This window comes from Serratia marcescens subsp. marcescens ATCC 13880, assembly GCF_017299535.1.
Taxonomy (GTDB): Bacteria; Pseudomonadota; Gammaproteobacteria; order Enterobacterales; family Enterobacteriaceae; genus Serratia; species Serratia marcescens.
The window spans coordinates 4199093-4314435 of record NZ_CP071238.1; the positions used below are offsets into that span (position 1 = coordinate 4199093).

At 60.9% G+C, this 115343-nt stretch carries 99 protein-coding genes and 1 pseudogene (2 of these 100 running past the window's edge); 43 read left to right on the top strand and 57 right to left on the bottom strand.

Features of this window, described 5'->3' with window-relative positions; translation table 11 throughout:
- Window positions 1–189: the 5' end (the start) of a phosphoglycerate dehydrogenase gene (serA, locus tag J0F90_RS20075; RefSeq protein WP_028127697.1), read on the bottom strand. Its footprint begins 1050 nt before the window's first position; 189 of the gene's 1239 nt are visible here — the first part of the coding sequence; its start codon is at window positions 187–189; its stop codon lies off the left edge, out of view.
- A gap of 292 nt (window positions 190–481) precedes the next feature.
- The gene (rpiA, locus tag J0F90_RS20080; RefSeq protein WP_004931614.1) at window positions 482–1138 is read right to left on the bottom strand and encodes a ribose-5-phosphate isomerase RpiA; all 657 of its coding nucleotides are present in this window, start codon (window positions 1136–1138) and stop codon (window positions 482–484) included.
- Between the two features lie 204 nt (window positions 1139–1342).
- On the opposite strand from rpiA, the gene J0F90_RS20085 reads away from it, so the two are divergent.
- The gene (locus tag J0F90_RS20085) at window positions 1343–2236 is read left to right on the top strand and encodes a LysR family transcriptional regulator ArgP (RefSeq protein WP_004931613.1); all 894 of its coding nucleotides are present in this window, start codon (window positions 1343–1345) and stop codon (window positions 2234–2236) included.
- Window positions 2237–2284: 48 nt separating this feature from the next.
- On the opposite strand, the gene J0F90_RS20090 is transcribed toward J0F90_RS20085, so the two are convergent.
- From J0F90_RS20090 to J0F90_RS20100, 3 genes are all read right to left on the bottom strand, one after another.
- Complete coding sequence (locus tag J0F90_RS20090) at window positions 2285–3016, bottom strand: oxidative stress defense protein (protein WP_004931607.1); 732 nt, start codon at window positions 3014–3016, stop codon at window positions 2285–2287.
- 121 nt (window positions 3017–3137) lie between these two features.
- A complete protein-coding gene (gene argO / locus J0F90_RS20095; RefSeq protein ID WP_004931603.1) occupies window positions 3138–3755 on the bottom strand; it encodes an arginine exporter ArgO in 618 nt (205 codons plus the stop codon).
- Window positions 3756–3880: 125 nt separating this feature from the next.
- Window positions 3881–4699, bottom strand: coding sequence for an IclR family transcriptional regulator (locus J0F90_RS20100; protein WP_033632146.1), 819 nt, complete (start codon window positions 4697–4699; stop codon window positions 3881–3883).
- A 374-nt stretch (window positions 4700–5073) separates the two neighbouring features.
- Between J0F90_RS20100 and J0F90_RS20105 the strand changes: the two genes are divergently transcribed.
- The 12 genes from J0F90_RS20105 (at window position 5074) to J0F90_RS20160 (ending at window position 17383) form a co-directional block, all read left to right on the top strand.
- On the top strand, window positions 5074–6627 hold the full coding sequence (locus tag J0F90_RS20105) for a sugar ABC transporter ATP-binding protein (protein ID WP_016930013.1): 1554 nt from the start codon (window positions 5074–5076) through the stop codon (window positions 6625–6627).
- Complete coding sequence (locus tag J0F90_RS20110) at window positions 6620–7702, top strand: ABC transporter permease (protein ID WP_033639444.1); 1083 nt, start codon at window positions 6620–6622, stop codon at window positions 7700–7702. Before J0F90_RS20105 ends, J0F90_RS20110 begins: the two co-directional genes overlap by 8 nt.
- 14 nt (window positions 7703–7716) lie before the next feature.
- Entirely contained in the window at window positions 7717–8817 is a 1101-nt protein-coding gene (locus J0F90_RS20115; RefSeq protein ID WP_033639443.1) for an ABC transporter substrate-binding protein, read from the top strand.
- Window positions 8814–9689, top strand: coding sequence for an SMP-30/gluconolactonase/LRE family protein (locus tag J0F90_RS20120; protein WP_181817244.1), 876 nt, complete (start codon window positions 8814–8816; stop codon window positions 9687–9689). Before J0F90_RS20115 ends, J0F90_RS20120 begins: the two co-directional genes overlap by 4 nt.
- Window positions 9690–9945: 256 nt before the next feature.
- Window positions 9946–10944, top strand: a complete 999-nt coding sequence (yiaK, locus tag J0F90_RS20125) for a 3-dehydro-L-gulonate 2-dehydrogenase (protein ID WP_016930017.1) — start codon at window positions 9946–9948, stop codon at window positions 10942–10944.
- A gap of 13 nt (window positions 10945–10957) precedes the next feature.
- Window positions 10958–11428, top strand: coding sequence for a NanQ anomerase/TabA/YiaL family protein (locus tag J0F90_RS20130; protein WP_016930018.1), 471 nt, complete (start codon window positions 10958–10960; stop codon window positions 11426–11428).
- A gap of 124 nt (window positions 11429–11552) precedes the next feature.
- Complete coding sequence (locus J0F90_RS20135) at window positions 11553–12848, top strand: MFS transporter (protein ID WP_033639442.1); 1296 nt, start codon at window positions 11553–11555, stop codon at window positions 12846–12848.
- Window positions 12848–14338: an FGGY-family carbohydrate kinase gene (locus J0F90_RS20140; protein WP_033639441.1), complete on the top strand. Its 1491-nt coding sequence runs from the start codon at window positions 12848–12850 to the stop codon at window positions 14336–14338. The genes J0F90_RS20135 and J0F90_RS20140 overlap by 1 nt, the downstream gene beginning before the upstream one ends.
- Complete coding sequence (ulaD, locus tag J0F90_RS20145) at window positions 14335–14991, top strand: 3-keto-L-gulonate-6-phosphate decarboxylase UlaD (RefSeq protein ID WP_033639440.1); 657 nt, start codon at window positions 14335–14337, stop codon at window positions 14989–14991. Before J0F90_RS20140 ends, ulaD begins: the two co-directional genes overlap by 4 nt.
- A gap of 1 nt (window position 14992) precedes the next feature.
- Window positions 14993–15853, top strand: coding sequence for an L-ribulose-5-phosphate 3-epimerase (locus J0F90_RS20150; RefSeq protein WP_033639439.1), 861 nt, complete (start codon window positions 14993–14995; stop codon window positions 15851–15853).
- Window positions 15847–16542: an L-ribulose-5-phosphate 4-epimerase gene (gene araD, locus J0F90_RS20155; protein WP_033639438.1), complete on the top strand. Its 696-nt coding sequence runs from the start codon at window positions 15847–15849 to the stop codon at window positions 16540–16542. The genes J0F90_RS20150 and araD overlap by 7 nt, the downstream gene beginning before the upstream one ends.
- A 142-nt stretch (window positions 16543–16684) precedes the next feature.
- Window positions 16685–17383 carry an RluA family pseudouridine synthase gene (locus tag J0F90_RS20160; protein ID WP_033639436.1) on the top strand — a complete coding sequence of 233 codons (699 nt, stop codon included), beginning with the start codon at window positions 16685–16687 and terminating at the stop codon, window positions 17381–17383.
- 7 nt (window positions 17384–17390) lie between these two features.
- On the opposite strand, the gene J0F90_RS20165 is transcribed toward J0F90_RS20160, so the two are convergent.
- The gene (locus J0F90_RS20165; protein ID WP_025160208.1) at window positions 17391–17930 is read right to left on the bottom strand and encodes a DUF2058 domain-containing protein; all 540 of its coding nucleotides are present in this window, start codon (window positions 17928–17930) and stop codon (window positions 17391–17393) included.
- Between the two features lie 316 nt (window positions 17931–18246).
- Here J0F90_RS20165 and J0F90_RS20170 point away from each other — a divergent pair, with 316 nt between their 5' ends.
- The 3 genes from J0F90_RS20170 to J0F90_RS20180 all read left to right on the top strand — a co-directional run bounded on the left by J0F90_RS20170 (window position 18247) and on the right by J0F90_RS20180 (window position 21802).
- Window positions 18247–19224, top strand: coding sequence for a DUF1852 domain-containing protein (locus tag J0F90_RS20170; protein WP_016930027.1), 978 nt, complete (start codon window positions 18247–18249; stop codon window positions 19222–19224).
- Window positions 19225–19249: 25 nt separating this feature from the next.
- A complete protein-coding gene (locus J0F90_RS20175) occupies window positions 19250–20281 on the top strand; it encodes a methionine synthase (protein WP_028127699.1) in 1032 nt (343 codons plus the stop codon).
- A 171-nt stretch (window positions 20282–20452) separates the two neighbouring features.
- Window positions 20453–21802: an MFS transporter gene (locus J0F90_RS20180; protein ID WP_033639435.1), complete on the top strand. Its 1350-nt coding sequence runs from the start codon at window positions 20453–20455 to the stop codon at window positions 21800–21802.
- 81 nt (window positions 21803–21883) lie between these two features.
- On the opposite strand, the gene mscS is transcribed toward J0F90_RS20180, so the two are convergent.
- On the bottom strand, window positions 21884–22750 hold the full coding sequence (gene mscS, locus J0F90_RS20185) for a small-conductance mechanosensitive channel MscS (RefSeq protein WP_015378992.1): 867 nt from the start codon (window positions 22748–22750) through the stop codon (window positions 21884–21886).
- Between the two features lie 205 nt (window positions 22751–22955).
- On the opposite strand from mscS, the gene J0F90_RS20190 reads away from it, so the two are divergent.
- Window positions 22956–23624, top strand: a complete 669-nt coding sequence (locus J0F90_RS20190) for a DUF1345 domain-containing protein (protein WP_033639434.1) — start codon at window positions 22956–22958, stop codon at window positions 23622–23624.
- A 56-nt stretch (window positions 23625–23680) separates the two neighbouring features.
- Here the strand turns inward: J0F90_RS20190 and fbaA are convergent, their stop codons facing one another.
- The 4 genes from fbaA to J0F90_RS20210 form a co-directional block, all read right to left on the bottom strand.
- Entirely contained in the window at window positions 23681–24760 is a 1080-nt protein-coding gene (fbaA, locus tag J0F90_RS20195) for a class II fructose-bisphosphate aldolase (RefSeq protein ID WP_004931586.1), read from the bottom strand.
- Between the two features lie 116 nt (window positions 24761–24876).
- Entirely contained in the window at window positions 24877–26040 is a 1164-nt protein-coding gene (gene pgk, locus J0F90_RS20200; RefSeq protein WP_025160206.1) for a phosphoglycerate kinase, read from the bottom strand.
- A gap of 70 nt (window positions 26041–26110) precedes the next feature.
- Window positions 26111–27127, bottom strand: a complete 1017-nt coding sequence (epd, locus tag J0F90_RS20205) for an erythrose-4-phosphate dehydrogenase (protein ID WP_004931582.1) — start codon at window positions 27125–27127, stop codon at window positions 26111–26113.
- A 311-nt stretch (window positions 27128–27438) separates the two neighbouring features.
- Window positions 27439–28398, bottom strand: a complete 960-nt coding sequence (locus J0F90_RS20210; RefSeq protein WP_272491432.1) for a LysR substrate-binding domain-containing protein — start codon at window positions 28396–28398, stop codon at window positions 27439–27441.
- An 82-nt stretch (window positions 28399–28480) separates the two neighbouring features.
- Between J0F90_RS20210 and J0F90_RS20215 the strand changes: the two genes are divergently transcribed.
- The 5 genes from J0F90_RS20215 to J0F90_RS20235 all read left to right on the top strand — a co-directional run bounded on the left by J0F90_RS20215 (window position 28481) and on the right by J0F90_RS20235 (window position 35192).
- Window positions 28481–29566, top strand: a complete 1086-nt coding sequence (locus tag J0F90_RS20215) for a tartrate dehydrogenase (RefSeq protein ID WP_033639432.1) — start codon at window positions 28481–28483, stop codon at window positions 29564–29566.
- A 364-nt stretch (window positions 29567–29930) separates the two neighbouring features.
- Window positions 29931–31541, top strand: a complete 1611-nt coding sequence (locus J0F90_RS20220) for a BCCT family transporter (protein ID WP_033639431.1) — start codon at window positions 29931–29933, stop codon at window positions 31539–31541.
- A gap of 26 nt (window positions 31542–31567) precedes the next feature.
- The gene (locus tag J0F90_RS20225) at window positions 31568–32692 is read left to right on the top strand and encodes an aromatic ring-hydroxylating oxygenase subunit alpha (protein WP_033639430.1); all 1125 of its coding nucleotides are present in this window, start codon (window positions 31568–31570) and stop codon (window positions 32690–32692) included.
- 44 nt (window positions 32693–32736) lie between these two features.
- A complete protein-coding gene (locus tag J0F90_RS20230; RefSeq protein WP_033639429.1) occupies window positions 32737–34185 on the top strand; it encodes an NAD-dependent succinate-semialdehyde dehydrogenase in 1449 nt (482 codons plus the stop codon).
- 41 nt (window positions 34186–34226) lie between these two features.
- Window positions 34227–35192, top strand: a complete 966-nt coding sequence (locus J0F90_RS20235) for a PDR/VanB family oxidoreductase (protein ID WP_033639428.1) — start codon at window positions 34227–34229, stop codon at window positions 35190–35192.
- Between the two features lie 30 nt (window positions 35193–35222).
- On the opposite strand, the gene J0F90_RS20240 is transcribed toward J0F90_RS20235, so the two are convergent.
- From J0F90_RS20240 to J0F90_RS20255, 4 genes are all read right to left on the bottom strand, one after another.
- On the bottom strand, window positions 35223–36293 hold the full coding sequence (locus J0F90_RS20240; RefSeq protein WP_033639427.1) for an ABC transporter ATP-binding protein: 1071 nt from the start codon (window positions 36291–36293) through the stop codon (window positions 35223–35225).
- Window positions 36286–38055 (bottom strand): ABC transporter permease, encoded by a 1770-nt coding sequence (locus tag J0F90_RS20245; protein WP_033639426.1) that lies wholly within the window; start codon window positions 38053–38055, stop codon window positions 36286–36288. Before J0F90_RS20245 ends, J0F90_RS20240 begins: the two co-directional genes overlap by 8 nt.
- 78 nt (window positions 38056–38133) lie before the next feature.
- The gene (locus J0F90_RS20250) at window positions 38134–39222 is read right to left on the bottom strand and encodes an ABC transporter substrate-binding protein (protein WP_033641358.1); all 1089 of its coding nucleotides are present in this window, start codon (window positions 39220–39222) and stop codon (window positions 38134–38136) included.
- A gap of 169 nt (window positions 39223–39391) precedes the next feature.
- On the bottom strand, window positions 39392–40309 hold the full coding sequence (locus tag J0F90_RS20255; RefSeq protein ID WP_016930036.1) for a DMT family transporter: 918 nt from the start codon (window positions 40307–40309) through the stop codon (window positions 39392–39394).
- A gap of 287 nt (window positions 40310–40596) precedes the next feature.
- Between J0F90_RS20255 and J0F90_RS20260 the strand changes: the two genes are divergently transcribed.
- The 3 genes from J0F90_RS20260 to brnQ all read left to right on the top strand — a co-directional run bounded on the left by J0F90_RS20260 (window position 40597) and on the right by brnQ (window position 43363).
- Window positions 40597–40929 carry a tRNA-binding protein gene (locus J0F90_RS20260; protein ID WP_004931561.1) on the top strand — a complete coding sequence of 111 codons (333 nt, stop codon included), beginning with the start codon at window positions 40597–40599 and terminating at the stop codon, window positions 40927–40929.
- Window positions 40930–40959: 30 nt separating this feature from the next.
- Complete coding sequence (locus J0F90_RS20265) at window positions 40960–41841, top strand: 2OG-Fe dioxygenase family protein (protein ID WP_028127702.1); 882 nt, start codon at window positions 40960–40962, stop codon at window positions 41839–41841.
- A gap of 199 nt (window positions 41842–42040) precedes the next feature.
- Entirely contained in the window at window positions 42041–43363 is a 1323-nt protein-coding gene (gene brnQ, locus J0F90_RS20270; protein ID WP_016930038.1) for a branched-chain amino acid transport system II carrier protein, read from the top strand.
- Window positions 43364–43432: 69 nt separating this feature from the next.
- Here the strand turns inward: brnQ and tkt are convergent, their stop codons facing one another.
- Window positions 43433–45427 (bottom strand): transketolase, encoded by a 1995-nt coding sequence (gene tkt / locus J0F90_RS20275; protein ID WP_033639425.1) that lies wholly within the window; start codon window positions 45425–45427, stop codon window positions 43433–43435.
- Between the two features lie 238 nt (window positions 45428–45665).
- Here tkt and loiP point away from each other — a divergent pair, with 238 nt between their 5' ends.
- Window positions 45666–46418: a metalloprotease LoiP gene (loiP, locus tag J0F90_RS20280; protein WP_016930039.1), complete on the top strand. Its 753-nt coding sequence runs from the start codon at window positions 45666–45668 to the stop codon at window positions 46416–46418.
- Window positions 46419–46459: 41 nt separating this feature from the next.
- On the opposite strand, the gene J0F90_RS20285 is transcribed toward loiP, so the two are convergent.
- The 14 genes from J0F90_RS20285 to J0F90_RS20350 form a co-directional block, all read right to left on the bottom strand.
- Window positions 46460–48100, bottom strand: a complete 1641-nt coding sequence (locus J0F90_RS20285; protein ID WP_033639424.1) for a thiamine pyrophosphate-binding protein — start codon at window positions 48098–48100, stop codon at window positions 46460–46462.
- A 52-nt stretch (window positions 48101–48152) separates the two neighbouring features.
- Entirely contained in the window at window positions 48153–49622 is a 1470-nt protein-coding gene (locus J0F90_RS20290) for an aldehyde dehydrogenase (RefSeq protein ID WP_016930041.1), read from the bottom strand.
- Between the two features lie 16 nt (window positions 49623–49638).
- Complete coding sequence (locus J0F90_RS20295; protein ID WP_033639423.1) at window positions 49639–50433, bottom strand: aspartate dehydrogenase; 795 nt, start codon at window positions 50431–50433, stop codon at window positions 49639–49641.
- A gap of 15 nt (window positions 50434–50448) precedes the next feature.
- Entirely contained in the window at window positions 50449–51243 is a 795-nt protein-coding gene (locus J0F90_RS20300; protein WP_033639422.1) for an SDR family oxidoreductase, read from the bottom strand.
- Window positions 51240–52058, bottom strand: a complete 819-nt coding sequence (locus tag J0F90_RS20305) for an alpha/beta fold hydrolase (RefSeq protein ID WP_033639421.1) — start codon at window positions 52056–52058, stop codon at window positions 51240–51242. Before J0F90_RS20305 ends, J0F90_RS20300 begins: the two co-directional genes overlap by 4 nt.
- Window positions 52058–52582, bottom strand: a complete 525-nt coding sequence (locus J0F90_RS20310; RefSeq protein WP_004937634.1) for a cupin domain-containing protein — start codon at window positions 52580–52582, stop codon at window positions 52058–52060. The genes J0F90_RS20305 and J0F90_RS20310 overlap by 1 nt, the downstream gene beginning before the upstream one ends.
- 168 nt (window positions 52583–52750) lie before the next feature.
- Complete coding sequence (locus J0F90_RS20315; RefSeq protein ID WP_016930045.1) at window positions 52751–54007, bottom strand: MFS transporter; 1257 nt, start codon at window positions 54005–54007, stop codon at window positions 52751–52753.
- Between the two features lie 23 nt (window positions 54008–54030).
- Complete coding sequence (locus tag J0F90_RS20320; protein ID WP_033639420.1) at window positions 54031–55242, bottom strand: NAD(P)/FAD-dependent oxidoreductase; 1212 nt, start codon at window positions 55240–55242, stop codon at window positions 54031–54033.
- Complete coding sequence (locus J0F90_RS20325) at window positions 55239–56180, bottom strand: VOC family protein (RefSeq protein WP_033639419.1); 942 nt, start codon at window positions 56178–56180, stop codon at window positions 55239–55241. The genes J0F90_RS20320 and J0F90_RS20325 overlap by 4 nt, the downstream gene beginning before the upstream one ends.
- Window positions 56181–56289: 109 nt before the next feature.
- Entirely contained in the window at window positions 56290–57084 is a 795-nt protein-coding gene (locus tag J0F90_RS20330) for an IclR family transcriptional regulator (protein ID WP_033639418.1), read from the bottom strand.
- Window positions 57085–57121: 37 nt separating this feature from the next.
- A complete protein-coding gene (locus tag J0F90_RS20335; protein WP_033639417.1) occupies window positions 57122–57877 on the bottom strand; it encodes an SDR family oxidoreductase in 756 nt (251 codons plus the stop codon).
- Complete coding sequence (locus J0F90_RS20340) at window positions 57874–58917, bottom strand: aromatic ring-hydroxylating oxygenase subunit alpha (RefSeq protein ID WP_033639416.1); 1044 nt, start codon at window positions 58915–58917, stop codon at window positions 57874–57876. Before J0F90_RS20340 ends, J0F90_RS20335 begins: the two co-directional genes overlap by 4 nt.
- A gap of 20 nt (window positions 58918–58937) precedes the next feature.
- Window positions 58938–59246, bottom strand: coding sequence for a recombinase-like helix-turn-helix domain-containing protein (locus tag J0F90_RS20345; protein ID WP_004937617.1), 309 nt, complete (start codon window positions 59244–59246; stop codon window positions 58938–58940).
- Window positions 59247–59248: 2 nt separating this feature from the next.
- Complete coding sequence (locus J0F90_RS20350) at window positions 59249–59566, bottom strand: non-heme iron oxygenase ferredoxin subunit (RefSeq protein WP_004937614.1); 318 nt, start codon at window positions 59564–59566, stop codon at window positions 59249–59251.
- A 397-nt stretch (window positions 59567–59963) separates the two neighbouring features.
- Here J0F90_RS20350 and J0F90_RS20355 point away from each other — a divergent pair, with 397 nt between their 5' ends.
- On the top strand, window positions 59964–61205 hold the full coding sequence (locus J0F90_RS20355) for an MFS transporter (protein WP_033639415.1): 1242 nt from the start codon (window positions 59964–59966) through the stop codon (window positions 61203–61205).
- Between the two features lie 110 nt (window positions 61206–61315).
- On the opposite strand, the pseudogene J0F90_RS20360 reads toward J0F90_RS20355, so the two are convergent.
- From J0F90_RS20360 to J0F90_RS24930, 4 genes and pseudogenes are all read right to left on the bottom strand, one after another.
- A pseudogene (locus tag J0F90_RS20360) lies at window positions 61316–61468 on the bottom strand (Hok/Gef family protein).
- A 335-nt stretch (window positions 61469–61803) separates the two neighbouring features.
- Window positions 61804–62724 (bottom strand): agmatinase, encoded by a 921-nt coding sequence (speB, locus tag J0F90_RS20365; protein WP_004937606.1) that lies wholly within the window; start codon window positions 62722–62724, stop codon window positions 61804–61806.
- Window positions 62725–62919: 195 nt separating this feature from the next.
- A complete protein-coding gene (gene speA, locus J0F90_RS20370; protein ID WP_028127388.1) occupies window positions 62920–64896 on the bottom strand; it encodes a biosynthetic arginine decarboxylase in 1977 nt (658 codons plus the stop codon).
- 234 nt (window positions 64897–65130) lie between these two features.
- Window positions 65131–65274, bottom strand: a complete 144-nt coding sequence (locus tag J0F90_RS24930) for a hypothetical protein (RefSeq protein ID WP_464017219.1) — start codon at window positions 65272–65274, stop codon at window positions 65131–65133.
- A 532-nt stretch (window positions 65275–65806) separates the two neighbouring features.
- On the opposite strand from J0F90_RS24930, the gene metK reads away from it, so the two are divergent.
- On the top strand, window positions 65807–66961 hold the full coding sequence (gene metK / locus J0F90_RS20380; protein ID WP_016926681.1) for a methionine adenosyltransferase: 1155 nt from the start codon (window positions 65807–65809) through the stop codon (window positions 66959–66961).
- Between the two features lie 124 nt (window positions 66962–67085).
- Here metK and J0F90_RS20385 read toward each other — a convergent pair whose 3' ends face one another.
- The 7 genes from J0F90_RS20385 to hrpB all read right to left on the bottom strand — a co-directional run bounded on the left by J0F90_RS20385 (window position 67086) and on the right by hrpB (window position 78796).
- Window positions 67086–67238 carry a Hok/Gef family protein gene (locus J0F90_RS20385; protein WP_004937610.1) on the bottom strand — a complete coding sequence of 51 codons (153 nt, stop codon included), beginning with the start codon at window positions 67236–67238 and terminating at the stop codon, window positions 67086–67088.
- Window positions 67239–67543: 305 nt separating this feature from the next.
- Window positions 67544–69532 (bottom strand): Fe(3+)-hydroxamate ABC transporter permease FhuB, encoded by a 1989-nt coding sequence (gene fhuB / locus J0F90_RS20390; protein ID WP_033639414.1) that lies wholly within the window; start codon window positions 69530–69532, stop codon window positions 67544–67546.
- Window positions 69529–70437: a Fe(3+)-hydroxamate ABC transporter substrate-binding protein FhuD gene (gene fhuD, locus J0F90_RS20395; RefSeq protein WP_033639413.1), complete on the bottom strand. Its 909-nt coding sequence runs from the start codon at window positions 70435–70437 to the stop codon at window positions 69529–69531. The genes fhuB and fhuD overlap by 4 nt, the downstream gene beginning before the upstream one ends.
- Window positions 70437–71234, bottom strand: a complete 798-nt coding sequence (fhuC, locus tag J0F90_RS20400) for a Fe3+-hydroxamate ABC transporter ATP-binding protein FhuC (RefSeq protein ID WP_033639412.1) — start codon at window positions 71232–71234, stop codon at window positions 70437–70439. The genes fhuD and fhuC overlap by 1 nt, the downstream gene beginning before the upstream one ends.
- Before the next feature lie 47 nt (window positions 71235–71281).
- On the bottom strand, window positions 71282–73486 hold the full coding sequence (gene fhuA / locus J0F90_RS20405) for a ferrichrome porin FhuA (protein WP_033639411.1): 2205 nt from the start codon (window positions 73484–73486) through the stop codon (window positions 71282–71284).
- A gap of 251 nt (window positions 73487–73737) precedes the next feature.
- Entirely contained in the window at window positions 73738–76239 is a 2502-nt protein-coding gene (mrcB, locus tag J0F90_RS20410; RefSeq protein ID WP_016930056.1) for a bifunctional glycosyl transferase/transpeptidase, read from the bottom strand.
- Between the two features lie 118 nt (window positions 76240–76357).
- Window positions 76358–78796, bottom strand: a complete 2439-nt coding sequence (gene hrpB, locus J0F90_RS20415; RefSeq protein ID WP_170913144.1) for an ATP-dependent helicase HrpB — start codon at window positions 78794–78796, stop codon at window positions 76358–76360.
- Window positions 78797–78986: 190 nt separating this feature from the next.
- Between hrpB and thpR the strand changes: the two genes are divergently transcribed.
- From thpR to folK, 6 genes are all read left to right on the top strand, one after another.
- On the top strand, window positions 78987–79529 hold the full coding sequence (gene thpR, locus J0F90_RS20420; RefSeq protein WP_016930058.1) for an RNA 2',3'-cyclic phosphodiesterase: 543 nt from the start codon (window positions 78987–78989) through the stop codon (window positions 79527–79529).
- On the top strand, window positions 79526–80233 hold the full coding sequence (gene sfsA / locus J0F90_RS20425) for a DNA/RNA nuclease SfsA (protein WP_004937572.1): 708 nt from the start codon (window positions 79526–79528) through the stop codon (window positions 80231–80233). The genes thpR and sfsA overlap by 4 nt, the downstream gene beginning before the upstream one ends.
- Window positions 80234–80416: 183 nt before the next feature.
- Window positions 80417–80872 (top strand): RNA polymerase-binding protein DksA, encoded by a 456-nt coding sequence (gene dksA, locus J0F90_RS20430; RefSeq protein ID WP_004937569.1) that lies wholly within the window; start codon window positions 80417–80419, stop codon window positions 80870–80872.
- Window positions 80873–81067: 195 nt separating this feature from the next.
- Complete coding sequence (gene gluQRS, locus J0F90_RS20435; RefSeq protein WP_016930059.1) at window positions 81068–81979, top strand: tRNA glutamyl-Q(34) synthetase GluQRS; 912 nt, start codon at window positions 81068–81070, stop codon at window positions 81977–81979.
- 61 nt (window positions 81980–82040) lie between these two features.
- A complete protein-coding gene (gene pcnB, locus J0F90_RS20440; protein ID WP_071591451.1) occupies window positions 82041–83588 on the top strand; it encodes a polynucleotide adenylyltransferase PcnB in 1548 nt (515 codons plus the stop codon).
- Window positions 83588–84088 (top strand): 2-amino-4-hydroxy-6-hydroxymethyldihydropteridine diphosphokinase, encoded by a 501-nt coding sequence (gene folK / locus J0F90_RS20445; RefSeq protein ID WP_016930060.1) that lies wholly within the window; start codon window positions 83588–83590, stop codon window positions 84086–84088. Before pcnB ends, folK begins: the two co-directional genes overlap by 1 nt.
- Before the next feature lie 5 nt (window positions 84089–84093).
- On the opposite strand, the gene qseC is transcribed toward folK, so the two are convergent.
- Together qseC and qseB are read right to left on the bottom strand one after the other, a co-directional pair.
- A complete protein-coding gene (gene qseC / locus J0F90_RS20450; RefSeq protein WP_033639409.1) occupies window positions 84094–85452 on the bottom strand; it encodes a quorum sensing histidine kinase QseC in 1359 nt (452 codons plus the stop codon).
- Window positions 85449–86111: a quorum sensing response regulator transcription factor QseB gene (qseB, locus tag J0F90_RS20455; RefSeq protein WP_033639407.1), complete on the bottom strand. Its 663-nt coding sequence runs from the start codon at window positions 86109–86111 to the stop codon at window positions 85449–85451. Before qseB ends, qseC begins: the two co-directional genes overlap by 4 nt.
- A 166-nt stretch (window positions 86112–86277) precedes the next feature.
- On the opposite strand from qseB, the gene panB reads away from it, so the two are divergent.
- From panB to panD, 3 genes are all read left to right on the top strand, one after another.
- The gene (gene panB, locus J0F90_RS20460) at window positions 86278–87072 is read left to right on the top strand and encodes a 3-methyl-2-oxobutanoate hydroxymethyltransferase (protein ID WP_033639405.1); all 795 of its coding nucleotides are present in this window, start codon (window positions 86278–86280) and stop codon (window positions 87070–87072) included.
- Between the two features lie 23 nt (window positions 87073–87095).
- Entirely contained in the window at window positions 87096–87950 is an 855-nt protein-coding gene (gene panC, locus J0F90_RS20465; RefSeq protein WP_033639404.1) for a pantoate--beta-alanine ligase, read from the top strand.
- Window positions 87951–88095: 145 nt separating this feature from the next.
- Window positions 88096–88476, top strand: a complete 381-nt coding sequence (gene panD / locus J0F90_RS20470) for an aspartate 1-decarboxylase (RefSeq protein WP_004937544.1) — start codon at window positions 88096–88098, stop codon at window positions 88474–88476.
- A gap of 34 nt (window positions 88477–88510) precedes the next feature.
- Here panD and J0F90_RS20475 read toward each other — a convergent pair whose 3' ends face one another.
- From J0F90_RS20475 to J0F90_RS20485, 3 genes are all read right to left on the bottom strand, one after another.
- Window positions 88511–89791: a polysaccharide deacetylase family protein gene (locus J0F90_RS20475; protein ID WP_028127378.1), complete on the bottom strand. Its 1281-nt coding sequence runs from the start codon at window positions 89789–89791 to the stop codon at window positions 88511–88513.
- 177 nt (window positions 89792–89968) lie between these two features.
- The gene (locus tag J0F90_RS20480; RefSeq protein ID WP_004937535.1) at window positions 89969–90739 is read right to left on the bottom strand and encodes an ABC transporter permease; all 771 of its coding nucleotides are present in this window, start codon (window positions 90737–90739) and stop codon (window positions 89969–89971) included.
- Window positions 90736–91659: an ABC transporter ATP-binding protein gene (locus tag J0F90_RS20485; RefSeq protein WP_015379030.1), complete on the bottom strand. Its 924-nt coding sequence runs from the start codon at window positions 91657–91659 to the stop codon at window positions 90736–90738. Before J0F90_RS20485 ends, J0F90_RS20480 begins: the two co-directional genes overlap by 4 nt.
- Before the next feature lie 210 nt (window positions 91660–91869).
- Between J0F90_RS20485 and can the strand changes: the two genes are divergently transcribed.
- Window positions 91870–92526, top strand: coding sequence for a carbonate dehydratase (can, locus tag J0F90_RS20490; RefSeq protein ID WP_016930066.1), 657 nt, complete (start codon window positions 91870–91872; stop codon window positions 92524–92526).
- Window positions 92527–92564: 38 nt separating this feature from the next.
- Here the strand turns inward: can and hpt are convergent, their stop codons facing one another.
- Window positions 92565–93101: a hypoxanthine phosphoribosyltransferase gene (gene hpt / locus J0F90_RS20495; RefSeq protein WP_004937527.1), complete on the bottom strand. Its 537-nt coding sequence runs from the start codon at window positions 93099–93101 to the stop codon at window positions 92565–92567.
- A gap of 98 nt (window positions 93102–93199) precedes the next feature.
- Complete coding sequence (cueO, locus tag J0F90_RS20500) at window positions 93200–94843, bottom strand: multicopper oxidase CueO (protein WP_033639403.1); 1644 nt, start codon at window positions 94841–94843, stop codon at window positions 93200–93202.
- 216 nt (window positions 94844–95059) lie between these two features.
- Between cueO and J0F90_RS20505 the strand changes: the two genes are divergently transcribed.
- The 3 genes from J0F90_RS20505 (at window position 95060) to speD (ending at window position 97218) form a co-directional block, all read left to right on the top strand.
- The gene (locus J0F90_RS20505) at window positions 95060–95407 is read left to right on the top strand and encodes a YacC family pilotin-like protein (protein ID WP_033634347.1); all 348 of its coding nucleotides are present in this window, start codon (window positions 95060–95062) and stop codon (window positions 95405–95407) included.
- Window positions 95408–95532: 125 nt separating this feature from the next.
- Window positions 95533–96396, top strand: coding sequence for a polyamine aminopropyltransferase (speE, locus tag J0F90_RS20510; RefSeq protein ID WP_033639402.1), 864 nt, complete (start codon window positions 95533–95535; stop codon window positions 96394–96396).
- 27 nt (window positions 96397–96423) lie between these two features.
- On the top strand, window positions 96424–97218 hold the full coding sequence (gene speD / locus J0F90_RS20515) for an adenosylmethionine decarboxylase (RefSeq protein WP_004937510.1): 795 nt from the start codon (window positions 96424–96426) through the stop codon (window positions 97216–97218).
- A 32-nt stretch (window positions 97219–97250) separates the two neighbouring features.
- Here the strand turns inward: speD and yacL are convergent, their stop codons facing one another.
- From yacL to pdhR, 6 genes are all read right to left on the bottom strand, one after another.
- Window positions 97251–97613 (bottom strand): protein YacL, encoded by a 363-nt coding sequence (gene yacL, locus J0F90_RS20520; protein ID WP_016930072.1) that lies wholly within the window; start codon window positions 97611–97613, stop codon window positions 97251–97253.
- Window positions 97614–97752: 139 nt separating this feature from the next.
- On the bottom strand, window positions 97753–100350 hold the full coding sequence (gene acnB / locus J0F90_RS20525; protein ID WP_004937504.1) for a bifunctional aconitate hydratase 2/2-methylisocitrate dehydratase: 2598 nt from the start codon (window positions 100348–100350) through the stop codon (window positions 97753–97755).
- A gap of 517 nt (window positions 100351–100867) precedes the next feature.
- Window positions 100868–102292, bottom strand: a complete 1425-nt coding sequence (lpdA, locus tag J0F90_RS20530) for a dihydrolipoyl dehydrogenase (protein ID WP_004937500.1) — start codon at window positions 102290–102292, stop codon at window positions 100868–100870.
- A gap of 233 nt (window positions 102293–102525) precedes the next feature.
- Window positions 102526–104409 (bottom strand): pyruvate dehydrogenase complex dihydrolipoyllysine-residue acetyltransferase, encoded by a 1884-nt coding sequence (aceF, locus tag J0F90_RS20535; RefSeq protein ID WP_004937497.1) that lies wholly within the window; start codon window positions 104407–104409, stop codon window positions 102526–102528.
- Window positions 104410–104422: 13 nt separating this feature from the next.
- On the bottom strand, window positions 104423–107086 hold the full coding sequence (aceE, locus tag J0F90_RS20540; RefSeq protein WP_004937495.1) for a pyruvate dehydrogenase (acetyl-transferring), homodimeric type: 2664 nt from the start codon (window positions 107084–107086) through the stop codon (window positions 104423–104425).
- 165 nt (window positions 107087–107251) lie between these two features.
- A complete protein-coding gene (pdhR, locus tag J0F90_RS20545; RefSeq protein WP_004937490.1) occupies window positions 107252–108016 on the bottom strand; it encodes a pyruvate dehydrogenase complex transcriptional repressor PdhR in 765 nt (254 codons plus the stop codon).
- Between the two features lie 631 nt (window positions 108017–108647).
- On the opposite strand from pdhR, the gene J0F90_RS20550 reads away from it, so the two are divergent.
- Entirely contained in the window at window positions 108648–110024 is a 1377-nt protein-coding gene (locus J0F90_RS20550; protein ID WP_004937488.1) for an amino acid permease, read from the top strand.
- Between the two features lie 63 nt (window positions 110025–110087).
- Here the strand turns inward: J0F90_RS20550 and J0F90_RS20555 are convergent, their stop codons facing one another.
- From J0F90_RS20555 to J0F90_RS20565, 3 genes are read right to left on the bottom strand one after another with little or no spacing between them, the layout of a single operon-like run.
- Complete coding sequence (locus J0F90_RS20555; RefSeq protein WP_033639401.1) at window positions 110088–111323, bottom strand: cytochrome c; 1236 nt, start codon at window positions 111321–111323, stop codon at window positions 110088–110090.
- A complete protein-coding gene (locus J0F90_RS20560; RefSeq protein WP_033639400.1) occupies window positions 111320–111874 on the bottom strand; it encodes a (2Fe-2S)-binding protein in 555 nt (184 codons plus the stop codon). Before J0F90_RS20560 ends, J0F90_RS20555 begins: the two co-directional genes overlap by 4 nt.
- Window positions 111871–114660, bottom strand: coding sequence for a xanthine dehydrogenase family protein molybdopterin-binding subunit (locus J0F90_RS20565; protein WP_033639399.1), 2790 nt, complete (start codon window positions 114658–114660; stop codon window positions 111871–111873). The genes J0F90_RS20560 and J0F90_RS20565 overlap by 4 nt, the downstream gene beginning before the upstream one ends.
- A 208-nt stretch (window positions 114661–114868) precedes the next feature.
- Between J0F90_RS20565 and J0F90_RS20570 the strand changes: the two genes are divergently transcribed.
- Window positions 114869–115343, top strand: partial view of a nucleotidyltransferase family protein gene (locus tag J0F90_RS20570; protein WP_033639398.1) — the 5' portion only. 110 nt of this gene lie beyond the right edge of the window; 475 of the gene's 585 nt are visible here — the first part of the coding sequence; the start codon lies at window positions 114869–114871; the stop codon falls past the right edge of the window.

The window sequence follows — 115343 nt, forward strand, 5'->3', positions numbered from 1 at the left end:
CGTGCGCGATCGGATGCCGACGAAGTGTGCATCGCGGATGGATGCCTTCAGCGATTCGGTGTCTAACGCACCCTTGTGGTATTCGATGTTGGTATAACCGGCGGCACGTAAATTATCGACCGTGCTCTGATGAACCCCTTCCACCAACAGGAATTTAATCCTGTCTTTCTCCAATGATACTTTTGCCATTTACCCGACCCTATGTTCAGACTTCAGAAGCGGCTGTGACGACACAGCTCCCATCCAACATAACAAAAATAACGCGGGCGGCAATACAAACGATTGCCTGCCCGGCAGGACAAGGCGCAGCGTTGATGGCGGTTTACGGCAGAAAATGCCATAGGGAAAGTTTTCGGCAGAAGCTTTGGGGAGTCAGTTTTCACAATGTGACATAAGTCACCAAATTTGCCGTTTTTCAGAAAAGATATTTTAACCGAAGAATTATGCGGCCCGGCACTGCCGGGCCACAGCCGGCAGAAGTTTATTTGACCACTTTCACGCCTTCCGGGGTGCCGACCAGCGCCACGTCCGCGCCGCGGTTGGCGAACAGCCCCACGGTCACCACGCCGGCGATGCCGTTGATCTTGTTCTCCAGCGCCACGGCGTCGGTGATGCTCAGGTTATGCACATCGAGGATCACGTTGCCGTTGTCGGTCACCACGTTCTGGCGATACTCCGGCAGACCGCCGAGTTTCACCAGCTCGCGCGCCACGTAAGAGCGAGCCATCGGGATCACTTCCACCGGCAGCGGGAACTTGCCCAGCACGTCCACCTGCTTGCTGGCGTCGACGATGCAGATGAATTTCTTGGCGATGGCGGCAATGATCTTCTCGCGCGTCAGCGCCGCGCCGCCGCCCTTGATCATCTGCATATGGCCGTTGATTTCGTCCGCGCCGTCCACGTAGATATCGAGCGAGTCCACTTCGTTGCTGTCGAACACGTGGATGCCGAGGCTTTTCAGCTTGGCGGTGGAGGCATCGGAGCTGGACACCGCGCCTTCGATCTGGTGCTTGATGGAGCCCAGCGCGTCAATAAAGTGGGCGGCGGTAGAGCCAGTGCCGACCCCGACGATGGTGCCCGGCGTCACGTATTCCAGCGCCGCCCAGCCCACCGCTTTTTTCAGTTCATCCTGCGTCATAATATGTCCCTTGCCTCTGTACGAAAACGTGTGCGTATTATAGGGTAAAACGCTGTTTTTCACGCCGGCAGGATCACACTTATTTACCGCAGCCCGCATTTTTACCCGCTTGGCGGCGAGCTGGGGGCGTGATTTTTCCACCTGCGCCATGCGTAAAATGTGGCATAGTGCCGGTATCATTCTAATTTAAGGGATATCTTTCCGATGAAACGCCCAGACTATCGTACGCTGCAAGCGCTGGACGCGGTGATCCGTGAGCGCGGCTTCGAGCGCGCCGCGCAAAAACTCTGTATCACGCAATCGGCGGTATCCCAACGCATCAAACAGCTGGAAAACCTGTTCGGCCAACCGCTGCTGGTTCGTACCGTGCCGCCGCGCCCGACCGAACAAGGGCAAAAGCTGCTGGCGCTGCTGCATCAGGTGGAGCTGCTGGAAGAAGAGTGGCTCGGCAATGACACCGGCGTCGATACGCCGCTGCTGCTGTCGCTAGCGGTCAACGCCGACAGTCTGGCGACCTGGCTGCTGCCGGCGCTGAAGCCGGTGCTGGCGGACTCCCCCATTCGTCTGAATCTGCAGGTGGAAGATGAAACCCGCACCCAGGAGCGGCTGCGCCGCGGTGAGGTGGTGGGCGCGGTGAGTATTCAGCCGCAGCCGCTGCCGAGCTGCCTGGTGGATCGGCTGGGGGCGCTGGACTACCTGTTCGTGGCCTCCAGCGGCTTCGCCGAGCGCTATTTCCCGAACGGCGTCACCCGTTCCGCGCTGCTGAAAGCGCCGGCGGTGGCCTTCGACCATCTCGACGACATGCACCAGGCATTCCTGCAGCAGAACTTCGATCTGTCGCCGGGCAGCGTGCCCTGCCACATCGTGAACTCATCGGAAGCCTTCGTCCAGCTGGCGCGTCAGGGCACCACCTGCTGCATGATCCCGCATCTGCAGATCGAAAAGGAGCTGGCATCCGGTGAACTGATCGATCTGACGCCGGGGCTGTACCAGCGCCGCATGCTGTACTGGCATCGCTTCGCGCCGGAAAGCCGCATGATGCGAAAAGTGACCGACGCGTTGCTGGAACACGGCCACCAGGTATTGCGCCAGGATTAAAACGAAAAAAGGTTCGCCGCAGCGAACCTTTTCTTCAATACAACACCCTTACTGCGCGGCGTTGCGCTGCAGCTCAAACACCACATCCACCTGATCGTCGAAGTGAATGCTTTGCTGTTCATAGGTTTGCGCCGCGTCGTTTTCCGCCGCCGCGCCGGCCGCCTTATACATCCGCGCCACCGGCATCGGCTGATAGTTGGCGACCCGGTAGCGAATGCTGTACACCGGCCCCAGCTTGGCGTGGAAGCCTTTGGCCAGGGATTCGGCCTGCTGAGTCGCGTTCTCGATCGCTTTTTGCCGCGCCTGCTCGCGATATACGTCCGGTTTGGCGACGCCCAGCTCCACCGCGCGGATCTCGTTCAGGCCGGATTTCAGCGCGCCGTCCAGCAGCTCGTTCAGCTTGTCCAACTGGCGCAGGGTGACCTGCACCTGGCGCACCGCCCGGTAGCCCTTCAGCACCGACTCGCCGGTTTTCAGGTAGTCGTATTCCGGCTGAGTGCGCAGGTTGGCGGCGCTGATGTCTTTTTTCTCGATGTTGTTTTTCTGCAGGAAATCAAAGTACTGCGCCACGCGCTCGTCTACCTGCTTCTTCGCCTGAGCGGCGTCTTTGGAGGAAACGCTCACCTCGATCGCCAGGGTGGCGATATCCGGCGTGGCGTCCACGCTGGCGGTGCCGGAGGTGACGACGTGCGGCCCTTCAGGCACTTCAGCCGCCTGCAGCGCCATCGGTAACGTCCCTAATCCGACCATTGCGGCCATAGCCAATGCTTTTAGCTTCACAGTGTCTCCTTAATGACAGGCTGTCTCTGATCGCCGGCTTTTCCCTGCGAGAACCGCCGGATTCCTGGCATCAAACGTAGCATATCGCACGGCGTTTTGAATTCGGATTAGTGACAAATTCTTATAAATTTGCCCCCTGCCAGGCCAGCTGCAGCGCGATGCCCCACATCACCAGCCCGACCAGCGCATTGATGATGCGCTGCGCCCGCTGCGTATTCAGCCACGGCGCCAGCCAGGAGGCCAGCAGCGCCAGGCCGAAGAACCACACCGCCGACGCGCTGACCGCGCCAAGCGCGAACCAGGAGCGCACATCCGCCGTCAGCTGTCCGCCCAGGCTGCCGAGCACCACGAAGGTGTCCAGATAGACGTGCGGATTCAGCCAGGTGACCGCCAGCATGGTGACCACGATACGCCAGCGGCTCTGCGCCAGCTCCTGCGCCGCGGCCTGCGCCGGTTGCGGGCTGAAGGCGGAACGGAACGCGCCCCAGCCGTACCACAGCAGAAACGCCACACCGCCCCAGGTGACCAGCGCCAACAGCAGCGGCGAGCGGGTCAGCAACGCGCTGCCGCCGAAAATACCGGCGCAGATCAGCACGATATCGCTCAGTGCGCACAATGAGGCGATCATCAGATGATACTGACGGCGAATGCCTTGATTCATCACGAATACGTTCTGCGGGCCCAGCGGCAGGATCATGGCGGCGCTCAGGGCAAACCCCTGCAGGAAGACGGCTAACATGGGAGATTCCTCGAATGATAAAAGGCGCCGGACGTGGGCGCGTATCGGTCAACACGCGCATCATACGAGGAAGCGATCATTAGTTGAAATTGATGTTTCTAATCCAGCATCAGCAGAGCTAATACTCAAATCGGCGTGACGAACCCCAGCTCCTGCGAGATGCGTTGCGCGGTGGCCAGCACCGGTTTGATCAGGCTTTTGACGCCGATCTGCTGCAGCTTGGCGGTCGGCAGAGAAACAGACACCGCATAAGGCACGCGCTGTTGAATATCGAACACCGGCGCCGCCACGCAGGAAACCCCCAGCTCGTTTTCCTCGCGATCCATCGCCAAGCCGCGCTGGCGAATATCGGCCAGTTCCTCATACATCTTCGGCAGCTCGGTAATGGTATTGCGCGTCAGCGTCTGAATCTCCTGCTGGTGAGTCTGCCAGTAGTGGGCCGGATAATCGTCGTTGCCGTAGGCCATGAAGATTTTACCCATCGCCGAACAGTACAGCGGCATATGCTGGCCGATATAGGCGCGAGTGCGCATCATGCCGGTGGTCGGCTCCAGCTTGTAGATCAGGATGACGTGGTCGTCTTCGCGGCTGGAGAAGTTGACCGTCTCCCCCACTTCCAGGTTCAGCTGCTCCAAATGCGGCGCAGCCACGTGGATGATGTTGAGTGACGACAGCGCCTTCTGGCCGATGGAAATGAACTTGGTGGTCAGGCGGTAGCTGCCCGGCGACGGCGCCTGGGTCACATAGCCGCTGGTGTGCAACCCCTGCAGCAGACGGTGCACCGTGCTCTTGTTCATGCCGGCCAGCTCAGACAGATGCGCCAATGGGCACCCGTTGGGAAAATTGCTCAGGATCTCAATCAACTGCAAACCGCGGAACAGGCTTTGGCTGCCCAGTGGTTTGTCTTTCTTGTCATCTTTCTCGTCGACGGCTTTCAGGCTCATAGCGAAAATCTCTCCAGTGTCGAACCGCCAACCGGCGCTGCGGCGAAGTCAGCAGGCTCTTTGCCGGGCATGTTACCCCAAGGCCCGCATCAGGTGAAGACGGAACGCCGTTTCATTGTCCGCAGCGGGCCAAAAATCCGCAATATTTCCCCCGCATTGAAGTGAGCCATCGGTCACACTTCCGCAAAGTAAAAAATAACCCATTGTTTAATAACAGTAATTAAAACCTCATCGCCTTTGATTTAGCGCAACGAACGTCATATTATTTTTGAAATTGAATTTCGCATATTGAAATTTAAAGACCAGATACTCACCAGCGGTTTAGCTGATTTGCCCGGCATCTTCGCACGGGCGCAACACCAGGGGCGCATCACATGACTATCGATAATGCGGCACAACCCATCCTTACCCTCAGCCACATCGTCAAACGATTTGGCGGCAACGTGGCGGTCAACGACGTCAGCCTGCAGGTGATGCCGGGCGAAGTTCTGGCGCTGCTGGGCGAAAACGGCGCCGGCAAATCGACGCTGATCAAAGTGCTGGCGGGCGTCTACCCGCGCGACGGCGGCGATATTCGCTTTCAGGGCGCAAGCATCGCCTCCGCCGCCGCGATAAAAAGCGCCAGCCGCCAGCCGATCGCCTTTATTCATCAGGATCTCGGCCTGATCGAATGGATGACGGTGGCGGAAAACATGGCGCTGGTGATGGGGTTTCCCCGCCGCTTTGGGTTGATCGACTGGCGCGCCATTCGCCGCCGGGCGGCGCAGGCGCTGCAAGACGTCGGCATCGCGCTCGATCCCGATGCGCGCGTCTTCGAACTGTCGCGCACCGAAAAATCGCTGCTGGCGATCGCCCGCGCGGTGGCGGTCAACGCCGAGCTGCTGGTGCTGGATGAACCGACCGCCTCCCTGCCCGCCAACGACGTGCGTCATCTGTTCGCCGTGATCAATCGGCTGCGCGCCAAAAAGGTCGGCATGATTTACGTCACCCACCGTTTGGACGAAGTGATCGAAATCGCCGATCGGGTCTGCGTGATGCGCGACGGGCGCTATGTCGCCGGCGGCCGCACCGCCGACTACTCGCTGCGCGATCTGGTGCAAACCATCGTCGGCGAAGCGATGGCGGACGATCAGCGCGAACCGCTGCCGGAGCATCGTCCGCCGGTGCTGCAGCTCGATAGCGTCACGGTGGGCGACATCGGCCCGGTGAGCTTCGAGTTGCAGCCGGGCGAGATGCTGGCGTTGGCCGGCCTGCGCGGGGCAGGGCAAGAAGAGATTGGCCGGCTGCTGTTCGGGTTGCGTCAGGCCGACGGCGGCGCGATTCGGTTTCGCGATCGGCCCTATCTGGCGAGTTCCCCGCAGCAGGCGATGGCCTGCGGCGTTTCACTGGTGGCGGGCGATCGCACCGGTGAAAGCCTGGTGATGTCGATGAGCGTGCGTGAAAACCTGTTTATCAACCCCTGCGCCAGCGGCCACCGGCTGCTCTCCCGCTACGGGCGGCGAGCGGAGATCGGCGCCAGTTGGTGGAAGGTGCAGCTGTTCGACGTACGCCCCAAGGACGTCAATATCGATATCAGCGCGCTGTCCGGCGGCAACCAGCAAAAGGTGGTGATGGCGCGTTGGATGCATCTGGGGGCGCCGCTGCTGATCCTGGAAGATCCCACCGCCGGCGTGGACGTCGGCGCGCGAGCGGAAATCTACCACCTGCTGAATAAATCCCTGGCGGAAGGTGTGGCGGTGCTGGTTATCTCCAACGATTTCGAGGAGATCGCCCATATTTGCAACCGCGCGCTGGTATTCAACCGCGGGAAAGTGGTCGGCGAATTGAAAAATCAACAGGTGTCATTCGCCAATTTATTGGAGCTGGCCTCTGCCAGCACCGGGGAAAGCGTCGCAATCACGTCAGAATCCGAGGTAGGCCATGTCTAAAACATCCGTTAAATCAACCGCGCTGGAGCAGCGCGTCAGCCTGGCGCAGGACGGCGCCGGCCCGTGGCTGATGCAGGTTCTCACCCGCTATGGCCTGCTGCTGCTGTGCATCGCGCTGGTCGTGCTGTTCTCACTGCTCACCCCCTCCTTCGCATCAATGCTGACGCTGCAGGCGATCCTGTCGAGCAAGGCCAAAATCGCCCTGTTGGCGCTGGCGGCGACCATCCCGATGATCGTGGGCAAGATCGATCTTAACGTCGGCTTCGGCATTGTGCTGTGGCACATCCTGGCGATCACGCTGCAGGTGGAATACGGCTTCTCCTGGGAGATGGCGGTGCTGACGGTGCTGGCGATTTCGGCGCTGTACGGGTTGCTGAACGGCATTCTGGTGGCGCTGGCCGATATCGACAGCTTTGTCGCCACCCTCGGCTCCGGCACCGTACTGTACGCCATTGCCCTGTGGCACTCCGGCGGGCGGCAGATCGTCGGCGACTTGCCGGATGCCTTTATCGCGCTGCACCACACCGAGATCGCCGGCATTCCGATTGTGGCGTTTTACGTGCTGATCGTCGCGGTGGTGCTGTGGCTCATCACCGAACATACCCCGCTCGGCCGCTGCATGTATGCGGTGGGCGGCAACCCGGCGGCGGCGCGTCTGAACGGCATCTCGGTCAATCGCTTTACCATCGGCGCCTTCATCGCCTCCAGCGTGCTCACCGGTTTCAGCGGCGTATTGATCGCCGCCGAACAGGGCGTCGGCCAGGCCAGCGTCGGCATGGACTATCTGCTGCCGGCGCTGGTCGGCGCCTTCCTCGGCAGCACCACCATTCGCCCAGGGCGCGTCAACGTCTGGGGCACCGTGGTCGGCATCGCCATTCTGGCAATCGGCATCGCCGGCATTCAGCAGTTCGGCGGCGAATTCTGGGTCGAGCCGCTGTTCAACGGCGCGACGCTGTTGCTGTCGATCACCCTGGCCGGCTATGCCCAACGCCGTCGGCTGCTCAATCAGAAAGCGGTACAACGCAGCCAGGCGACGCCGGCTGACAACAACAATCAGACAGCGACCCCCCCTTAAACCAGGAGCACACCATGAAACGCATTTGGCTGTTACCGGGGTTCACGACCTTGCTGCTCGCCGCATCGCCGGTCTGGGCCGACGCCTATCTCGATCAGGCCACTGCCGCCGTGGCGAAGGCCACCGCCAGCGCCACTCAGTGGGACGGCCCCACCAGCGGCCCGCAGCTGCAGGCCAACAAGAAGATCATTTTTATCGCCTCCGACATGAAGAACGGCGGCGTGCAAGGGGTGCAACAGGGGTTGAGCGAAGCGGCGAAAGCCGCCGGCTGGAAGCTGGAAACGCTCGACGGCGGCGGCTCGGTGAAAGATCAGCTGGCATCGCTCAATCAGGCCATCGCCCAGAAACCGGACGGCATCGTGATCGGCGGCTGGAACCCTAACGTCGCCAAGATCCCGCTGAAAAAGGCCGTACAGCAGGGCATCGTGCTGACCGCCTGGCACGCGGTGCCGGAACCGGGCCCCATCGCCAAATACAACGTGTTCTATAACGTCACGTCGGATTCCAACGAAGTGGCGCGCATCGCCGCGCAATACGCGGTGGTTCAGTCCGGCGGCAAGGCGAGCGTGTTGATCTTCACCGACTCGCTGTACCAAATCGCGTTGGACAAGGCCAACGTCATGAAAGAAGAGATCGCCAAATGCAGCGGCTGCACGCTGCTGGAATTCATCGACACGCCGCTGGCCGATACCGCCAATCGCATGCCGGCGATGACCTTCAGCCTGCTGCAGAAGTACGGCGAAAAATTCCAATATGCGCTGGCGATCAACGATCTGTACTTCGACTTTATGGCCCCGGCGCTGAAGACCGCCGGCAAAGGTGGCAAGAACGCGCCTTACAACGTGTCGGCCGGCGACGGTTCGATCTCCGCTTACCAGCGTATCCGGTCAGGCGACAGCCAGTCGGCGACGGTGCCGGAGCCCTTGAAGCTGCACGGTTGGCAACTGCTGGACGAATTCAACCGCGCCTTCGCCAAGCAGCCGCCTTCCGGCTACGTCACGCCGGCGCACCTGGTGACACGCGACAATATCGCCGCCGACGGCGGCGCCAATAACCTGTATGACCCGCAAAATGATTATCAGGGCCATTACAAAGCGATCTGGGGCGTGAAGTGAACGACGGCATTCGGCATTCATTGCGCACGCACGCTCAGCTCGAGCGCTTGTGCTCACCGGCGATTTGGGCCGAAGGGCCGGTCTGGCTGCCGCAGGAGGATGCGGTGGTGTTCAGCGACGTGAAAGGCAATCGCATGTTCCGCTGGTCGCGCCGGGGTGAGCTGGCCCTATACCGCTCGCCGTCGCACTACGCCAACGGCAATGCGCGCGACGGCGAGGGGCGCGTGGTCAGCTGCGAACACGGGCGGCGCGGCATCAGCCGTACCGAAAGCGATGGCGAAGTGCGCCTGTTGATCGACCGCGTCGACGGCAAGCGCTTTAACTCGCCGAACGACGTGGCGGTGCGTTCCGACGGCACCCTGTGGTTCACCGATCCGCCCTACGGCATCATCGGCGACGAAGAGGGTTACAAATCGGAAAGCCAGGTGATCGGCTGTTACCTCTACAGCTTCGATCCGCGCGACGGTTCGCTGACCATCGCCGCCTGCGACCTGCAGCGCCCGAACGGTCTGGCGTTTTCACCGGATGAAAAATGGCTGTACGTGGCGGACATGTCGATCGTGGATTTTCCGACGCTGGGCCGCCGCGAGCTGCGCGTCTATGCGGTCAACGGCCGCGAGCTGGAAGCCGGCCGCCGTTTCGCGACGGTGGAGCCCGGTTTCCCGGACGGGTTCTGCGTCGACCGGGCCGGCAATCTGTTTTGCAGCTGCGCCGACGGCGTGCTGGTCTTTGATCCAGAGGGGCGACAGATCGACAAAATCAGCGTGCCGGAACGCGTCTCCAATTGTACCTTCGGCGGCCCGAACGGCGATGAGCTCTATATCACCGCCACCACCTCGCTCTACCGCATGGTGTTGAACACCCGCGGTTAGCCGGGGTCTTGCAAGACGCAGGGTGGGTTTCGATCCGCCCTGCTTTGCCACGTCTGAAGCACGCCATCTCCACCAAAATGTGGCGGCGATCACAAAATCACCACTCAATTTTAACGTCATGTTTTTCATGAATAATTTTACCCCCCCTTGCTTTGACTTCCCTGAATCGCCGGGATAGCATTTATTTGAAATGCAATTTCGCATATTGAAATTTAGCGAACCAAAAACAGACAATTCGCACAGGCGGAGAACCGGCATGAGAGTGAGTTACAGCGAATTAAAACAGCAATTCAAACGCGTGCTGCTGGCGCGCGGCGTGGCGGAACATCTCGCCGACGACTGCGCCGGCATGTTCGCCGACACCACCGCCAGCGGCGTTTACTCCCACGGCGTTAACCGCTTTCCGCGCTTTATTCAGCAGTTGGACGCCGGCGATATCGTGCCGGACGCCGAACCCAGCAAACTGTTGTCTCTGGGGGCGATCGAGCAATGGGATGCGCATCAGGGCATCGGCAACCTTACCGCCCGCCGCATGATGGATCGCGCCATGCAGTTGGCCGACGATCATGGCATCGGCCTGGTGGCGCTGCGCAACGCCAACCACTGGATGCGCGGCGGCGGTTACGGCTGGCAGGCGGCGGAGAAAGGCTATATCGGCATTTGCTGGACCAACTCGATCGCCGTGATGCCGCCGTGGGGCGCCAAAACGTGCCGTATCGGCACCAACCCTTTGATCGTCGCCGTGCCCGGCAACCCGATCACCATGGTGGACATGTCGATGTCGATGTTTTCCTACGGCGCGCTGGAGCTGAACCGGCTTGCGGGAAAAACCCTGCCGGTGGACGGCGGCTTCGACAACGACGGCCATCTGACCCGCGATCCGGCCACCATCGAAGAGAATCGGCGCATTTTGCCGATGGGGTATTGGAAAGGATCGGCGTTGTCGATCGTGCTGGACATGATCGCCACCCTGCTGTCAGGCGGCGCCTCGGTGGCGGAAGTGACGGAAGATCACCGCGACGAATACGGCGTCTCGCAGGTGTTCATCGCGATTGAGATAGACCGGTTGATCGACGGCGACAGCCGCGATCAAAAACTGCAGCGCATCATGGATTACGTCACCAGCGCCGAACGGGACAACCCCGACGTCGCCATTCGCCTGCCGGGCCACAAGTTCCCGCGCATTCTGGCAGAGAATCTGCGCGACGGCATTCCGGTCGACGAACGAGTCTGGGCGCGCATTCAGGCGCTGTAACGGGAGGATCATCATGATATTCGGCCACATCGCCAACACCGCGCCCGAGCAGTACCCGACGCCGGTCGCCAACGCCGTCGCCTATTTGCAGCGCACCGATTTCAGCGTCTTGCCCGCAGGGCGCTATGAAGATCCCGCCACCGGCTACGTGGTGCAAGTGCTGGATCTGCATACCCAACCACCGGATGCGCTGCGCCCGGAAGTCCACCGGCAAAACGTCGACGTGCAGTTTCTGGTCAGCGGCACCGAACTTATCGGCGTAGCGGCGGACAACGGCGACAACGTCGTTCATCAGGAGCTGCTGGCGCAGCGCGACATCCTGTTTTATCAGGACGTGGCCGACGAATCCTGGCTCACGATGCGGCCCGGCAACTTCGCGGTATTTTTCCCACAGGACGTGCATCGCCCGGCCTGCATTAACCAACGCCCCAGCGCGATACGCAAGGTGGTGGTGAAGATACCGCTGGCGTCGTTTAGCGCCTGATAGCCGCCACACCCGTAACGATAACAACACCGGTCCATGGGCCTGTGCGGGCGCCCCTGCGCCCAAATCAAGCAAAACAATAACGCCCGACCCTACAAAAAAGCGAACATCGAAAGAGGTCCTTATGAATACAGCCTCCGTTTCCGTCAGCCAAAGCCAGGCGATCCCCAAGCTCCGCTGGCTGAGGATCGTGCCGCCGATCCTCATCACCTGCATCATTTCTTACATGGACCGGGTCAACATCGCCTTCGCCATGCCCGGCGGCATGGATGACGAACTCGGCATCACCGCCTCGATGGCCGGGCTGGCCGGCGGCATCTTCTTCATCGGTTACCTGTTTCTGCAGGTGCCCGGCGGCAAGCTGGCGGTATACGGCAACGGCAAGAAATTCATCGGCTGGTCACTGTTGGCCTGGGCGGTGATCTCGGTGCTGACCGGGCTGGTCACCAACCAGTATCAGCTGCTGTTCCTGCGCTTCGCCCTCGGCGTTTCCGAAGGCGGCATGCTGCCGGTGGTGCTGACCATGATCAGCAACTGGTTCCCGGATAAGGAGCGCGGCCGCGCCAACGCCATCGTCATCATGTTCGTGCCGATCGCCGGCATTCTCACCGCCCCGCTGTCGGGTTGGATCATCACCGCCTGGGACTGGCGCATGCTGTTTCTGGTGGAGGGCGCTCTGTCGCTGGTAGTCATGGCGCTGTGGTACTTCACCATCAGCAACCGGCCCCAGGAGGCCAAATGGATCTCGCAGGCGGAAAAAGAGTATCTGGTAAAGACCCTGCACGACGAACAGCTGCTGATCAAAGGAAAAACGGTGCGCAACGCCTCGCTGCGCCGGGTGCTGGGCGACCGGATCATGTGGCAGCTGATCCTGGTGAATTTTTTCTACCAGACCGGTATCTACGGCTACACCCTGTGGCTGCCGACCATTTTGAAAGGGCTGACCCACGGCGATATGGAGCAAGTGGGCCTGCTGGCTATCTTGCCCTATATCGGCGCCATCTTCGGCATGCTGATCATCTCCACCCTCTCCGATCGCACCGGCAAGCGCAAAATCTTCGTCGCCCTGCCGCTGGCCTGCTTTGCCGCCTGCATGGCGCTGTCGGTGCTGCTGAAGGATCACGTCTGGTGGTCTTACGCTGCGCTGGTCGGCTGCGGCGTATTTATTCAGGCGGCGGCCGGGGTGTTCTGGACCATCCCGCCCAAATTGTTCAACGCCGAAGTGGCCGGCGGCGCGCGCGGCGTGATCAATGCGCTGGGCAACCTCGGCGGCTTTTGCGGCCCGTATATGGTCGGCGTCCTGATCAGCCTGTTCAACAAGGATGTCGGCGTCTACAGCCTGGCTGCCTCGCTGGCGATCGCCTCCGTGCTGGCGTTGATGCTGCCCAATAAATGCGACCACAGCGCGAGGAGCGAATGATGGAATATTGGCTGGGGCTCGACTGCGGCGGCACCTTCATCAAGGCGGGTTTATACGACCGCAGGGGCCGTGAACACGGCGTTGCGCGGCGCAATCTGGCGATCGTCGCGCCGCAGCCCGGCTGGGCCGAGCGCGATATGGCATCGCTGTGGCGCACCGCCGCCGACGTGATCCGTGAAGTGCTGTCCGCCAGCGGCGTCGCCGCCGGCGCCATCCAGGCCATCGGCATCTCGGCGCAGGGCAAGGGCGCGTTTCTGCTGGATAAGCAGGGGCAGCCGCTGGGCAACGCCATGCTCTCTTCCGATCAGCGCGCGCTGGCGCTGGTGCAGGAATGGCAACGGCAGGGCGTGCCACAGGCGCTGTATCCGCAAACGCGCCAAACGCTGTGGACCGGGCACCCGGTCTCGCTGCTGCGCTGGCTGAAGCGGCATCAGCCTGAACGTTACGCCCGCATCGGCAGCGTGCTGATGGCGCACGACTACCTGCGCTATTGCCTGACCGGCGAGCTGGCCTGCGAAGAAACCAATATCTCCGAATCCAACCTGTATCAGATGCGCAGCGGACGCTATGACCCGGCGCTGGCGCAGCTGCTGGGCATCGGCGACATCATGCCCGCCCTGCCGACGATTGTCGGTTCGGCCGACATCGCCGGACGCGTCTCGGCAAACGCCGCGGCCATTACCGGCCTGCAAATCGGCACCCCGGTGGTCGGCGGGTTGTTCGACGTGGTGTCCACCGCGCTGTGCGCCGGCCTGCAGGACGAAACCCGGCTCAACGCGGTGATGGGGACCTGGTCGGTCACCAGCGGCATCACCGACGCCATCGTCGAGGGTTTCGATCATCCCTTTGTCTATGGCCGCCACGCCGAAAACGGCCAATACATCGTGCACGAAGCCAGCCCCACTTCCGCCGCCAACCTGGAATGGTTCTGTCACCAATGGGGGCTGCAGGACTACGACCAGCTTAACCGCTGGGTCGCCGCCCTGCCGAAAGCCGCCGGCGATCTGCTGTTCGCCCCTTTCCTGTATGGCTCCAACGCCGGCCTGGGGCTGAGCGCCAGCTTCTACGGCCTGCAGGCCTTCCACCAACGCGAGCACCTGGTGCAGGCGATCTACGAAGGCGTGGTGTTCTGCCACATGACGCACCTTAACCGCATGCGCCGGCGTTTCCCTGAGGCGCAGGCGCTGCGCGTGACCGGCGGCCCCGCCAAATCCCGCCCCTGGATGCAAATGTTCGCCGACGTCAGCGGCCTGCCGGTTGAGCTGCCGCAGGTGGAAGAAACCGGCTGTCTGGGCGCGGCGATGGCGGCCATGGTCGGCAGCGGCGTCTTCAGCGATTTCACCGCCGCCCAGCGCCGGCTGGCGCCGCGTATCGAGCGGCTGCTGCCTGATGCGGCCGCCGCCGAAGCTTACGACCACAAACACCAACGTTATCAGGCGCTGATTGCTGCATTGCAAAATCTGCAGCCCGCCAACAAGGAGGCCCCATGAGCACGAAACCGCGCCTGCAGCTGGCGCTCGATCAAACCCGTCTGGATACGGCGCTGCGCACCGCCGAGACCCTCAGCCCCCATGTGGACATCATCGAGGCCGGTACCATTTTGTGCATCAGCGCCGGCATTCAGGCGGTTAGCGCGCTGCGCGAGCGCTGTCCGCAGCACACGCTGGTGGCCGATCTCAAGGTGGCCGACGCCGGTGCGACGCTGGCCGAGCAGGCCTTCGGCCAGGGCGCGGACTGGATGACGGTGATCTGCGCCGCGCCGTTGGCCACCATGGCCAGCGCGCGGGAGGTCGCCGAGCGTCACGGCGGCGAAATCCAGATCGAACTGTTCGGCCGCTGGACATTGGAGGATGCGCGGCAATGGCGCGGCCTTGGCATTCGCCAGGCGATCTATCACCGCGGCCGCGACGCGCAGGCCAGCGGGCAAACCTGGGGCCGGCAGGATCTGGATCGGATGAAGGCACTGTCCGATCTGGGCATCGAGCTGTCGGTGACCGGCGGCATCACGCCCGCCGACCTGCCGCTGTTTAAAGAGATCGCCGTCACCGCCTTTATCGCCGGCCGCGCGCTGGCCGAGGCCGGCGATCCGCCGGCGGCCGCCAGGCAGTTCCGCGCCGCCATCGATGACATCTGGAGATCATGATATGCGTCAGCACCCGTTGGGAATTTACGAGAAAGCACTGCCGAAACACCTGAGCTGGCCCGAGCGCCTGGCGCTGGCCAAGGCCTGCGGCTTCGACTTCGTCGAAATGTCGGTGGACGAAAGCGATGAACGTCTGGCGCGCCTGAGCTGGAGCAAGGCGCAGCGCCTGGCGCTGGTGGACGCCATGCTGGAAACCGGCATCCGCATTCCGTCGATGTGCCTCTCCGGCCACCGGCGCTTTCCGTTTGGCAGCCACGATCCGGCGCTGCGACAGCGTGCCTTCGACGTGATGGAACAGGCCATTCAGTTGGCCAAAGACGTCGGCATCCGCACCATCCAGTTGGCCGGCTACGACGTGTATTACGAAGAGCAGGACGAGGGAACGCTGGCGCGCTTTAGCGAAGGCATGCAGTGGGCGGTAGACCGTGCCGCCGCCGCCCAGGTGATGCTGGCGGTGGAAATTATGGATACCGCCTTTATGAACTCGATCGGTAAATGGAAAGCCTGGGACGCCCTGCTGGCCTCACCGTGGTTCACGGTGTATCCGGACGTCGGCAACCTCAGCGCCTGGGGCAATGACGTGCCGCGCGAGCTGGAGCTGGGCATCGATCGCATCGCCGCCATTCACCTGAAAGACACCTACCCGGTCACCGCCGTTTCCCCGGGACAATTCCGCGACGTGCCGTTTGGCGAAGGCTGCGTCGACTTCGTCGAGGTGTTTCGCACGCTGCAGCGCCTCAATTACCGCGGCGCATTCCTGATTGAGATGTGGACCGAAAAAGCCGAGGAGCCGGTGGCCGAGATCGTTCAGGCCCGCCGCTGGATCGAACAGAAAATGCAACAAGGGGGCATGACATGCTGACTCAGTTAAAACAACAGGTGCTGGAGGCCAATCTCGATCTGCCGCGCCATAAGCTGGTGACTTTTACCTGGGGCAACGTCAGCGCGGTGGATCGCGAACGCGGTCTGGTGGTGATCAAGCCGTCAGGCGTTGAATACGAGCATATGACGGCGGAGGATATGGTGGTGGTCGATCTGGCCAGCGGCCGCACCGTCGAGGGGGCAAAAAAACCGTCGTCGGACACCGCCACCCATCTGGCGCTGTACCGCGAATTTGCCGATATCGGCGGCATCGTCCACACCCATTCGCGCCACGCTACCATTTGGGCGCAGGCCGGGCTGGACATCCCCGCCTGGGGAACCACCCACGCCGACTATTTTTATGGCGCGATCCCCTGCACTCGCCTGATGACCCAGGATGAAATTGAGCACGATTACGAACTGGAAACCGGCAACGTGATTATCGAAACCTTCCGCCGGCGCGATATCAATCCCAACGCGATCCCGGCGGTACTGGTCAACGCCCACGGCCCCTTCGCCTGGGGCAAAGACGCCCACAACGCGGTGCATAATGCGGTGGTGCTGGAAGAAATTGCCTACATGGGCATTTTCTCGCGCCAGCTGACGCCGGGCATTCACAGCATGCAGCGCGAGCTGTTGGACAAACACTACCTGCGCAAACACGGCCAACACGCCTACTACGGGCAGTAGCGCGCCGGGGCTTTAACCGTGGCGCCCGATGCTTTGCCGCATCGGGTGCCAACGGGCATGAGGCGCAGTGTAGCGAAAACCGCATTCGCCCATCGGCGAAAAATTCGCTATCATCCGCACCCACCCTCCAGCCGGCCGCCCGATGTCTACGATCACCGATACCTTTATCGCCCCGCCATGCCATGACCAGATAGAGATCCTCTATCAGGACGATCATCTGGCGCTGATCAATAAGCCGCCCGGGCTGCTCAGCCTCTCGGGCAAGAATCCGCAGAATCTCGATTCGGTACACCACCGGCTGGTACAGAGGTTCCCCGGCTGCGCCCTGGCGCACCGCCTGGATTTCGGCACGTCCGGTTTGATGGTGGTGGCCCGCAACAAGGCCGTCAACGCCGCGCTCTGTCGGCAGTTCAGCGAACGCACCGTCGGCAAAGTGTACAGCGCGCTGCTCTGCGGCCATCTGGCGGATAACGAAGGGGTAATAGACGCGGCGATCGCCAAAGATCCGGCGTTGTTCCCGCTGATGTCGATTTGCGCCCTCCACGGCAAGCCCGCCCGCTCCCGCTATCGGGTCGTCGAACGTTTTTATCGTGAAATGGAAGGCGGGATCTCGCTGCCGCTGACGCGGGTGCAGCTCACCCCGGAGACCGGACGCACCCACCAGCTGCGTATTCACAGCCGGCAATTGGGCCATCCTATTTTAGGTTGCGATCTGTATGGCGGGCGCCTGCTGCCGGGTACCGAACAGACGCCGCGGCTGATGCTGCACGCCAGCGAGCTGGACTTTGTGCACCCCATCAGCGGAGAGCGGATAGCCGCTCGTCACGCAGCGCCGTTCTGAACGCGGCTTACCACATCAAATCGTCGGGCACTTTAAAGTCGGCGTACGGATCGTCTTCATCCTGTTCTTCCTGACTCAGTGCGCTGTGCAGCACTATGCTGGCCGCATCGCGCTGCGCGATTTTATCGGCGACGCTCGCGGGGATAATCGCGTATTCACACTCTTCCCGGTTCTCGACCACCAAGCGGGCAATGGCGAGGCGGCCATTGATCAGCTGCGTCTGCGTCGCCTTATCCACCAGGATTTTTTTGATCAGGTTGCCGTCGGTGAAGTTGAAACCGATATCGCCTTTCGCCAGGACGATGCGGTTCATCTCGATCAGCTGCTTCACCTGCGCCTTGTACTCTTTGGACAACGCGGCCTGCTTTTGCTGCTCGCTCAGCTGCTTATCGCGCTCAAGCTGCGCCTTTTTATTCTCTTCCACCGCTTCTCTGGCCTCGCGGGCCTGAACGCGTGATTTTTTAGCCGTTCTCTGGACTTTGGCCATTTTCTTGCTGGTTACCAAGCCCGCTTTGAGCATCTGCTCTTGTAAGGTGAGTTTTGTCATGTTCGTGTCTGAAGCCGTGGGATCATGGAGGGATTATACCCGTAATTTTTCAGGCTGCACCAGGTTGCCGGCCCAACCCACCGGCGGTTTGCGCCGCAGGGCAACGGCGATAAACCGCCCCGAACGCCAGAACATGAATACCGCTCATGTGGTAATGAAATTAAGTCTCTTTCACTCCCACCGGGACTCTGGCAAAAATAGACCTCATTAACGACAGACAATATGAAATCGGCTGAATGAAAAAAGAGAAAAACAACCCATTGAAATAAATGGATAAATCCAGCCTTCATATCATATAACAGGATGCTATAAGACGATGAATAGAGACTTTACCTTTACGATTAAGAGCAGTTCTTTCGATGAAGATTATAACCCTTCTGAAAGTACGCGTATCACCACCAACTTCGCCAATTTGGCCAGAGGGGAAAATCGCCGGGAGAACCTGCGCAATACGCTGGTGATGATTAACAATCGCTTCAATACGTTGGCGCATTGGGATAACCCCAAGGCCGATCGCTATTCGGTCGAGCTTGAAATCATCTCGGTTGAGATGCGCATTGAAGATCAGGGCGCCAGCTTCCCGGTGATCGAAATCCTGAAAACCAACATCCTTGATAAAAAAACGCAAAAGCGTATCGAGGGCATCGTTGGGAACAATTTCTCCTCTTACGTGCGCGACTACGACTTTAGCGTCTTGCTACCGGCGCACAATAAAAACACGGCGGAATTTACCATTCCGGATGATTTCGGCGATTTGCACGGCAATATCTTTAAGCACTTCGTCAATTCAAACGAATACCATGAAAATTTCAGCAAACCGCCGGTGATTTGCCTCAGCGTGTCCAGCAAAGACACCTACCATCGGACGGGCAATCAACACCCGGTGTTGGGCGACGAGTATCGGCAAGACGGCGCTTCGCTGACCGACCGGTATTTTAAAAAAATGGGCCTGCAGGTGCGCTATTTCATGCCGAAAAATAGCGTCGCGCCCCTGGCGTTTTATTTCCCCGGGGATTTGCTGAGCGATTACACCGATCTGGAACTGATCGGCACCATCAGCACGATGGAGACCTTCCAGAAAATTTATCGGCCTGAAATTTACAATGCCAACTCGGCGGCGGGGCAATGCTATCAGCCCAGCCTGAATAACCAGGATCATTCATTAACCAAGATTGTTTACGATCGCGAAGAGCGTAGCCAGTTGGCGATTGAGCAGGGGAAATTTACGGAAGAGCAATTTATCAAACCCTACAAACCTCTTCTTGAGCAATGGTCTGCTCACTACGCGCTTTGATTCACTCAAATACAGGTCATCTATCATGAAAATATTGCTCCCTACGTCGACCGCCGGCAGCTTGCCCAAACCTGTCTGGCTGGCCCAACCGGAAACCCTGTGGTCGCCCTGGAAATTGCAGAATGAAGAATTAATCGAAGGGAAACAGGACGCCTTGCGTTTGTCGCTGGCAGAGCAACAACAGGCCGGCATCGATATCGTCAGCGATGGCGAGCAAACGCGCCAGCACTTCGTCACGACGTTTATCGAGCACCTCAGCGGCGTCGATTTCGAGAAACGCGAAGTGGTTAAAATCCGCAATCGCTACGAAGCGAGCGTGCCAACCGTTGTGGGGGCGGTCTCGCGCCAAAAACCCGTTTTCGTTGAAGACGCCAAATTTTTACGCCAGCTGACCAAGCAGCCGATTAAATGGGCCCTGCCGGGGCCGATGACCATGATCGACACGCTTTATGACAACCACTATAAAAGCCGCGAGAAATTGGCCTGGGAGTTCGCCAAGATCCTCAATCAGGAAGCCAAAGAGCTTGAGGCCGCTGGCGTCGACATTATTCAGTTTGATGAGCCCGCATTTAATGTGTTCTTTGACGAGGTGAATGACTGGGGCATCGCCGCCCTGGAAAGAGCCGTTGAAGGGCTTAAGTGTGAAACGGCCGTACATATCTGCTATGGATACGGCATTAAGGCCAATACCGACTGGAAAAAGACGCTGGGCTCTGAGTGGCGGCAATATGAAGAGGCGTTTCCCAAGCTGCAAACGTCGACTATCGATATTATCTCGTTGGAGTGCCATAACTCGCACGTGCCGATGGATCTGCTTGAACTGATTCGCGGTAAGAAAGTGATGGTCGGCGCCATCGACGTAGCGAATCATGCCGTTGAGACGCCGGAGGAAGTAGCCGCTACGCTGCGCAAAGCGCTGCAGTTTGTCGATGCCGACAAGCTCTATCCGTCGACCAACTGCGGCATGGCTCCCCTGCCCCGTCAGGTCGCCAGCGGCAAGCTGAATGCCTTAAGCGCAGGCGCCGAAATCGTGCGCCGAGAACTGTTGGCCAAATAACCGCGCCAGCGCCCGCCGCAGTAGCCTCCTGCGGCGGGCGATTATCATCGACTCCCCCTCCCCGCAACGCCCCCGCTCTGGTGTATACTCGGATTTCTACGCGATGCCAGCCAAAGCGGCCTGAACGGCCCCTCAGCCAGCCCACACCAGCTTAATAACAGTGGAACCCTCATGAGCCCAGATACCGCTCGCATCAGCGAAATTATCGATCGCGCCAAGATCTCGCCTTATCAAATCCTCATCCTCGCCCTGTGTTTCCTGATCGCCCTGCTGGACGGCTTCGATACCGCCATCATCGGCTATATCGCCCCGGCGCTGCGCGAAGAGTGGGGCCTGCAGCCAGCGCAGCTCTCCCCCGCCTTCGGTGCGGGATTGTTCGGCCTGCTGATCGGCAGCCTGCTGTTCGGGCCGATCGCCGACGCCATCGGCCGCAAACGCGTGCTGCTCGTCGCGGTGCTGGTGTTTGGCGGCTGCACCCTGGCTTCGGCCTATGCGCATTCGATCGAATCCCTGACCCTGTTGCGCTTCATCACCGGCATTGGCCTCGGGGGCGCGATACCGACCTGCATCACCCTCAGCTCTGAGTACTCACCGGCGCGCCGGCGCATGCTGATGGTCACCCTGAGCTGGAGCGGCTTTACCGCCGGTCTGGCCTTGGGCGGCCTGCTGGCCGGGCAGATCATTCCTGCATTTGGCTGGCGCGGCCTGCTGGTGGTCGGCGGCATTGCGCCATTGGCGCTGTTGCCGCTGTTGGCCTGGCAGATGCCTGAATCAGTACGCTTTATGGCCGCCAGCGCCAAACATGCCGATCGGCTACGCCGGGTGGTCGAGCGCATCACCGGCCAGCGTTGGGCCGGTGTGACGATTGTCGATGACGAGCGTCCGGCGCAGGTCAAATCGCCGATCTCGCATCTGTTTATCGAAGGGCGCGCCGTGCGCACCCTGCTGCTGTGGGCGGCGTTCTTCTGTTCGCTGTTCGTGTTCTACCTGCTCACCAGCTGGTTGCCGACGATACTCAAAGACGCCGGTTTCGATATCGCCCACGCCTCGCGCATCGGAGCCATGGTGCCGCTCGGCGGCACTCTGGGCGCCATCCTCATGGCGCTGCTGATGGATCGGGTCGGGCCCTACCGCGTATTGGCCGTCTCCTACCTGGGCGCCGCGCTGGTGATCGGCGCGACCGGGTATCTGATGGGCGACGTCTACACGCTGGCCGCCATTGTGTTCCTTATCGGCTTCGGCGTGGCCGGCGCGCAGAACGGCCTGAACCTGGTTTCCGCCACCCTTTACCCGACCGCAGCCCGCGTCACCGGCGTCAGTTGGGCCATGGCCAATGGCCGCTTCGGCTCGATCGTCGGCTCGATGCTCGGCGCCTGGATGATGACCGCCGCCGGATCGCCAGAAGTGTTCTTCCTCTGGCTGGCGTTGCCGGCGCTGCTGGGCGCAGCCGCCATCTTCCTGCTTTATCGCCTCAGCCTGCGCCGCCGCGCGCCGCTGACCGAACCGGCGGCCGGCATCTGAACTCGCGGAAATAAAAGGCCGAGACGCCATCGGTAGCGTCTCGGCCCGCAATAAAAAAGGGGGCCAAGGCCCCCTTCTGTGTTATTCCGCCTTGGCGGAAGCGTCTTCGGTGCGATACAGGTGCACGTCCATCTGCGGGAACGGAATGCCGATGTTGTGGGCATCCAGCGCGCGCTTGAAGTTTTCCATCAGATCGAAGTACACGTTCCAGTATTCCGCGTTAGTGGTCCAGGAACGGGTCACGAAGTTCAGGGAAGATGGCGCCATCTCGTTCAGACGCACGGTCACGCCTTTAGCGTGCATGATGCGCTTGTCGGCGGCGATCACGTCGCCCAACACCTTTTTCACCACGTCGATATCGGCGTTGTAGGCCACGCCTACCACGATATCCACGCGGCGGTTCGGTTCGCGGGAGTAGTTGATGATGTTGCCGGCGATGATTTTACCGTTCGGCACCACGATGGTTTTGTTGTCTGCGGTGCGCAGGGTGGTGGAGAAAATCTGCACCTGATCGACGGTGCCGGCCACGCCGCCCAGATCGACATACTCACCCACGCGCAGCGGGCGGAAGATCACCAGCAGCACGCCGGCGGCGAAGTTGGACAGCGAGCCTTGCAGCGCCAGACCGACGGCCAAACCGGCGGCACCCAGCACGGCGATCACCGAGGTGGTCTGCACGCCGACGCGCCCCAGCACCGCGATGAAGGTGAACGCCAGCACGCCGTAACGTACGATCGCCGACAGGAAGTCAGCTACCGTGGCGTCGATGCCGCGCAGTTTCATCACGCGGTTCAGCGCATTGCCGACCACGCGGGCCACGATCGAACCGATGATCAGGATAACGATGGCGGCGACGATATTCACCGCGTACTGGATCAACAGATCCTGGTTCTTCACCAACCAGTCGCCGGCACCGTTGATGCCGTCTACTACATTCAAATCTTTCATTCGTGTCGTCCTAACTCAGTCCCTAACGGGAGAAACTCGCAAAAATACACTGGCTTCGGCAGCCAGTAGGAAACCACCGCCTAAGGGTAACCAACATTAAAGGCTCATGCCAACCGTCAGCGTTAAAAATAGCCGAAACCGCCCGCCGCTTCTTCTATGCTGAAAACAGCACGTTGGCCATTTCACGACAAGAGATCCGTTCTTCATGCACATTCGCTCTTCGCTCAAACACTATTGGCAAGTGCGGCCCAGGCTGCTGTTTTCCGTCGGCGCCGGGCTGTTGTGCTTTCTGTTGCTGCCCGCCCAACTCTCGTTGCTGCAGCGCCTGATGATCGGCTGGAATACGCTGGCCTGGCTCTATCTGCTGTTTCTCTGGCGGCTGATGCTGGTCAGCACGCCGCAGCACATTCGCCAGATCGCCCGGCGACAGGATGAAAGCGCCAGCACGGTGTTGGCGCTGGTCAGTTTCGGTTGTCTGGTGAGCATTCTGGCGATCCTGTTCGAATTGAGCAGCGCCAAACAGGCCAGCGATTCGCTGAAAACGCTACATCTGGCGTTAACCGGCGCAACGCTGGCAGTCTCCTGGCTGCTGCTGCCGACCGCCTTCACCATGCACTATGCCCATCAGTTTTATCGTCAGGACGCACAGCGGGATCCTTTGCCGCTGCTGTTCCCCGGCAATCTCACCGAGCCGACCTATCTGGACTTCACCTACTTCTCCTTCACCATCGCGGTCGCGTCGCAAACCGCCGACGTGGCGGTCGGCGCCGCGGAGGTGCGTAAAATCGCGCTCGTGCAGTCGGTTATTTCGTTCGTGTTCAACATGCTGATCCTGGGCCTGTCGATCAACGTCGGCGCCGGCCTGCTGGGCTGAAAACAAAAAAGGCTCCCCGCAGGGAGCCTTTTGCATCGTGCAACAGGTGCCGAAGATTACAGAACGTCTACCGCGTTCAGATCTTTGAAAGCCTGCTCCAGACGCGTCACCATGCTGGTCTGCGCTGCGCGCAGCCATACGCGTGGATCGTAGTATTTCTTGTTCGGCTGATCGGCGCCTTTCGGGTTGCCCAGCTGGCCCTGCAGGTAAGCTTCGTTCGCTTTGTAGTACTGCAGGATGCCGTCCCAGGTCGCCCATTGGGTATCGGTATCGATGTTCATCTTGATCACGCCGTAGCTGACGGACTCTTTGATTTCCGCATCGCTGGAACCGGAGCCGCCGTGGAACACGAAGTTCAGGCTGTTATGCGGCAGGTTGAATTTCTCGGAAACGTATTTCTGAGAATCGCGCAGGATGGTCGGAGTCAGCTTAACGTTGCCTGGCTTGTACACGCCGTGCACGTTACCGAAGGAAGCTGCGATGGTGAAGCGCGGGCTGATGGCGTTCAGTTTTTCGTACGCGTAAGCCACGTCTTCCGGCTGGGTGTACAGTGCGGAAGCATCCATATGGCTGTTGTCCACGCCGTCTTCTTCACCGCCGGTGCAGCCCAGTTCGATTTCCAGCGTCATGCCGATTTTGGCCATGCGCTTCAGGTAGGCGCTGCAGATCTCGATGTTTTCTTCCAGAGACTCTTCAGACAGATCGATCATGTGGGAAGAGAACAGCGGTTTGCCGGTAGCGGCGAAGTGCTTCTCGCCGGCGTCCAGCAGGCCGTCCAGCCATGGCAGCAGTTTCTTCGCGCAGTGGTCGGTGTGCAGGATCACCGGCACGCCGTAGTGTTCAGCCATCTGGTGAACGTGGTGTGCGCCAGAGATGGCGCCCAGAATCGCTGCGCCCTGAGGCACATCGGTCTTCACGCCTTTGCCGGCGATGAACGCGGCGCCGCCGTTGGAGAACTGAACGATGACCGGCGCGCGCACTTTAGCCGCGGCTTCCAGCACTGCGTTGATGGAGTCGGTACCCACGCAGTTTACCGCTGGCAGCGCAAAGTTGTTCTCTTTAGCAACTGCGAAGACTTTCTGAACGTCATCACCCGTGATGACACCCGGTTTTACGAAATCAAAAATTTTAGACATGTTACTTTGTCCTGTTTCGTCGGCCGTAGATGGATGTAAATCGATGTTTTCACGCCGCGCAGCGTTAGCCGCGCGGTATAAAACAAACGGGCGGCTTTCGCCTCCCGTTGTCTGAATTACTGCTTAGCGCGCTCTTCCAGCATCACGACTGCAGGCAGCGGTTTCCCTTCAACGAATTCCAGGAATGCGCCACCGCCGGTGGAGATGTAGGAAATTTTGTCAGCGATACCGAACAGATCGATGGCTGCCAGAGTGTCGCCGCCGCCAGCGATAGAGAAAGCGTCGCTATCGGCGATCGCGCGGGCGACAATTTCGGTGCCCTTACGGAAGTTAGGGAACTCGAATACGCCAACCGGGCCATTCCACAGAATGGTCTTGGCGTTCTTCAGGATAACGGCCAGACGCTCGGCAGAGACGTCGCCCATATCCAGAATTTGCTCGTTGTCCTGGATCTCGTTGGCCTGCTTCACGGTCGCGGTTGCGGTTTCGGAGAACTCGGTCGCTACGCGCACGTCGGTCGGCACCGGAATGTCGCAGGTTTCCAGCAGTTTCTGCGCGTTCGGGATCAGGTCAGGTTCGTACAGGGACTGGCCCACGTTGTTGCCCTGCGCCGCCACGAAGGTGTTGGCGATGCCGCCGCCGACGATCAGCTGATCGGCGATTTTGGACAGGGAATCCAGCACGGTCAGTTTGGTGGACACTTTAGAACCGCCCACGATGGCGACCATCGGACGGGCCGGGTTGCCCAGCGCTTTGCCCAGCGCTTCCAGTTCGGCGGACAGCAGCGGGCCGGCACAGGCGACAGGCGCGAACTTGCCCACGCCGTGGGTGGAAGCCTGCGCGCGGTGCGCGGTGCCGAATGCATCCATCACGTACACGTCGCACAGCGCCGCGTATTTCTTGGACAGGGTTTCGTCGTCTTTCTTCTCGCCCTTATTGAAGCGGACGTTTTCCAGCACCACCAGTTCGCCTTCGGCGACGTCGACGCCATCCAGATAATCCTTCGCCAGACGCACTGGGGATTTCAGGTGGTCTTTCAGGTAGTTGACCACAGGCAGCAGGGAGAATTCTTCGTTGTACTCGCCTTCGGTAGGACGACCCAGGTGGGAGGTTACCATCACGCGGGCGCCTTGCTTCAGCGCAGCTTCGATAGTCGGCAGGGAAGCGCGGATACGCGCGTCGGAAGTCACTTTACCGTCTTTTACCGGCACGTTCAGATCGGAGCGGATCAGTACGCGTTTACCCGCCAGATCCAGATCGGTCATCTTAATTACAGACATGGTGAACCCTCTTTATTGAATCTCTATAAAATTGCCTGAGCAGCGCGCCAATCACGCCGGCGCCGCCGTACTAGAAACCGCTGGCGGCCATTGCCCGTGTTGTATCCAACATCCGATTGGCAAAGCCCCATTCATTGTCGCACCAGACCAAGGTCTTTATCAGGTGCTGCCCGCTGACCCGAGTCTGCGTACCGTCGACGATAGCGCTGTGCGGGTCATGGTTAAAATCGATCGAGACCAATGGTAATTCCGTGTAGTCAACTATACCACGAAATGATTCCCGTGCGGCCTTTTGCAACAGCTGGTTGACCTCCGCCACCTTCACCGCGGCGCTGACGCTGACGCTGAGATCGATAGCCGTCACGTTGATGGTCGGCACGCGCACCGAGATCGCCTCGAAGCGATCGCAAAACTGCGGGAAGATACGGGTGATGCCCGCAGCCAGCTTGGTATCGACCGGAATGATCGACTGGCTCGCCGCGCGGGTGCGCCGCAAATCCGCGTGATACGCGTCGATCACCGGCTGATCGTTCATTGCCGAATGAATGGTGGTCACGGTGCCGGATTCGATGCTGTAGGCGTCATCCAGCAGCTTGATCACCGGAATAATGCAGTTGGTGGTGCACGAGGCGTTGGACACGATGCGGTGTTCCGCCAGCAGCGTCTGATGATTGACGCCGAACACGATGGTGGCGTCCAGATCGTTGCCGCCCGGATGGGCGAACAGCACTTTCTTCGCCCCCGCCGCCAGATGGGCTTCGCCATCCGCCCGGCTGCCGTACACGCCGCTGCAGTCCAACACCACGTCGACGCCCAGCTCGCCCCAGGGCAACTGCTCCACCGCCGGCTGGTGCAACAGGCGAATCGCGTCGTCTCCGACGCTCAGCGTGTCGCACTCTTGCCGCACATCCCAGGCGAAGCGGCCGTGGCTGGAATCGTACTTCAGCAGATGGGCCATGCCTTCGGCGTTCGCCAGCTCGTTGATCGCCACCACGGAGATTTCCGCCCGTCGTCCCGATTCGTACAGTGCGCGCAATACGCTGCGGCCGATGCGGCCAAAGCCGTTTATCGCTATGCGGATGGTCATGCTGCTCCTGAAAAAGGGCCGTCCACGCCGGGTGACTCACCGGCGCCGCCCGGCGCTGACTGGTTGTCTCACTAACCCGCATAGAGTAGTGGATCGCACCGCCCGCTGTGAATCGCCGAGTTTGCATTATTCCCGCGCTTCAGCGGCTTTTCGCCGCCTTCACATCGGCATTTCTGTCGAAGAGTGCTTCAACTGAAACGCTTCAGCTGAGCATAAACCAAAGTTTTGGCAAAAGAAACAGGTGCAACAGTTCCTCAGGTAACGGAGGGGAGTTTTACGAGCATAAGATGATCTGGCGCACATTTTTGGCCTTAAGGCCGCGGTGGATTTTCGCTCGCCGGCCCCGTTTCGCCGTAGTGCTCGCGGAAATAGTCGCGCAAAAATTCGACCGTCACTCGCACTTTCGCCGACGTTGCCAGCCGGGAAACGTACACCGCCCAGATGTTGGCCGGCTGATAATACTCCGGCAGGATGTGCACCAACCTGCCGCTGTCGATGTTCTCTTTCACGTCCCAGGCGGAACGCAGCGCGACGCCCTGCCCGTCCAGGCACCACTGGTGCACGATTTCGCCGTGGTTCGACGCCAGCGCCCCTGTCACCTTCACCGTCTCTTCGCCGCCCGGCCCCTGCAGCCGCCACAGCCCGAACGGGTGATCGCGTTCCTTGATCACCAAACAAGTGCGGCCCGCCAGCTCAGCCGGATTTTTCGGCACGCCGTGGCGCTGCAGGTATGCCGGCGAAGCGCACAGGATGCGCTGATTGTCCGCCAGCTTGCGCGCAATCAAATTGGGGGCGATATCGTCGCCGATGCGGATATCCAGATCGAATCCTTCGCTGACCAGATCCACCAGCCGATCGGACACGTCGAGCCGCAGCTCCAGCTGCGGGTACTGCCGCGCCAGCGCCGACAGCGCCGGCGCCACGAAACGCCGGCCGAAGCCGAAGCTGCTGACCACGCGCAGCATGCCCTGCGGCGCCTGACGCACCTCGGACAACTCGTCCATCATCTGATCGACATCGTTGAGAATGCGCTGCGCCCATTCGTAGATGCGTTCACCGTCTTCGGTGATCGCCACCCGCCGCGTGGTGCGGTGCAGCAATGACACGTCCAGCGCCTTTTCCAGCAACGCAATGCGCTTGCTGATAAAGGCCGGCGAAACGCCCAGCTCTTCGGCGGCGGCGGCGAACCCGGCGCGGCGCGCCACCAGCACGAACACTCGCAGGTCACTCAGGATCGGCATATTGTTCATGATTCGTGTTTTATGTTTCACCGTTTTCGCGATTGATTAACAGTTAGTCAATTATAGGATAGCAGTGTTGTCAATCTCCCCTACCTACAAATGAGACCTCTGTATGAGCAAAACTTACAAGATTGCCGCCATCCCCGGGGACGGTATCGGGCGGGAAGTGTTGCCGGAAGGCATACGAGTATTGCAGGCGGCGGCAGCGCGCTGGGATCTGTTGCTGGAATTCGACACCTTCGAGTGGGCCAGCTGCGACTACTACCAGCACCACGGCCAGATGATGCCGGACGATTGGTTTGAACAGCTCAAGGGCTTCGACGCCATCTATTTCGGCGCCGTCGGCTGGCCGGATACGGTGCCCGATCACATTTCGCTGTGGGGTTCACTGCTGAAATTTCGCCGCGACTTCGAGCAGTACGTCAACCTGCGTCCGGTACGGCTGTTTCCCGGCGTGCCCTGCCCGCTGGCGAACAAACAGCCGGGCGATATCGATTTCTACGTGGTGCGCGAAAATACCGAAGGAGAGTACTCCTCGCTCGGCGGACGGATGTTCGAAGGCACCGATCGCGAGATGGTGATCCAGGAATCGGTCTTCACCCGTCAGGGCGTGGACCGCATCCTGAAGTACGCCTTCGAGCTGGCGCAGCAGCGCCCGCGCAAGCGCCTGACTGCAGCCACCAAGTCCAACGGCATGGCCATCAGCATGCCGTACTGGGATGAGCGCGTGGCGGAGATGGCGCGCCAATACCCTGATATCGCCTGGGACAAACAGCACATCGATATTCTGTGCGCGCGCTTCGTGCTGAACCCCGAACGCTTCGATGTGGTGGTGGCCTCCAACCTGTTCGGCGATATTTTGTCGGATCTCGGCCCGGCCTGCACCGGCACCATCGGCATCGCGCCGTCGGCCAACCTGAACCCGGAGCGCAACTTCCCGTCGCTGTTCGAGCCGGTACACGGCTCGGCGCCGGACATTTTCGGCAAAAACATCGCCAACCCGATCGCCATGATCTGGAGCGGCGCGATGATGCTGGACTTCCTCGGCGACGGCGATGCTCGCTACCGCCAGGCGCACGACGGCATCCTGCAGGCGATTGAGCGCATTATCGCCGACGGGCCGCGCACGCCGGATATGCGGGGCGGCGCCTCCACCCAGCAAGTCGGCCAGGCGATCGCCGCCCTGCTGCAACGCTAAACGCCGTTGATTTTCCTGCGCAGGGCGCCCTTTCGCGCCCTGCTTTGCCACGTCCGTTTTTCCGCTTCGATCGCCGCCGCAAATCCACTGAAAATCACCCCAGAAAGCACGCCAATACCCCGGTCAAGATCACAACAAATTGTTTACATACTGTGTTTTATCCTTTTACAGATGCCCCAATTGTGGCCCTCCTGTAATTTGTGCACACTCAAAAATGTTAATGAAGAGTAAACATTTCCGGCGGCGTTCCGCCGGGGCGCTTGCTCCTCGCGGTGTAACAAAACAAAGGGTTCAAACCAACAGGGCCCGGGCGCACCCTACGCTTCGCGCACCGGCCCACCACCGATAACAGGAGTTCACTCCCATGCAGAGCAATCCTAAAAAGGATGTCACGCTCATCGCCATCAGCCTGTGCAGTATTGCGCTGATCGCCATTTGCCTGATGCTCTTTCCGGCCCAATCCGCGCTTATCGCCAACACCATTTTCAACGGCGTCACCCGGCTGTTCGGTTCAACCATTCAAATCCTGGTGCTGATCGCCCTGCTGGTGGTGCTGTATCTGGCGTTGAGCAAATACGGCAACATCCGCCTCGGCGAAGGCAAACCGCAATACTCCACGCTGGCCTGGCTGTTCATGTTCATCTGCGCCGGCCTGGGCTCGTCCACCCTGTACTGGGGGGTGATGGAATGGGCGTATTATTACCAGACGCCGGGGCTGAACATCGCGCCGCGCACCCCGAAGGCGCTGGAATACAGCATCAGCTACTCCTTCTTCCACTGGGGCCTGAGCGCCTGGGCGACCTACGCCCTCGCCTCGCTGATCATGGCCTACCACTTCCACGTGCGTAAGAACAAAGGGCTCAGCCTGTCGGGGATCATTTCCGCCATCACCGGCGTGCGCGCCAACGGCCCGATCGGGCGGTTGGTGGATCTGATCTTCCTGGTCGCCACCGTCGGCGCCCTCACCATTTCGCTGGTGCTGACGGCCTCCACCTTTACCCGCGGGCTGACGGCATTGACCGGCATCCCGGATAACTTCGCGGTGCAGGCGACGGTGATCCTGCTGGCGGCGGTGATCTTCTGTCTCAGCTCTTACATCGGCATCGACGGCGGCATGCAGCGCCTGAGCAAAATGGTCGGCTGGGGCGCTTTCGCCTTCGCCGGGCTGGTGCTGCTGGTCGGCCCCACCGAGTTCACCATCAACAACACCATCAACGCCATCGGCCTGACGGCGCAAAACTTCCTGCAGATGAGCCTGTTCACCGATCCGATGGGCGATGGCAGCTTCAGCCGCAGCTGGACGGTGTTCTACTGGCTGTGGTGGATCTCCTATACCCCGGGCGTGGCGATGTTCGTCACCCGCGTCTCGCGCGGCCGCAAGATTAAAGAAGTGATCTGGGCGCTGCTGCTCGGCAGCACCCTCGGCTGCTGGTTCTTCTTCGGTTCGCTGGAAAGCTACGCCATGCACCAGTTCATCAGCGGGCAGCTCAACGTGCCGGAGATCCTCAGCACCCAGGGCGGCGAAACCGCCGTGCAGATGCTGCTGACGGCGCTGCCGCTCGGCAAGCTGTTCCTGGCCGCCTATCTGTTCATCATGATCATTTTCCTGGCCTCGCACATGGACGCGGTGGCCTACACCATGGCCGCCACCAGCACCCGCAACCTGCAGGAGGGGCAAGATCCCAGCCCGATGCTGCGCCTGTTCTGGTGCGTGGTGATCACCCTGATCCCGCTGTCGATCCTGTTTACCGGCGCCTCGCTGGACACCATGAAAACCACGGTGATCCTGACCGCGCTGCCGTTCCTGCTGGTGCTGCTGGTGAAAACCTACGGCTTTACCCGCTGGCTGAAGCAGGACTACGCGGCCATCCCGGCGCACCTGATCGAAAGCAGCCCGCCGGCGCTGCCCGACGCGCCGGCGGCCGCCGAACTCTCCGCTCCATCGTCGTATCAACCGCGCCCTATGGCGAAATGACAATAAGAAAAGAGGAAGGTTAACTTATGAGCACTCTGATCCCTGAATTTACCTTACCGAAAGATTTCTGCGCCGACGCCCGTGAGGCTTACACCATTCCGGCCCGGTTCTATACCCACCAGGCGGCGTTCGAGCACGAAAAAGAGCAGGTGTTCGCCACCAGCTGGATTTGCGTGGCGCACCGCAGCGAGCTCGCCGAACCGAACGACTACATCACCCGCGAGATCATCGGTGAAAACATTCTGGTGGTGCGCGGCCGCGACAAGGTGCTGCGCGCCTTTTACAACGTTTGCCCGCACCGCGGCCACCAACTGCTGGCGGGCGACGGCCGGGCGAAAAACGTCATCACCTGCCCTTATCACGCCTGGGCATTCAAGCTGGACGGCGAACTGGCGCACGCGCGCAACTGCGAAAACGTGCAGAACTTTGATAAGGAAAACTCGCACCTGGTGCCGGTGCGGGTCGAAGAGTACGCCGGGTTTATTTACGTCAATCTGGACTCGCAGGCCGGCACGGTGGAAGACCAGTTGCCGGGCCTCGGCGCCAAAGTGCGCGAGGCCTGCCCGCAGGTCGACGATCTCAAGCTGGCGGCGCGTTTCGTCACCCGCACTCCGGCCAACTGGAAGAACATCGTCGACAACTACCTCGAGTGCTACCACTGCGGCCCGGCGCACCCCGGCTTCGCCGACTCGGTGCAGGTCGACCGCTACTGGCACACCCTGCACGGCAACTGGACACTGCAGTTCGGCTACGCCCGCCCTTCCGAGCAGTCGTTCAAGTTTGAAGAGGGTAAAGAAGCCAGCTTCCACGGCATCTGGCTGTGGCCGTGCACCATGTTCAACATGCCGCCGCTGGAAGGCATGATGACGGTGATCTATGAGTTCCCGGTCGATGCGGAAACTACCCTGCAGCACTACGACATCTACTTCACCAACGCCGATTTGAGCGACGAACAGCTCAAACTGATCGACTGGTACCGCGACGTGTTCCGCCCGGAAGATTTGCGGCTGGTGGAGAGCGTGCAAAAAGGCCTCAAATCGCGCGGCTATCGCGGGCAGGGGCGCATCATGGCCGACGGCGCCGGCAGCGGCGTCAGCGAGCACGGCATCGCCCACTTCCACAACCTGCTGGCGCAGGTTTATCAACCCTGATGCGACGGGGCCCAATGGCCCCTCCCCTGACTTGTGAGGTTCTCGTGAATATTTCCGATCGGGCGCTATTCCGCCAACAGGCCTACATCAACGGCCAATGGCGCGACGCCGACAACCAGGAAACCCTGCCGGTGAGCGATCCCGCCACCGGCCAACTCATCGGCAGCGTGCCCAACATGGCGACGGCCGAAACCCAACGGGCGATCGACGCCGCCCAGCAGGCGCTGGAAGGCTGGCGCGCGCTGCCGGCGCAACAGCGCGCGCAGCTGCTGCGCCGCTGGTTCGAACTGATGCTGGAACACCAGCAGGATCTGGCCAGCCTGATGACGCTGGAACAAGGCAAACCACTGGCGGAATCGCTGGGCGAAATCCGCTACGCCGCCTCCTTTATCGAATGGTTCGCCGAACAGGCCAAACGCACCAACGGCGACATCATTCCCTCGCCAAGCGGCGATAAACGCCTGATGGTGCTGAAACAGGGCATCGGCGTGTGCGCGGCGATCACGCCCTGGAACTTCCCAGCGGCGATGATCACCCGAAAGGCCGCACCGGCGCTGGCGGCCGGCTGTACGCTGGTGGTCAAACCCGCCAACGAAACCCCTTATTCAGCGCTGGCGATGGCCGAACTGGCCGAGCGCGCCGGCATTCCCGCCGGGGTGTTCAACGTGGTGACCGGCAACTCGCAGGCGATCGGCGCCGAGCTGACCCGCAACCCGCAGGTGCGCAAGCTGAGCTTTACCGGCTCCACGCCGGTGGGCCGCCTGCTGATGCGCCAAAGCTCGGACACCATCAAGAAAGTGTCGCTGGAGCTGGGCGGCAACGCGCCGTTCATCGTGTTTGACGATGCGGACATCGATGCCGCAGTGGAAGGCGCGCTGATCGCCAAATATCGCAACGCCGGGCAGACCTGCGTCTGCGTCAACCGTTTCTACGTGCAGCGCGGCGTTTACCCGCAGTTCGCCGAGAAGTTTGTCGCCCGCGTAGCGGCGCTGCAGGTTGGCAACGGTTTCGAACCCGGCGTGCAGATCGGCCCGCTGATCAACCGCAAGGCGCGCGACAAGGTGGTGGAGCTGCTCGATGACGCGCTGAGCAAAGGCGCTCAGGTGCTGACCGGCGCCACGCCGCACGCGCTGGGCGGCAATTTCTTCACCCCGACGGTGCTGGGCGACGTGCAACCCGGTTCGCTGCTGCTGGAAGAAGAGATCTTCGGCCCGGTCGCGCCGCTGGTGGTGTTCGATGACGAAGCCGAGGCGATCCGCCAGGCCAATGACACCATCTACGGATTGGCCGCCTACTTCTACACCCGCGATGCGGCGCGCATATGGCGCGTTTCGGAGCGGCTGGAGTACGGCATGGTCGGTATCAATACCGGGCTTATCTCCAACGAGGTCGCGCCGTTCGGCGGAGTGAAACAGTCGGGCCTGGGGCGTGAAGGCTCCGAATACGGCATCGAAGACTATCTGGAGCTCAAATACCTGTGCCAGGCGGTATAACTTTTTTATGCGCGGGGACGCCCGCGCTTTGGAGCCAATGAATGACCAGCTATCAGATGCTTGATGTTCGCGTCGTCGACATCGAAATCGTCACCGCACAGGTCAAGCGCTTTACTCTGGCGGATCCGCAAGGCCGGCCGCTGCCCGCCTTCAGCGGCGGCAGCCACATCATCGTGAAAATGCAGGACGGCGAGAAGCGCTACAGCAACGCTTACTCGCTGCTCAGCTCACCGTTCGAGCTCGACCGTTACCAGATCGCCGTTCGGCGCGAGTCTCCTTCCAAAGGCGGTTCTGACTTCATGCATGACCGGCTGGCGGTCGGCGATACGCTGACCATCAGCACCCCGAATAACCTGTTCGCGCTGGCACCGGAGGCACAGCATCACGTGTTGATCGCCGGCGGCATCGGCATCACGCCGTTTATGGCCCATCTGCATGAGCTGCAACGCAGCGGCCAACGCTACCATCTGCACTACTGCTTCCACAGCGAGGAACACAACGCCTTCCAGCAGCAGCTGACGCAAGCGCCGTTCACCGACAACGTCAGTTGCCATGTCTCCAGCCTTGGCGGCCGGTTGGATCTGGCGCGCACGCTGGCCGACGTGGGACCCGGCGCCCATATCTACGTCTGCGGCCCGAGGGCGCTGAACGAAGCGGTCTACCGGACCGCCGCCGAACGGGGTATCGACGCCGCGCGTTTACACAGCGAAGCCTTCGCCGCCGAAGACACGGCGGGCGGCGCCTTTACGCTGGTGCTGGCCCGGTCGGGTATTGAACTTGAAGTGGCGGAAGACATGACCATCCTGCAGGCGCTGGAAAACAGCAAGGCGGCCAGGGTCGAGTGTCTGTGCCACGAAGGCATTTGCGGCACCTGCGAAACCCGCATCGTCGAGGGGGAAGCCGACCACCGCGATCAGTATCTCAGCGACGAAGAACGCGCGGCGCAGCAAACCCTGTTGATCTGCTGCTCGCGCGCCAAAGGCAGCCGACTGGTGCTGGATTTGTAAACGGAACGCCCGCATCAGCGGGCGTCCTGATTAGGCTTTCGGGAATATCCACAGATGATCGGCCGGCAGGGAGAGCCGGCACAGCGCCCGATCGCGCGCCTCGTGGCCATAGGCGCGCACCACGAAATCTTCGGCCACGGTGCGGAACAGGTATTCCCAGCGATCGCCGAGATACATGCTGGTCAGCAACGGCAGCTCAAGCTGGTTGCCCTGCGGATCTTCGCCCAACCGCACGCGCTCCACGCGGATCACCGCCGTGCCCTCCTGCCCGACCTGCACGCCGGCGCCCGCTTTGCCCCACAGCGCCCAATCCTTGCCTTCGATGCGCGCCCGGTCGCCTTCCAGCGCGACAACCTTGCCCGGCAAGCGGTTGTTGCTGCCCATGAACTCGGCGGTGAACAGCGTGGTGGGTGAACCGTACATCTCCTGCGGCGTGCCCTGTTGTTCGATTTTGCCGTTATTGAGCAGCAGGATGCGATCGGAAATGGCCATCGCCTCGTTCTGGTCGTGGGTCACCATCAGCGCCGACAGACCGAGCTTGATGATCAGCTCGCGCAGGAATACCCGCGCCTCTTCGCGCAGCTTGGCGTCGAGATTGGACAGCGGCTCATCCAGCAGGATCACCGGCGGGTTGTAGACCAGCGCACGCCCGATCGCCACGCGCTGCTGCTGGCCGCCGGAAAGCTGGTGCGGGTGCCGCTTGGCCAGATGCCCCAACCCGAGCTGATCCAGCACCGCCTGCACCCGCTGGGCGATTTCCGCCGAGGCGGTCTTACGCAGCTTCAGCGGGTAAGCGACGTTCTCAAACACCGTTTTATGCGGCCACAGGGCATAGGACTGAAACACCAGCCCCAGGTTGCGCTCTTCGGCGGGAATTTCGCTGCGCGCGCTGCCGTTGTACACGGGGTTATTGCCGATGACGATCCGCCCTTGGCTCGGTTTCTCCAGCCCGGCCACCGCCCGCAGCAGCGTGGTTTTGCCGCTGCCCGACGGGCCCAGCAGCGAGACCACCTCGCCCCGTTTCAGATCCATCGACACCCCTTTCAGCACCGGGTTGTCGCCATAGGTCAAATGCAGATTCTCTACCGAAAGTTCAATCATGTAATTTCACTCCAAAGCGCAAGGCGATCCCCAGCCCCAGCACCACCAGCAGGATATTGATGAACGACAGCGCGGCGACGATATCGATAGCGCCCGCGGCCCACAGAGAAACCAGCATCGAGCCGATGGTTTCCGTGCCCGGAGACAGCAGATACACCCCGGTGGAATATTCGCGTTCAAAAATCAGGAACATCAGCAGCCAAGAGCCAATCAGGCCATAGCGCGACAGCGGAATGGTGACGTGGCGGGTGATCTGGCCGCGACTGGCGCCGGCGCTGCGCGCCGCCTCTTCCAGCTCCGGCCCCACCTGCAGCAACGTGGAAGAGATCAGCCTCAGGCCGTAGGCCATCCATACCACGGTGTAAGCCAGCCAGACGCTGAAGATAGTGCTGCGCAGCGAACGCAGCCAGACAATCCAGTTAGCACGCAGCCACTCGGCCATCGGCAACGCCGACAGCCAACCCTCCTTGAGCGATTTGTCCAGCCACATCGGCAAGAACAGGAACACCCACAGGAATGCCAGACCGGCCAACAGCCCCGGCACCGCGCGCGGCACCAGTACGCTGTAGTCGAGGAAGCGCGTGGCGCCATCCGGCTTGCGGTGCATGGCGATGCCGATAAACAGGTAGCACGCCACCGCCAGCGCCCCGCCGATCACCCCGATCGCCATCGAGTTGACGATGGCGCGCAGCAGGTTGGGCTGCGCCCAGATGGTGCGGAAGGTGTTGATCGACAGCTCGTCCCAGACAGACACGCCCACGCCCCAGTTAGAGATAAAGGCGCGCAGCACCACGCCGATCAGCGGCACGCCGATGGTCACGGTCAGCCAGAACACCACCACCGCGCCGGCCACCCAGCGCCATTTGCCGAGCGGCAGCGCGCGGGCCTGCGAGGCTTTGCCCTTGACGGTGACAAAGCGATTGGCGGTGCGCATCAGCCGGCGCTGCAGCATCACCAACGGAATAGTGATGCAAATCAGCACCACCGCCACCGCCGCCATCAGATGGTAAGACGGCGTGCCCAGCTTGTTGGTCAACTGGTACAGGTAGGTCGCCAGCACCAGGTTGCCTTCCGGATCGCCCAACACCAGCATCAGGCCGAACACTTCCAGCCCGAGGAAGAACAACAGCACCCCGGCGTACAAGATAGACGGCCGCACCATCGGCAGACTGACGGCGGTCATCACCTGCAGCGGCGTGGCGCCGGCGGTGCGCGCCGCTTCTTCAACGTCGGATCCCACGCTGCGCAGCGCCGAGGAGATGTACAGATACGCGTGAGGCACGTGCGTCAATCCGGCTATCACCACGATGCTGGCCATTGAGTAGATGTTCCACGGCACGAAGCCCAGCAGCGCCTCCGCCCACAGCGAGAAGAAACCTACCGGTCCCGCCGCCACCACGTAACCGAAACCCAGCACCATCGGCGACACGAAGATCGGCACCAGAATCAGCGGTTCGATGATCCGCCGCCCCGGCAGATCGGTGCGCACCATCAGGAAGGCCAAAACACCGCCGAGCGGGATGGCGATAATCACCAGGCCGAATGCCAAAATAAAGCCGCTTTTCAGCGCCTTGTAGAAATCCGGATCGGTAAAGATGAACTCGAAGGCCTCAAGGCTGAAAACCTTGGAAGGAGAGAAAAACGGTGCCGAGAGGAAGCTTTGAATGATGATAAACGACAGGGGGACATAGATAACCAGCGCGGTTATCAACACCACCAGTCCGCGCGGCAGACTCTGCCACTTTCTGCGCCATGCTTGCATAAATGCTCCCTATGGTTGTAAACGACGACCAAAGGGCGCGCGCCCGTGCGACAGGCGCGCGTCCGAATGCAGTCCCTGTTATTTCGCCGCGGCGGCGCGCCATTGTTTGATATAGTCGAGACGCTTGGCCGGCTGCAGATATTCCAGCAGGCTGTCATCGACCGGGATCGGTTTGAGCGCGTTACCCAACAGCTTGGTCATGCCATCGATGTCGTTCTTGCCTTCGATGTCGTTGCGGATCGAGGGGATATCCGCCTGATTGGCGAGAATATTTTGCCCTTTCTCCGACAGCACATAGTCAAACCACAGCTTGGCGGCGTTAGGGTTGCCGGCCTCTTTGCCGATGAAGCTCACGCGCGACAGCACCAGGGTATAGTCTTTCGGATAGACGATGCCGAGCGACGGATCGCTCTTGGCGCGGGCCTCGGCGTATGAACCGAGGATATTGAAGCCGATCAGGTTTTCACCGGAGGAAACGCGTTCCATCATGGTGCCGGTGGAGGATTGCACCGCCAGGCCACCCTTGGCCACGTCGGCCAGCGTTTTGAAGTAGTTAGGATCGGCCTTGAAGTCCTGCACCGACAGCATGAAGCCGACGCCGGATTTTTCGATGTCGTAGGTGGTGACTTTCTTCTTGAATTTGTCCGTCTGGCCGGCGATCAGCTTGGCCAGCGCCGCATGCGAATCCGGCACATCGCCTTGCGGGATCAGGCGTTTGTTATAGATAAACACCACCGGCTCATAGGTGGTGCCATACACCTTATCTTGCCATACCGCCCATTTCGGCAGTTGAGCCTGCTCGGGAGAGGCGTATTCCTGCGCGTAATCGCCCGCCAGTTTCAAAATGGTGTCCATCGACGAACTCCACACCACGTCGCCGCTGGTGCCGCCGGCCGCCTGCTCGCTGATAAAGCGGTTATACAGTTCGGTGCTGTTCATGTCGTTGTATTCGACCTTGATGCCCGGATACAACGCCTCGAACCCCTGGATCAGCGGCGCCGCCGCCTTGGTGTCGGTGGTCGAGTAAATCACCACCTTGCCTTCTTTCTTCGCGCCGTCGACCAGTTTCTGGTAGTCGGCGGGGTAGCCCGCCGGGAAGGCCGCATAGGCGGAAACGGAGCCCAGCAAAGTGATTGCCGCTACGGTCGCGCTGATTTTTTTCATCATCATCATCCATCCCCTGATCACATTTAATAAACTAAAAATTAACATATAGTTAATAACTGTGACGAGGCAACGGCGTTGCTTTGTTATCTTTCGGTTTTGTGAGGTTGGACGTTTTTCAGCCAATAAAAAAGCCCGGCAGCGCGGGCTTTACGGCGCTTCCTGTCGCAAACTATTCGGCCAGGCGAGAACGCCGCAGCAGGCGAATTCGCTGTACGATGGCGACCCCCAGCAGGGTCAGGGCAAACCCCGCCAACTGCACCAGCGACAGCGCCTCGCCAAACAGCGCGTAAGCCTGCAGCGCCGCCGCCGGCGGCACCAGCAGCATCAGCGCGGTAATGCGAGTCAAATCGCCGTGGCGCACCATCCAGATAAACAGCGCGGTGCCGCCCAGCGACAACACGCCGGCCGACCACAGCAGCGAGAACCACAGCGTCGGCGAATTGTCCCAGGCGCCGGAGCCCATCACGGCCGCCAACGCGCCGGTCACGATCGCGGCGCCGAGGTGCTGAATGGCGCCCGCCGCCCGCAGATCGGCCGCCGCCAGCGAAGACTTCTGCACCATGATGCCGATCGTCAGCGCGACGATGCTGCCAAACCCCATCAGGATCGGCAACAGCGCCATATTGCCGACGTCGATACCGGTCAGTCGAGGGGAGAGCACCAGCGCAACGCCGATAAAACCGACCGCCAGCCCGGCCCAGGAGCGTAACCCTATCGATTTGCGCAGCACCAACGCGAAAATCAGCGCGGTGAACAACGGCTGCAATCCGCCGATCAGCGACATCACCCCGGCCGCCAGGCCGTTCGCCACCGCCCACCAGCTTGCAGCGAGATAAACGCCATTCATCAACATGCCGGTCAGCAGGTGCATCACGAACTGCCGCCCCTTGGGCCAGGCGCAATGCAATGCCAGCAAAGCGAATACCGCGGCGGCGATCAAAAAGCGAAAGGTCAGGAAAAGGTTGGGATCGGCATGATCCGCCACCGCACGCGCGGCAATAAAACCCGTCGACCAAATTAATATCAGGAAAAACGGCGCGATAAATGCCTTTCGCCGATCGCGTTTTTCACGCGGGGTTATTTCCATATCACTACCTGAAAGAATGCGGTTGATGAATGAGGGCATACTAACCAATTTAACACGGGCTTAACAGTGCCGAGCGAACGCCCAAGTTCAGGTGGCGCATATAATTACCGGTGAATAATGAAGTTTCAATTTCATATAATTCATCGAGCTTATAATTAATTGCGCTACGTTACGATAATGTAAATTAATTGCTACATCAGGTATAAATATTCCCCTATCGGCGACATTGTCGGGATAATTCCCCTTTGCTAGCCTTTCTGAAGCCATTTAATTAACGGGACTGACTCATGGCCGAAATCACTGATTTTATGAAACTGGATATGCGTATTGGCGAAATTATTTCCGTGGAATATAACGACAAGGCGTTAAAACCCGCCTATAAGCTGCGCATTGATTTCGGCGAGGAAATTGGCATTAAAAACAGTTCGGCGCAATTATGCGAAAACTATCAGGAAGATGATCTGCTTGGCAGAAAAGTCATCTCCGTCGTTAATTTCCCCGCCAGGCGGGTTGCCGGATTTAAATCCGAAGTGCTGGTTCTTGCCGCGGTCACCAGGGATCAAGGCACCGTCTTGCTGAAACCCGATTTCGACGTGGAGATCGGCAGCAAGATTTTATAACCGCCCTATCATTCGTGAGGCCTCCGAGAAATGCGACAGTTATCTCTGCTTGATGAAGTTAAGAAGGCATACCAGGAACACCGTTCAGCCTTTATCCCCGGCGCTACCATGCAGGCAATCCTGCTGGCGCTGGGCGCGCGGCCGGAAGATTTCGCCAGGCTGCAGCAGGTCAGCGCCAATCTGGCGGACGATCCCACGCTGCCTTTCCGCAAGTCCAGAAACGGCCGTTTCTGTTTCGACTTCGATCGCGCCCGGATTGAGCGGCTGGAGTTCCAGCCTTTCGTGCTCTCGGTCGAGGAAGACTTCATCCGCTACGATTCGGGAAAGGTGCGCCATTTCCGCGGCATCAACGACGATCTGCAGTTGAATACGGCATTTCAGGCGCTGATGAAATTCAAAGCCTACGTGATCGATGGCGTGAGCGTGACGCCGCGCCCCCGGCTTAATCAGGAGATCAACAAGTTCGTCTGCACGGTGTTCAACCTGCGCACCGTCACCACGCCGCAGATGCTGGGCGAACCGGCGCTGGAAGGCGTGCACAGCGACGGCGTCGACCACACCATGACGACCTTCCTCGGCTGCGACAACATGACCGACGACAGCGCCAAGACCTTTATTCACGATATGCGCGAAACCAGCGGGATCAAATTCGATCGGGCCCGGCCGGAATGGATTTTGGGCGCAATACAGCATCGGCATTTCCTCGATACCCTGCTGATTGTCGACCATGAACGCAAACACAGCCTCTCACCGGTGGAAGCGCAGGACAAACGTAAGAATTCAACCCGCGATATGCTGATCTTTTTCACCCGTAAACCGGTCGAAGACGGCCACGTCTCCTTCGCGTATGACTCTTTTAAACCGCATATCGAAATCCCGCTGTCGATAGACATGGTGGCGCGCGCGAGCTAACGCGTTGCCGGGCCGGCCGCCAGGATGCATCTGTGCGGCCGGTTCACGCAAGGATAAACAGCGCTGGATTAATCAGGTTTTTGTCGCCGAATTATTATATCCTGCCGGACGAAAATTTTTGCGGGCGCTCGCTGCCCCACGCGCCAGCCCTCTGCAGGCAGGCCGTTTATTTCATGAATACAGGCAGTGCCATACCGTTATGACCAAGAGTTTATCCCCGAAAGACATTATCGCCCTGGGCTTTATGACCTTTGCCCTGTTTGTCGGCGCCGGCAACATCATCTTCCCGCCGCTGGTGGGACTGCAGTCCGGCGAACATCTGTGGCCGGCCGCTATCGGGTTTATGGTGACCGCCGTCGCCCTGCCGGTGATCGCCGTGATCGCGTTGGCGCGCGTCGGCGGCAGCATCAGCCTGCTGACCGGCCCCATCGGCCGCACCGCCGGTTTGCTGCTGGCGACCGTCTGCTATCTGGCGCTCGGCCCGCTGTTCGCCACGCCGCGAACCGCCAATGTCTCTTTCGCCCTCGGCATTGCGCCTTTCACCGGCGACGGCGCCCTGCCGCAGTTCATCTACAGCCTGCTGTTCTTTACCCTGGCGATGATTGTGTCGCTTTATCCCGGACGGTTGCTCGATAACGTCGGCCATATTCTGGCGCCGCTGAAAATTCTGGCGCTGGCCGCGCTCGGCATCGCCGCCCTGGTCTGGCCCGCAGGCGCGCCGCTCTCCGCCGTCGGCAGCTATCAAGCCTCGGCGTTTTCCACCGGCTTCGTACAGGGTTATCAAACCATGGACACGCTGTCGGCGCTGATGTTCGGTTCGATTATCGTTACCGCCGCCCGCTCGCGCGGCGTCAGCGACAGCGGGTTGCTGCTGCGTTATACGCTGTGGGCCAGCCTGATCGCCGGCGTCGGCCTGACGCTGGTCTATATCTGCATGTTCAAACTCGGCGCCGGCAGCGGTAGCCTGATCGAGAACGGCGCTCAGGATGGCGCGGCAATCCTGCACGCCTATGTACAGCACACCTTCGGCGATCTGGGCAGCGTCTTTATGGCGGTGCTGATGTTCATCGCCTGCCTGGTGACGGCGGTCGGCATGACCTGCGCCTGCGCGGACTTCTTCTCCCGCTACCTGCCGCTCTCTTACCGCACGCTGGTGGTCATCCTCGCCCTCTTCGCCATGCTGGTCTCCAACATGGGGCTGGCCAATCTGATCCGCGTCTCGCTGCCGGTGCTGACGGCGATCTACCCGCCCTGCATCGCGCTGGTGTTGCTCAGCTTCAGCCAGAACCGCTGGCGCAGCGCCAGGCGCGTCTTCGCGCCGGTGATCGCCACCAGCCTGGTGTTTGGCCTGGCCGACGGCCTGAAGGCTTCCAGCTTCAGCGGCCTGCTGCCCGCCTGGTTCGATAAGCTGCCGCTGGCCGAACAGGGGCTGGTCTGGCTGCAGCCTACGCTGCTGGTGCTGTTGCTGGCGGCGGCTTACGACCGGTTGCGCGGCGTCGAAAGCGCCAATGCCGCGTCGTAAGCGCGATTTCCGCCCATAAAAAAAGCCGGTCATCATGACCGGCTTTTTTATCGGCTTGCGCCAGACCGCTTACTTCAGCAGCGCCTGCGCCTTCGCCACCACGTTGTCCACGGTGAAGCCGAACTCGGCGAACAGCTGCTCCGCCGGCGCCGACTCACCGAAGGTGGTCATGCCCACAATGGCGCCGTTCAGCCCCACGTACTTGTACCAGTAGTCCGCGATACCCGCTTCCACCGCCACGCGCGCCGTCACCGCCGCCGGCAGCACCGACTCGCGGTACGCCGCATCCTGCTTGTCGAACGCGTCGGTCGACGGCATCGACACCACGCGCACCTTGCGGCCCGCCGCGGTCAGCTTGTCCGCCGCTTCCACCGTGATGCCCACTTCGGAGCCGGTGGCGATCAGGATCACGTCCGGCGTGCCCGCGCAGTCTTTCAGCACGTAGCCGCCGCGGTACACGTTCGCCAGCTGCTCTGCGGTGCGCGGCTGCTGGGTCAGGTTCTGGCGCGAGAACACCAGGGTGGTCGGGCCGTCGTTGCGCTCGATGCCGTACTGCCACGCCACCGCCGATTCCACCTGGTCACACGGGCGCCAGGTGCTCATGTTCGGGGTCACGCGCAGGCTCGCCAGCTGCTCCACCGGCTGGTGAGTCGGGCCGTCTTCGCCCAGACCGATGGAGTCGTGGGTGTAGACGAACACGTTGCGCAGCTTCATCAGCGCCGCCATGCGCACCGCGTTGCGGGCGTATTCCACGAACATCAGGAAGGTCGCCGAGTACGGCAGGAAGCCGCCGTGCAGCGCGATGCCGTTGGTGATGGCGGTCATGCCGAACTCGCGCACGCCGTAATGAATGTAGTTGCCCGCCGGGTCAACGTTCAGCGCTTTCGAGCCGGACCACATGGTCAGGTTGCTCGGCGCCAGGTCGGCGGAGCCGCCCAGGAACTCCGGCAGCACCTTGCCGAACGCTTCCAGCGCGTTCTGCGACGCCTTGCGGCTGGCGATGTTGGCCGGGTTGGCCTGCAGTTTTTCCACGAACGCCTTGGCGTCGGCTTTCCAGTCGGCCGGCAGCTCGCCGTTCATGCGGCGCTTGAACTCGGCGGCCAGTTCCGGGAAGGCCTTGGCGTAGGCGGCGAACTTGTCGTTCCAGGCCGCTTCCTTGGCCTGACCGGCTTCTTTGGCGTCCCACTGAGCGTAGATGTCCTGCGGGATTTCAAAGGCGGCGTATTTCCAGCCCAGCGCTTCGCGGGTGGCGGCCACTTCGGCGGCGCCCAGCGCGGCGCCGTGCACGTCATGGGTGCCGGCCTTGTTCGGCGAACCGAAACCGATAACGGTCTTGCACATCAGCAGCGACGGCTTGTCGGTCACCTTGCGGGCTTCTTCAATCGCGGCCTTGATGGCGTCCGGGTTGTGGCCGTCGACGTTGCGCACCACGTGCCAGCCGTAGGCTTCGAAACGCAGGGCGGTGTCGTCGGTGAACCAGCCGTCGACGTGGCCGTCGATGGAGATGCCGTTGTCATCGTAGAAGGCGGTCAGCTTGCCGAGCTTGAGGGTGCCGGCCAGGGAGCAGACTTCGTGCGAGATGCCTTCCATCATGCAGCCGTCGCCCATGAAGGCGTAGGTGTGGTGGTCGACGATGTCGTGGCCAGGGCGGTTGAACTGCGCCGCCAGGGTGCGTTCGGCGATGGCGAAGCCGACGGCGTTGGCGATGCCCTGGCCCAGCGGGCCGGTGGTGGTTTCAACGCCCGGGGTGTAGCCGTACTCCGGGTGCCCCGGGGTTTTGGAATGCAGCTGACGGAAGTTCTCCAGCTCGCGCATCGGCAGGTCGTAGCCGGTGAGGTGCAGGAGGCTGTAAATCAACATGGAGCCGTGGCCGTTGGAGAGCACGAAACGGTCGCGGTCAGCCCAGTGCGGGTTAGTCGGGTTGTGGTTGAGATAGTCACGCCACAGGACTTCGGCGATGTCCGCCATGCCCATAGGGGCCCCCGGGTGGCCGGAATTTGCTTTTTGTACGGCGTCCATGCTGAGTGCGCGGATAGCGTTGGCAAGCTCTTTACGAGAGGACATGTTTTACTCCAGGTCGGATAAAAAAAGCAGTCAAGTTCCCTATTTTCTCAGACTCCACATCACAACGGCAATCCCTAATGCCAAATGAGAGCGAGTTCACCACTTATTAGCACGATTGGACGCTTTTTCGGAATAACACTATTCTCGCCTTAGCTGGCGTACACTAGGCTCTTGCGACAAGATTTCCTCAAAGCAAAATGACTCTTTTACCTTGTTACCTTCACAGGAAGATGGCGTTATGAAAATTCGTACCTCTTTGATTGCGTTGGGCATTGCCACCTTGGCAACCGGCTGTCAAAACCTGAATACCGAAACCTTGATGCAGTCCGGCGCGCAGGCGTTCCAGGCGGCGACCCTGAGCAACGACGACGTTAAGGCCCTGAGTGATAAATCCTGCGCCGAGATGGACAGCAAGGCACAAATCGCGCCGGCCGGCAGCACCTACGCCAAGCGTCTCAACAAAATCGCCGCGGCGCTGGGCGACAACATCAACGGCACCCCGGCCAACTACAAGGTCTACGTGACCAAAGACGTCAACGCCTGGGCGATGGCCAACGGCTGTATCCGCGTCTACAGCGGCCTGATGGACATGATGAACGACAACGAAGTGGAAGGCGTGCTGGGCCACGAAATGGGCCACGTGGCGCTGGGCCACACCCGTAAAGCGATGCAGGTGGCTTACGGCACCGTGGCGCTGCGCACCGCGGCGTCCTCCGCCGGCGGCGTCATCGGCTCGCTGTCGCAGTCGCAGCTGGCGGATATCGGCGAGAAGCTGGTCAGCGCCCAGTTCTCGCAGAAGCAGGAAAGCGAAGCGGATGATTACTCGTTCGATCTGCTGAAAAAACGCGGCATCGATCCGAACGGCCTGGCCACCAGCTTCGAAAAACTGGCCCAAATGGAAGCCGGCCGTCAGAGCAGCATGTTCGACGATCACCCATCTTCCCAAGCGCGCGCGCAGCACATTCGCGATCGCATCGCAGCAGAGAAGTAACAACGAGAACGCCCGGCAACCGCCGGGCGTTTTTTATCGTATCAATACAGCGTTTTCTGCGGCGGCCCGGCGAAGGTCAGCGGCCCGACCCGCTTCATGTCCACCTCGACCACCGACGGCCCCGGGTAACTGATCGCCTCGGCCAGCACGCCGTTGAACTGCGACGCCGCGTCCACCTTCCAGGCTTTCAACCCCATCGCTTCGGCAATTTGAGTAAAGGCCGGCGTATGCAGTTCGTTGTAATACTGGCGCCCGGCGAAGTACTTGTCCTGAATGCCACGCATCACGCCATAACCGCCGTCGTTCATGATCAGCAGGGTGATGTTCACCTGTTCCTGCGCCATGGTCGCCAGTTCCCCCAGGCCCAGCGCCAGACCGCCATCGCCCACCAGCCCCACCACCTTGCGCTGCGGGTTGGCGATTGCGGTGCCGATCGCCATCGGCAGCCCCATTCCAATGGCGCCAGCCAGCGAGTGTATGTTGCACAGCGGCGAGATCGCCCGGAACAGCCGGCTGCCCCAGACGCTGCCGGAAACGGTGATATCGCGCACCAACAGCCCGTCCTGCGGCAGCGCGGCGTCGATGGCGTCATTGAGTTTGGCGTATTCGCCGGACTGCTGGCGCAGCGCGCTCTCAGCCTGCTGCACCGCTCCCGCGATCTCGGCATCCCACTCGGCGCTCACCTTCTCGCCAGGGGTCAACCGCGCCGCCAGCGCCGTCAGCAGCGCCGCACAGTCGCCATTGATCTGTTCATCGGCCAGGTAGTTGCGGTTGGCCGCCGCCGGATCGATGTCAATTTGCACCAACGGGCGCGGCAGCGGCAGCGTCCAGGTGCGGGTTTCATTACTGCGCAGGCGCGAACCGGCCACCAGCGTCAGGTCGCACTGCGTCAGGATCGCTTCGATGCTCGGCGAGTTGTGGAACGCCCGCAGGCTGCGAGGATGGCTGTCCGGCAGAATGCCGCGCCCGTGGGTGCTGGAGATCACCGCCACACCGGCGTCCGCCAGCTTGCGCACCGCGTCGCCGCAGGCCAGCGCACCGCCGCCCAACCATAACAGCGGGCGCTTGGCCTGTTTCAGCCGCTGATGCAGCCGCTCCACCGCTGCGGCGTCCGCCTTCGGCAGCGGCGCCGGCGCCAACGGTTCGGCCAGCACCGAGCGGGACACCAGGCTGCTTTGAATATCGATCGGGATCTCGACCGCCACCGGGCCGCAGGGCACGGTTTGCGCATCCAGGATCGCTCGCTGGATCACCGCCACCGCCTGCTCCGGCGAATTGACCCGGTAAGCGCGCTTGGAGCAGGCGCGCAGGAAGCCGAGCTGATCGCGGGTTTCATGAATAAAACCGGCGTCGGCGTCCAGATAGGCTTTTTCCACCTGGCCGGTGATATGCAACAGCGGCGTGTTGGCGTTGAGCGCCTCAATCATCGCCCCCACCGCGTTGCCGGCGCCGGCGCCGGTGCTGGTCAACGCCACGCCCAGGCCGGAGAAACGCCCGTGCGCGTCGGCCATGGTGACCGCGCCCGCTTCGCCGCGCGCCGGCACGAAGCGAATTTTATCGCGCTGCCCCACCGCATCGGCGATCGGCAGATTATGAATCGAAATGATGCCGTACATCGCCGACACCGCGTACTGTTCCAGAGTCCGGGCTATCGCCTCGCCAACCGTGATTTTATCGCTCATCATCTGCCTTCTTAGGGTAATCGTTATTAGGGTTATGCGTAGAGGTGTCGGCCTAGTCGCTCCAGCGGTTCACCTGATGGCTCAGCGCCAGATACACGCTTTTCTGCTGCATGTAGGCCTTGATGCCGTTCAGGCCCTTTTCGCGGCCCAGTCCGCTTTCCTTGAAACCGCCGAACGGCGTGGAAATCGAGAACGTTTTGTAGGTGTTGATCCAGACGGTGCCGGTTTCCAGCCGCTCCGCCAGCGCCATCGCCCGCGGGAAATCGCGGCTCCAGATGCCGGCCGCCAGGCCGTACACCGAGTCGTTGGCCTGTTCGATCAGCTGTTGCTCGTCGTCGAACGGCAGCGCCACCAGCACCGGGCCGAAGATCTCCTCCTGGCACACGCGGGCATCGTTGTTCAAACCTTCGATAATGGTCGGCAGGTAATAGCTGCCGCTCGCCAGTTGCGGATCGGCCGGCGCTTCGCCGCCGATGCTCACCCGGCCGCCCTCCTGCCGCGCCAACGCCACGTAGTCCGCCACGCTTTGCCGATGTTTGGCGCTGATCAGCGGGCCGAGATGCACGCCCGGCACCAGCGGGTTGCCGATGCGCAGCCCCGCCGTCAGTTCGGTCAAGCGCGCCAGCAGCGGCTGATACAGCGAACGATGCACGAACAGCCGTGAACCGGCGATGCACGCCTGGCCGGCGGAGCTAAAAATGCCGTAACAGATGCCGCGCGCCGCCTGCTCCAGATCGGCGTCCTCCAGCACGATGGTCGGCGATTTACCGCCCAGCTCCAGCGAGGTGGGGATCAGCTTGTCAGCGGCGATGTGCGCCAAATGGCGCCCGGTGCCGGTCCCGCCGGTAAAGGCGATCTTCTTCACCAGCGGATGGCGCGCCAACGCCTCGCCGATCACCGAACCTTTGCCCGGCAGCACGCTGAGCAGCCCGGCAGGGAGCCCCGCCTGTTCGAACAGCTCGGCCAGCTTCAGCGCCATCAGCGGCGTGGCTTCGGCCGGTTTGAGCACCACGGCGTTGCCCGCCGCCAGCGCCGGCGCCACCTTCTGCATTTCGCTGGCGATCGGTGAGTTCCACGGCGTAATGGCGGCGATCACCCCCATCGGTTGATACTGACTGAGCGTCATCACTTCGGCGCTGCGCGGGGTCGGCAGCTCGCCTTCCAACACCTCGCAGGCGGCGGCGAAGTAGCGCGCGGTCGCCGCCGCACTGGCCACCAGGCCGCGAGTTTCCGCCAGCGGTTTGCCGTTGTCGCGCGTCTGCAACTCGGCCAGCTGTTCCTGCTGCGCCAGGATCAGGTTGCTCACGCGGTAGAGAATTGAGGCGCGTTGGTGCGGCACCAGCCCGCGCCATTCCGGCGCGCGCCAGGCCTTTTCCGCCGCCTCTACCGCCTCGTTGACATCCTCGACGTTAGCGGCGCGCAGCCGCGCGTTGACGCTGCCGTCGGCCGGGAATACCGAAGCCATCTCTTCGCCGCGCCCTTCACGCCAGCGCCCGGCGACAAAAATATTCAATCGTTCCATGCTCCGCTCCTGCCGTTCAGGCAATAAAACCGCCGTCCACCAGACGGCGGCAGGCTTGTACCGCGCTCAGCGCCGCCAGGGTTGATGTTTTGGGATTGCTCGCCAGCGGGTTGCCGCTCAGCTCAATGTGAAACTCGCCAAAGTCGCCGCACACCTGCAGGCGATGAGTGTTGCGCCGGGTGGCGGGATCGACCTGCAGGCGCACCCGGGTGGCGTCCATCCCCAGACCGTTGAGCGCAATAGTGGCCGCCACGTTGGCGTTGGCCGGGAACAAACGCGCCGCTTCGCGCGCCGAGCCTTCAAAAAATACCTGCGCCTCGCGCACCGCATCGAGGTCGATCAGTTGCTCCGCCGGGCTGCCGCGCCAGCTGGCCGGGCTCTTGCTGGCCTGATAGGTCACGCTCTCCAACCCGCCTTCACGCGCCGACGCCAGCCCGTCCATCCCCGCCACCGCGCCGGACAGCACGATCAGCTGCCCGTGATGGCGGCGGCAAACCTGCTGCAGCCGCTGTTGCAATGCGGCGTCCGCCAGCGCGCCGGTCGAGACCACCGCCAGCGGCCAACCGCGCTGCAGCACCGCCTCGCCAAACTCCGCCACCGCCTGCTGGCTGGCGCACTCCAGCACCAGATCCGGCCGCTGCGAACACTGCTCCGGATGGGTCAGCGCCTGCACCCGCCCGTCAAAAGCCTCGGCGATCGCCGCATGATGAGCTGCGCGCGCCAGGATCCAGCCAACCTCCACGCCTTCCGGCAGACGGGCGATCACTTCCTTCGCCATCGCGCCGTAGCCAATCATCATGATCTTCTTCATCTTTCTCGGCCCCTGCTACACATGGCGGTTAAAGCCGCCGGAAACGTCCAGCGCCGCGCCGGTGGTAAAGGAAGCCAGCGGCGAAGCGAGGAACAACAGCGCCTGCGCCGGCTCCTGCGGCTTGCCCAGGCGTTTCATCGGAATGCCGCGCCGTTCGGCGATGGCCGCCGTCCACTGTTCCCAACTTTGATCTTTATCGCTGCGCTCTTCGAAACGGCGGCGCCACTGGCCCGACTCCACCATCCCCAGCAAGATCGAGTTAACCCGAATGCCTTTGCCCACCAGCTCTTTCGACAGCGTCAGCGTCATGTTGAGCAGCGCGGCGCGCGCCGCCGAGGTGGCGATCATGTGCTCTTCCGGCTGCAGCGCCAGCAGCGAGTTCACGCAGGTGATAGACGCGATCGCCGATCGTTCCAGCGCCGGTAAGAACGCCTGCACCGGGTTGATCACGCCGAACAGCTTCAGCTCGGCCTCATGCAGCCAGGCCTCGCGCGGCGTCTGGTCAAAATGGGCGACGAAGCCCTGACCGGCGTTGTTGATCAGCAGATCCACGCCGCCGAAATGCGCTGTCACCTGAGCGGCGAACTGCGCCACCTGCTGCGCGTCCAGCACGTCGCAGCGCAGCGCCAGGATATCCGCCTGCGGGAAGTCAGCGCGCAGGCTGGCTGCTGCGCCGGCCAGTTTGTCCTGATCGCGGCCGCAGAACGCCACTTTCGCCCCTTCGGCCAGCAGCAGCTTCAGGGTTTCAAAACCGATGCCCGACGAGCCGCCGGTCACCACCGCCACCCGATCCTCAAGCTGAAAATTCATCGTTGGATTGCTCCCGTAAAGTCCCGCAGATAGCGGTTGAAACACGCCGGCGCATCGAGGTAGCTGGCATGACCGGCGGCGACGATCAGACGCAGCGTCGCGTCCTGCTCGCGCGCCAGCTCGGCCGCCTTCTCCGGTGGCGTAATGCGATCCTGTTCACCGCACCACACCTCCAGCGGGCCGCGATAGCGCGCCAGATAGCGGCCGATATCATCGTTGGCCAACATCCAGGCGGCACTCAGAAAACCGTCGGGATCGAGCTGCTGCATGCCGTTGCGCACCCAGGCGATATCCTGCGGATCCGCCCCTTCACGCAGCAAGGCCGCCGCCCGCTGCTCGCCGTAGCCCACCGGCCCCAGCGTCTCTATCATCTGCTGGCGCTGGCCGTACACCTGCCGGCGTTTTTCCTCCGGCGCCGTGGCATAGCCCTGCGCCGGATCCGCCAACACCAGCCCGCACAGCCCATCCGGATAGCCGGCGGCATAGGCGCTACCGATCAGCGCCCCCAGCGAATGGCCGACGATCAGCGGCTGCACCAGCTGCAGCTCATCAATCAGCGCCGCCAACGCCGCCGCATAACCGGCGGCATCGGCCTGCGGATCCGCCAACGGCAGGCTGCCGCCGTAGCCCGGCGCGTCCCACGCCAACAGACGGTGGCCGTCCGTCAGGCCGTTATCGTTGAACTGCTTGATCCACGAGGCGGATCCGGAGCTGATGCCGTGCAGCAACACCACCGGCCGCCCCTGCCCGGCCTCGCGCCAGCTCAGGGTGTACGCCCCGCAGCGCGCCCGTTGGCGTTGCGCCAGGCCGTTCATCAGTTGCGCTTCACTTTGGACAGCGGGTGATCCGCCGGATAGGTCGGGATCTCCGGCTTGGCGGTGCCGAGCATCACGCACATCAGCGCCTCTTCCTCGCCGTGGTTGAACAGGCCGCGATACACCCCCGCCGGCACCGAGATCAGATCGCGCTCTTTCAGCCTGGTTTCGTAATACTCTTCCCCATCCTGGATCATCAGCGTGATGCTGCCTTTCAGCATGAAGAACACTTCTTCCACGTCGTCGTGCAGGTGCAGCGGGCCCTCGCACTTCGACGGCAGCACCATGGTGGAGAAGGTGAAGTTGCCCGCCGGAATGGTGTTGGCGTCGCTGGCCACGCCGGTGGCGCCGGTGCCGATGTAGCGCATCTGCGCGCGGCGGTATTTCGGGTCAAAATCGGCCTGGAATTTCAGCGCGTTCCAGTCATATTTGCGGCCTTCGAAACGGGCAATGCGCGACTCCACCCAGTTTTCCATCGACAGATCCTGCGGCTTGACGCCGGCTTTGTTCTCAACCTGAGACATGTTGTCACTCCTCTGTTGAATCAAATGGTTATCCCCTTCGTCTTTCACGCTGTCGCGTTGTTGGCTGCATTCGTTCGCACCAGTCACTTACCGCAGTAAGCTCCTGGAGACTCACGAACTTGCCGCCTAGCCACAGCATGAAATCCATTGGGCTTAGTAATTGTTAATTCAGTACTTTCTCAGTAACGGCAGCAGAATGAGGCAGCCGACGAACGCCATCACCACCAGGAACAGCAGGCCGTTATCCATATTGCCGGTGGCGGCGATCAGCGCCCCCATCAGCACCGGCGCCAGCGCGCCGGCAAAATTGCCCAACCCATTGAAGATGCCGCCGGCGGTGGCGCTCACCTTGCTGCTGGTGGCCTTCGCCAACAGCGCGAAAATATTCGGCGCGCCGGCGCCCCACATAAAGGTGCTGAAGGCCATGGCGGCGATCACGCTGTAGGTGCCCTGCAGGTGCAGCACCACCGCCAGACCGAGGCCGGCGCCGCACAGCGACAGGAAGCAGGCCAGCGCGCGGCGATCCAGCTTGTCCGACAGCCAGGCGCCCAGCACTTCGCCGAGCAGCATGGCGATGAACGGCAGCGAAGAGAGGTAACCGGCATGCTCCAGATGAATGCCTTTGCCCTTGATCAGGTAGCTCGGCAACCAGCCGTTCATGCCCCACAGGTAGGTCAGAAAGGCGATGTTGAACAGGCAGATCATCCAAAAGTGCGGACTGCGCAGCAGCTCGCGGCGGTGCTGTTTGCGTTCGGACACCGCCGGTTTGGCCGCCGCCGCCGGACGCGAGACGTTCAGGTGGCGCATGCCGAACAGCACCAGCAACATCACCGGCAACGTCAGAAACGCCATAAAGAAGAAGGTGGCCTGCCAGTCGAAGGTATTGAGGATGTACAGGGTGACCGGGAAGCCGAGCGCGGCCCCCAGCGGCGTGCCGAGCAACCACAGCATGGTGGCGCGCGCCTGCAGCTGCGGCGGGAAAGCCTGACGAATAATGGCGTAGGCCATCGGCAGCAACGGCCCTTCGGCGATGCCGAGCAGGATGCGCAGCGTCATCATGGCGTGATAGGAACGCACCAGCCCCATCAACACCATCAGCACGCCCCACACCACCATCATGCCAATCAATACCTTGACCGGATTAAGCCGATCGCCGATGCCGCTGAGCAACATTGAGGAAATGCCGTAGGAGAACAGAAACGCGCTCATCAGCAAGCCCAGCCGCGCCGGGTCAAAACCAATGCCCAATGCCTGCTGAAACTCGGCGTCGGAAAACAGCGCCGCAATGCTGATCTTGTCGAAAAACGCCAGCAGCACGCAGGCGAACAGCGCGATCGGCACCGACCAGCGCACCCGCTGCTGCGGATTTTCGGCAACGGTTTCCCCCGCCCGTCCAGCGCGGGCGTCAATGTCTTGCGTAGTCATAAAACGCTCCCGAGGTTCGGGCGTTATTTCAACGCCATCAAAGAAAACTCCGCATCCGCCAGTTGCTGCGGATCCAGCACCCGGCCGCTCGCCAGCCAACGCTTGCCGAGTTTGATGGTGCGCGCGTCGTTGAACGCCACCATCTGCACCAGCTGCCGATCGGCGTTCAGCGTGAAGAACACCTGCGACTGCGGCGTGCGGCGCACCACATGATGCACACCGCCGCTCGGCACGCCGAGGATCTGGATATTGACGTCATATTGATCCGACCACAGCCAGGCCACGTCGTCATACGGGGCGGCGAAGGCGTCGAGCATCGCGCAGGCGGTGCTGATGGCCTGATTTTGCGCGTAGGCCCAGGACTGCAGGCACAGGCCAAGCGTCGGGTGACGCGCCACGTCGCCGGCGGCGAAGATCGCCGGATGGCTGGTGCGCCCCTGGCCGTCGACCACAATGCCGGACTCGATCGCCAGCCCGGCGCTGCGCGCCAGTTCGAGATTCAGCTCGACGCCGATCCCCACCACCACCAGATCGAAGGCCTGCGGATCGCTGACTTCGCTGCCGATCCAGGCGGCGCCGTCGCGATCTTCCAGCGAGATCTCGCCGCAGCCGCACAGCACCGTGACGCCCTGCCGGCGATGCAGTTCGAGCAACGCCTGCGAGACATCGGCGCCGACGCTGCGCATGCACAGCGCAGGCTGGCGTTCAAACACCGTCACCTCGGCGCCGAGACGCCGCGCGGAAGCGGCGATCTCCAGCCCGATCCAACCGCCGCCGACGATCGCCAGGCGACGACAGCCCTGCAGCCCCTGCCGCAACCGGGCCGCATCGTCCCAGGAACGCAGCGTCATCACGCGCGGGTGCTGCGCCCAGGCGGCGCCCGGCACACGCGGCCGCCCGCCGGTGGCGATCAGCAACTGCTCGAACTGCAGCCGTTGCCCATCGCTGAGCGTAACGATTTGCTGTTCGGCGTCGATGGACTCGGCGCGCAGCGGGCGGCGCCAGTCGATATTCAACTCCGCCACCGTCTGTTCGCTGAACAGCCGGCTGAGAGGAGCCGCGGCATCCAGCAACGCCGCTTTCGACAGCGGCGGCCGCTCGTAAAAATCGTAGGGTTCGTCGCTGACAACCGTCAGCCGGCCGCTGTAACCGCGGTCGCGCAGCGTCTTGGCCGCCCAGCCGCCGGCCTGGCCGCCACCGACGATGACGATGCCCGCCTGTTCAGCCCGGTTCATAACGCCTCCGCTTTTTTATGCTGGCGGCGCGTGTCGTGATCGATGCCGCCCTCTACCGCCCATTCGGTGAAGGAGACCAGCGAATGCTCCAGCTCGCGCGGCTGCCAGTTTTCCGTCAGATAATCGTCGTTGGTGTAGTACTCGAACGCGCCGCCGGTCGGGCTGTTGACGTACCAGAAATAGGCCGAGGAGATCGGGTGGCGGCCGGGGCCGATAAAGGTGCTCCACTGCTCTTTGTTCATGGCGATGCCGCCGCCGATCACTTCGTGGATATCGCGCACGGTGAACGCCACGTGATTCAGGCCGCGTGGGCGGTTCGGCAGCTTCAGCAGGAACAGGTTATGATGGCCGCCGCGCGCCTGGGTGCGCAGGAAGACGGCGCGATCGATATAGCGATCGGAAACCTGGAAATCCAACAGCTCGCGATAGAAACGCTCGGTCGCCGCCAGGTCGTCAACGAAGAACACTACGTGGCCGATGTTGATAGGTTGCGCCTGCGAATAGACCGGGCTGGGTTGATCGATGCGGCGCACGTCGCCCCACTGGTTGATCGGCGTGACCGGCACCTCGACCGCCTGCTGGCGGCTGACGACGAAGCGCAGCGTCATGCCGTTGGGATCGCGGCATTCCAACTCTTCTCCCACCTGACGGAAGCCGGGCATCAACGCCAAACGCGGCTGCAGGCGCGCCAGTTCGGCGGGCGAGGCCACGCCCCATGTCATGCGGCGCAGGGTGGAACCGCCTTCAAACGCCGCAGGCAGCGCCGCGCTTTGCAACGGGTGCAGAACGACCCGCGCCCCGCTCAGGGTAGTGAATTCGCGCTGCGGTTCGCCCCAATGTTGCGTGGCGGGCTGCAGGCCAAAGTCTTGCATGAATTTTTCGCAGGTTGGCAGATCTTCGACGCCAAACTCCAGTTTTTCGATTCCGATTACGCTCATTGCTCAGCCTCACGTTCTCGCTGTATACGGTTTTCAGGCATGACTGAACCCCGGCCCCTGTTTGCTGTGGGCCTTATCCCTGCCTGAGTGAAAGAGTCGATCCTGTCGGTTAGCCGACGTTGGCCTGCGGCGGCGCGCCGAGGAAGCCGGAAATTTTCTCCGCCGCATCGCGCACTTCCATGCGCAGCCGCTCGCGATCCGCTTTCGGGATCTCATCGGACGGCACCATGATGCTGACCACCGCCTCGACCCGCTGCTCACGGTTGAAGATCGGGTAGACGATCGAGGAGATGCCGTGGCGGAAGAATGATTCGCCGATCACATAGCCGCGCGCCTTGTCTTGCTGCACCATCTGCCACAGCGTTTCGCGATCCGCCGGGGTGCCCGGCGCGTTGCCCGGCAGCTGCTCGTCCGGATAGAGTTGTTCGAACTCGCTGCGGGTGGCGCTGGTCAACAACATGCGGCCGAGCGAGGTTTGGTGCACCGGCAAACGGGTGCCGACGCTGACCTGATTGATCTGCGAACCGGCGGCGCTGACGCGGGCGATATAGATCACGTCGCGCCCGTCGCGGATCGCCAGATGGCTGCTGCACTGGCTGCGATCGCGCAGCTGCTCGATCACCGGCTGGCCGGCCTGCGCCACATCCAGCGACGCGATATATTCGAAGCCGAGGCGCAGCACCTTGATGCCGAGCGCAAAGGTGTTGGTGCGCGGATTGCGCTCCAGAAAGCCCAGGTGTTCGAGCGTCTGCACCACGCGATAAGCGGTGGCCTTCGGCATATCGACCAGGCGATGCAACTCGGCGAAGGTCATCTCCTTATGCTGCTCGCCAAACGCCAGCAGCAACTGCAACCCGCGATCCAGCCCCGGGATCAGATACTTACATGCTTGCTCGTCCGCCATCTCTCGCTCCTGCGCTGTGCGCCTGCCCTGCGGGCCGTCAGTTGAATACGAAGCCGCCGTTGACCGGCAGCAGTTGACCGGTGACGAAATTCGCCAGCGGCGACAGCAGATAAAGCACCGTACCGTTCACATCGTCCGGGTGCTGCGCCCCGGCCAGCGCGCGCCCCTGCTCGTACAGCTGGTGGCGTTCGGCGGGGACATACTCGGTAGCTTCCACCCGCGTCAGGCCCGGCGCGATGGCGTTGACGCAGATCCCCTGCGGACCCAGTTCACGCGCCATCGATCGGGTCATCGCGATCAGCGCGCCTTTACTGGCAACATAGGCCATCAGGCGCGGCGCGCCCCACAGCGCGGTGTCCGACGCCACGTTGACGATCTTGGCGTGCGGGTTGCGCGCCAGCAGCGGCACCGCCGCCTGGCTCACCAGCCAGGTGCCGCGCACGTTGACCTGCATCACCCGATCCCACAGTTCGATATCGTATTCCATCATGGTTTTGCCGCCGACGCCGGTCGCCAGCGCCGCGTTGTTCACCAGGCCGTCGATCCCGCCGCCTGCGGCGATCTTCTCGAACGCCGAACGGATCGAATCCGGTGACGCCAGATCGATCGTCTGCGTTTCCACCTGAGCGCCCTGCTCGCGCAGCGCGGCGCCGCTCGCCGCCAGCTCATCCGCCAAAATGTCGCACATCACCACCTGCGCGCCGGCAGCCGCGATGGCGGCGGCGAAGCTGTAGCCCAGGCCGCGCGCCGCGCCGGTGACCACGATGCGTTTACCGTTCAGCAGGCCGTTCACTGCGCCGCCTCCCGCTCGCGCAGCGTCGCCAGCTGTTTTTGCGCCTCTTTCTGCATCAGGCGGCGCAGGCGAGAAAGACCGACGTCGTGCTGGTACAGATATTCGCGGCCGCGGGCGTTAGGCGCCATGTTCTCAAGCACGATGCGATCCTGCTCGAGCACGTCCCAATGCAACGATTCCAGGCGATTGCGGTACATGAAGCGCCACATGTCGCGCTGCCAGTCTTTGACCTTACGAATGCGCCAGAAGAATACCCGGCAGTGATCCTTGTCTTCCGGCACCACCATGCCGATGATCCAGAAGTGACCGCCCGGCCCGAAACGCTTCTTGTACGGGATCGACAGGCGCATCCAATACGCGCCGCTGTTGCCGAATTCCACCCAGTCGAAGTTGACGCCGATCTGGCCGTTTTTCTTGAAGATGAAGCCGCTGTCGGTCGGCTCCAGCGCCATGTCCGCCTTGCGATCACCTTCCGCCATCGAGTGTGAAGAGGAGTGCAGGTAAGTGCCGTGCATCGGATCCATCACGTTTTCCAGGGCGTACTGGTAGTTGCAGTTCCAGCTGGCGGTGCACAGAAAATTACTGTACGACGCTTCGTCCGCCAGCTCTTGCGGGAAAGTCAGCTCCGCCGGCGCTTCATCCGCCGTCACGCCGAAATAGAGGAACACCGCGCCATAGGCTTCTTTGGCCGGGTAAGACCGCAGGCATTTTTGCCCCACCAGCGGGCAGCGATCCACCGCCGGCACGTCTTTCACCGTCCCGTCTCCGCCGACTTCCACCCCGTGATACCAGCAGGCAATACGATCGCCGAGGTTCCACCCCATGGAAAGCCGCGCACCGCGGTGCGGGCAGCGATCTTCCAACGCGTGGATCAGGCCTTCACCGTCGCGCCACACCACGATTTGCTGCTCGAGACGGGTGATGCCGACCGGGTTGTTGCCCACTTCCCAACTGGCCAGCACCGGATACCACATGCCGCGCAATCCCTGGTCAAGATAGTCCTGCAGGCTCTGTTCGGAGGATGTTGTGTTTGCTGTCATTGTCTTCTCCCGGATGTGGCTCAGAAACCGTTAACGTGAAGGAATTCGCGGAACGTCGCCTCATTCCACGGTTGGCCGCTGCGATCGAACAGGCGGCGCTGATTCAACGCGCTGACGATCTGCTCCAGCTCTTCCGCCCCCTGATCGAAGATCGTTTCCAGCGCCGCCACCAGCGCGGTTTCGAAACCGTCCGGCACCCGGGCGCGGTTTTGCCAGATGACATTGCGGAACTGGCCCGGCTGATGGATTTGGCCGTTGCCGCCTTCGCGGGCCGGCGTCACTTGTTGGGTGTCCGGCAGCCAGGGATTGAAATCGGTGATGTGCTGCATGATTACTCCTCCGCGATAAAGGTGATCTGGATTTGGTTGTCGACCACCCGGGTGGGATAGGTTTGCAGATCTCGGCCGCCCGGCTCGCGCAGGCACTGGCCGGTACGCACGTCAAACAGCGCTTCGTGCAGCGGGCACTCAACCTTGCCGTCGTCTACAAACCCCTGGCTGAGCAAGGCATAAGCATGCGGGCAGACGTCTTCCAGCGCGTAGTAGTTACCGTCGAGCAGGTACACCCCGATCTCTTTTCCTTCCACTTTGCCGGAGAAAGGAAAATCTTCTTTCACCTGAGACACTTCGCACACATTCTTCCAGCTCATTGCTTTTATCCTCTATCTGATTGTTTCATATATGAAACTCAGTTTCTTATTTAATACAGCCACTATAAGTCTGGCGAAACTTTCGTCAAGCGAGCGGAACGGCAAATGTTAATGAAAGGTTGTTTAAAAATGACAAATGCGGGAAGGATCACGAAATCATGCACCGATATGAAAAACCTATGTCAGTTGTGCGCTCCCTCGCTAATTTATGGCAAAAAACGCGTTGATCTCTGCGGCGAATTGCGCGTAAAAGTGTTTTCTCTCTGTCATTCACACCCTATTTGATAACAATAAATTTACATCAATCAGCCCCATCCCCGCGTTTGCGCCAAATGGCATCCTCGGGTGAGTTTACTGCTGCCTGAATTCGTCAACCGCTCGCACTGAGGAACGCGCCGTGCAACAACGTCAACGCTGGTTTGGGGTGCTCGCCCTGCTGTTTCTGATCGTTATCGCCTATGCGGATCGGGTTAATATCGCCGTGATGTTGGTCAATCCCGACTTCCTGCAACACTTTCAACTCGGCGGTGACCGCGCTCACCAGGGCACGCTGATGACGGTGTTTTTACTCGGTTACGGCCTGTCCGCCATGTTGCTGACGCCGTTTCTGGAAACGCTGATGGGTTACCGCCGCGCGCTGACGCTGAGCGTGGTGCTGTGGGCGCTGCTCACCGCCGCCTCGCCGCTGGCGGGATCGCTGCTGTTGCTGTGCGCGGTGCGCGCGCTGCTTGGCGTCAGCGAAGGGCCGCTGTTCTCGCTGAAAACCATGTACATCAGCGATCATTTCGCCGCCGACGAGCGCGGCAAGCCCAACGCGGTCAGCGCGCTGGGCGTCTCGTTGGGGCTGGTGCTCGGCTTTCCGCTGGTGAGTTTTCTGATGGCGCACTTCGGGTGGGCGATGTCGTTTCACCTGCTGGCGCTGCTCAACCTGCTGCTGGGCCTGGCGCTGGTGCGGTTGTTCATTCATCCGCTCGCCTTACCCTCATCTTCACGCCCTGCCGATTCGCAACCGGTGCTAAGCCGCGTCTGGCACACCTTCGCGCTGGCCTGGCGCACGCCGATGCTCGGCTGGATCCTGCTGATCGAGATCGCCACGCTCAGCTACCTGTGGGGCTCCAGCGCCTGGCTGCCGGCTTACCTGACCGATGAAAAAGGGTTCTCCATCAAGCAAATGGGCTGGATGGCGGCGCTGCCGTTCATCGTCAGCATCGCCTCCAAATACCTCGGCGGCGCGTTGCTCGATCGTATCCGCCCCTATCAGGCGCCGCTGATCTTCGTCTTTGGCGGCGCGGCGACCGCACTGTGCATCTATGGCGTAATGAACAGCCATCAGCTTGGTTGGATCGCCTTCTTCCTGCTGGCGGCCAACGCCTGTTGGGGTGCGCAGGGCGCGGCGATCCCCACGCTGCTGCAGCATTATGCGCGGCCGGAGGCGGTCGGCAGCGCCTATGGGCTGATCAACGGCATCGGCAATCTGTTCTCGGCGTTCGTGCCGATGGCCATGGGCATGGTGATGGCCAGCCAGGGCAAGGTGTCCTCGGGCTTTGCGGTGCTGATTGCCTCACAGCTGTTGACGCTGCTGGCGGGCGGCGCGCTGTTTAGCCGTATGTTGCTGGCGCGCCAGGTGAAACGGGCATAAATCCGTTTCACCGTGTTCTACGGCGGCAAACCGAACGCGTTGAGAGGGTGCTCATGGATATGGACGCCAACAACCAGCAGACGGGGGATATCCCCCGTCGCCGGGTTGCCTTACCGTTCGGATTCGTAAGCCAAAATGGCCGCAACCTCCGTAGTGCCCGATCGGATCCGCAGCTCGCACAGCGTGCTACGGGTTATCTATGCCAGTGATATTACCGTGGCACAAATAACCACCAGTTTTAACAGGCTCCGTTTGTTCGGCATCATGCCTTCTTCTCCTTGCCTCGCGGCGGGTAAGAGGCTAACTTAACGTTGCTGGCGTTAGAGTAGGCCTCGGGTTGATGAATATCGACTCGGGGCTTTTCTCTTTGTACCTTTCACGCAGACTCTAGATACAAAGATCCAGAGCACCCGCGCGCAGTATATTCATCCTCCCCGTTATCCCGATTCCTTTTTACTGACTCCGTTTCATTTCTGCGCAAAATTGCGCAAAGGCGTTGCAACAGACTGAAAATCGCCGCACGGATGGCGAAAAAAGAAATAAAAAAAGCGGCCCCCATACGATGAGAGCCGCTTTTTCAGCGAGGCGTGGCCAAGCGTCAGGCGTGTTTCTTGGCCGCCTGCAGGTACAGCATTTCCAGACCCAGGGTCGCCGCGGCCAGCGCGGTGATCTCGGACTGATCATAAGCCGGCGCCACTTCCACTACGTCCATGCCGACGATGTTCAGCGACTGCATGCCGCGCACCAGTTTCAGCGCGCGATCGGAGGTCAGGCCGCCGATCACCGGCGTGCCGGTGCCCGGTGCGAACGCCGGATCCAGACAGTCAATGTCGAAGGTCAGGTACACCGGCATATCGCCGACGATGCCCTTGATCTGGGTCAGCAGGTCGTCCACGCTGCGATCGTTCACCTGCGCGGCGTCCAGTACGGTAAAGCCATTGTCGTGATCGAACTCGGTGCGAATGCCGATCTGCACCGAGTGATGCGGGTCGATCAGGCCTTCGTTCGGCGCATGATAGAACATGGTGCCGTGGTCGAACTTGCTGCCGTTGGCGTAGGTATCGGTATGGGCGTCAAAGTGCACCAGCGCCAGCTTGCCGAAATGCTTGGCGTGCGCGCGCAGCAGCGGCAGGGTGACAAAGTGATCGCCGCCGAACGAGAGCATGCGCTTACCGGCCTTCAGCAGTTTCTCCGCGTGCGCCTGCAGCTTATCGCTCATGTCCTGCGCATCGCCGAAGTTGAACACGATGTCGCCGCAGTCAACCACGTTCAGACGATCGCGCAGATCGAAGCTCCACGGCCAACGGTTGCCTTCCCAGGCCAGGTTGGTGGACACCTGGCGGATGGCCGCCGGGCCATGACGGCCGCCGGCGCGACCGGAGGTCGCCATGTCAAACGGAATGCCGGTGATGACCCACTCTGCATCGCTGTCGTAAGGCATGAAGTTCAGCGGAAAGCGCAGGAAACCAAAGGCGTTGGACACTAATGAATTATCGGACTGATGGCCTAAGGTGCTCATAGTAAACCCTCGTAGTTCAACAAGTTGCCGGGCGCAGACGCCGGGCCGTTACAAAAAAAAATCCCTCCCGCGTCGTTAGCCCGACGAGAAAGGGATTTATTCGATGTGTGTTTCGGTGCTACCGATACGGCAGATTATGGCCGCATTTTATCCATGCTTCAAGAGGGCCGATATCGCCCCCCATGAAGAAGGCGGTTACTCGTCTTCCAGATACGTATAACCGTACAGACCGGCCTCAAACTCTTCCAGGAACTGCGCCTGCAGCTCGCTGTCCAGATCGGTTTCTTTGACCTGATCGCGGAATTTGGACAGCAGCGCGCTCGGATCGAGCTGCACGTACTCCAGCATATCCGCCACGGTATCGCCCTCGTCGGACAGCTCGGTCTCGACGCTGCCGTCCGGGAACACGTACACGTCAACCGAGGCGGTGTCGCCGAACAGGTTGTGCATGTTGCCGAGGATCTCCTGATACGCACCGACCATGAAGAAGCCCAGCGCCGGCGGGTTCTCCGGATCGTACGGCGGCATCGGCATGGTGGTCGCCACGCCGTCGCCGTCGACGTAATGGTCGATGGTGCCGTCGGAGTCGCAGGTGATATCGAGCAGCACAGCGCGGCCTTCCGGCGGTTTATCCAGCCCTTCCAGCGGCAGCACCGGGAACAGCTGGTCGATACCCCAGGCATCCGGCATCGACTGGAACAGTGAGAAGTTGACGTAGAACTTGTCCGCCATGCGCTCTTGCAGCTCGTCGATGATCGGGCGGTGTGCGCGGTTGCTCGGATCGAGCTGCTGCTGGATCTTGTTGCAGATGTTCAGATACAGCTGCTCGGCCCAGGCGCGCTTGGTCAAGTCCAGCATGCCGTGCGCGTATTGGGTGTGCACGTCGTGCAGATCCATCTGGCTGTCGTGCAGCCATTCGCGCAGCGAGCGGCGGTTCTCCGGCTCGTTCATTTCCAGCCAGGTTTCCCACATGCTTTCCAGCGCGCGCGGCGCGTCGGCTTCCGGCGGCTGCGGTTCGCTGAACTCGTTGCGCTCGACGCCGATCACGTTGGAGACCAGCACCGTGTGGTGCGCGGTCACGGCGCGGCCGGACTCGGTGATCACCGTCGGGTGCGGCAGGCCGTGTTCGTTACAGGCGTCGCCGATGCCCCAAATCACGTTGTTGGCATATTCGTTCAGGCCGTAGTTGACCGAGCAATCGGACTGCGAACGGGTGCCTTCGTAGTCGACGCCCAAGCCGCCGCCCACGTCGAAGCACTGAATGTTGACGCCCAGCTTGTGCAGCTCAACGTAGAAGCGCGCCGATTCGCGCACGCCGGTGGCGATGTCGCGAATGTTGGCCAGCTGCGAACCCAGGTGGAAGTGCAGCAGCTGCAGGCTGTCGAGGCGGCCCGCTTCACGCAGGGTTTCCACCAGCTTCAGCACCTGCACCGCCGCCAGACCGAACTTGGATTTTTCGCCGCCGCTCGACTGCCATTTGCCGGAGCCTTGCGATGCCAGACGCGCACGCACGCCCAGGCGCGGTATGACGTTCAGCCGTTCAGCCTCTTCCAGCACCAGGTTGATCTCGGACATTTTCTCGATCACCAGGTACACCTTGTGCCCCAGCTTTTCCCCGATCAACGCCAGGCGAATGTATTCACGATCTTTATAACCATTACAGACAATCACCGAGCGGGTCATGCCGGCATGCGCCAGCACCGCCATCAGCTCGGCCTTGGATCCGGCTTCCAGTCCCAGCGGTTCGCCGGAGTTCACCAGCGATTCAATCACGCGGCGGTGTTGGTTCACCTTGATCGGATACACCAGGAAATAACCGCCCTGGTAGCCGAAGGATTCACGCGCGCGTTTGAACGCGGCGTTGATCGAACGCAGGCGATGCTGAAGGATCTGCGGGAAGCAGAACAGCGCCGGCAGACGTTGGCCGTCTTTCTGGCGCGTTTTCACCAGTTCTGCCAGATCGACGCGCGCCTGCGGGACATCCGGATCCGGGCACACGCTGATATGGCCCAGCTCGTTGACGTCATAGTAATTGTTGCCCCAGTAGGCGACGTTATAAGTACGCAGCATCTTGCTGGCATTACGATCATTCATGGCAACCTCCTGCATGGAGCGCAAAGATAAAGACTCGCCCGCAACCGGCGGACGGTGAATCAACAGATCATCAGACATGGTTCGCCTCACATTCCCTACTGACGAAACCGTCAGCCACTATCGCAGCTACAACCCGCGAGAACAACCCAACAAGCCGCGCCGGCGGCAGCGAAGAGAACTGCCGTTCGCGGTCAGCGATCGGTTTATCACTCATATAATTGTAAGACACCCTGTTCAAACCTCGTGAATCGGGCCAAGAAACATCCCACAGGAAGGCTGCAGGCTACCCTTGTTCAGTTCTTCAGACGACCGTTAGCCGGCCCGAGAATCCTGAGTAGCGGCCAAGTGTTTATCGCACCTGGTAAGTGACAGAGAGACAAGACGGGAAATAGCAGAAGAATGTGCGCCAGAACGGCACTGCTGTTGAGAACCAACAACCGGTAGACAACGGATCATTAATCCAACCACCTCCACGCGCGCCGTTCGGAGTGAACGACCCAGCCTCTAAAAATAGTGTAAGAACGTGACCGTTCGATGAAGCGGCGGCGCTTACGGCGAACGCCCGCGACGGATAATAGCGCAACGCCGGCGAATGCAAAGCGGAAGTTAATCGCACCTTCCACCACGCCAGACCGCCGTACTGTGCAGCAAATGAACCGCGCGCGCAGTTTATACCGGTAAGCAGGTGAAAAAGCAAAATGAAAATTCGCCGAAAACTGTTTCAAGCGATGAAAATGGCGCCAACCCGTTTGCGCAAAAGAGCGAAAGCGCAAAAAATTACTGGCAATCTGGCTAAACCCTGACCTAAAATAGACGTCCAGATGTTAATCCATCTATACTGGTTAACTGATAAACTGCTTAACGGCTTTGCCTGAGGGGCGTTGCAGGATGCATCTCGCGCCATCAGCGGAAGACCCTTCGCTTCGATGCCGGATCTCCAGCGCTGTGCAGTAATTTCTAACCCGTCTTATGCAAGGTAAAGAACACAATGGCTAAACACCTCTTCACGTCCGAATCCGTCTCCGAAGGACATCCCGATAAAATCGCCGATCAGATCTCCGATGCCGTCCTCGACGCCATCCTGGAACAAGATCCGAAGGCGCGCGTCGCCTGCGAAACCTACGTGAAAACCGGCATGGTCCTGGTCGGCGGTGAAATCACCACCAGCGCCTGGGTCGATATCGAAGAGATCACCCGCAAGACCGTGCGCGAGATCGGCTACGTTCATTCGGACATGGGCTTTGACGCCAACTCCTGTGCAGTATTGAGCGCTATCGGCAAGCAATCCCCGGATATCAATCAGGGCGTTGATCGTACCGATCCTCTCGAGCAGGGCGCCGGCGATCAGGGCTTGATGTTTGGCTACGCCACCAACGAAACCGACGTGCTGATGCCTGCGCCTGTCACCTACGCGCACCGTCTGGTGCAGCGCCAGTCCGAAGTGCGTAAAAACGGCACCCTGCCGTGGCTGCGCCCGGATGCGAAGAGCCAGGTGACCTTCCAGTACGACGACGGCAAAATCGTCGGCATCGACGCCGTGGTGCTGTCCACCCAGCACTCTGAAGACATCTCGCTGAAAGATCTGCAAGAAGCGGTGATGGAAGAGATCATCAAGCCGGTACTGCCGGCGGAATGGCTGACGGCGGGCACCAAATACCACATCAACCCGACCGGCCGTTTCGTTATCGGCGGCCCGATGGGCGACTGCGGCCTGACCGGCCGTAAGATCATCGTCGACACCTACGGCGGCATGGCGCGCCACGGCGGCGGCGCCTTCTCCGGTAAGGATCCGTCCAAGGTTGACCGTTCCGCGGCTTACGCGGCGCGCTACGTGGCGAAAAACATCGTCGCCGCCGGCCTGGCCGATCGCTGCGAGATTCAGGTGTCTTACGCTATCGGCGTAGCGGAACCGACCTCCATCATGGTGGAAACCTTCGGTACCGAGAAAGTGCCAACCGAACAGCTGACGCTGCTGGTGCGCGAATTCTTCGATCTGCGCCCATACGGCCTGATCCAGATGATGGATCTTCTGCAGCCGATCTACCGCGAAACCGCCGCCTACGGCCACTTCGGCCGCGAGCACTTCCCATGGGAAGCGACCGACAAAGCCGCACTGCTGCGCGATGCCGCCGGCCTGAAATAAGCCCCGACATCAACATGAAAAACGGCGAGCCAAGGCTCGCCGTTTTTTTTGAACGGATGGGTGCTCATGGATCAACGCATCGACTGCCGGCCGGCGGAGGCAAAGCCCCCGCCGCCGGGTTGCCTTACCGTTCGGATTCGTAAGCCAAAATGGCCGCAACCTCCGTAGTGCCCGATCGGATACGCAGCTCACACAGCGTGCTGCGGGTTATCCATGCCAGTGATATTACTGTGGCACAAATAACCACCAGTTTTAACAGGCTCCGTTTGTTCGGCATCATGCCTTCTTCTCCTTGCCTCGCGGCGGGTAAGAGGCTAACTTAACGTTGTGATGCGTTAGAGTAGGCCTCGGGTTGATGGATATCGACTCGGGGCTTTTCTCTTTGTATCTTTCGCACGGGCTCCAGAGACAAAGATCCAGAGCACCCGCCCGCAGTATATTCACCTCCTCCTCTCTTCCCGCGTTCCTTTTCACGTTAAATGTCTTTCTTGCGTAGCGGCACGCAACGCCTTGCAAGGCGTTGAAAAAAGGCCCAGCAACGCTGGGCCCTTGATGGCGGAGAAAGCAAAGTAGGGATGAAGCTTACGACGTCTGCTTACGCAGCAGATAAACGAAGTACGGCGCGCCGATAAAGGTCGCCAGTAACCCTGCAGGGATCTGATACGGAAACAGCAGCATCCGCCCGCACCAGTCGGCAAATACCATCAGCAAACCGCCCAACAGCGCGGCGATCACCATCTGCGGCAGCGCGCGGCGGAAGCCCAACATGCGCGCCATGTGCGGCGCCATCAGCCCGACAAAGCTCAGCGGCCCCACGGTCAGGGTCGCCATGGCGGTCAGCGTGGCGGCCAGCAACAGAATGGTCAACCGCGCCGGCGTCAGCGCAATCCCCACCGAGCGGGCGGTGGCGCCGCCGAGCGGCAAGATGGTCAACCAACGGCGGCACAGCGGCGCCAATACCATCAGGCCGGCGGCCACCAGCGCGGTGCGCAGCGCCTGCGCCGGCTCCACCGAATAGGTTGAACCGGAGAGCCAGGTCAGTAAGCCCCCCATACGCGGATCGCCGCTGGCCAACAGCAGGAAGATGACGGTGGTAAAGGCGGTGCTGAGCGCGATACCGGCGAGCAACATGCGCTCAGTCGAGAAACCGCCGCGGCCTGCGGCGATCATGATGATCAGCAGCGTCGCGGCCGCCCCCAAACTGCCGGCGGGCAGCAGCCAAACGAAGGCGTCGCCCGGCACCATAAACAGCATCATCACGACGCCAAAAGCGGCGCCGGAGCTGATGCCCAACACTTCCGGGCTGGCCATCGGGTTGCCGGTCAATTTCTGGATCAACGTGCCGGCGACCGCCAGCATCATGCCCGCCGCCAGCGCCGACAGCGCCCGCGGCCAACGCCACGGCAGCAACGCGTCCAGCTCCGCACCCAGGCTCCAGTGCCAGCCGCCGGCGTTTTTGCCCAGCATCAGCGCCAGCGTCAGGCCGATCAATAGCACGACGCCGGCCAGCGCTGCCCAGCCAGGCAGATTCCCGCGTTCGGCAGGCACCTTGTCGCCAAGGTTCATCGGCGGCGGCGTAGCGGCGCTGCGCAAACGCGGCAGCAGCCACAACAGCAGCGGCGCGCCGAACAGTGCGGTGGCCGCACCGGTCGGGATCTCGCGCCACACCTGCGTCACCCCGAGCATCACCTGATCGGTCAGCCACAGCAGCAGCGCCCCCAGCAACGGCGCCAGCATCATGCGGTGCGCCAGGCGGCGCGCGCCCAGCATCTTCGCCATCAGCGGCGCAAACAGGCCGATAAAGCCGATAACGCCCACCGCACTCACCAGCATAGCGCTGAAGATAATGGCCACCCCCAGGGCGCAGAAGCGCGCCATCGACAGCCCCAGCCCCAGGTTGCGCGCCACGCCGTCGTCCAGCCCCAGCAGCGTCAGCGGGCGCAGCAACAGCGCCGCCAGCAGGCCTGCCACCAGCAAACGCGGCAGGAGGAACTGTACGGCGCTCCAATCCTGTTGGTTCAACGCGCCGGTGCCCCACAGGAACATGCCCTGCAGCTGATCGTAATGAAACAGCGCCAACAGGCTGTTGACCGCGCCGCAGTACAGCCCCAACACCAGCCCGGCCAGAATCAGCGTGACCGGCGACATGCGCTTGCCCCAGGCGACGCCGAACACCAGCCCGCCCACCACAATCGCGCCCACCATAGCGGCCAGCTGGCGGGTGAATTCGCCCCCCGGCAGCACCCACAGCGTGGCGATGGTCAGGCCGAGCTGCGCGCCGGCGGCCACGCCGAGCGTCGACGGTTCCGCCAACGGATTGCGCAACACCTGCTGGAACAGCACGCCGACCAACCCCAGGCCGGCGCCGGCCAACAGCGACACCGTCAACCGCGGCAGCAGGCTGTAATGGAACAGCATTTGCCGCACGTCGTCGATGTCCGGCGCGCTGAGCGCCCGCTCCCATTGCGCCGGCGGCAGTTGCTGCGTCAGGTTGTATATCGTCAGGCCACCTGCCGCCGCCAGCAACAGCAGGATCAGCGTCAGCGGCAATTTCCGGATGCCCGCATTCATGCCGCACTCTCCTGAGCCTGCGCCAACAGGCGGCAAAACCGCATCGTCGACAGCGTGGCGCCATAGAACCACACCGCCGGCACCTGCCGCAGCTGGTTTTGCCGCACGAAGGGCAATGACTGCCACAGCGGCGTCGCGCTGACCTTGTCCATCATCGCTTGATTGCCGTGATCGAGATAGATGACCCGGGCGTTACGCACCGTGGCCAACCGTTCAATCCCCACCACCGCCGTGCCCCAAAAGTCGGTTGGCTCCTGCCAGGCATTGCGGATGCCCAGTTGGTCCATCGCTTCCTGGAACAGGCTTTTCTGGCCGATGATCAACGCATGACGCGTGTCGATCAGTGAAAACAGCAGCAACGGTTGGTGGGTGTAGCTTTGCAGACGCTGACGCGCGTCCTGCATAAAACTGTCGAACTGCGCCAGGTGGTTTACCGCCCGGCTTTCTATGCCCAACCGCTGGCCCAGCGCCAGCAGCGACTGACGGGCGACGGTCAGCGGTTTGCCGCTGCCGTCGTTGAAGCCGAAGCTCATGGTTGGCGCGATGGGTTGGATTTTGCGCGGCGTCGGGCCATAGCCCTGCGACAGCAACACCAGCGAAGGCTGGAGCTGCTGCAGCAGTTCGAGGTTAGGTTCGGTGCGCTGGCCGACGTCGACCACCGTCGCCGGCAGCTTCGGCTCCGCCACCCACAGGTTGTAGTTATGCACATCGGCCACCGCCAGCGGCGTCACGCCCAATGCCAACAGCAGCTCGATCGGCAGCCATTCCAGCGCCGCAACGCGCGCGATATCCGGCGGCGTATCCGCCGCCCGCCCGGGCCACGATCCCAACAGCGGCGACAGCGCCAGCGCCATCAACAGACGGCGGCGCAGCGGATCGTGAGAAGAAGTGAATGCAGAGGACATCAGTAGACAAAACTCACCGGCGCGCCGCCGCTCGGATGCGGCAACGTGCCCATAGGAATACCGTAAATTTGCTCCAGCACCGGCCCCTGCATCAGTTCCAGCGGGCCGCCCTGGGCGATCATTTCACCGCCGCGCAGCGCCACCAAATGGTCGCAGTAGCGCGCCGCCATGTTGATGTCGTGCAGCACGGCGATCACCGTGAGATCGCGTTCGCGGCTCAGGCGCTGGATCAGCGTCAGCACCTCGACCTGGTGCGCGATGTCCAGCGCCGAGGTCGGTTCGTCGAGCAGCAGGCAGCGGCTGTCCTGCGCCACCATCATCGCCAGCCAGGCGCGTTGGCGCTCGCCGCCGGACAGGCTGTCCACCAGGCGGTTGGCGAACGGCTTCAGCCCCACCAGTGAAATGGCCTCTTCCACCAATTGGCGATCGTTGGCGCCAAAACGCCCCAGCGCGCCATGCCACGGATAGCGCCCGACGGCCACCAGTTCGCGCACCGTCATGCCTTCCGCCGCCGGCAACTGCTGCGGCAGGTAGGCCACCTGGCGGGCGAAGGATTTGCTGTCCCACTGCGCCAACGGCTGCCGATTGAGCAGTACCTGGCCGCCGCTGGGCGCATGGTGCCGCCCGAGCAGTTTCAACAGGGTGGATTTACCGGAACCGTTATGGCCGATCAGGCCGCAGACGTTGCCCTGGGGAAAACTGAGCGACAGCGGTTGCAGCAGCACCCGGCCGGGGACGGCGAAACTGGCGTTATCCAGCGCGAAGGTCGCGCCGGGATTAAGAAGTTTGTCCTGCATAGATCCTGCTTTGTCCGGGGCGACGCGGCGCCGCCCCGGCTATCCGGTTAGAAACGGAAGGTTGCGGTGGCGACCACCTGGCGTTCTGCGCCCCAGTAGCAGCCATAGGTAGCAAAGCAGCTGGAGACATATTCTTTGTCAAACAGGTTGTTCACATTGATGCCAATCGAAGAGCCCGGCAAATTGAAACGCGCCAGATCATATTTTATCGCGGCATCAAACACCGTGTAGTCCTTCACTTTAAACGTATTGGCCTCGTCGCCATAGCTGGAGCCGACATAGCGAACGCCGGAACCCAAGGTCAAGCCGCTGATCGCGGTTTCATGGAAGGTGTAATCCGCCCACAAAGAAGCCATGTGTTTAGGGATCGCCGCCGGCGTGTTGCCCTGTAGCGTAGTGTCTTTGGTATATTCAGTGTTTGTGTAAGTGTAAGAACCCAATATATTCAGATTGGCCGTCAACGCCGCTTTGGCTTCAAGCTCAACACCACGTGAACGGATCTCACCGCCCAATATACTGGCGAAGGCATGTTCGGGATTCGGATCGGCCACTTTATTGTTGGTTTTAGTCAACTGGTAAAGCGCCAAACTGGCGGTGATCGGACGATCCTTAGGTGCGTATTTAACCCCAGCCTCATACTGTTTGCCTTTAGAGGCAGCAAACGTATTACCTGAAAAATCAGTGCCTGAGGTTGGCTCAAACGATTCGCTGTAGCTGACATAAGGCGCGATGCCGTTTTCGAAAACATAGTTCAAGCCAGCACGGCCGGTAAACTGTTTATCCTGCTGCTTAGAGACGGAATTCTGGTTCAGGCGATTGGTGCTGTTGGTATCGCTCCAATCATAGCGCCCCCCCATCGTCAGAACCCAGTTGTTCCATTCAGCCTGATCTTGCACATACAGGCCGGTCTGCTCCTGACGGTTAACCTGACTGGCGCCACCGGTAATGGTATAGCTTCGATTGCCATATTGTGGAGCAATGACATTCAGATTGGATGCACTGCCATATTGATAAACGACATCATTGCGCATACGCATATAATCAACGCCCATCAACACGATATGGTCAACTTGCCCGGTAGCAAATTTGGCCTGCGCCTGTGTGTCTACTGCAAAGCTGGACATATGCTCTTTGGAGTTCATCACACCACGCTTCAGCTCCGCGGAATTATCTGGATCAATGCCTAAACCATAAATAGAACGGTAGTCCACATCCATTTTCGAATAGCGCAGGTTTTGGCGCACGGTCCAAACATCATCGAAAGCATGTTCAAAGGCATACCCCACCATTTGCTGCTTGCGAGAAATGTTGTTATAGCCCGGCTCACCATCGTTGAAGCTGGTTGGTAACTTACCATTGACGCCATTTTGCACCGTACCTTCTTTCGGCAACCAACCATAGAAGCCAACGCTAGGGTCATCCTGGAAACTGCTGAGGAAAGTCAAAGAAGTGCGATCATCAGGTCGCCAGCTGAAGGAAGGAGCAATAGCATAACGTTTGCTTTTCTCGCCAACCTGCTGCTGATCTTCATCGCGCGCCACACCTGTCAGACGATATGAATAAACACCCGCATCATCCAAGGCGTCACTGAAGTCAAAACCGGTCTGGAACAGATTATCTGTCCCCATTTTGAATTGAACCTCGCGCAGCGTCTCTGTTGTCGGCCGTTTACTGACCAGAGCGACCACCCCACCTGGGTTGCTTTTGCCATACAATACCGAAGACGGCCCGCGCAGCACTTCCGCCCGCTCCAAGAAGTATGGGTCGATCTGATAAATCGAATAGTTATCGTCCTGCAGCTTCAGACCATCCAGGTACATATTGGTACCTACAGAGCTGAAGCCACGAATGTTCACAGCATCATAGGCAGTGGAGGCTCCGCGATTCCCAATCATCACACCTGGGGTATAAGCCAGCGCACTTTTCACCGTATCCGGCTGGCGCATGTCCATCTCTTCACGCGTCACCACGGAAACGGACTGCGGATTCTTTTCGATCGGCGTATCGGTTTTGGTGCCGGTGGCGCTGCGTTTGGCGACATAGGTGCCGACCGGCCCCCAGGCGCTTTCCTGCTGGGCGGCATTACTGCCGCCCACAACGGTAATCGTGTCTTCCTTGGCGGACGATTTGGCGTCGGCGGAAAAGGCCGGCATCGCCAGCGTGCCCAGCGCCGCGGCGACGGTGATCGCTAACGCGCTGACGGGGAGGCGGCCCTGCTTGGCCGCGAATGATGGAAGACGCTTGGTCGGCATAGTTGATTTCTCTGATGAATAATTAAATGACGAATGTAAACGATAATAATTATTATAAGCGTCGCATTTTATGCAGAAGCCAAATTAAACTGCAAGCCGAATTCATAGGGCAAATAGGTTAAGGATTAGACGCTTAGCCTTGCGGTTAGCAGGGAAATAAAACGAGCAGAAAAATAAAAAAGCCCGCAACCAAGGTTACGGGCTTAATAACAAAGAAAAAACTTTCACCGGGGCCGATGCCCCGGTAGCGATTACTGGCCGAACATATCCTTGATCCAGCCGGCGACGCCATCGCCATCTTTTTGCTCACCCGCCGCCGGTTGTTGCTGTTGCTGCTGTTGCTGCACCGCCGCCTGGCTGGCCTGGCACAATCCCTGCGGATTGTCGGTCCAGACCGGGATGGTGCGCCAGCTGCCGCCGCCGCAGATAAAGTTGCCGGCAGAGTCGATGCTCATCTGGTTAATGCCTTCCGGCGGCTGCAGCATCAGCGGCAGCGGCGTCTGGTTTTCCAGATAGCGGCGATACAGGGTCAACGCGCCGTTGGCGCCGGTCAGCTTGGCCGGGCCGTTGTTATCGCGCCCGACCCAGGCGATCGCCACTTCCTTGCCGTCGATGCCGGCGAACCAGCTGTCGCGCAGATCGTTGGTGGTACCGGTTTTCGCCGCCAGGTTGTAGTTCGGGAACTTCACCGACAGCGAGCGGGAGGTCCCGCGCGCCACGCCCTGCTGCATCGCGTACAGCGTCAGGTAAGCAGCCTGCGCCGGCACCATGCGCTCCGCCTGCGGGAAGCTCTGGTACAGCACCGTGCCGTCTTCGGCGATCACCGAACGCACCGCCGACAGCGGCGCACGGTTACCGCCGCTGGCGATGGTCTGGTATTCCTGCGCCACTTCCATCGGCGTCAGGCCGATCGCCCCCAGCAGCATCGAAGGCACCGGATTGATCTCCGCTTTCGGGATCCCCAGGCGTTGCAGCGTGGCGCTGATCTGATCCAGCCCGACCGACAGGCCGAGGTTCACCGTCGGCACGTTCAGCGAGTTGGCCAACGCATCCACCAGCATCACCTGACCGCGGAATTTGCGATCGTAGTTGTTCGGCTGCCAGACGGCGCCGTTCGGCTGTTTCAGCGACAGCGGCGCATCCGCCAGCCAGGTGTTGAGACGGTATTTATCCGGTTCGGACAGCGCGGTCAGGTACGTTGGCGGCTTGGCCAGCGAGCCGACCAGGCGTCGCGCCTGCATGGCGCGGTTGAAACCGGCGAACTGCGGGTTGGCGCCGCCGACCATGGCGCGCACTTCACCGCTGAAGCGATCGACGATCACCATCGCCGCTTCCAGATCCTGCAGGTGACGCGCGGCGCGCAGCGCCGGGATGCCGTCTTCGACCGCTTTTTCCGCCGCGTCTTGCGACACCGGATCCAGCGTGGTGAAGATCTTCACGCCGGACAGGTCATTAACCTTATCGCCCAGCCTGGTTTGCAGTTCCTGACGCACCATCTGCATAAACGCCGGCTGTGGCGTAATGACGCCGCCTTTCGGCTGTACGCCCAGCGGACGCGCGCTCAGCATGTCATACAGCTCGCCGTCGATCACCCCCTGGTTCTGCAGCAGTTTGAGCACCAGATTGCGGCGTTCCAGCGCCAGTTTCGGGTTACGCCACGGGTTATACAGCGACGCGCCCTTGACCATGCCGACCAGCAACGCCTGTTGATCGAGGCTCAGCTCATCCACCGGGCGGCCGAAGTAGTACAGGCTGGCCAGCGGGAAACCGCGGATCTGGTCGCTGCCGCTCTGTCCGAGGTACACCTCGTTCAGATACAGCTCCAGGATGCGGTCTTTGCTGTAACGGTAATCCACCAACAGCGCCATATAGGCTTCGTTGGCCTTACGCCACAGCGAACGTTCGTTGGTCAGGAACAGGTTCTTCACCAGCTGCTGCGTCAGGGTACTGCCGCCCTGCACCGCACGGCCGGCGGTCAGGTTGGCCAGCACCGCGCGGCCGATGGAGTATGGGCTGATGCCGTCATGCTCGTAGAAGTGGCGGTCTTCCGTGGCGATCAGCGTGTCCACCAACAGATCCGGGAAACCGGAACGCGGCACGAACAGGCGCTGTTCACCGTTCGGCGACTGCAGCATGGTGATAAGACGCGGATCGAGGCGGAAGAAGCCGAAGCTGCGGCCGCTGTCCAGGTTTTCGATCTTCGCCAAACGGTTGTTCTGGAAATCGAGGCGGGCGCGGATCTGCCCCTCTTTACCGTCCGGGAAGTCGAACGGGCGACGCAGCATCTCGATGCTGTTGGCCTGCACGGTAAACTCGCCCGGACGCGTCATGCGGCTGACCTGGCGATACTGCATGCCTTCCAGCAGGTTGACCATCTCCTTCTTGCTGTACGGCATCCCCGGTTCCAGGTTGACCATGCGGCCGTACACCGCCGCCGGCAGCTGCCAGACTTTGCCGTCGATGCGGCTGCGGATCTGCGAGTCCAGGTAGACGCCATAGATCGCCAACAAGACGGCGAGCACCAGGATCAGTTTGATAATCAGGCCGAGCCAGCGGCGTTTTTTACGCGGCGGAGTCGCTTTTACCTTACGCGGCATGCGTTCCTCCTCCTCTTCATACTCATCATCGTCATACTCGTCTTCTTCGTAATCGTCATAATCGTCGTCTCGGCGACGGCGCGGCGGCTTGCGCGACGCGGTGCTTTTTGGTTGTTTTCCTTTGCGCCCGATGGGCTCGCGGTCATCCCCAGCCATGGCTGTTGTTCTCCGAGCTTGCCGACACTGCCGGCCATGATTAGTCGCTTAATCTGTGCCGACGCCGCAGCGCTGACCAGAAGAAACATCTGAATTCCAAACCTTGAATGATCGCGACCTACTGATATTTCTTCGTTCGGCGCGTCGGTACCGCCGTGGCCGGATCGTCCGGCCACACGTGTTTCGGGTAGCGGCCCTTCATCTCTTTTTGCACCTCGCGGTAGGCGCCTTGCCAGAAGGCCGCCAGATCGCCGGTGATTTGCAACGGCCGGTGCGCCGGTGAGAGTAACTCAAGCACCACCGGGATGCGACCCTCCGCCAACATTGGGCTGCGCTGCTCGCCGAAAACCTCCTGCAAGCGCACCGCCAGCGCCGGCGGTTTACCGGCCTCATAACGGATCGGCAGGCGGCTGCCGGTCGGCACAGTGTAATGAGTGGGTAACGCATTATCCAGCCGCTGCTTTTGCTGCCAGTCCAGCAGGCGGGACAGCGCCTCGGCGATGTTGACCTGCTTCAAGCCGCGCAGATCGCGCACGCCGTTCAGCGACGGCAACAGCCACTGCTCCAGCGCCGCCAGCAGCGGCTCTTCATCCATCGCCGGCCATTCCGCCTCCGGCAGCCAGGCTTGCGCGCACTGCAGGCGCACCCGTAATTGTTCAGCGGCGCCCTCCCAGTTGAGCACCGCCAACCCCTGCGCGCGCACCCAGTCGAGCAGCGCCTGCTGCAGCTCTTCGTCCGCCGGTTTGGCCAGCGGCTGAGCGCGCAGCGTCAGACGACCGATCTGCTGGCGTTTCCAGGCGCGCAGCGTGCCCTTTTCTTCATCCCACTCCACCGCCGTGCGCTGCATGACCATCGCCGGCAGCTGCGCCGCCAGCGCTTCGATGTCCACCGGCAGCGCCAGCAGGATACGCGCATCGGGGCTGTTGTGGCCCTGCAACAGGCTGGGAACGATCAGCCAGGGGGCGCGCGACAGCGCCTCGTCCTGATTCATCGCCGCGCCCAGGCCGTTGGCCAGCAGGTAGCGGCCGTCCTGGCCACGCCGCTGGGCGATGCGATCGGTAAATGCCTGTGCCAACAGACGCGGCGCCAGCTCGACGTCGACTTGCCCCGCACGTTGCGGCAGGCGTTTGGCCAACTGCGCGGCGCGCTGCCGCCAGTTCGCTTGCGGGCGGCTCAGCCAATAACCGATATCCATCTGCCCGCCGCGCGGCGGTTCTTCCAGCAACGCCGCCAACAATGCCGCCGTCGCCAGCCCGTCGGCGCTCAGCGTCGCGCCGGCGACCAGCATCGCCGCCAACCGCGGCTCGCACCCCAACGCAGCCATCTGGCGCCCCGGCGCGGTGAGTTTGTCGCCGTCATCCGTAGCCCCCAGGCGGCGCAACAGCGCCCTGGCCGCCGTCAATGCCGCCGCCGGGGGCGCATCAAGCCAGGTCAGTTGCGCCGGATCGTGGCAACCCCACTGCAACAGTTCGAGCCAGAAGCCGGTGAGATCGCTCTGCAAAATGTCCGGTTCGGCATGTTCCGCCGCGCGCTCCGCCTGTTCTTTGGCGAACAGATGCCAGCAAAGGCCCGGCTCCAGGCGCCCGGCGCGCCCGGCGCGCTGCACCATCGAGGCCTGACTGATGCGCTGCGTCGCCAGCCTCGTCAAACCGTTGCGCACGTCGTAACGCGCCACGCGCTCCAGACCGCTGTCCACCACCAGCCGAATGCCCTCGATCGTCAGGCTGGTTTCGGCGATGTTGGTCGCCAGCACCACCTTGCGGCGACCAGGCGCCGCCGGCTGAATCGCTTTTTGCTGTTGCGCCAGAGGCAAAGCGCCATACAGCGGGCAAAGATCGGTATCGCTCGCCACCTCGCCGGTCAATCGCTCCAGCACCCGATTGATCTCCGCCACGCCCGGCAGGAACAGCAGCAAAGATCCCGGCTGTTCGGCCAGCAACCGCTTCACCGCCGCCGCTACGCCGTCCTCCAGCCGCTGATGGCTGGCCAACGGCTGATATAAACGCTCAACCGGGAAGCTTCTCCCCTCGGACACCACTACCGGCGCTTCCGGCAGCAACTGCGACAGGCGAGCGTTATCCAAGGTGGCCGACATGATCAGCAGCTTCAGATCGTCGCGCAGCCCTTGCTGCACATCGAGCAGCAACGCCAGCGCCAGATCGGCCTGCAGGCTGCGTTCGTGGAATTCATCGAGGATCACCAACGACACGCCCTGCAGCTCGGCATCCTGCTGCAACATGCGGGTGAGAATGCCTTCCGTCACCACTTCCAGCCGGGTCTGCGGCCCGCTTTTACTTTCGGCGCGCATGCGGTAGCCCACGGTCTGGCCGGGCTCCTCCCCCAGTTGCTGTGCCAGGCGGTAAGCGACGTTTTTCGCCGCCAGCCGCCGCGGCTCCAGCATGATAATGCGCCCCGGCAACCCGGCCTTCGCCAGGAGCTGCAGCGGCAGCCAGGTGGATTTACCGGCGCCGGTCGGGGCGTGCAACAGCACCTGAGGAGCGGACTGCAACGCAGCCAGCAACTCATCAAGCACCGCGCTGACGGGCAATGAAGACACTGAACTCTCCGTGGTGGTTAACGATAAACGGCGTACAGTGTAGCATTAGCTTTGTCCCCGTAGCCTTTCAAACTGCGGCGTCGTTAGCTATAGTACGGAGCTCATTCGTGCGCCGCGCCCCTCGCGGGGCCGCTGCCAGCAACGTTTACCGCTGTTCCCGACCGTTTTGTCATGCATTTGCCGAGCCCTTATGTCCAATTCGCGCCGCCTGTTTTTTGCCCTGTCCTTGCCTGACGCCCTGCAACAGCAGGTGATCCGCTGGCGCGCCGAGGCGTTTGCGCCGGAGGCCGGCCGGCCGGTGGCTGCGGCCAATTTGCATCTGACGCTGGCGTTTCTCGGCGAGGTCACCGCGCAGAAAGAGCAAGCGCTGCGCAAGCTGGCCGGCCGCATCGTACAACCCGGGTTCAGCATGCGGCTCGACGATCTCGGCCATTGGCCGCGCCCCGGCGTGGTCTGGCTCGGCACCCGCCGCGCGCCGCGCGGGCTGCTGCAGCTGGCCGAGCTGCTGCGATCGCAGGCCGCCCGCAGCGGCTGCCATCAAAGCGCGCTGCCGTTCCATCCGCATGTCACGCTGCTGCGCGCCGCTACCCAGCCGGTGGCGATCCCGCCGGCGACGCCGGGCTGGGCGTTCAGCGCCGACGCCTTTTCCTTATATGAGTCGGTGTTCGAAAACGGCCGCACCCGCTATCAACACCTCGAACAGTGGCCGCTGGCCAAACAGGCATCCGCATGATTTTTTCTCCACCGCTGCGTTCCGCCACGCTGATCAAACGTTACAAACGCTTTCTGGCGGACGTGATCACCCCGGAAGGGGAAACCTTTACGCTGCACTGCGCCAATACCGGCGCCATGACCGGCTGCGCCACGCCCGGCGACACCGTTTGGTACTCCACCTCGGACAATCCCAAGCGCAAATACGCTCACAGCTGGGAGTTGACCCATACCCAACAGGGGCACTGGATCTGCGTCAATACCCTGCGCGCCAACGCGCTGGTGCGCGAGGCAATTGAACACAATTTAATCAATGAATTATCCGGTTACAGTAAAATCAGCGGCGAGGTGAAATACGGCGGTGAAAACAGCCGTATCGATTTGTTATTACAGGCAGAAAATCGGGTTAACTGCTATATTGAAGTTAAGTCAGTCACATTACTGCAACAACAACGTGGTTACTTTCCTGATGCGGTAACGCTCAGAGGGCAAAAGCACCTGCGTGAGTTGCTCAGCGTGGTTGAAAGCGGGCAACGGGCGGTGTTGTTCTTTGCCGTGTTACACAGCGGTATTGAGCAGGTCGCACCGGCACATCATATAGATGAGCGCTATGCGGCGCTGTTGGCACAGGTCCGGCAGTTGGGAGTGGAAGTGGTTTGCTACGGGGCAAAATTATCACCTGACGGTATTTATCTCTGCGATAAGCTGCCGTTTTTTATCGATTAGCGCAGTCGGGTCCCTATAAATAGACAACCGGCCAGCACGATCGCCAAATACGCCCTCCTTCACACGATTGTCAAGCGGGCGACAGGAATAATTGCCAACCTACCTTCCTTCTGTTATTTATAGCGGCCTGTTTTTCCCCCGCATTGGGGATTCGATAGTGCGTGTGTATGTAGGAGAAGCAACATGCAAGAAGGGCAAAACCGTAAAACCTCGTCCTTGAGCATTCTCGCCATCGCTGGGGTGGAGCCGTACCAAGAGAAGCCGGGCGAAGAGTACATGAACGACGCCCAGTTGTCGCATTTCAAGCGCATTCTTGAAGCGTGGCGCAACCAGCTCAGGGACGAAGTGGACCGTACTGTATCGCATATGCAAGAAGAGGCAGCCAACTTCCCTGATCCGGCCGACCGTGCCACTCAGGAAGAAGAGTTCAGCCTTGAACTGCGTAACCGTGACCGTGAACGCAAACTGATCAAAAAGATCGAGAAAACGCTGAAGAAAGTGGAAGACGATGATTTCGGCTACTGCGAATCTTGTGGCGTGGAGATCGGTATTCGTCGCCTCGAAGCGCGTCCGACCGCCGATCTGTGCATCGACTGCAAGACGCTGGCCGAGATCCGCGAAAAGCAGATGGCCGGCTAATACCGCTACTCTAAATGATTGGAGCTGCATCAAGGCGGCAAGAATGCGCATCCCGATGAGCTTACTCAAGTAAGTGATTCGGGTAAGCAGGCGCAGCTAACACAGATGCAGTTTCAAGTATAACGAGTATGTTACCGCTGCGGCGTGCGTACCCGCGTGCGCCGCACAGAGAAAAGGGAACCCCTCCCCTCTGATATGCAAGAAAGTCATTATGTGGGGCGTTTTGCCCCATCGCCTTCCGGGGATCTGCATTTCGGTTCGCTGATTGCCGCTCTGGGAAGCTACCTTCAGGCTCGCGCCCAACGCGGGCAGTGGCTGGTTCGCATCGAAGATATCGACCCGCCGCGTGAAGTCCCCGGCGCCGCCGCTCGCATCCTGTCCGCGCTGGAACATTATGGTCTCCACTGGGACGGCCAGGTCATCTATCAATCCCAACGTCACGACGCCTATCGCGCCGCGCTGGATCTGTTGCAGCGCCAGGGGCTCAGCTATTACTGCACCTGCACCCGCAGCCGCATCCAGCACATCGGCGGATTGTACGACGGCCACTGTCGTGACTTGCAGCTCGGCCCGCAGGGCGCCGCCATCCGCTTGCGCCAGACCGCGCCCGTTTACCGGTTCCACGATCGCCTGCAGGGAGAATTGCAGGCCGATCCGGCGCTGGCGGGGGAAGACTTTATCATTCGCCGCCGCGATGGGCTGTTCGCCTACAACCTGGCGGTGGTGATCGACGACCATTTTCAGGGCGTGACCGAGATTGTCCGCGGCGCCGATCTGATCGAACCGACGGTGCGCCAAATTGCCCTCTACCGCCAGCTGCAGGCGCCGGTGCCCGCTTATGTGCATCTGCCGCTGGCGCTGGGCGCCAACGGCATCAAGCTGTCGAAGCAAAATCATGCGCCGGCGTTGCCCGCCGGCGATCCGCGGCCGGTGCTGATCGCCGCGCTGAAATTTCTGCGCCAACCGCTGCCGGAAAGCTGGCAAGATCTTGACCTGCCATTATTATTGAGCTGGGCGATCGAACACTGGCGGTTGGAAAACGTGCCGCGTCAGGAGGCTATCCCTCTGGATGAAAACACGCCGGCATTCTCAAAGGAGCCATGGTGAGCTATGATTAGCCGCTATTTTTTGTTAGCTCCATTTTTATCAGTCACTATCGAGGTGTACCATTTTTACCCGAGTAGCCAACTTCTGTCGTAAGGTACTGACCCGCGATGACAAGCTGCCCCGCGACGACGCGGCGGCCGGCGATAAAAACGTAGTCCGCGAAGAGCGTGCCGCGGCGCCAAGCCGCCCTGCGCCGCAGCCGCGCGCCGCCGATAACGGCAGCAACGCCCCTGCCCGCCGCTCAACGCCGCGCAAGCGTCCGCCTTTTCCTATCGCCGAGAGCAACGACTCGATGACCGTGATCCCGCGCGAACAGCACTCGATCTCCCGTAAAGACATCAGCGAAAATGCGCTGAAAGTGCTTTATCGCCTGAACAAGTCCGGCTACGAGGCTTATCTGGTCGGCGGCGGGGTGCGCGATCTGTTGCTCGGCAAAAAGCCGAAAGACTTCGACATCACCACCAACGCCACGCCGGAACAAGTGCGCAAACTGTTCCGCAACTGCCGCCTGGTCGGCCGCCGCTTCCGTCTGGCGCACGTGATGTTTGGGCCGGAGATCATCGAAGTGGCCACCTTCCGCGGTCACCACGAACAGAATCAGGAATCCGACAAGAATTCCTCCCAGCAGGCGCAAAACGGCATGCTGCTGCGCGACAACATCTTCGGTTCGATCGAGGAAGACGCCCAGCGCCGTGATTTCACCATCAACAGCCTGTACTACGGCGTGGCGGATTTCACCCTGCGCGATTACGTCGGCGGCCTGAACGATCTGAAACAAGGCGTGATCCGCCTGATCGGCGATCCGGAAACCCGCTACCGCGAAGATCCGGTGCGCATGCTGCGCGCGGTGCGCTTCGCCGCCAAGCTGGACATGCGCATCAGCGAAGAGACCGCCGAGCCGATCCCGCGCCTGGCCTCGCTGCTGCATGAGATCCCGCCGGCGCGTCTGTTCGAAGAATCCCTCAAGCTGCTGCAGGCGGGTTACGGTTTCCAGACCTACCTGAAGCTGTGCGAATATCAGCTGTTCCAACCGCTGTTCCCGCTGATCGCCCGCAACTTCACGCCGAACCACGATACGCCGATGGAGCGCATTCTGGTGCAGGTGCTGAAGAACACCGATCATCGTCTGCAGAACGACATGCGCGTCAACCCGGCGTTCCTGTTCGCCGCCATGCTGTGGTACCCGCTGCTGGAGCACGCGCAGAAGCTGGCGCAGGAAAGCGGCCTGGCCTACTACGACGCCTTCGCGCTGGCGATGAACGATGTGCTCGACGAGCAGTGCCGCTCGTTGGCGATCCCGAAACGCATCACCACGCTGGTGCGCGATATCTGGCAGCTGCAGCTGCGCCTGTCTCGCCGTCAGGGCAAACGCGCGCACAAACTGATGGAACATCCGAAATTCCGCGCCGCCTATGATCTGCTGGCGCTGCGTGCGGAAGTGGAAGACAATCAGGAGATGCTGCGTCTGGCCGAGTGGTGGGGCGAGTTCCAGGACGCCACGCCGGCGCGGCAGAAAGCCATGCTGAGCACCCTGGGCGACGATCCGGCGCCGCGCCGCGCGCGCCAACGCCGCCCTCGCCGCCGGGCACCGCGCAAAGAAGGGGCATAATGATCCGCGTTTATATCGCGCTGGGCAGCAACCTGGCGCAGCCGCTGCAACAGGTTAACGCCGCGCTGGAGGCGCTGGAGCATCTCCCGCGCACCCGGCTGGTCATCTGTTCTTCGTTTTACCGCACCAAGCCGCTGGGGCCGCAAAACCAGCCGGACTTTCTCAACGCGGTGGTGGCGCTGGATACCCTGTTGCCGCCCGAACAGCTGCTCGACCATACCCAGGCGATAGAACGCAATCAGGGGCGCGTGCGCAAGGATGAGCGCTGGGGGCCGCGCACGCTCGATCTGGATATCATGCTGTACGGCGACAAGGTGATCCATACCGAGCGCCTGACGGTGCCGCATTACGGCCTGAAAGAGCGCGAATTCATGCTCTACCCGCTGGCGGAAATCGCCCCCGATCTGATTTTCCCCGATGGCGAACCGCTCGCCAGCTGCCTCAAGCGCGTGCCGGAAAACGGCATGGCGCTGTGGCATCAGCCAAAACCCAAGTCCTGACCCACCTACAGCGCCAACCGCGCTACAAATCCCCCCGCCGGGCGATTGGCGAAACTGACCTGCAAACCATGCAAGCCGGCGATACGCTGCACGATAGATAACCCCAGACCGCTGCCGGTTTGTTCCTGTCCCGGCGGGCGGTAGAAACGTTCTCCGAGCCGCGCCAGATGCTCCGTGGTGACACCCGGACCGTCGTCCGCCACCGTCAGCGAACGTTCGCTCAACGTCACGGTGACGACGCCGCCCTGCGGGGTATAGCGCACCGCGTTGTCCAGCAGATTGCGCAACAGCAACGACAGCAGCAAGGTTTCTCCCTGACGCGGCGGTGGCGTTCCCTGATGTTCATAGCGTAGCGTCACGCCCGCCGCATGGGCCTGCCGATCCTGCTCCGCCAGGGTCATCGTCACCAGATCGTTCCAGTCGACCGGCGCAAGTTCGGCCAGATCCGACAGCGAATCCAGCCGCGACAGCGTCAGCAGTTGATCCACCAGCCGGGTGGCGCGGTCGATGCCGAGCGTCAGATTGTCCAGCGCGTGCTCACGCATCGGCGCATCGTCCCCCGCCAGTTGCACCACTTCAGTCTGCACCCGCAGCGCCGCCAGCGGGCTGCGCAACTCGTGCGCGGCATCGGAGGTGAAGCGCCGCTCCCGCACCAGCAAAGCGTTGATGCGGGCGAACAGCGCATTGAGCGCATCCACCAGCGGGCGCACCTCGGTCGGCACCTGGCGCGCATCCAGCGGCGTGGCGTCATCGGGCGCGCGCCGGCGCAAACCGGCCGCCACCGCGCGCAGCGGCCGCAGCTCGCGCCCGACCATCAGCGCGATCAGCAGCATCAGCACCGGCAGCGTCGCCAGCCAGGGCACCAATTGGCCCGTCACCATGCCCAGCGCCATATCGCGCCGGTAATCCCACTCCTGCCCCACGACAATGCGATAGCGCCCGTCGGGGCTGGTCAGCCATACCAGACGCCAGCTGTCGTCATCGCCTTTGCGCTCGCCGTCGGTAAAACCTTCACGCTCCCCGTCAAACAGGAAATCAGCGCCGTTCTCGCCGTCGTTGAGCAGCATCTTGCCTTGGCGATCGAAGATGGCGAACGCCAGCGCGTCGTCGTCCTGCTCGCCGCGCTTGCCGTGATGCACCAGCTTCTTGGTTTTCGGCAGGCTGCGCGCGCTTTCATCGGCCAACAGATCGCCAAGGTTGGCGGTCGCCAGCCGTTTGGCGAACAGCATCTGTTGGGTGTCGAACACTTCGTTGATGGTGTTGCGCGACATCACCCAGGCCACCACGCTGGCGGTGCTCCAGGTCAGCAGCGCCAACAGGCTGAAGATCAGGATCAGGCGCAGCCGCAGGCTGAGACGCTTCACGGCGCATCCCCCAGCGTGTAACCCACGCCGTGGATGGTGCGGATGAAGCCGTTGCCCAGCTTGCGCCGCAGGTGGTGAATATGCACCTCCACCGCGTTGCTGCTCACGTCGTCGTCCCAGTTGTACAGTTTCTCCTGAATCAACGGCCGCGCCAGCACCCGCCCCTTGTTGTGCAGAAACAGCTCCAGCACCGCCAATTCGCGCGGCGTCAGCGTCACCGGTTCGCCGTTGCAGCTCACGCTGCGGGTGGCGCTGTCGAACACTACGTTGCCGTGCGTCAGCTGCGGCATCAGTTGGCCGTGACGACGCCGGATCAGCGCCTGCAGGCGCGCCGCCACTTCGGCCAGCGCGAACGGTTTGCACAGATAATCGTCGGCGCCGCTTTGCAGCCCGCTGACCCGCTGCTCCAGCGCGTCGCGGGCGGTGAGGATCAGGACCGGCACGTCCTGCCCGGCCTGGCGCCACTGGCGCAGCAGATCCAGGCCGTCGAGGCCCGGCAGGCTGAGATCGAGGATCACCGCGTCGTACGGCGCACTGTCCAGCGCATTTTTGCCGACGGCGCCGTCGGTGAACCAGTCCAGGTTGAAGCCGAGTTTAGTCAGCCCGGCCTTGATGCCGTCACCGATCAGTTTGTCATCTTCGATCAACAGAATTCGCATGAGTATCCCTTTTGAGTCTTGGCGCCATTGCACCACAAGGTTCTTAAGAACCGCTTAAGCATGGCGATCCGCGCTACCCACCCCGATCGGGTTACAGTAGAATGGCTGCACTTTTTTGCAGCTTGGGCCTGCGTAAGCCGCACGGCCCGTTTCAGGAGACGTTGTGATGAAACCCACCACCGTGACCCATTTGCGCCAGTGGAAACAGGAGCAGCGCAAGTTTGCTACCCTTACCGCCTACGATGCCAGCTTTGCCAAACTGTTTGAAGAGCAAGGCATCAAAGTCCTGTTGGTGGGCGACTCGCTGGGCATGACGCTGCAGGGCCACGACTCCACGCTGCCGGTCACCGTCGCCGACGTGGCCTACCACACGCGCGCCGTGCGCCGCGGCGCGCCGGCCTGCCTGCTGCTGGCCGATCTGCCGTTCATGAGTTACGCCACCCCGGAACAGACCTTCGCCAACGCCGCCGAGCTGATGCGCGCCGGCGCCAACATGGTGAAACTGGAAGGCGGCAGCTGGCTGTGCGACACGGTGAAAATGCTCGCCGAGCGCGCGGTACCGGTGTGCGGCCACCTGGGCCTGACGCCGCAGTCGGTCAACGTGTTCGGCGGCTATAAGGTGCAAGGGCGCGACGAACTGGCCGCCAAACAGCTGTTGCAGGACGCGCAGAATCTTGAACTGGCCGGCATTCAGCTGCTGGTGCTGGAATGCGTGCCGACCGATCTGGCGCGCCAGATCACCGAAGCGCTGTCCATTCCGGTCATCGGCATCGGCGCCGGCAACGGCACCGACGGCCAGATCCTGGTGATGCATGACGCCTTCGGCATCACCGGCGGCCACACGCCGAAGTTCGCCAAGAACTTCCTGGCGCAGAGCGGCGATATCCGCACGGCGGTGCAGCATTACATTCAGGAAGTGGAGCAAGGCCTCTACCCGGCGGCTGAACACTCTTTTAACTAAGCGATGGTTCCAGGAGTCCCCCAATGATTATTATCGAAACCCTGCCGATGCTGCGTCAGCAGATCCGCCGCTGGCGCCAGGAAGGCAAACGCATCGCACTGGTGCCGACCATGGGCAACCTGCACGACGGCCACATGACGCTGGTCGATGAAGCGCGCGCCCGCGCCGACGTGGTGGTGGTGAGCATCTTCGTTAACCCGATGCAGTTCGATCGGCCGGACGATCTGGCGCGCTACCCGCGCACGCTGCAGGAAGACAGCGAGAAGCTGACCCGCCGCGGCGTCGATCTGGTGTTTGCGCCGGCCCCGGCCGCGGTTTATCCGCAGGGCCTGGAGCAGCAGACCTACGTCGATGTGCCGGGCATCTCCACCATCCTGGAAGGCGCAAGCCGGCCGGGCCACTTCCGCGGCGTTTCCACCATCGTCAGCAAGCTGTTCAACCTGGTGCAGCCTGATTTGGCCTGTTTCGGCGAGAAGGATTACCAACAGCTGGCGCTGATCCGCAAAATGGTGGCGGACATGGGTTACGACATCGATATCGTCGGCGTGCCGACCGTGCGCGCCAAAGACGGCCTGGCCCTCAGCTCGCGCAACGGTTACCTGACCGCCGAAGAACGCAAGGTTGCGCCGCAGCTGAGCAAAATCATGAACGCGCTGGCGCAACAGTTGGCCAATGGCGAGCGCCAGGTCGAAACGCTGCTGGAGCAGACCGCCGAGCAGCTGCGCGCCGCCGGCTTTACGCCGGATGAGTTGTTTATTCGCGACGCCGACAGCCTGCAGCCGCTGACGGTGGACAGCCAGCGGGCGGTGGTGCTGATGGCCGCCTGGCTGGGCAAGGCGCGTCTTATCGACAACCAGCAGGTCGACCTGACGCTGTAAGCCGTTTTTTATACTGTCGTCACCCTGAAGCCCTGGCCATTGGTAGACAATGGCGAAGCAATCGGTGACGATAGAGATTGCAGGGATGCAGGAGAGATGTTCAACCCCAGCGCCTGTGAAGGCCGATATTCAGTTAGGTAAAGCTATGATACGTACTATGCTGCAAGGCAAGCTGCATCGCGTCAAAGTCACTCAGGCTGACTTGCACTATGAAGGATCCTGCGCCATCGACCAGGATTTCCTGGAGGCCGCCGGCATTCTGGAATATGAAGCGATCGATATTTACAACGTGGATAACGGCCAGCGCTTCTCCACCTACGCCATCGCCGCCGAGCGCGGTTCGCGCATCATATCGGTCAACGGCGCCGCCGCGCGCTGCGCCTGCGTCGGCGACAAACTGATCATCTGCTCCTATGTGCAAATGACCGACGCCGACGCCCGCCAGCACCACCCGAAAGTCGCCTATTTCGAAGGTGACAACAACCTGCAGCGCAAGGCGAAAGCCGTGCCGGTTCAGGTCGCCTGACAATAAAACGGGCGCCTTGCGCGCCCGTTCTTCCTTATTGCACCACCACCGTGCCCGGCTTGTTGGCTATCCGATCCGCCATGGTCTGGATCGAGTCGGTGCGCAGAATATACAGCCGCTTCAGCGTATAGGGGTTATCCCCCGGCTTCACCTTGCCCTGCACCGTGGTCACCGCCAGATGGAACCCGGCGTCCTGCGCCGCCTGAATCGCCCGTTGGTTATAACCGCCGAACGGGTAGGACAGATACAACACGTGCGGGTTGAACTGCGACAGCGCGCGGCGCGAGCGCTCAAAATCGAACTCGATATTGTGCAGCGAACGGCTCAGCAAAATCGGCTGGCGATTGCCGTCGGTGCGGTGCAGGAAATGGGTATGCGACTGCACGTCGAACACGTCCTGAATCTGCTTGAGCTCCGAGACGCTCATAAACTGCAGCGAGTCCGGGTTCCATTTCTGCGGGTGGCGTTTGATGCGCGAAGAGATGATGAACGCCGTGGCGCGGAAACCGTAATCCTTCAGCACCGGGTAAGCGTAGCGATAAACCGACTTCAGCCCGTCGTCAAAAGTCAGCACGATCGCCTTGCCCGGCAGGTTGATCTGATTTTTCAGGTAGGCTTCCAGCTGGTACAGCGAAATGGTGTCGTAGCCCGCCTGCTTCAGGTAGGTCATCTGGTTGCTGAACGCCACGTCTGAAGTGGTGGTCGAGGTGTGGCGGAAGCGTTTGTTCTCTTCGTTTTTCAGCAGGTGGTGGTAAGTCAGCACCGGTATGCCGTTATCGATCTCGCAGTCCAACTCATTAATGAACCCCAGTCGCTCGCCGATGTTGACCTCGTACCAGGTGTTGTTCAGGCGATCCTTCAGCTTGCCGATGATCGGATAGCGCAGGTTGCCTTCCAGCGTGCCCAAGACCTCGCTGTCCTTGTCCGCTGCGGTGTATACGTCGATCGTTTTTTGCGTGATCAGATTCTGGTTGGTCAGCGGTTTGTTCAGCTCGCCCAGATCGTCTTGCACCTTGCGCGACTTCTTCAATTCACGCACGTCGTCTTTATCGATAAAGCCGGTACCATGCCCAAATTTGAATTCGTAGTATTCCGCATCCGCCGGGAACACCTGGATCAGTTGCCCGCGCTTCACTTCCCCTACCGGGATCACATGCTCGCCCACCAACGCATAGACTTCGCTATCGCGCTGCGCTTCCATGTATTCAGATTTAACCGCGCTGTCTTCCGACAGCAGACTAGCCAGGCTCACAGGGGAAACCAACGACATCAGAATGCCGAGCAACCCAGCCGTTAACGTGTATTGAGACCGCATGATGATGTTCTGCTTACGAGTGCGTAATGACAAAAGTGGAGGAAATGTGGAGCGCCAGCATAGCACGATTTGAACAGCGGGGAACTAGCGGTTATTTGAGCAATTCTATTGATTTACGCGCCGCCTGCGCCAAATCAAGAAAAGCGCCCCCGCCGGGAAAGCGAGGGCGCGATACGATCAGCTGCGCAGGCCGCGGCCGCGCTCGATCAGGTACCAGGACAGCAGGTAAAACACCGCGATAAACGCCACCAGCACCGCCATGGTGAACGCCAGCGGCACATCGTTGATGCCGAGGAAACCGTAGCGGAAGCCGCTGATCATATAAACGATGGGGTTCAGCTTGGACACCGCCTGCCAGAATGGCGGCAGCAGCGACAGCGAGTAGAACACCCCGCCCAGGTAAGTCAGCGGCGTCAGCACGAAGGTCGGGATCAGGCTGATGTCGTCGAAAGTGGTGGCGAACACCGCATTGATCAGCCCCGCCAGCGAGAACAGGATCGCCGTCAGCAGCAGCGTCAGCGCAATCACCCACCAGGCGTGCACCTGCAGCGGCACGAAGAACAGCGAGATGATGGTCACCAGCACGCCGACGCAGATGCCGCGCGCCACGCCGCCGCCGACATAGCCGGCGATCACCACATGGGTCGGCACCGGCGCCACCAGCAGTTCCTCAATGTTGCGCTGAAACTTGGCGCTGAAGAACGACGAGGCGACGTTGGCATAGGAGTTGGTGATCACCGCCATCATGATAAGGCCGGGCACGATGAACTGCATGTAGCTGAAGCCGTGCATATCGCCGATGCGCGAGCCGATCAGGTTACCGAAGATGATGAAGTACAGCGTCATGGTGATCACCGGCGGCACCAGGGTCTGGATCCAGATGCGCGCGAACCGGTTTACCTCTTTGGCCCAGATGCTCTGTAAGGCCACCCAATACAAACGCGTCATGCTTTCTCTCCATTGCCGTTAACCAGGGTGACAAACAGCTCTTCCAGGCGGTTCGCCTTATTGCGCATGCTCAGCACCTGCACGCCCTGCGCGCTCAGCTGGGCGAACAGGCCGTTCAGCCCTTGCTCGCGCATCACCTCCACTTCCAGCGTCGAGGTATCCGTCAGGCGGCTGTGGTAACCGTCCAGCTTCGGCAGCGGGCTCTTCGCCGCCAGATCGAGGATGAAGGTTTCCGACTTCAGCTTGGCCAGCAGCCCCTTCATCGAGGTGTTTTCCACCAGTTCCCCGTTCTGGATGATGCCGATGTTGCGGCACAGCATTTCCGCCTCTTCCAGATAGTGGGTGGTGAGGATAATGGTGGTGCCCTGGGCGTTCAGCTCTTTCAGGAAGCCCCACATCGAGCGACGCAGCTCAATATCCACCCCGGCGGTCGGCTCATCGAGAATCAGCAGCTTCGGCTGATGCATCAACGCGCGGGCGATCATCAGGCGGCGCTTCATGCCGCCGGACAGCATGCGGGCGCGCTCGTTGCGCTTGCCCCACAGATCCAGCTGATTGAGGTATTTTTCGGCGCGCGCCATCGCTTCACGCCGCGTGACGCCGTAGTAACCCGCCTGGTTCACCACGATCTGCAACACGGTCTCAAACGGGTTGAAGTTGAACTCCTGCGGCACCAGGCCGAGCTGGCGCTTGGCGTTGACGATGTCTTTATCGATGTCGTAACCGAACACCCGCACGCTGCCGGCGGTTTTGTTCACCAGCGAGCTGATGATGCCGATGGTGGTGGACTTTCCGGCGCCGTTTGGCCCCAGCAGGGCATAAAAGTCCCCCGCTTCGACGCTCAGGTCGATGCCGCGCAGCGCCTTGACGCCACCGGCGTAAGTCTTGGTCAGCTGCGCTAATTCCAGTGCATAATTCATATGTAAAATAGTACCTTATAACGATGAGTATGCCGCCGCGCCCCTGTTTGCGAGGCTTGAAACACTAACAATAATCCTAGCATCGACGGCGTTTTCACTGCGTCGAATCCGTGCGGTAAATGAGGCTGCACCACTGTTCCGATTTCCAAATTGTGACGCTTACCCTATATTACCCCAACGCAATCTGTCCGTTACGGGTCAATCACCTTCATGAAAGAAATCGAAGAGCTTATCGCCAACAACCAGGCCTGGTCGGCCAATATCAGTCAGGAAGACCCGGAATTTTTTGAACGTTTAGCCCAGGCGCAAAAGCCCCGCTTCTTATGGATTGGTTGCTCTGACAGCCGCGTTCCCGCAGAACGCCTGACCGGCCTCGAGCCGGGTGAACTGTTCGTCCATCGCAACGTGGCGAACCTCGTGATCCACACCGATCTTAACTGCCTGTCGGTGGTGCAGTATGCGGTAGATGTGCTGGAAGTCGAACACATCATCATCTGCGGCCACCTGGGCTGCGGCGGCGTGCAGGCGGCGGTGGAAAACCCGGAACTGGGGTTGATCGACAACTGGCTGCTGCACATTCGCGATCTGTGGTACAAGCACAGCTCGCTGCTGGGCGAGCTGCCGCCGGAACAGCGTTTCGACATGCTGTGCGAGATCAACGTCATTGAGCAAGTGTACAACCTGGGCCACTCCACCATCATGCAGTCCGCCTGGAAGCGCGGCCAGAAGGTGATGATCCACGGTTGGGTGTACGGCATTCAGGACGGCCGTCTGCGCGATATGGAAGTGCTGGCGACCAGCCGCGAGAGCCTGGAGATGGGCTACCGCAAAGCGATAGCCAAACTGAAGCAGGATAAAGGCGTCTAACCCCGCCGCGGGCGCGGCTTGCCGCGCCCCACATCCAATTACTCGTCCAGCAGCACCACTTTGCCGACGTACGGCAGGTGACGGTAGCGCTGAGCGTAGTCGATGCCATACCCCACCACGAACTCATCCGGGATCGAGAAGCCGACATATTCGACCGGCACCTGCACTTCACGGCGCTCAGGTTTGTCCAGCAAAGTGCAAATCGCCAGCGATTTCGGCCCGCGCAGCGCCAAAATCTCGCGCACTTTGTTCAGCGTGTTGCCGGAATCGATGATGTCTTCCACGATCAGCACGTCTTTGCCGCGAATGTCTTCGTCCAGATCCTTGAGGATCTTCACGTCGCGGGTGGTGGACATGCCGCTGCCGTAGCTGGAGGCGGTCATAAAGTCGACTTCGTGCGGCACCTCGATCGCGCGGCAGAGATCGGCCATGAACATGAAGGAGCCGCGCAGCAGCCCGACCAGCACCATGTCGCTGCCGCTGTCGCGGTAATGTTCGGTGATCTGGCGGCCAAGTTCGGCGATACGGGTCTTAACTTCCTGCTCGGAAATCATTACGTCTACAGTGTGTTTCATAGTATTCAGGTCAGTTGCCGGAAGAAAGGCGCAGAGTTTAGCATAGCCTTTCGCCGGTGGCGACGCGAGCGCACCGCCACCTGAGCGATGGACCGCGATCAGTCGTTGACGGTAAAGCCCATCATCATGCCGGTATCTTCGTGTTCCAACAGGTGGCAGTGGGCCATATACGCATGTTCGCTGCTTGCCGGATGATCGAAGCGCACCAGCACTTCGCTGCGCCACCCTTCGACGCGCACCGTGTCCTTCCAGCCGCTGCGATGCGCCGCCGGCGGTTTGCCGTTTTCCGACAAGATACGGAACTGGGTGCCGTGAATGTGGAACGGGTGCAACATCATGTCGCCCTCACCGGAAATAGTCCATTTCTCATACTGGCCTCGTTTGGCGGCGAACATCGGCTTGGTCATATCGAAGGCCTTGCCGTTGATCATGTTGCCGTGGCTGAAATCGAACGGTTTGGCTTTGCTCTGCGCGCCGCCGTGATCCATCCCGGCCATCTTGCCATGATCCATGCCCTTCATGTTGCCGTGGTCCATGCCCTGCATGCCGCCCTTCTCCATGCCTTTCATGTCTCCAGCGCCCGTCGCGCCATGATTCATGCTCATGCCGGCCATCGCCTGGTGGCCATAGCGATCCATCAGCGCCTGCATGCCGAGCCTATCCAGCTGCGGATCCATCATCAGCTGCAGCCAACGCTCCTGGATGCCGGTGGTGGCAGGCAATGTCGGCAGCTTCACCAGGCTGTCCGGCATGGTTTTGATACCCTGTGCCAACGACGGCTGAATGCGCAGCACCGGCAGCGGTTGATCGAACGGCGCCAACGTCATGCCCATCTGCTTCACCGGCAGCGTCACGATATCAAACGCTTTCCCGTCGGAGGCATCAACCAGCACTTCAAAGCGTTCGCCCATCAGCATCGGCAGCTCGGTCAGCTTCACCGGCTCCGCCAGGAAACCGCCGTCGCTGGCGATAACATACAGCGGACGGTTGTCACTGGCCGCCAGATTCAACGAGCGGGCGTTGCAACCGTTGAGAAAACGCAGACGCAGCCAGCCGCGCGGCGCCAGATGTTGCGGATACTGCGCGCCGTTGGTGAACATGCGATCGCCAAACCAGCCCACCGCCGCGCTCATCACGTCCAGGCGGTATTCGATCTGCGCGTCTTTGCCCAGCCGCTTATCCTGCAGGATCACCGGAATATCATCCTGCCCCCAGGTTTTCGGCAGCGGCAGTTTGGCGCTTTCATCGTCTTCCAGCAGTACCAACCCCGCCAGCCCCATCATCACCTGGCTGCCGGTTTTACCGTGCGTGTGCGGGTGGAACCAGCAGGTGGCCGCCGGTTGATCGACGGTGAAATTCACCGTGCGCGTCGCGCCGGGGTGGATCAGCGCCTGCGGGCCGCCATCGACGTCGCCGGGAATTTCCAGCCCGTGCCAGTGGACGGTACTGGCCTCCGCCAGGCTGTTTTTGATATCGACCGTCACCGGCTGGCCACGCTGCAGCTTCACCGCCGGCCCGAGCAGCGCGCCGTTGAATCCCCAGGTTTTGGTGGCGGCGCCGGGCAACCAGCGGGTTTCCCCCGCCTGCAGCGCCAGCGCAATCTTTCCCTGCGCGCCCGGCGTCAACAGCGGCGGTACCGGCAGGGCCGGCCGATCGGCCGGCCAGGCCGCCCGGCTCCATAACGGCAATGCGCTCGCCGCGCCCAGCGCAGCGGTTAATTTAATAAAATCACGGCGTAACATCGCTGACTCCCTTTTCTCAGTGACATAACTCAATGCCGCCAGCCTAAACCTTCCCCCAGGCGGAAGGTCAAGCCTTTCCTGGCGGTATTTTAAGCTATGCCTCACAATCAGAGAGTGTGACTGACACACGCGACGCCGGCCCGGCAGCAATAAAATTTGGTGCCTTTACAGGCAAGTGTGGTAACGTCAACAGACGACAAACAGGCCTATTTCATGATGAAAAAAACAACGTTATCGATGCTGTTGCTGGCGATGCTGGGCTTCTCCAACGCCAGTCTGGCGCTGAATGAATCCGAGGCGGAAGATCTGGCCGATCTGACGGCGGTATTTATTTATTTGAAAAATGATTGCGGCTACAACGATTTGCCAAATGTGCAAATCAAACGCGCTATCGTCTATTTCGCACAACAAAACCGCTGGGATTTGAGCAACTACAACAGCTTTAACATGAAGGCGCTGGGCGAAGACAGCTATCGCGATCTCAGCGGCATCGCCATTCCAACGCCGAAGAAGTGCAAATCGCTGGCGCGCGACTCGTTGAGCCTGCTGGCCTACGCCAACTAATTCCGCCCCTCTCCCCCACCCGCCTTTCGCTCTCTCTGTCTGAAATTCAACCGTGCATCGCCAGACAGAGTTAGCTATGATGTTGCGCCGATTTTTCATGGCTGTTATTACGGAGTTTCCCGCACATGACCCAGAAAGAAATTTGGTACGAAACGCTGCATACGGGCTTCGGCCAGTACTTCTCGGTAGAGAAGGTGCTGTACCGCGAGAAGACCGATCATCAGGATCTGGTGATCTTCGAGAACCCGGTACTGGGGCGCGTGATGGCGCTCGACGGCGTGGTGCAAACCACCGAGCGTGACGAGTTCATCTATCACGAAATGCTGACCCACGTGCCGCTGCTGGCGCATGGCCAGGCGAAGAAAGTGCTGATCATCGGCGGCGGCGACGGCGGCATGCTGCGCGAAGTCAGCCGGCACCCAGGCGTGGAGCAGATCACCATGGTCGAGATCGACGCCGGCGTCGTCGAGTTCTGCCGCCAATACCTGCCCAACCACAGCGCCGGCGCCTATGACGATCCGCGCTTCAAGTTGGTGATCGACGACGGCGTCAACTTCGTGAATCAAACCCACGAAACGTTCGATGTGATCATCTCCGACTGCACCGATCCGATCGGCCCCGGCGAAAGCCTGTTCACCTCGGCGTTTTATGAAGGCTGCGCCCGCTGCCTGAATGAGGGCGGCATTTTCGTCGCGCAAAACGGCGTCTGCTTCCTGCAGCAGGACGAGGCGGTCAACAGCCACGCCAAACTGAGCCGCTACTTTAGCGACGTCAGCTTCTATCAGGCGGCGATCCCGACCTATTACGGCGGCATCATGACCTTTGCCTGGGCGAGCCAGAACCCGGCGCTGCGCCAGCGCGATCTGCCTACCCTGCAACAGCGCTTTAACCAAAGCGGCCTACACTGCCGTTATTACAACCCGGCAATTCACGTCGGCAGCTTTGCCCTGCCGCAATATTTGCTCAATGCCCTGAACGTAACACGTTAAGCGAGAAGATAAAGGAGGTGGCCCAAATTGCATAAGCTAAAACTGCACGGCTTCAACAACCTGACCAAGAGCCTGAGTTTTTGTATTTACGATATTTGTTACGCCAAAACCGCGGACGATCGCGATGGCTATATCGCCTACATAGACGAACAATATAACGCCAACCGGCTGACCGAGATCCTGAGCGAAACCTGCTCGATCATCGGCGCCAATATTCTGAACATCGCGCGTCAGGACTACGAGCCGCAGGGCGCCAGCGTCACCATCCTGGTCAGCGAAGAGCCGATCGATCCGAAAGACGTCGATACGTCGGAACACCCAGGCCCGCTGCCGAATACGGTCGTCGCGCACCTGGACAAAAGCCATATCTGCGTACACACCTACCCGGAAAGCCATCCGGAAGGCGGGCTGTGCACCTTTCGCGCCGATATCGAGGTCTCGACCTGCGGCGTCATTTCGCCCCTCAAAGCGCTGAACTATTTAATTCACCAGCTGGAATCCGACATCGTCACCATGGACTATCGCGTGCGCGGTTTTACCCGCGACGTGAACGGCGTGAAACATTACATCGATCATGAGATCAATTCGATCCAGAACTTTATGTCGGAAGACATCAAGGCGCTGTACCACATGATGGACGTGAACGTTTACCAGGAAAATATCTTCCATACCAAGATGTTGCTGAAGGATTTCGATCTGAAGCACTACCTGTTTAACGCGGAGCCGGAGGCGTTGAGCGCCGCCGAGCGCAAGCAGATCACCGATCTGTTATGGAAAGAGATGCAGGAAATCTATTACGGCCGCAATATTCCGCATCTGTGATGGAAAGGGCGCGGCACGCCGCGCCCTGATGCTTAGTACTTCAGCATGAAAGAACGATAGGCCTTCAACACCCGCAGGAAGTCCTCAACGCCGCAGAATGAGAGGCTTTCTTCGTCGTAGTAGTTCATCCCCTCTTCCATTTCATCGCCCTCGAACTCCAGCTGATTGGCGCGGATCATCACTTCTTCACCGTCCATCAGCAGCGTATATTCATGGCCTTCCAGCTGCCATTGACGCTCGCTGCCTTTGACCTCGGCCGCACCGGCTTCAATCCGGTCCAGCAGGTTGAAATCGCCTTTGACTTCTTCATTGATCCAGTGGCCAATCGCTTCATGCCCCATCGAAAATCTGACGATCACCTGACCGGTGACGTCACGCAGAAATTCGTAATCCATAGCATGCCCTCCTGAGCCCTTTTTCTTAGTGTAAACATAAATGGCTGACTAACTCAGTGAGCGCTCGCAAAGTTGGCAACTGAGCAAAATAAAACGGGAGGCCAAGGCCTCCCGTTAAACAGTTGCGCAATATAGCGGCTTACACGGCGGTTTGGAAGATCACGCCGTCGGCTTTTTCGGTGTACTGGCCCAGCTGGTCAAAGTTCAGGTAGCGGTAGGTATCCGCCGCCGTCTTGTCGACCTGCGCCATATAGGTCTGGTACTCGTCCGGCGTCGGCAGGCGGCCCAGCAGGGACGCTACCGCGGCCAGTTCGGCAGACGCCAGATAGACGTTGGCGCCGGTGCCAAGACGGTTCGGGAAGTTACGGGTTGAGGTGGAAACCACCGTCGCGCCGTCCGCCACGCGCGCCTGGTTGCCCATGCACAGCGAGCAGCCCGGGATCTCGATACGCGCGCCGCTCTTGCCGAAGACGCTGTAGTAGCCTTCTTCGGTCAGCTGAGCCGCATCCATCTTGGTTGGCGGCGCCACCCACAGACGGGTCGGCAGCTGGCCCTTGTGCTGATCCAGCAGCTTGCCGGCCGCGCGGAAGTGGCCGATGTTGGTCATGCAAGAACCGATGAATACCTCATCGATTTTGCTGTTGGCCACGTCGGACAGCAGGCGCGCGTCGTCAGGATCGTTCGGCGCGCACAGGATCGGCTCTTTGATCTCGTTCAGATCGATGTCGATCACCGCCGCGTATTCCGCATCCGCATCGCCTTCCAGCAGTTGCGGATCCGCCAGCCATTTTTCCATGCCCTGAATACGGCGCTCCAGCGTACGGCGATCGCCGTAGCCTTCGGAGATCATCCACTTCAGCAGCACGATGTTGGAGTTCAGGTACTCTTCGATCGGCGCCTTGTCCAGCTTGATGGTACAACCGGCGGCGGAACGTTCGGCGGACGCATCGGTCAGCTCAAACGCCTGCTCGACCTTCAGATCCGGCAGGCCTTCGATCTCCAGAATGCGGCCGGAGAAGATGTTTTTCTTGCCCTTCTTCTCGACGGTCAGCAGCCCTTGCTGGATCGCGTAGTAAGGGATGGCGTGCACCAGATCGCGCAGGGTGATGCCCGGCTGCATTTTGCCTTTGAAGCGCACCAGCACCGACTCAGGCATATCCAGCGGCATCACGCCGGTCGCGGCGGCAAACGCCACCAGGCCGGAACCGGCCGGGAAGGAGATGCCGATCGGGAAGCGGGTGTGGGAATCGCCGCCGGTGCCGACGGTGTCAGGCAGCAGCATGCGGTTCAGCCAGGAGTGGATCACGCCGTCGCCCGGACGCAGCGATACGCCGCCGCGGTTCATGATGAAGTCAGGCAGCGTGTGGTGCGTGGTCACGTCGACCGGTTTCGGGTACGCGGCGGTGTGGCAGAACGACTGCATGACCAGATCGGCGGAGAAGCCGAGGCAGGCCAGGTCTTTCAGCTCATCGCGGGTCATCGGGCCGGTGGTGTCCTGAGAGCCGACAGAGGTCATCTTCGGTTCGCAGTATTCGCCTGGGCGAATGCCGGCGACGCCGCAGGCGCGGCCGACCATTTTCTGCGCCAGCGAGAAGCCTTTGCTGCTGGCGGCTACCGGTTTGGCGATGCGGAACACGTCGCTGTGCGGCAGACCCAGCGCTTCGCGCGCCTTGGTGGTCAGGCCGCGGCCGATGATCAGCGGGATACGGCCGCCGGCGCGCACTTCATCCAGCAGCACGTCGGTTTTCAGCTCGAAGTTGGCGATCAGCGCGCCGGTTTCGTGGTTACGCACTTCACCTTTGTACGGGTAAACGTCGATCACGTCGCCCATGTTCAGCTCGGACACGTCCACTTCGATCGGCAAGGCGCCGGCATCTTCCATGGTGTTGAAGAAGATAGGCGCAATTTTGCCGCCCAGCACCACGCCGCCGCCGCGTTTGTTCGGCACGTGCGGGATGTCGTCGCCCATGAACCACAGCACCGAGTTGGTGGCGGATTTACGGGAGGAACCGGTGCCGACCACGTCGCCGACGTAGGCCAGCGGGAAGCCTTTCTTGTTCAGCAGCTCGATCTGTTTGATCGGGCCAACGCTGCCCGGCTGATCCGGCACGATGCCTTCACGTTCGTTTTTCAGCATCGCCAGCGCGTGCAGCGGGATGTCCGGGCGCGACCAGGCGTCCGGCGCCGGAGAAAGGTCGTCGGTGTTGGTTTCGCCGGTGACTTTGAACACGGTGACGGTGATCTTTTCCGCCAGCTCAGGGCGCGACAGATACCATTCGGCATCGGCCCAAGACTGCATGATCTGCTTGGCGTGCGGGTTGCCGGCCTTGGCCTTCTCTTCCACGTCGTAGAAGTTGTCGAACATCAGCAGCGTGTGGGACAGCGCTTTGGCGGCGATCGGCGCCAGCTTCTCGTTGTCCAGCGCTTCGATCAGCGGATGAATGTTATAGCCGCCCTGCATGGTGCCTAACAATTCAATGGCTTTCTCGGGGGTAACCAGGGGGGATGTCGCTTCACCTTTGGCGATGGCCGCCAGGAAACCTGCTTTGACGTAGGCGGCTTCGTCGACGCCCGGTGGAACACGGTTAATCAGCAGGTCTAACAGGAATTCTTCTTCGCCTTTTGGCGGATTCTTCAGTAGTTCGACCAGCGCGGCCATTTGGGTGGCGTCTAGCGGCTTAGGGGCGATGCCCTCAGCAGCACGCTCGGCTACGTGCTTACGGTATTCTTCTAGCACGACGTTCTCCTCGCTCTCATTGTCATTTATTGTGCCTGGCGTATATGCAAACCGGGTTTATACCCTTTGGGTTTCACTCTGTGGCTAGGCGATCGGCCCGTAAAGGCCCCGAAACGGTGACTGGGGCAAACAAGCGCGGTCAAACAGCGTTACAGCATGAAAGACTGATGGGTAGAGCGCACGGCGATATTGATGCCATCTATCCTGACGGGGCACTGCTGTCGATGTCCTGGACTGTACTGTAAGGTACAGTGCCCGGTTCCGCTCAGCCAGCATATCAGGATTTGAAACGGTTGTTAATTCGTTCACATAAAAGCAACATTAAATCTTTGCTGAATCGTTGAGCGCAGCGTAATCGGCTGCCGGACAAACAGGGCATTATATCCACATAATTAAAACGGATATAAGCATGAGGATCGGAATTTGGCGCAGCGGCCACAAAAAACCGTTTTGTGCATCTGGCAAAAAAAACGGCCCCTTCTCAGGAGCCGCTTGTTAACCGGTCAAGCCAGCAGAATTACTTCTTCTTGGCTTTCGGGTTAGGCAGGTCGGTGATGCTGCCTTCGTAGATTTCCGCCGCCAGGCCCACGGATTCGTGCAGGGTCGGGTGAGCGTGGATGGTCAGCGCGATGTCTTCCGCGTCGCAGCCCATCTCGATGGCCAGACCGATTTCACCCAGCAGTTCGCCGCCGTTGGTGCCGACAATCGCGCCACCGATGATGCGGTGAGTTTCTTTGTCGAAGATCAGTTTGGTCATGCCGTCTGCACAGTCGGAAGCGATCGCACGGCCGGAAGCCGCCCACGGGAAGGTGGAGGTTTCGTAGCTGATGCCTTTCTCTTTCGCTTCTTTCTCGGTCAGACCCACCCACGCCACTTCCGGCTCGGTGTAAGCGATGGATGGGATCACTTTCGGATCGAAGTAGTGCTTCATGCCGGCGATAACTTCTGCGGCAACGTGGCCTTCGTGCACGCCTTTGTGCGCCAGCATCGGCTGACCGACGATGTCGCCGATGGCGAAGATGTGCGGCACGTTGGTACGCAGCTGTTTGTCGACGTTGATGAAGCCACGCTCGTCAACTTCCACACCGGCTTTGCCGGCATCCAGCAGTTTGCCGTTCGGCACGCGGCCGATCGCCACCAGCACCGCGTCGTAACGCTGTGGTTCTGCCGGCGCTTTTTTACCTTCCATCGTGACGTAGATGCCGTCTTCTTTGGCTTCTACCGCGGTCACTTTGGTTTCCAGCATCAGGTTGAACTGCTTGCTGATACGTTTGGTGAAGACTTTCACCACGTCTTTATCTGCCGCCGGGATAACCTGATCGAACATTTCAACGACGTCGATCTGTGAACCCAGCGCATGGTATACGGTGCCCATTTCCAGGCCGATGATGCCGCCGCCCATAACCAGCAGACGCTCTGGGACGGTTTTCAGCTCCAGCGCATCGGTGGAATCCCACACGCGTGGATCTTCATGAGGAATGAATGGCAGTTGGATCGGACGAGAGCCTGCAGCGATGATGGCGTTGTCGAAGTTGATGGTGGTTGGGCCGTTTTCGCCTTCCACAACCAGGGTGTTAGCGCCGGTGAACTTGCCCAGGCCGTTGACCACTTTCACTTTACGGCCTTTCGCCATGCCAGCCAGACCGCCGGTCAGCTGAGTGATGACTTTTTCTTTCCAGACGCGCACTTTGTCGATGTCGGTTTTCGGCTCACCGAAAACGATGCCGTGTTCGGCCAGCGCTTTGGCTTCTTCGATCACTTTGGCAACGTGCAGCAGTGCTTTGGAAGGGATACATCCCACGTTCAGGCAAACCCCGCCCAGAGTGGAATAACGTTCAACCAGAACGGTTTCAAGACCTAAGTCAGCGCAACGAAAGGCTGCAGAGTAACCTGCCGGGCCCGCCCCAAGTACCACGACCTGAGTTTTAATTTCAGTACTCATCATGACCTCTTAATTGATTGTCCGGCGGGTCAGACGTCATTTTTATTGCTAATCGATCTCATAACGCCCTTCATCCACCGGGACGCTTACACCGCGAGCAGTTTACAGAATTGTTAATAATCTGCAAAGCGTGTTCGAGTGACCCGTGTCTCAACAATTTTGTCGAGTTATGCAAAATCCGACAAAACTGCTACAGAATCGTCAGGGGCGCAGCATGCTGCGCCCCTTTTGCATTACATCACCAGACGGCGAATGTCGGACAACATGTTGTTGATGATGGTGATGAAGCGCGCACCATCGGCACCGTCGATAACGCGGTGGTCGAAGGACAGCGACATCGGCATCATCAGGCGCGGCATGAACTCTTTACCGTTCCAGACCGGCTCCATCGCAGACTTGGAGACACCCAGGATAGCCACTTCCGGCGCGTTGACGATCGGCGCGAAGTGAGTCGTCCCGATGCCGCCCAGGCTGGAGATGGTGAAGCAGCCGCCCTGCATCTCGCCCGCGGTCAGCTTGCCGTCGCGCGCTTTCTTGGAGATGGTCATCAGCTCGCGAGACAACTCGGTGATGCTCTTCTTGTTCACGTCCTTGAACACCGGAACCACCAGGCCGTTCGGGGTATCTACCGCCACGCCGATGTTGATGTATTTCTTCAGCGTCAGCTTCTGGCCATCTTCGGACAGCGAGCTGTTGAAGCGCGGCATCTGCTCCAGAGCGGCAGCGACGGCTTTCATGATGAACACGACAGGCGTGAACTTCACGTCCAGCTTGCGCTTGGCCGCTTCTTCGTTCTGCTGCTTGCGGAACGCTTCCAGATCGGTGATGTCGGTTTTGTCGAAGTGAGTCACGTGCGGGATCATCACCCAGTTGCGGCTCAGGTTCGCGCCAGAGATCTTCTGGATGCGGCCCATTTCGACTTCTTCGATCTCGCCGAACTTGCTGAAGTCCACTTTCGGCCATGGCAGCATGCCCGGCAGACCGCCGCCGGCAGCAGCCGGAGCCGCTTCAGCGCGTTTCACCGCGTCTTTCACGTAAGCCTGAACGTCTTCGCGCAGGATGCGGCCTTTACGACCGGTGCCTTTCACTTTCGCCAGGTTAACGCCGAATTCACGCGCCAGACGACGAATGACCGGAGTCGCGTGCACGTAGGCCGCGTTCTCGGCGAACTCGCCTTTGTCTTCAGCTTTCGCAGCCGGCGCGGCGGCTTTAGCGGCGGCCGGCGCCGGCGCAGCGTCCGCTTTAGCGGCTGGAGCGGCGGCAGCGGCAGGCGCAGCGCCTTCCACTTCGAACACCATGATCAGGGAGCCGGTTTTCACTTTATCGCCGGTCGCGATCTTGATCTCTTTCACGGTGCCCGCGAACGGCGCAGGCACTTCCATGGAGGCCTTGTCGCCTTCCACGGTGATCAGAGACTGCTCGGCGGCAACCTTGTCGCCCACCTTGACCATCACCTCGGTCACTTCGACTTCGTCACCGCCGATGTCCGGCACGGCGACGTCTTTGGCCGCAGAGGCCGCAGGCGCTGCAGCGGCAGCCGGTGCTTCAGCCGCAGCCGGGGCCGCAGCGGAAGCGGCGCCAGCCACTTCGAACACCATGATCAGGGAACCGGTTTTCACTTTGTCGCCGGTCGCGATCTTGATCTCTTTCACGGTGCCCGCGAACGGCGCAGGGACTTCCATGGAAGCCTTGTCGCCTTCCACGGTGATCAGGGACTGCTCGGCTTCCACCTTGTCGCCCACTTTCACCAGGATCTCGGTCACTTCGACTTCGTCGGCGCCGATGTCCGGCACGGCAACGTCTTTGGCCGCAGCGGCAGCCGGAGCAGCTGCTGCCGCCGCCGGTTTTTCTTCCGCTTTCGCCGCCGGTGCAGCTTCCGCTGCGCCTGCCGCTTCGAAGATCATGATCAGTTTGCCGGTTTCGGTTTTATCGCCGACCGCCACTTTGATCTCTTTCACCACGCCCGCCTGCGGGGAGGGCACTTCCATGGAAGCCTTGTCGCCTTCCACGGTGATCAGCGATTGTTCCGCTTCAACTTTATCGCCGACCTTCACCAGAATCTCGGTGATTTCGACTTCATCTGCACCGATGTCCGGTACGTTGATTTCGATAGACATTATTCAGTACCTCTTAGGCCAGACGCGGGTTAACTTTTTCCGGGTTGATGTCGAATTTCTTGATTGCATCAGCAACCACAGAAGCTTCGATCTCACCGCGTTTAGCCAGTTCACCCAGAGCAGCAACCACCACGTAAGATGCATCGACTTCGAAGTGGTGACGCAGGTTTTCGCGGCTGTCCGAACGACCGAAGCCGTCGGTGCCCAGTACGCGATAATCGCTGGCCGGCACATAAGTACGAACCTGTTCGGCGAACAGTTTCATGTAGTCGGTAGACGCTACCGCAGGCGCGTCGCTCATCACCTGAGCGATGTAAGGCACGCGTGGCGTTTCGGTTGGGTGCAGCATGTTCCAGCGCTCGCAATCCTGGCCGTCGCGCGCCAGTTCGGTGAACGAGGTCACGCTGTAGGTGTCGGAACCCACGCCGTAGTCCTTCGCCAGGATCTGCGCAGCTTCGCGCACGTGGCGCAGGATGGCGCCGGAGCCCAACAGCTGCACCTTGCCTTTGCTGCCTTCCAGCGTTTCCAGCTTGTAGATACCCTTGCGGATACCTTCTTCCGCACCCTGCGGCATCGCAGGCATGTGGTAGTTTTCGTTCAGCGTGGTCAGGTAGTAGTACACGTTTTCCGGGTTGTCGCCATACATGCGCACCAGACCGTCGTGCATGATCACCGCCACTTCGTACGCGTAAGCCGGATCGTAAGAGATGCAGTTAGGGATGGTCAGAGACTGAATGTGGCTGTGGCCATCTTCGTGCTGCAGACCTTCGCCGTTCAGGGTAGTACGGCCCGAGGTCCCGCCGATCAGGAAGCCGCGCGCCTGTTGGTCGCCCGCTGCCCAGCACAGGTCGCCGATGCGTTGGAAACCGAACATCGAGTAGTAGATGTAGAACGGAATCATCGGCAGATCGTTGGTGCTGTAGGAGGTCGCTGCGGCCAGCCAGGAAGAGGCTGCGCCCAGTTCGTTGATGCCTTCCTGCAGGATTTGGCCTTTCTCGTCTTCTTTGTAGTAAGCAACCTGCTCACGGTCCTGCGGGGTGTACTGCTGGCCGTTCGGGCTGTAGATACCGATCTGACGGAACAGACCTTCCATACCGAAGGTACGCGCTTCGTCGGCGATGATTGGCACCAGGCGATCTTTGATCGACTTGTTCTTCAGCATCACGTTCAGGGCACGCACGAAGGCGATAGTGGTGGAGATCTCTTTGTTCTGCTCTTCCAGCAGCGAGCTGAAATCTTCCAGCGCCGGCATTTCCAGCTTCTGGGTGAACTCCGGCAGACGGGTAGGCACGTAGCCTTTCAGCGCCTGGCGACGTTCGTGCAGGTATTTGTACTCTTCGGAATCTTTCTCGAAGGTGATGTACGGCAGTTTTTCGATGTCAGCATCGGCAACCGGCACGTTGAAACGATCGCGGAAGTGGTGAACCCCTTCCATGTTCATTTTCTTCACCTGGTGAGCGATGTTTTTACCTTCCGCGGTTTCACCCATGCCGTAACCTTTGATGGTGTGGGCCAGGATAACGGTCGGTTTGCCTTTGGTGTCCTGCGCTTTTTTCAGTGCAGCGAAGATTTTCTTCGGATCGTGACCACCACGGTTCAGCGCCCAGATTTCGTCGTCGGTCATGTCTTTGACCAGCGCCGCGGTTTCCGGGTAACGGCCGAAGAAGTGCTCGCGCACGTAAGCGCCGTCTTTGGATTTAAAGGTCTGGTAGTCGCCGTCCAGGGTCTCGTTCATCAGCTGAACCAGTTTACCGCTGGTGTCTTTGCGCAGCAGCTCATCCCAACGGCCGCCCCAGATCACTTTCAGCACCTGCCAGCCTGCGCCGGAGAAGATGCCTTCCAGTTCGTTGATGATCTTGCCGTTACCGGTGACCGGGCCGTCCAGGCGCTGCAGGTTGCAGTTGATGACGAACACCAGGTTGTCCAGCTTCTCGCGAGTCGCGATGGTGATGGCGCCTTTGGATTCCGGCTCATCCATCTCACCGTCGCCCAGGAAGGCGTAAACGGTCTGCTCAGAGGTGTCTTTCAGGCCGCGGTGTTCCAGGTATTTCAGGAACTTCGCCTGATAGATGGCGCTGATTGGGCCCAGGCCCATGGATACGGTCGGGAACTGCCAGAATTCCGGCATCAGCTTAGGATGCGGGTAAGAGGACAGACCGTTGCCGTGCACTTCCTGACGGAAGTTGTTCATCTGTTCTTCGGTCAGGCGGCCTTCAAGGAAGGCGCGCGCGTAAACGCCCGGAGAGATGTGGCCCTGGAAGTACACCAGGTCGCCGCCGTCTTTCTCGTTGCGTGCGCGGAAGAAGTGGTTAAAGCAGACTTCATAGAAGGTCGCGGAAGACTGGAAGGAAGCCATGTGGCCGCCCAGCTCCAGGTCTTTTTTGGATGCGCGCAGAACGGTCATGATCGCGTTCCAACGGATCGCAGAGCGAATGCGGCGTTCCAGATCCAGGTTGCCTGGGTAGGCCGGTTCGTCTTCTACCGCGATGGTGTTGACGTAGTTGTGCGCTGCAGCACCGGCCGCAACGTTAACGCCGCCTTTGCGGGCTTCTCCCAATACCTGATCAATCAGAAACTGAGCTCGCTCAACACCCTCTTCACGGATGACCGATTCGATCGCCTGCAGCCAGTCGCGGGTTTCGATCGGATCCACGTCATTGTTTAAACGTTCTGACATGGTGGTATTCCTTATCTGTCTAATGGTTTGTTTGGAGCCTGTCTTCCTGTGCTCTGTGAAAAAACACACGAAGACAGGCCCATCAGTTTAGTTGCCGCTTAAGTACTTAACTAAGTACCTCGAACTTAACCCCCGCAGGCTGGTGTACCCTGAAGAGGACAGCTCTTAATCCTTGCGTTGCTGGAGACGCCGTAGCGATCTCTCGCGCCGAGTATGCTCCCGGCTGAGATCCAGCAAGATTTCCTCGATAAACGCCAAGTGGCGATGCGAGGCTTCACGGGCCTTTTCCGGCTCGCGTGCCACAATCGCCTCAAAAATTCCGGCGCGGTGGCTGCTCACTTTTGCCAACATCTCACGGCGCGAGTAGAGCAATTCAAAGTTCTGACGCACGTTCTGTTCCAGCATCGGCCCCATGCAGCGTAGCAGGTGAAGTAACACAACGTTGTGAGCGGCTTCGGTCACGGCGATTTGATACTGCATGACCGCATCGGCTTCGGCGTCGAGATCGCCGCTGTCTTGAGCCTGTTGAATCACGATGTGGCAATCGCGGATGCGCGCCAGATCTTCATCGGTGCCGCGCAGCGCCGCGTAATAGGCGGCAATGCCTTCCAGCGCGTGACGGGTTTCCAGCAGATCGAACTGTGATTCGGGATGGTCGGCCAGCAGCTCGGCCAGCGGATCGCTGAAGCTCTGCCACAGATTAGTTTGTACGAAGGTGCCGCCGCCCTGACGGCGCAGGAGCAGCCCTTTCGCTTCAAGGCGCTGAATGGCCTCTCTCAGAGAAGGACGGGAGACATCAAATTGTTTCGCCAGCTCGCGCTCCGGAGGCAATTTTTCGCCTGGGCGCAGTGTCCCCTCGAGGATCAGGTATTCGAGCTGTTGCTCGATAACATCTGACAACTTGGGTTGGCGGATTTTGCTGTAGGCCATGAGTGAATTCTTCTCTGCGAATGGCGCGGAGTCAATTGGTAATACCAATTTCAAAAACGTGACGGTAAAGTAACAAAGTATTCACCTCCTGTCCATACGGGCCTTGATCGAAATCAGGTTACCCGCACATTTTAACACCCCGCTGAAAACCCCGCTGCAAACCGGTAACGCCGTGATGGTATTACCATTTACGCGGCGGGTTGGGGATTTAACTTTTACCAAACCTTACGCAAGGCAGAGTGCAAACTTTTTGCCCGAGTTTTATTGCATGGTTATGACGCTTTAATGAATGGCTATTTGGCGAGCGGCGCAACGGCGGTTCGTTCATTATTTGAACGCGCCCCACCGTTCAGATCTACGTTATTTTTGCGCATTATGTGATTTGTTGCTTATTTCATGCACTGAATCCCCCCCGCCGTCACACAACCCGCATTTTGTTTCCTAAACTGCTGCAATCTTAATCACTCACACGACAAAGCAGGTGCAAACCGACGCGCATAACATTATTCTCTGCCAAACGGTAGCGGCGCCGTGGAATTAATAGCTATAACGCCGTAAATAAAACAAAACACACATCGTAACCACTGCTTTACAGGCAGGTGGGCATTCACAACGACAGAGGGTTAGATTGATGGATGGTCAACAGCATGGTGACCAGCTGAAACGCGGCCTGAAAAACCGCCATATTCAGCTCATCGCCTTAGGTGGCGCAATCGGCACCGGGTTATTTCTCGGTATCGCTCAAACAATAAAAATGGCCGGCCCGTCAGTGCTTCTCGGCTACGCCATCGGCGGCTTCATCGCGTTTCTGATCATGCGCCAGCTGGGGGAAATGGTGGTGGAAGAGCCGGTCGCCGGCTCCTTCAGCCACTTCGCCTACAAATACTGGGGCAACTTCGCCGGCTTCGCCTCCGGCTGGAACTACTGGGTGCTGTATGTCCTGGTGGCGATGGCGGAGCTGACCGCGGTCGGCATCTACGTGCAGTACTGGTGGCCGGAGATCCCCACCTGGGTTTCCGCCGCGGTGTTCTTCCTGGCGATCAACGCCATCAACCTGGCCAACGTCAAAGTTTACGGCGAGATGGAGTTCTGGTTCGCCATCATCAAAGTGGTGGCGATTATCGGCATGATTGTGTTCGGCGCCTACCTGCTGTTCAGCGGCATGGGCGGCCCGGAAGCCACCGTCACCAACCTGTGGGCGCAGGGCGGGTTCTTCCCGAACGGCGTCATGGGCCTGGTGATGGCGATGGCAGTGATCATGTTCTCCTTCGGCGGCCTCGAGCTGGTCGGCATCACCGCCGCCGAAGCCGACAACCCGCAAAAAAGCATTCCGAAAGCCACCAATCAGGTGATCTACCGCATCCTGATCTTCTATATCGGTTCACTGGCCATTCTGCTGTCGCTGTACCCGTGGGGCAAAGTGGTCGAAGGCGGCAGCCCGTTCGTGCTGATCTTCCACGCGCTGAACAGCAACCTGGTGGCGACCGTGCTGAACATCGTGGTGCTCACCGCCGCGCTGTCGGTGTACAACAGCTGCGTCTACTGCAACAGCCGCATGCTGTACGGCCTGGCGCAGCAGGGCAACGGCCCGAAAAGCCTGCTGAAGGTCGACGGCCGCGGCGTGCCGGTGGTGGCCATCGGCATTTCCGCCCTCGCCACCGCGCTGTGCGTGCTGATTAACTACCTGATCCCGGGCCGCGCCTTCGAACTGCTGATGGCCTTGGTGGTGTCGGCGCTGGTGATCAACTGGGCGATGATCAGCCTGGCGCACCTGAAATTCCGCGCCGCCAAAAACCGCGAAGGCGTAGTGCCGAAGTTCAAAGCGTTCTGGTATCCGTTCAGCAACTACCTGTGCCTGCTGTTCATGGCCGGCATCCTGGTGATCATGTACCTGACGCCGGGCATTCAAATCTCGGTGCTGCTGATCCCGGTGTGGGTAGCGATCCTGGCCGTCGGTTACGCCATCAAACAGCGCAGCCAGCGCGTCGACGGCGTCACCAGCCGTTGAACCCCTTGACCGCGCAATAAAATGGCCCGCAGATGCGGGCCATTTTTTTCGCCTGAACGCCGCTTACTTGCGCAGCGCTTTCACCTGCTCGGCGGTGACGTCCGCCGGCAAGCCTCCCCAGGTCACCCGCAGGTAATTCACCAGTTCCGCCACTTCAGCATCGCTCAGACGCTCGCCGAAGCCCGGCATGCTCTGCATGCTTTCACCGTTCGGGAACTGCTGGGCCGGCAGGCCGTCCAGCACCGACACGATCAGGTTCTTGCCGTCCGCCTGGCGCAGCGTGGCGTTATCGCGCATCGCCGGTGCGACGTGCGGTTTGCCCTCGCCTTCGCGCGCATGGCAACCGGCGCACTGATCCAGATAGGTCATGCGCCCGGCATCGCTGCCCTGGCCCATTTTCACCGGCACCGCCGCCGGCGGCTGCTCGCCCATCAGATACAGCGCCAGCGCCTGATGATCTTCCGGCGTCAAATGACGGGTGCTGAGATCCACCACCATGTGCATCTCGCTGAAGGCGGAACCCTGCGGTGCGAGGCCGGTGCTGAGGAAGCGGCTGACGTCCTGCGGCGTCCAGCCGCGCTGCGCCAGACCGTGCGGCGTAATGTCCGGCGCCATGAATCGGCCGAGATCGCCGCCCTGCATCGGTTTGCCGAGATCCATCTGCCCCAGCGCGCCGCGCGGCGTGTGGCATTCGCCACAGTGCCCCAGCACGTCGGCCAGATAGCGGCCGCGCTGCCATTGCGGCGAACTGCCCTGTGAACTGGCCGGCAGCGGATCCTGGCTGCGGAACAGCAGGTTCCAGCCGATCAGCGCCATGCGCTGGTTGAACGGGAACGGCATCTCGTTGGCCGGAATGGCCACGTCCACCGCCGGGCGCGTCATCAGGTAAGCGTAGATGTCGTCGGCGTCCTGACGCGACATGCCCTTATACGAAGTATAAGGCATCGCCGGGTACAGGTGCCGCCCGCCCGGCGCCACGCCCTGCGTCAACGCCAGGAAGAAGTCGTCCTTGCTCCAGCGCCCGATGCCGTGGTCGGCCGACGGCGTCAGGTTACTGCCGTAAATCGTGCCGAACGGCGTTTCCAACGGATAGCCGCCGGCCAACGGCGCCCCGCCGCTGGCGGTATGGCAGGCGGCGCAGTCGGCGGCCTGCGCCAGATAGCGGCCGCGGGCGATCTGTTCGGCGCCGGCGGTTACCTGCTGCACCGGGCCGTCGTAACGGCGGTTTTCCCGCCACCACAGCAGCGCGATCACCACGATCGCCACCAGCACAATCAACACTGCGAGACGTTTTTTCATTGCGCCGTCTCCTTCAGCAGGCCCGGCGTTTTCAGCACCACGTCGCGCACCGCTTCGTAGTAGCGCACGTAGCCGGTGCAGCGGCAGATGTGGCTGTCCAGCGCCTGCTCGATGGCGTTCTCCAGCTGATCGCGGGCGATCGGCTCACGCTTGAGCTTTTCCACGAAAATGGTGGCGGCGTTGACGAAGCCCGGCGTGCAGTAGCCGCACTGGAAGCTGTAGTGCTCCAGAAACGCCTGCTGGATCGGCGACAGCTCAACCACCTCGCCCTGTTCGTCCACCTTGGCATGGCCTTCGACGGTACGCACTTTCTTGCCGTTGAAGAAATGCGCGCCGGTGATGCAGGTGCGCACCTCTTCGCTGGTGCCGCTCGGATGATCGACGATCGCCACGCAGGCGTGGCAAATGCCCTGCCCGCAGCCGAGGCGCGAACCGGTCAAATCGAGATACTCGTGCAGGAAATCGATCATCATCAAGCCTTCCGGCACCTCGATCGGGCCGTACTGTTTCTCGTTGATGGTCAGGGAAATCGGCTGGGTTTTAATGCTCATTGTAATACCTCACGAATATTTTCTGCACGAACGGGCAAATCACGGAAACGGTGGCCGGTGGCGTCGGCGATGGCGTTGACCAGCGCGGCCACGATCGGGATCATCACCACCTCCGCCATGCCTTTCGGCGGATCGGTTTCCGACAGCGCCGGCAGGATGTCGCCGCTCTGTTTCCACACCGCCACATCACTGGCGCGCGGCAGGTGGTAACGGTTGAAGTTCCAGGTACCGTTGCCCGGGCCGTCTTCGTACAGCGGTAAATATTCGTGCAGCGCATGGCCGATGCCCATCGCCAGCCCGCCCTGCAGCTGGCCGGAAACCAGTTCCGGCACGATCAGGTTGCCGCACTCCATGATCGAGTGATGATTCAGCAACTCCACCTGGCCGGTGGCGATATCCACCGCCACTTCCGCCAGCGTGCCAACGGCGCTGTAGTAGGTCACCGCCGCATTGTTGCGCTGGGTCGGCGGGTAGTAGACCTGCCCGCGCGCCAGCGGTTTGAATTCGCCGCCGGCGTTGCGCAGCGCCATGCCGTCGATCGGCAGGCGTTCGCTTTTGCCGTTCAACGTGAAATCGGCCTCCGCCCACTGCCAGCGGTTGAACACGTGCACCGCGGCACCGGTGACGCCGCCCATCTGATAAGCCGTCTTGGCCAGCAGCTCGAGGCTCAGCACCGACATGCCCGCCGCCGTCAGGCCGCCTTCGACCCAACGCGCATCTTCGCGCCGCACCACCAGCGGCGCCGCCTGGCCGCCGCCGATACCGGCCTGCCACAGCGCCATCGCCGCCGGCCACAGGCCGTGATCGAAGATCAGGCGCGCCGCTTCGCGGGTGCTGTGCGAGAAGTAATAGGCCGAATTGCTGGCGCTCGACGGCGAACAGTAGCTCGGCGTCCAGTTGGGGTTGGTTTGCAGCTTGTCCTGCTCTTCTTGCGACATCAGGTAAGGATCGCCGCTGGTGACCATCGGCAGTACCGACCAGTCGGTGACCGAGAAGTGCGCTTCGTCGGCCGGTTTGCCCAGCCACTGCGCGCACAGTACCGACTGCGAGGTCGACATGCCGGTGCCCATCTCCGCGCCGCTGTGATGCAGGGTGATGCGCCCGTCTTCGCTCAGCTCTACCCGGGCGAACGAGGTTTCCGCCCCGGTGCCGAAGTCTTTCTGCACGCAGCCGAAGCCAACGCCATAGCGCTTGCCGGGATAGCGGCTCTCAAACTCGGCCTTGCGTTCGGCGCGCTTGAGCCACATCTCATGCTTCGCCGCCTTCTCCAGCACTTCATCGGCGCGGATCGCACCGGCCGGGATCGCCCCTTGGGTGTTTTTCATGCCGGATTTCAGCACGTTGCGCAGGCGGAACTCGATCGGGTCGATCTTCAGCTCGGCGGCCAGCTCATCCACCATCATCTCGGTGGCGGCCATGCTCTGCAGCGTGCCGTAACCGCGCGCCGAACCGGCGTCGATGGCGCGTGAGGCCAGCCCGACCGACGACAGATCGCTTTTCGGGAAGTAGTAAATCGACTGGGCGGCGGTTGCGCCGACCATCACCACCGAAGGGGTAAAGTTGCTGCGGCCGCCGCCGTCCGCGGTCATGTCACCGAGGAACGACTGCATGACGCCGGTCTGCTTATTCACCGCGATGCGGTAGTTCATGTCGAACGCGTGGCGCTTCAACGCCGTCTGGAACTGTTCGAAGCGATCATTGGCCAGGCGCACCGGGTGGCCGTCGCCATACATCGCCGCCACCGCACCGTAATACGGGAAGTTGTAGTGGTCTTTCGAGCCGTAGCCCACGGTGTAGCACGGGTGCAGGATCAGCTGTTTCACCGGCGGATTGCGCTTGGCCAGCATGCGCGGCATCTCGTCGGCCACTTCCTGCGGCGACTGAGTCGGCACCACCAGATGCAGGGTTTGCGTCTGCGCGTCGAACCAGCCGTTGGCGTTGTCCGGCTCCAGCGCCGAGGTGTCGATCGACTGCGTGGTGTAGCGGCGCGACATTACCAGCCAGTCGGCCGGCGGGTTCGCCATCTCGTCGGCGATCATCCCCGCATAGCGCATGCCTTCCTGATCCAGCTTGCCGCCCTCACGCCCTTCCGGCCACACCGGCAGGTGTTTTTTCATCGACACCGGGAAGATCGGCGTGTCCTTCAGGCTGGAGAAGCGGTCGTCGTCGAACGGCTGTTCTCCCCCCACCCGCACATAGCGGAAGCTGCCCCAGGGATCGCGCTCCAGCGGGCCGGTGACCGCGCCGTATTTGATGGTTTCTTCGCGGAATTTCAGCCTGTCCTTGGCGAAGCGGAAACGGGCGAAGTCGTGATAGATCAGGATCGCCACCGCCTGGCCGAGGTAGGCCGGGGTTTTACCGCTCGGCAGCAGCATGTCGTCACCGTAGAACGCCGGGAAGGCCAGGCCGTCGCGCGCCAGGTCTTCCGCCGTCACCAGGCGATCGGGCTGCAGATCGTCCCCCAGCAGCGACAGATCGACGCCTTCGAACAGCCGGTCGGCTTTGGTCACGCGCAGAATGAAGGCGTGCGCCTGTTTCTGCGGCCAGTGCGGCATGTCCACCGCGCGGATATCGCGCGCGAACACCTTCTGCCCCATGACCTTGGCGCGGCCATCGATACGGAAACGGACGCGCTTGGCCTGCGGATCCCAGTTGGGCGACTGGAGGATTTTTTGCTCGAACAGCGCGGCGTAGGCGCGGCTGTACAGGGGGGCGAGGTACACGGAGACCCCCGCAATCACGGCACTTTTGATAAAGCGGCGCCGCGACGGGTTGAAATTGCTCATAAATAAGTCCTTCACGTCTTTCTTGTAATTGGTTTTTGTTCGCGGTGTTGTTGCGCAAACGCTGACGACCTTGCCGTAGACGTCATAAGCATATGCTTATAACTAAAATTATGTGATGATTAACAGGTTGTTTTCAACAAAAAAACATTTACAAAACACAGGTAGTTTGTAGGCTAATAAATAATTTGCGCAAACGCGGACTTCAACCATGACCACGGGCATTGTCATTACCGCCGCCGGACGCGGAGAGCGCTTTATTCAGGCCGGCGGCCAGGGCAACAAATTGAACGCCGGATTTGCCGATGCGGCGGGCGAGCGGCGATCGCTGTTTGAACACACCCTGCGCCGGGCATTGGCCTCCGGCCTGCCGGTACAGGTGGTGGCCCGGCCGGATAATCTGCCGGTGCTGGCAGCCTGCGCCGCCAACCAGGTGCCGGTCACCCTGCTCGCCAGCGCGGGCCTCGGCGACTCAATCGCCGCAGGCGTTGCGGCCACGCCGCACTGGCAAGGCTGGCTGATCCACCTGGCCGATATGCCGTTCGTCGGCGCCGACGTTTTCCGACAGGTGGCGGATGCCTTGCGGCAGCACCCGATCGTGCGCCCCAGCTATGCGCAACAGCCCGGCCACCCGGTCGGCTTTTCCGCCCGATTGCGCAAACCACTTTGCCAACTGCGCGGCGATA

Bases quoted from the DNA above. Each gene is read 5' to 3' on its own strand.
- rpiA (WP_004931614.1), bottom strand. From the start codon at position 1,138: ATGACGCAGGATGAACTGAAAAAAGCGGTGGGCTGGGCGGCGCTGGAA.
- J0F90_RS20085 (WP_004931613.1), top strand. From the start codon at position 1,343: ATGAAACGCCCAGACTATCGTACGCTGCAAGCGCTGGACGCGGTGATC.
- argO (WP_004931603.1), bottom strand. From the start codon at position 3,755: ATGTTAGCCGTCTTCCTGCAGGGGTTTGCCCTGAGCGCCGCCATGATC.
- J0F90_RS20100 (WP_033632146.1), bottom strand. From the start codon at position 4,699: ATGAGCCTGAAAGCCGTCGACGAGAAAGATGACAAGAAAGACAAACCA.
- J0F90_RS20105 (WP_016930013.1), top strand. From the start codon at position 5,074: ATGACTATCGATAATGCGGCACAACCCATCCTTACCCTCAGCCACATC.
- J0F90_RS20110 (WP_033639444.1), top strand. From the start codon at position 6,620: ATGTCTAAAACATCCGTTAAATCAACCGCGCTGGAGCAGCGCGTCAGC.
- J0F90_RS20115 (WP_033639443.1), top strand. From the start codon at position 7,717: ATGAAACGCATTTGGCTGTTACCGGGGTTCACGACCTTGCTGCTCGCC.
- yiaK (WP_016930017.1), top strand. From the start codon at position 9,946: ATGAGAGTGAGTTACAGCGAATTAAAACAGCAATTCAAACGCGTGCTG.
- J0F90_RS20130 (WP_016930018.1), top strand. From the start codon at position 10,958: ATGATATTCGGCCACATCGCCAACACCGCGCCCGAGCAGTACCCGACG.
- J0F90_RS20135 (WP_033639442.1), top strand. From the start codon at position 11,553: ATGAATACAGCCTCCGTTTCCGTCAGCCAAAGCCAGGCGATCCCCAAG.
- J0F90_RS20140 (WP_033639441.1), top strand. From the start codon at position 12,848: ATGGAATATTGGCTGGGGCTCGACTGCGGCGGCACCTTCATCAAGGCG.
- ulaD (WP_033639440.1), top strand. From the start codon at position 14,335: ATGAGCACGAAACCGCGCCTGCAGCTGGCGCTCGATCAAACCCGTCTG.
- J0F90_RS20150 (WP_033639439.1), top strand. From the start codon at position 14,993: ATGCGTCAGCACCCGTTGGGAATTTACGAGAAAGCACTGCCGAAACAC.
- araD (WP_033639438.1), top strand. From the start codon at position 15,847: ATGCTGACTCAGTTAAAACAACAGGTGCTGGAGGCCAATCTCGATCTG.
- J0F90_RS20160 (WP_033639436.1), top strand. From the start codon at position 16,685: ATGTCTACGATCACCGATACCTTTATCGCCCCGCCATGCCATGACCAG.
- J0F90_RS20165 (WP_025160208.1), bottom strand. From the start codon at position 17,930: ATGACAAAACTCACCTTACAAGAGCAGATGCTCAAAGCGGGCTTGGTA.
- J0F90_RS20170 (WP_016930027.1), top strand. From the start codon at position 18,247: ATGAATAGAGACTTTACCTTTACGATTAAGAGCAGTTCTTTCGATGAA.
- J0F90_RS20175 (WP_028127699.1), top strand. From the start codon at position 19,250: ATGAAAATATTGCTCCCTACGTCGACCGCCGGCAGCTTGCCCAAACCT.
- J0F90_RS20180 (WP_033639435.1), top strand. From the start codon at position 20,453: ATGAGCCCAGATACCGCTCGCATCAGCGAAATTATCGATCGCGCCAAG.
- mscS (WP_015378992.1), bottom strand. From the start codon at position 22,750: ATGAAAGATTTGAATGTAGTAGACGGCATCAACGGTGCCGGCGACTGG.
- J0F90_RS20190 (WP_033639434.1), top strand. From the start codon at position 22,956: ATGCACATTCGCTCTTCGCTCAAACACTATTGGCAAGTGCGGCCCAGG.
- fbaA (WP_004931586.1), bottom strand. From the start codon at position 24,760: ATGTCTAAAATTTTTGATTTCGTAAAACCGGGTGTCATCACGGGTGAT.
- pgk (WP_025160206.1), bottom strand. From the start codon at position 26,040: ATGTCTGTAATTAAGATGACCGATCTGGATCTGGCGGGTAAACGCGTA.
- epd (WP_004931582.1), bottom strand. From the start codon at position 27,127: ATGACCATCCGCATAGCGATAAACGGCTTTGGCCGCATCGGCCGCAGC.
- J0F90_RS20215 (WP_033639432.1), top strand. From the start codon at position 28,481: ATGAGCAAAACTTACAAGATTGCCGCCATCCCCGGGGACGGTATCGGG.
- J0F90_RS20220 (WP_033639431.1), top strand. From the start codon at position 29,931: ATGCAGAGCAATCCTAAAAAGGATGTCACGCTCATCGCCATCAGCCTG.
- J0F90_RS20225 (WP_033639430.1), top strand. From the start codon at position 31,568: ATGAGCACTCTGATCCCTGAATTTACCTTACCGAAAGATTTCTGCGCC.
- J0F90_RS20235 (WP_033639428.1), top strand. From the start codon at position 34,227: ATGACCAGCTATCAGATGCTTGATGTTCGCGTCGTCGACATCGAAATC.
- J0F90_RS20240 (WP_033639427.1), bottom strand. From the start codon at position 36,293: ATGATTGAACTTTCGGTAGAGAATCTGCATTTGACCTATGGCGACAAC.
- J0F90_RS20245 (WP_033639426.1), bottom strand. From the start codon at position 38,055: ATGCAAGCATGGCGCAGAAAGTGGCAGAGTCTGCCGCGCGGACTGGTG.
- J0F90_RS20250 (WP_033641358.1), bottom strand. From the start codon at position 39,222: ATGATGAAAAAAATCAGCGCGACCGTAGCGGCAATCACTTTGCTGGGC.
- J0F90_RS20255 (WP_016930036.1), bottom strand. From the start codon at position 40,309: ATGGAAATAACCCCGCGTGAAAAACGCGATCGGCGAAAGGCATTTATC.
- J0F90_RS20260 (WP_004931561.1), top strand. From the start codon at position 40,597: ATGGCCGAAATCACTGATTTTATGAAACTGGATATGCGTATTGGCGAA.
- J0F90_RS20265 (WP_028127702.1), top strand. From the start codon at position 40,960: ATGCGACAGTTATCTCTGCTTGATGAAGTTAAGAAGGCATACCAGGAA.
- brnQ (WP_016930038.1), top strand. From the start codon at position 42,041: ATGACCAAGAGTTTATCCCCGAAAGACATTATCGCCCTGGGCTTTATG.
- tkt (WP_033639425.1), bottom strand. From the start codon at position 45,427: ATGTCCTCTCGTAAAGAGCTTGCCAACGCTATCCGCGCACTCAGCATG.
- loiP (WP_016930039.1), top strand. From the start codon at position 45,666: ATGAAAATTCGTACCTCTTTGATTGCGTTGGGCATTGCCACCTTGGCA.
- J0F90_RS20285 (WP_033639424.1), bottom strand. From the start codon at position 48,100: ATGAGCGATAAAATCACGGTTGGCGAGGCGATAGCCCGGACTCTGGAA.
- J0F90_RS20290 (WP_016930041.1), bottom strand. From the start codon at position 49,622: ATGGAACGATTGAATATTTTTGTCGCCGGGCGCTGGCGTGAAGGGCGC.
- J0F90_RS20295 (WP_033639423.1), bottom strand. From the start codon at position 50,433: ATGAAGAAGATCATGATGATTGGCTACGGCGCGATGGCGAAGGAAGTG.
- J0F90_RS20300 (WP_033639422.1), bottom strand. From the start codon at position 51,243: ATGAATTTTCAGCTTGAGGATCGGGTGGCGGTGGTGACCGGCGGCTCG.
- J0F90_RS20305 (WP_033639421.1), bottom strand. From the start codon at position 52,058: ATGAACGGCCTGGCGCAACGCCAACGGGCGCGCTGCGGGGCGTACACC.
- J0F90_RS20310 (WP_004937634.1), bottom strand. From the start codon at position 52,582: ATGTCTCAGGTTGAGAACAAAGCCGGCGTCAAGCCGCAGGATCTGTCG.
- J0F90_RS20315 (WP_016930045.1), bottom strand. From the start codon at position 54,007: ATGACTACGCAAGACATTGACGCCCGCGCTGGACGGGCGGGGGAAACC.
- J0F90_RS20320 (WP_033639420.1), bottom strand. From the start codon at position 55,242: ATGAACCGGGCTGAACAGGCGGGCATCGTCATCGTCGGTGGCGGCCAG.
- J0F90_RS20325 (WP_033639419.1), bottom strand. From the start codon at position 56,180: ATGAGCGTAATCGGAATCGAAAAACTGGAGTTTGGCGTCGAAGATCTG.
- J0F90_RS20330 (WP_033639418.1), bottom strand. From the start codon at position 57,084: ATGGCGGACGAGCAAGCATGTAAGTATCTGATCCCGGGGCTGGATCGC.
- J0F90_RS20340 (WP_033639416.1), bottom strand. From the start codon at position 58,917: ATGACAGCAAACACAACATCCTCCGAACAGAGCCTGCAGGACTATCTT.
- J0F90_RS20345 (WP_004937617.1), bottom strand. From the start codon at position 59,246: ATGCAGCACATCACCGATTTCAATCCCTGGCTGCCGGACACCCAACAA.
- J0F90_RS20350 (WP_004937614.1), bottom strand. From the start codon at position 59,566: ATGAGCTGGAAGAATGTGTGCGAAGTGTCTCAGGTGAAAGAAGATTTT.
- speB (WP_004937606.1), bottom strand. From the start codon at position 62,724: ATGAGCACCTTAGGCCATCAGTCCGATAATTCATTAGTGTCCAACGCC.
- speA (WP_028127388.1), bottom strand. From the start codon at position 64,896: ATGTCTGATGATCTGTTGATTCACCGTCCGCCGGTTGCGGGCGAGTCT.
- J0F90_RS24930 (WP_464017219.1), bottom strand. From the start codon at position 65,274: ATGATCCGTTGTCTACCGGTTGTTGGTTCTCAACAGCAGTGCCGTTCT.
- metK (WP_016926681.1), top strand. From the start codon at position 65,807: ATGGCTAAACACCTCTTCACGTCCGAATCCGTCTCCGAAGGACATCCC.
- J0F90_RS20385 (WP_004937610.1), bottom strand. From the start codon at position 67,238: ATGCCGAACAAACGGAGCCTGTTAAAACTGGTGGTTATTTGTGCCACA.
- fhuB (WP_033639414.1), bottom strand. From the start codon at position 69,532: ATGAATGCGGGCATCCGGAAATTGCCGCTGACGCTGATCCTGCTGTTG.
- fhuD (WP_033639413.1), bottom strand. From the start codon at position 70,437: ATGTCCTCTGCATTCACTTCTTCTCACGATCCGCTGCGCCGCCGTCTG.
- fhuC (WP_033639412.1), bottom strand. From the start codon at position 71,234: ATGCAGGACAAACTTCTTAATCCCGGCGCGACCTTCGCGCTGGATAAC.
- fhuA (WP_033639411.1), bottom strand. From the start codon at position 73,486: ATGCCGACCAAGCGTCTTCCATCATTCGCGGCCAAGCAGGGCCGCCTC.
- mrcB (WP_016930056.1), bottom strand. From the start codon at position 76,239: ATGGCTGGGGATGACCGCGAGCCCATCGGGCGCAAAGGAAAACAACCA.
- thpR (WP_016930058.1), top strand. From the start codon at position 78,987: ATGTCCAATTCGCGCCGCCTGTTTTTTGCCCTGTCCTTGCCTGACGCC.
- sfsA (WP_004937572.1), top strand. From the start codon at position 79,526: ATGATTTTTTCTCCACCGCTGCGTTCCGCCACGCTGATCAAACGTTAC.
- dksA (WP_004937569.1), top strand. From the start codon at position 80,417: ATGCAAGAAGGGCAAAACCGTAAAACCTCGTCCTTGAGCATTCTCGCC.
- gluQRS (WP_016930059.1), top strand. From the start codon at position 81,068: ATGCAAGAAAGTCATTATGTGGGGCGTTTTGCCCCATCGCCTTCCGGG.
- folK (WP_016930060.1), top strand. From the start codon at position 83,588: ATGATCCGCGTTTATATCGCGCTGGGCAGCAACCTGGCGCAGCCGCTG.
- qseB (WP_033639407.1), bottom strand. From the start codon at position 86,111: ATGCGAATTCTGTTGATCGAAGATGACAAACTGATCGGTGACGGCATC.
- panB (WP_033639405.1), top strand. From the start codon at position 86,278: ATGAAACCCACCACCGTGACCCATTTGCGCCAGTGGAAACAGGAGCAG.
- panC (WP_033639404.1), top strand. From the start codon at position 87,096: ATGATTATTATCGAAACCCTGCCGATGCTGCGTCAGCAGATCCGCCGC.
- panD (WP_004937544.1), top strand. From the start codon at position 88,096: ATGATACGTACTATGCTGCAAGGCAAGCTGCATCGCGTCAAAGTCACT.
- J0F90_RS20475 (WP_028127378.1), bottom strand. From the start codon at position 89,791: ATGCGGTCTCAATACACGTTAACGGCTGGGTTGCTCGGCATTCTGATG.
- J0F90_RS20480 (WP_004937535.1), bottom strand. From the start codon at position 90,739: ATGACGCGTTTGTATTGGGTGGCCTTACAGAGCATCTGGGCCAAAGAG.
- J0F90_RS20485 (WP_015379030.1), bottom strand. From the start codon at position 91,659: ATGAATTATGCACTGGAATTAGCGCAGCTGACCAAGACTTACGCCGGT.
- can (WP_016930066.1), top strand. From the start codon at position 91,870: ATGAAAGAAATCGAAGAGCTTATCGCCAACAACCAGGCCTGGTCGGCC.
- hpt (WP_004937527.1), bottom strand. From the start codon at position 93,101: ATGAAACACACTGTAGACGTAATGATTTCCGAGCAGGAAGTTAAGACC.
- cueO (WP_033639403.1), bottom strand. From the start codon at position 94,843: ATGTTACGCCGTGATTTTATTAAATTAACCGCTGCGCTGGGCGCGGCG.
- J0F90_RS20505 (WP_033634347.1), top strand. From the start codon at position 95,060: ATGAAAAAAACAACGTTATCGATGCTGTTGCTGGCGATGCTGGGCTTC.
- speE (WP_033639402.1), top strand. From the start codon at position 95,533: ATGACCCAGAAAGAAATTTGGTACGAAACGCTGCATACGGGCTTCGGC.
- yacL (WP_016930072.1), bottom strand. From the start codon at position 97,613: ATGGATTACGAATTTCTGCGTGACGTCACCGGTCAGGTGATCGTCAGA.
- lpdA (WP_004937500.1), bottom strand. From the start codon at position 102,292: ATGAGTACTGAAATTAAAACTCAGGTCGTGGTACTTGGGGCGGGCCCG.
- aceF (WP_004937497.1), bottom strand. From the start codon at position 104,409: ATGTCTATCGAAATCAACGTACCGGACATCGGTGCAGATGAAGTCGAA.
- aceE (WP_004937495.1), bottom strand. From the start codon at position 107,086: ATGTCAGAACGTTTAAACAATGACGTGGATCCGATCGAAACCCGCGAC.
- pdhR (WP_004937490.1), bottom strand. From the start codon at position 108,016: ATGGCCTACAGCAAAATCCGCCAACCCAAGTTGTCAGATGTTATCGAG.
- J0F90_RS20550 (WP_004937488.1), top strand. From the start codon at position 108,648: ATGGATGGTCAACAGCATGGTGACCAGCTGAAACGCGGCCTGAAAAAC.
- J0F90_RS20555 (WP_033639401.1), bottom strand. From the start codon at position 111,323: ATGAAAAAACGTCTCGCAGTGTTGATTGTGCTGGTGGCGATCGTGGTG.
- J0F90_RS20560 (WP_033639400.1), bottom strand. From the start codon at position 111,874: ATGAGCATTAAAACCCAGCCGATTTCCCTGACCATCAACGAGAAACAG.
- J0F90_RS20565 (WP_033639399.1), bottom strand. From the start codon at position 114,660: ATGAGCAATTTCAACCCGTCGCGGCGCCGCTTTATCAAAAGTGCCGTG.